This window comes from Micromonospora sp. NPDC050276, assembly GCF_044459545.1.
Lineage (GTDB): Bacteria > Actinomycetota > Actinomycetes > Mycobacteriales > Micromonosporaceae > Micromonospora.
Genome location: NZ_JBITJA010000001.1, coordinates 115343 through 226963, shown reverse-complemented (window position 1 = coordinate 226963; position 111621 = coordinate 115343). Strand labels below are relative to the sequence as shown.

113 protein-coding genes, 3 tRNA genes and 2 pseudogenes (2 of these 118 only partly in view) are annotated in these 111621 nt (G+C 70.9%); 44 read left to right on the top strand and 74 right to left on the bottom strand.

Annotation, left to right across the window (positions count from 1 at the left end):
• Positions 1-546 carry the 3' portion of a galactokinase gene (gene galK / locus ACIBF8_RS01110; RefSeq protein WP_396780298.1) on the top strand. 624 nt of this gene lie to the left of the window's left edge, so the window shows 546 of its 1170 coding nt (coding positions 625-1170); its start codon lies off the left edge, out of view; the stop codon is at positions 544-546.
• 161 nt (positions 547-707) lie between these two features.
• Here the strand turns inward: galK and ACIBF8_RS01105 are convergent, their stop codons facing one another.
• The 8 genes from ACIBF8_RS01105 to ACIBF8_RS01070 form a co-directional block, all read right to left on the bottom strand.
• Positions 708-2036, bottom strand: coding sequence for a sulfate adenylyltransferase subunit 1 (locus tag ACIBF8_RS01105; protein WP_396780297.1), 1329 nt, complete (start codon positions 2034-2036; stop codon positions 708-710).
• Positions 2036-2947 (bottom strand): sulfate adenylyltransferase subunit CysD, encoded by a 912-nt coding sequence (gene cysD, locus ACIBF8_RS01100; protein ID WP_396780296.1) that lies wholly within the window; start codon positions 2945-2947, stop codon positions 2036-2038. Before cysD ends, ACIBF8_RS01105 begins: the two co-directional genes overlap by 1 nt.
• A 73-nt stretch (positions 2948-3020) precedes the next feature.
• Positions 3021-3851 (bottom strand): inositol monophosphatase family protein, encoded by an 831-nt coding sequence (locus ACIBF8_RS01095; protein WP_396780295.1) that lies wholly within the window; start codon positions 3849-3851, stop codon positions 3021-3023.
• Positions 3852-3982: 131 nt separating this feature from the next.
• Positions 3983-4573 carry an aminoacyl-tRNA hydrolase gene (gene pth, locus ACIBF8_RS01090; RefSeq protein ID WP_396780294.1) on the bottom strand — a complete coding sequence of 197 codons (591 nt, stop codon included), beginning with the start codon at positions 4571-4573 and terminating at the stop codon, positions 3983-3985.
• 94 nt (positions 4574-4667) lie between these two features.
• Positions 4668-5366 (bottom strand): 50S ribosomal protein L25/general stress protein Ctc, encoded by a 699-nt coding sequence (locus tag ACIBF8_RS01085; protein WP_396780293.1) that lies wholly within the window; start codon positions 5364-5366, stop codon positions 4668-4670.
• A gap of 343 nt (positions 5367-5709) precedes the next feature.
• Complete coding sequence (locus ACIBF8_RS01080) at positions 5710-6690, bottom strand: ribose-phosphate diphosphokinase (RefSeq protein WP_396780292.1); 981 nt, start codon at positions 6688-6690, stop codon at positions 5710-5712.
• Positions 6691-6748: 58 nt separating this feature from the next.
• A complete protein-coding gene (glmU, locus tag ACIBF8_RS01075; protein ID WP_396780291.1) occupies positions 6749-8281 on the bottom strand; it encodes a bifunctional UDP-N-acetylglucosamine diphosphorylase/glucosamine-1-phosphate N-acetyltransferase GlmU in 1533 nt (510 codons plus the stop codon).
• Positions 8282-8391: 110 nt separating this feature from the next.
• A tRNA-Gln gene (locus tag ACIBF8_RS01070) sits at positions 8392-8463 on the bottom strand.
• A 303-nt stretch (positions 8464-8766) separates the two neighbouring features.
• Here ACIBF8_RS01070 and ACIBF8_RS01065 point away from each other — a divergent pair.
• Positions 8767-9732 carry an acyl-CoA desaturase gene (locus tag ACIBF8_RS01065; RefSeq protein WP_396780290.1) on the top strand — a complete coding sequence of 322 codons (966 nt, stop codon included), beginning with the start codon at positions 8767-8769 and terminating at the stop codon, positions 9730-9732.
• Between the two features lie 224 nt (positions 9733-9956).
• A complete protein-coding gene (locus ACIBF8_RS01060; protein WP_396780689.1) occupies positions 9957-10658 on the top strand; it encodes a TetR family transcriptional regulator in 702 nt (233 codons plus the stop codon).
• Between the two features lie 36 nt (positions 10659-10694).
• Here the strand turns inward: ACIBF8_RS01060 and ACIBF8_RS01055 are convergent, their stop codons facing one another.
• The 7 genes from ACIBF8_RS01055 to ACIBF8_RS01025 form a co-directional block, all read right to left on the bottom strand.
• Positions 10695-11171, bottom strand: coding sequence for a DUF4383 domain-containing protein (locus tag ACIBF8_RS01055; protein WP_396780289.1), 477 nt, complete (start codon positions 11169-11171; stop codon positions 10695-10697).
• A 247-nt stretch (positions 11172-11418) separates the two neighbouring features.
• Complete coding sequence (locus tag ACIBF8_RS01050; protein WP_396780288.1) at positions 11419-11874, bottom strand: DUF4383 domain-containing protein; 456 nt, start codon at positions 11872-11874, stop codon at positions 11419-11421.
• Between the two features lie 99 nt (positions 11875-11973).
• Positions 11974-13779, bottom strand: coding sequence for an ABC-F family ATP-binding cassette domain-containing protein (locus tag ACIBF8_RS01045; RefSeq protein ID WP_396780287.1), 1806 nt, complete (start codon positions 13777-13779; stop codon positions 11974-11976).
• Positions 13780-13899: 120 nt separating this feature from the next.
• Positions 13900-14850 carry a 4-(cytidine 5'-diphospho)-2-C-methyl-D-erythritol kinase gene (locus tag ACIBF8_RS01040; RefSeq protein ID WP_396780286.1) on the bottom strand — a complete coding sequence of 317 codons (951 nt, stop codon included), beginning with the start codon at positions 14848-14850 and terminating at the stop codon, positions 13900-13902.
• Entirely contained in the window at positions 14847-15431 is a 585-nt protein-coding gene (locus ACIBF8_RS01035) for a Uma2 family endonuclease (RefSeq protein ID WP_396780285.1), read from the bottom strand. Before ACIBF8_RS01035 ends, ACIBF8_RS01040 begins: the two co-directional genes overlap by 4 nt.
• A gap of 32 nt (positions 15432-15463) precedes the next feature.
• On the bottom strand, positions 15464-16333 hold the full coding sequence (gene rsmA, locus ACIBF8_RS01030; protein ID WP_396780284.1) for a 16S rRNA (adenine(1518)-N(6)/adenine(1519)-N(6))-dimethyltransferase RsmA: 870 nt from the start codon (positions 16331-16333) through the stop codon (positions 15464-15466).
• Between the two features lie 46 nt (positions 16334-16379).
• Positions 16380-17279: a TatD family hydrolase gene (locus ACIBF8_RS01025; RefSeq protein WP_396780283.1), complete on the bottom strand. Its 900-nt coding sequence runs from the start codon at positions 17277-17279 to the stop codon at positions 16380-16382.
• 140 nt (positions 17280-17419) lie between these two features.
• Here ACIBF8_RS01025 and ACIBF8_RS01020 point away from each other — a divergent pair, with 140 nt between their 5' ends.
• Complete coding sequence (locus ACIBF8_RS01020) at positions 17420-18667, top strand: hypothetical protein (RefSeq protein ID WP_396780282.1); 1248 nt, start codon at positions 17420-17422, stop codon at positions 18665-18667.
• Positions 18668-18732: 65 nt separating this feature from the next.
• On the opposite strand, the gene metG is transcribed toward ACIBF8_RS01020, so the two are convergent.
• Entirely contained in the window at positions 18733-20535 is a 1803-nt protein-coding gene (gene metG / locus ACIBF8_RS01015) for a methionine--tRNA ligase (protein WP_396780281.1), read from the bottom strand.
• Positions 20536-20684: 149 nt separating this feature from the next.
• Between metG and ACIBF8_RS01010 the strand changes: the two genes are divergently transcribed.
• Positions 20685-21755, top strand: coding sequence for a hypothetical protein (locus ACIBF8_RS01010; RefSeq protein WP_396780280.1), 1071 nt, complete (start codon positions 20685-20687; stop codon positions 21753-21755).
• 31 nt (positions 21756-21786) lie between these two features.
• Here ACIBF8_RS01010 and rsmI read toward each other — a convergent pair whose 3' ends face one another.
• Positions 21787-22626, bottom strand: coding sequence for a 16S rRNA (cytidine(1402)-2'-O)-methyltransferase (gene rsmI, locus ACIBF8_RS01005; protein WP_396780688.1), 840 nt, complete (start codon positions 22624-22626; stop codon positions 21787-21789).
• Positions 22627-22719: 93 nt separating this feature from the next.
• Here rsmI and ACIBF8_RS01000 point away from each other — a divergent pair, with 93 nt between their 5' ends.
• The 3 genes from ACIBF8_RS01000 to ACIBF8_RS00990 all read left to right on the top strand — a co-directional run bounded on the left by ACIBF8_RS01000 (position 22720) and on the right by ACIBF8_RS00990 (position 26850).
• Positions 22720-24429: a dolichyl-phosphate-mannose--protein mannosyltransferase gene (locus tag ACIBF8_RS01000; RefSeq protein ID WP_396780278.1), complete on the top strand. Its 1710-nt coding sequence runs from the start codon at positions 22720-22722 to the stop codon at positions 24427-24429.
• A 361-nt stretch (positions 24430-24790) separates the two neighbouring features.
• The gene (locus tag ACIBF8_RS00995; RefSeq protein ID WP_396780277.1) at positions 24791-26068 is read left to right on the top strand and encodes a VWA domain-containing protein; all 1278 of its coding nucleotides are present in this window, start codon (positions 24791-24793) and stop codon (positions 26066-26068) included.
• The gene (locus ACIBF8_RS00990; protein ID WP_396780276.1) at positions 26068-26850 is read left to right on the top strand and encodes a peptidase; all 783 of its coding nucleotides are present in this window, start codon (positions 26068-26070) and stop codon (positions 26848-26850) included. Before ACIBF8_RS00995 ends, ACIBF8_RS00990 begins: the two co-directional genes overlap by 1 nt.
• Positions 26851-26891: 41 nt before the next feature.
• On the opposite strand, the gene ACIBF8_RS00985 is transcribed toward ACIBF8_RS00990, so the two are convergent.
• A complete protein-coding gene (locus ACIBF8_RS00985) occupies positions 26892-27161 on the bottom strand; it encodes a hypothetical protein (RefSeq protein ID WP_396780275.1) in 270 nt (89 codons plus the stop codon).
• A gap of 198 nt (positions 27162-27359) precedes the next feature.
• Here ACIBF8_RS00985 and ACIBF8_RS00980 point away from each other — a divergent pair, with 198 nt between their 5' ends.
• Both ACIBF8_RS00980 and ACIBF8_RS00975 read left to right on the top strand, forming a co-directional pair.
• On the top strand, positions 27360-28016 hold the full coding sequence (locus ACIBF8_RS00980) for a 4'-phosphopantetheinyl transferase (protein ID WP_396780274.1): 657 nt from the start codon (positions 27360-27362) through the stop codon (positions 28014-28016).
• 203 nt (positions 28017-28219) lie between these two features.
• Positions 28220-28999 carry a DUF4352 domain-containing protein gene (locus ACIBF8_RS00975; RefSeq protein WP_396780273.1) on the top strand — a complete coding sequence of 260 codons (780 nt, stop codon included), beginning with the start codon at positions 28220-28222 and terminating at the stop codon, positions 28997-28999.
• A 52-nt stretch (positions 29000-29051) separates the two neighbouring features.
• On the opposite strand, the gene ACIBF8_RS00970 is transcribed toward ACIBF8_RS00975, so the two are convergent.
• Positions 29052-30137 (bottom strand): Gfo/Idh/MocA family protein, encoded by a 1086-nt coding sequence (locus ACIBF8_RS00970; protein ID WP_396780272.1) that lies wholly within the window; start codon positions 30135-30137, stop codon positions 29052-29054.
• A 72-nt stretch (positions 30138-30209) separates the two neighbouring features.
• On the opposite strand from ACIBF8_RS00970, the gene ACIBF8_RS00965 reads away from it, so the two are divergent.
• Positions 30210-30830: a hypothetical protein gene (locus ACIBF8_RS00965; protein ID WP_396780271.1), complete on the top strand. Its 621-nt coding sequence runs from the start codon at positions 30210-30212 to the stop codon at positions 30828-30830.
• Positions 30831-30961: 131 nt separating this feature from the next.
• Here the strand turns inward: ACIBF8_RS00965 and ACIBF8_RS00960 are convergent, their stop codons facing one another.
• Entirely contained in the window at positions 30962-31474 is a 513-nt protein-coding gene (locus ACIBF8_RS00960) for a GlxA family transcriptional regulator (RefSeq protein WP_396780270.1), read from the bottom strand.
• A gap of 31 nt (positions 31475-31505) precedes the next feature.
• Here ACIBF8_RS00960 and ACIBF8_RS00955 point away from each other — a divergent pair, with 31 nt between their 5' ends.
• On the top strand, positions 31506-32687 hold the full coding sequence (locus ACIBF8_RS00955; protein WP_396780269.1) for a low temperature requirement protein A: 1182 nt from the start codon (positions 31506-31508) through the stop codon (positions 32685-32687).
• A gap of 66 nt (positions 32688-32753) precedes the next feature.
• On the opposite strand, the gene ACIBF8_RS00950 is transcribed toward ACIBF8_RS00955, so the two are convergent.
• Both ACIBF8_RS00950 and ACIBF8_RS00945 read right to left on the bottom strand, forming a co-directional pair.
• Positions 32754-33965 (bottom strand): low temperature requirement protein A, encoded by a 1212-nt coding sequence (locus ACIBF8_RS00950; protein WP_396780268.1) that lies wholly within the window; start codon positions 33963-33965, stop codon positions 32754-32756.
• A gap of 819 nt (positions 33966-34784) precedes the next feature.
• Positions 34785-36047, bottom strand: coding sequence for an ATP-binding protein (locus tag ACIBF8_RS00945; RefSeq protein ID WP_396780267.1), 1263 nt, complete (start codon positions 36045-36047; stop codon positions 34785-34787).
• Between the two features lie 543 nt (positions 36048-36590).
• Here ACIBF8_RS00945 and ACIBF8_RS00940 point away from each other — a divergent pair.
• The gene (locus ACIBF8_RS00940) at positions 36591-37145 is read left to right on the top strand and encodes a hypothetical protein (protein WP_396780265.1); all 555 of its coding nucleotides are present in this window, start codon (positions 36591-36593) and stop codon (positions 37143-37145) included.
• A gap of 682 nt (positions 37146-37827) precedes the next feature.
• A complete protein-coding gene (locus ACIBF8_RS00935) occupies positions 37828-38265 on the top strand; it encodes a hypothetical protein (RefSeq protein WP_396780264.1) in 438 nt (145 codons plus the stop codon).
• A gap of 468 nt (positions 38266-38733) precedes the next feature.
• Here the strand turns inward: ACIBF8_RS00935 and ACIBF8_RS00930 are convergent.
• From ACIBF8_RS00930 to ACIBF8_RS00905, 6 genes are all read right to left on the bottom strand, one after another.
• A tRNA-Ala gene (locus ACIBF8_RS00930) sits at positions 38734-38810 on the bottom strand.
• Positions 38811-39168: 358 nt separating this feature from the next.
• Positions 39169-39951: a hypothetical protein gene (locus ACIBF8_RS00925; RefSeq protein WP_396780263.1), complete on the bottom strand. Its 783-nt coding sequence runs from the start codon at positions 39949-39951 to the stop codon at positions 39169-39171.
• 202 nt (positions 39952-40153) lie between these two features.
• Positions 40154-40804 (bottom strand): GNAT family N-acetyltransferase, encoded by a 651-nt coding sequence (locus tag ACIBF8_RS00920; protein WP_396780262.1) that lies wholly within the window; start codon positions 40802-40804, stop codon positions 40154-40156.
• A 126-nt stretch (positions 40805-40930) separates the two neighbouring features.
• Positions 40931-42244, bottom strand: coding sequence for a gephyrin-like molybdotransferase Glp (gene glp, locus ACIBF8_RS00915; RefSeq protein ID WP_030329151.1), 1314 nt, complete (start codon positions 42242-42244; stop codon positions 40931-40933).
• Entirely contained in the window at positions 42241-43203 is a 963-nt protein-coding gene (locus ACIBF8_RS00910; protein WP_396780260.1) for a UTP--glucose-1-phosphate uridylyltransferase, read from the bottom strand. The genes glp and ACIBF8_RS00910 overlap by 4 nt, the downstream gene beginning before the upstream one ends.
• Positions 43204-43212: 9 nt before the next feature.
• Positions 43213-45555 (bottom strand): diguanylate cyclase, encoded by a 2343-nt coding sequence (locus ACIBF8_RS00905; protein WP_396780259.1) that lies wholly within the window; start codon positions 45553-45555, stop codon positions 43213-43215.
• A gap of 85 nt (positions 45556-45640) precedes the next feature.
• Here ACIBF8_RS00905 and ACIBF8_RS00900 point away from each other — a divergent pair, with 85 nt between their 5' ends.
• Complete coding sequence (locus tag ACIBF8_RS00900; protein WP_396780258.1) at positions 45641-46318, top strand: 5-formyltetrahydrofolate cyclo-ligase; 678 nt, start codon at positions 45641-45643, stop codon at positions 46316-46318.
• Positions 46315-46521: pseudogene (locus tag ACIBF8_RS00895) on the top strand (FmdB family zinc ribbon protein); the annotation flags it as partial. The gene ACIBF8_RS00900 and the pseudogene ACIBF8_RS00895, both read left to right, overlap by 4 nt.
• Before the next feature lie 14 nt (positions 46522-46535).
• On the opposite strand, the gene ACIBF8_RS00890 reads toward ACIBF8_RS00895, so the two are convergent.
• Together ACIBF8_RS00890 and ACIBF8_RS00885 are read right to left on the bottom strand one after the other, a co-directional pair.
• Positions 46536-46748 (bottom strand): hypothetical protein, encoded by a 213-nt coding sequence (locus ACIBF8_RS00890; RefSeq protein ID WP_396780712.1) that lies wholly within the window; start codon positions 46746-46748, stop codon positions 46536-46538.
• Positions 46749-47400: 652 nt separating this feature from the next.
• Positions 47401-47583, bottom strand: a complete 183-nt coding sequence (locus tag ACIBF8_RS00885) for a hypothetical protein (protein WP_396780257.1) — start codon at positions 47581-47583, stop codon at positions 47401-47403.
• 107 nt (positions 47584-47690) lie between these two features.
• Between ACIBF8_RS00885 and ACIBF8_RS00880 the strand changes: the two genes are divergently transcribed.
• A complete protein-coding gene (locus ACIBF8_RS00880; protein WP_396780256.1) occupies positions 47691-48167 on the top strand; it encodes a hypothetical protein in 477 nt (158 codons plus the stop codon).
• A gap of 78 nt (positions 48168-48245) precedes the next feature.
• On the opposite strand, the gene ACIBF8_RS00875 is transcribed toward ACIBF8_RS00880, so the two are convergent.
• Positions 48246-48728, bottom strand: coding sequence for a DUF2231 domain-containing protein (locus tag ACIBF8_RS00875; protein WP_396780255.1), 483 nt, complete (start codon positions 48726-48728; stop codon positions 48246-48248).
• Positions 48729-48931: 203 nt separating this feature from the next.
• Here ACIBF8_RS00875 and ACIBF8_RS00870 point away from each other — a divergent pair, with 203 nt between their 5' ends.
• Together ACIBF8_RS00870 and ACIBF8_RS00865 are read left to right on the top strand one after the other, a co-directional pair.
• On the top strand, positions 48932-49360 hold the full coding sequence (locus ACIBF8_RS00870; RefSeq protein WP_396780254.1) for a Fur family transcriptional regulator: 429 nt from the start codon (positions 48932-48934) through the stop codon (positions 49358-49360).
• A 73-nt stretch (positions 49361-49433) separates the two neighbouring features.
• Positions 49434-50297, top strand: coding sequence for an oxygenase MpaB family protein (locus tag ACIBF8_RS00865; protein ID WP_396780253.1), 864 nt, complete (start codon positions 49434-49436; stop codon positions 50295-50297).
• A gap of 25 nt (positions 50298-50322) precedes the next feature.
• On the opposite strand, the gene ACIBF8_RS00860 is transcribed toward ACIBF8_RS00865, so the two are convergent.
• The 11 genes from ACIBF8_RS00860 to ACIBF8_RS00810 all read right to left on the bottom strand — a co-directional run bounded on the left by ACIBF8_RS00860 (position 50323) and on the right by ACIBF8_RS00810 (position 58743).
• Entirely contained in the window at positions 50323-51273 is a 951-nt protein-coding gene (locus tag ACIBF8_RS00860; protein WP_396780252.1) for a RecB family exonuclease, read from the bottom strand.
• 13 nt (positions 51274-51286) lie between these two features.
• Positions 51287-51901 carry a MarC family protein gene (locus ACIBF8_RS00855; RefSeq protein ID WP_396780251.1) on the bottom strand — a complete coding sequence of 205 codons (615 nt, stop codon included), beginning with the start codon at positions 51899-51901 and terminating at the stop codon, positions 51287-51289.
• Positions 51902-51942: 41 nt separating this feature from the next.
• Positions 51943-52815, bottom strand: a complete 873-nt coding sequence (locus ACIBF8_RS00850) for a PHP domain-containing protein (RefSeq protein ID WP_396780250.1) — start codon at positions 52813-52815, stop codon at positions 51943-51945.
• 60 nt (positions 52816-52875) lie between these two features.
• The gene (locus ACIBF8_RS00845; RefSeq protein ID WP_396780249.1) at positions 52876-54138 is read right to left on the bottom strand and encodes a hypothetical protein; all 1263 of its coding nucleotides are present in this window, start codon (positions 54136-54138) and stop codon (positions 52876-52878) included.
• Positions 54135-54908, bottom strand: a complete 774-nt coding sequence (locus tag ACIBF8_RS00840; protein ID WP_396780248.1) for a SigE family RNA polymerase sigma factor — start codon at positions 54906-54908, stop codon at positions 54135-54137. Before ACIBF8_RS00840 ends, ACIBF8_RS00845 begins: the two co-directional genes overlap by 4 nt.
• A 103-nt stretch (positions 54909-55011) precedes the next feature.
• Entirely contained in the window at positions 55012-55887 is an 876-nt protein-coding gene (locus ACIBF8_RS00835; protein ID WP_396780247.1) for a PH domain-containing protein, read from the bottom strand.
• Positions 55888-55893: 6 nt separating this feature from the next.
• Complete coding sequence (locus ACIBF8_RS00830) at positions 55894-56052, bottom strand: hypothetical protein (RefSeq protein WP_007455302.1); 159 nt, start codon at positions 56050-56052, stop codon at positions 55894-55896.
• Positions 56053-56168: 116 nt separating this feature from the next.
• On the bottom strand, positions 56169-56846 hold the full coding sequence (locus ACIBF8_RS00825) for a DUF6758 family protein (protein WP_396780246.1): 678 nt from the start codon (positions 56844-56846) through the stop codon (positions 56169-56171).
• Between the two features lie 79 nt (positions 56847-56925).
• Entirely contained in the window at positions 56926-57549 is a 624-nt protein-coding gene (locus ACIBF8_RS00820; protein WP_396780687.1) for a TrmH family RNA methyltransferase, read from the bottom strand.
• A gap of 52 nt (positions 57550-57601) precedes the next feature.
• The gene (locus ACIBF8_RS00815) at positions 57602-58138 is read right to left on the bottom strand and encodes a hypothetical protein (protein ID WP_396780245.1); all 537 of its coding nucleotides are present in this window, start codon (positions 58136-58138) and stop codon (positions 57602-57604) included.
• Between the two features lie 89 nt (positions 58139-58227).
• Positions 58228-58743, bottom strand: coding sequence for a MaoC family dehydratase (locus ACIBF8_RS00810; protein ID WP_396780244.1), 516 nt, complete (start codon positions 58741-58743; stop codon positions 58228-58230).
• 546 nt (positions 58744-59289) lie between these two features.
• On the opposite strand from ACIBF8_RS00810, the gene trxA reads away from it, so the two are divergent.
• The 3 genes from trxA (at position 59290) to ACIBF8_RS00795 (ending at position 61208) form a co-directional block, all read left to right on the top strand.
• On the top strand, positions 59290-59652 hold the full coding sequence (gene trxA / locus ACIBF8_RS00805) for a thioredoxin (protein WP_030329190.1): 363 nt from the start codon (positions 59290-59292) through the stop codon (positions 59650-59652).
• Between the two features lie 144 nt (positions 59653-59796).
• Positions 59797-60237, top strand: a complete 441-nt coding sequence (locus tag ACIBF8_RS00800) for a hypothetical protein (RefSeq protein ID WP_396780243.1) — start codon at positions 59797-59799, stop codon at positions 60235-60237.
• Positions 60234-61208, top strand: a complete 975-nt coding sequence (locus tag ACIBF8_RS00795; RefSeq protein WP_396780242.1) for an MFS transporter permease — start codon at positions 60234-60236, stop codon at positions 61206-61208. Before ACIBF8_RS00800 ends, ACIBF8_RS00795 begins: the two co-directional genes overlap by 4 nt.
• Here the strand turns inward: ACIBF8_RS00795 and ACIBF8_RS00790 are convergent.
• Positions 61172-61591: a thiol-disulfide oxidoreductase DCC family protein gene (locus tag ACIBF8_RS00790; RefSeq protein ID WP_396780241.1), complete on the bottom strand. Its 420-nt coding sequence runs from the start codon at positions 61589-61591 to the stop codon at positions 61172-61174. The genes ACIBF8_RS00795 and ACIBF8_RS00790 overlap by 37 nt on opposite strands.
• Positions 61592-61684: 93 nt before the next feature.
• On the opposite strand from ACIBF8_RS00790, the gene ACIBF8_RS00785 reads away from it, so the two are divergent.
• Together ACIBF8_RS00785 and ACIBF8_RS00780 are read left to right on the top strand one after the other, a co-directional pair.
• Positions 61685-62731 carry an Rv2578c family radical SAM protein gene (locus tag ACIBF8_RS00785; protein WP_396780240.1) on the top strand — a complete coding sequence of 349 codons (1047 nt, stop codon included), beginning with the start codon at positions 61685-61687 and terminating at the stop codon, positions 62729-62731.
• Between the two features lie 19 nt (positions 62732-62750).
• The gene (locus tag ACIBF8_RS00780) at positions 62751-63158 is read left to right on the top strand and encodes a CoA-binding protein (RefSeq protein ID WP_396780239.1); all 408 of its coding nucleotides are present in this window, start codon (positions 62751-62753) and stop codon (positions 63156-63158) included.
• Between the two features lie 153 nt (positions 63159-63311).
• On the opposite strand, the gene ACIBF8_RS00775 is transcribed toward ACIBF8_RS00780, so the two are convergent.
• Entirely contained in the window at positions 63312-64508 is a 1197-nt protein-coding gene (locus ACIBF8_RS00775; protein WP_396780238.1) for an acyl-CoA dehydrogenase family protein, read from the bottom strand.
• 177 nt (positions 64509-64685) lie between these two features.
• On the opposite strand from ACIBF8_RS00775, the gene ACIBF8_RS00770 reads away from it, so the two are divergent.
• Complete coding sequence (locus ACIBF8_RS00770; RefSeq protein WP_396780237.1) at positions 64686-65222, top strand: DUF4190 domain-containing protein; 537 nt, start codon at positions 64686-64688, stop codon at positions 65220-65222.
• 27 nt (positions 65223-65249) lie between these two features.
• Here ACIBF8_RS00770 and ACIBF8_RS00765 read toward each other — a convergent pair whose 3' ends face one another.
• Positions 65250-66155: an SDR family NAD(P)-dependent oxidoreductase gene (locus ACIBF8_RS00765; protein ID WP_396780236.1), complete on the bottom strand. Its 906-nt coding sequence runs from the start codon at positions 66153-66155 to the stop codon at positions 65250-65252.
• Between the two features lie 118 nt (positions 66156-66273).
• On the opposite strand from ACIBF8_RS00765, the gene ACIBF8_RS00760 reads away from it, so the two are divergent.
• On the top strand, positions 66274-66783 hold the full coding sequence (locus ACIBF8_RS00760) for a DUF4190 domain-containing protein (RefSeq protein WP_396780235.1): 510 nt from the start codon (positions 66274-66276) through the stop codon (positions 66781-66783).
• A gap of 31 nt (positions 66784-66814) precedes the next feature.
• Here the strand turns inward: ACIBF8_RS00760 and ACIBF8_RS00755 are convergent, their stop codons facing one another.
• Positions 66815-67771, bottom strand: a complete 957-nt coding sequence (locus ACIBF8_RS00755) for an HpcH/HpaI aldolase/citrate lyase family protein (RefSeq protein ID WP_396780234.1) — start codon at positions 67769-67771, stop codon at positions 66815-66817.
• Positions 67772-67899: 128 nt separating this feature from the next.
• Between ACIBF8_RS00755 and ACIBF8_RS00750 the strand changes: the two genes are divergently transcribed.
• Both ACIBF8_RS00750 and ACIBF8_RS00745 read left to right on the top strand, forming a co-directional pair.
• Positions 67900-68724 carry an SDR family NAD(P)-dependent oxidoreductase gene (locus ACIBF8_RS00750; protein WP_396780686.1) on the top strand — a complete coding sequence of 275 codons (825 nt, stop codon included), beginning with the start codon at positions 67900-67902 and terminating at the stop codon, positions 68722-68724.
• Complete coding sequence (locus ACIBF8_RS00745; RefSeq protein ID WP_396780233.1) at positions 68717-69007, top strand: hypothetical protein; 291 nt, start codon at positions 68717-68719, stop codon at positions 69005-69007. The genes ACIBF8_RS00750 and ACIBF8_RS00745 overlap by 8 nt, the downstream gene beginning before the upstream one ends.
• On the opposite strand, the gene ACIBF8_RS00740 is transcribed toward ACIBF8_RS00745, so the two are convergent.
• From ACIBF8_RS00740 to ACIBF8_RS00730, 3 genes are all read right to left on the bottom strand, one after another.
• Positions 69004-70380, bottom strand: coding sequence for a hypothetical protein (locus ACIBF8_RS00740; protein WP_396780232.1), 1377 nt, complete (start codon positions 70378-70380; stop codon positions 69004-69006). The two genes, ACIBF8_RS00745 and ACIBF8_RS00740, sit on opposite strands and share 4 nt — an antisense overlap.
• Positions 70377-70901 carry a SigE family RNA polymerase sigma factor gene (locus ACIBF8_RS00735; protein WP_396780231.1) on the bottom strand — a complete coding sequence of 175 codons (525 nt, stop codon included), beginning with the start codon at positions 70899-70901 and terminating at the stop codon, positions 70377-70379. Before ACIBF8_RS00735 ends, ACIBF8_RS00740 begins: the two co-directional genes overlap by 4 nt.
• Positions 70902-70985: 84 nt before the next feature.
• Positions 70986-71930 (bottom strand): DMT family transporter, encoded by a 945-nt coding sequence (locus ACIBF8_RS00730; RefSeq protein ID WP_396780230.1) that lies wholly within the window; start codon positions 71928-71930, stop codon positions 70986-70988.
• Between the two features lie 106 nt (positions 71931-72036).
• On the opposite strand from ACIBF8_RS00730, the gene ACIBF8_RS00725 reads away from it, so the two are divergent.
• Positions 72037-72756 carry an HAD family hydrolase gene (locus tag ACIBF8_RS00725; RefSeq protein ID WP_396780229.1) on the top strand — a complete coding sequence of 240 codons (720 nt, stop codon included), beginning with the start codon at positions 72037-72039 and terminating at the stop codon, positions 72754-72756.
• Positions 72757-72764: 8 nt separating this feature from the next.
• On the opposite strand, the gene ACIBF8_RS00720 is transcribed toward ACIBF8_RS00725, so the two are convergent.
• Together ACIBF8_RS00720 and ACIBF8_RS00715 are read right to left on the bottom strand one after the other, a co-directional pair.
• Positions 72765-73295 carry a hypothetical protein gene (locus ACIBF8_RS00720; RefSeq protein ID WP_396780228.1) on the bottom strand — a complete coding sequence of 177 codons (531 nt, stop codon included), beginning with the start codon at positions 73293-73295 and terminating at the stop codon, positions 72765-72767.
• A 12-nt stretch (positions 73296-73307) separates the two neighbouring features.
• Positions 73308-74177 (bottom strand): PhzF family phenazine biosynthesis protein, encoded by an 870-nt coding sequence (locus ACIBF8_RS00715; protein ID WP_396780227.1) that lies wholly within the window; start codon positions 74175-74177, stop codon positions 73308-73310.
• Positions 74178-74210: 33 nt separating this feature from the next.
• On the opposite strand from ACIBF8_RS00715, the gene ACIBF8_RS00710 reads away from it, so the two are divergent.
• From ACIBF8_RS00710 to ACIBF8_RS00700, 3 genes are all read left to right on the top strand, one after another.
• Positions 74211-75497 (top strand): magnesium transporter MgtE N-terminal domain-containing protein, encoded by a 1287-nt coding sequence (locus ACIBF8_RS00710; RefSeq protein ID WP_396780226.1) that lies wholly within the window; start codon positions 74211-74213, stop codon positions 75495-75497.
• Positions 75490-76140, top strand: coding sequence for a DUF1003 domain-containing protein (locus tag ACIBF8_RS00705; RefSeq protein ID WP_396780225.1), 651 nt, complete (start codon positions 75490-75492; stop codon positions 76138-76140). Before ACIBF8_RS00710 ends, ACIBF8_RS00705 begins: the two co-directional genes overlap by 8 nt.
• 76 nt (positions 76141-76216) lie before the next feature.
• A complete protein-coding gene (locus ACIBF8_RS00700) occupies positions 76217-77365 on the top strand; it encodes an Mrp/NBP35 family ATP-binding protein (protein WP_396780224.1) in 1149 nt (382 codons plus the stop codon).
• A gap of 202 nt (positions 77366-77567) precedes the next feature.
• Here the strand turns inward: ACIBF8_RS00700 and ACIBF8_RS00695 are convergent, their stop codons facing one another.
• Both ACIBF8_RS00695 and ACIBF8_RS00690 read right to left on the bottom strand, forming a co-directional pair.
• Entirely contained in the window at positions 77568-77990 is a 423-nt protein-coding gene (locus tag ACIBF8_RS00695; protein ID WP_396780223.1) for a preprotein translocase subunit TatB, read from the bottom strand.
• Between the two features lie 76 nt (positions 77991-78066).
• Positions 78067-79509 (bottom strand): trypsin-like peptidase domain-containing protein, encoded by a 1443-nt coding sequence (locus tag ACIBF8_RS00690; protein ID WP_396780222.1) that lies wholly within the window; start codon positions 79507-79509, stop codon positions 78067-78069.
• Between the two features lie 419 nt (positions 79510-79928).
• On the opposite strand from ACIBF8_RS00690, the gene ACIBF8_RS00685 reads away from it, so the two are divergent.
• The gene (locus ACIBF8_RS00685) at positions 79929-80498 is read left to right on the top strand and encodes an O-methyltransferase (RefSeq protein WP_396780685.1); all 570 of its coding nucleotides are present in this window, start codon (positions 79929-79931) and stop codon (positions 80496-80498) included.
• A 54-nt stretch (positions 80499-80552) separates the two neighbouring features.
• On the opposite strand, the gene ACIBF8_RS00680 is transcribed toward ACIBF8_RS00685, so the two are convergent.
• Together ACIBF8_RS00680 and ACIBF8_RS00675 are read right to left on the bottom strand one after the other, a co-directional pair.
• Complete coding sequence (locus ACIBF8_RS00680; RefSeq protein ID WP_396780684.1) at positions 80553-82028, bottom strand: leucyl aminopeptidase family protein; 1476 nt, start codon at positions 82026-82028, stop codon at positions 80553-80555.
• A gap of 147 nt (positions 82029-82175) precedes the next feature.
• Positions 82176-82343 carry a DUF3117 domain-containing protein gene (locus tag ACIBF8_RS00675; protein WP_007455245.1) on the bottom strand — a complete coding sequence of 56 codons (168 nt, stop codon included), beginning with the start codon at positions 82341-82343 and terminating at the stop codon, positions 82176-82178.
• A 190-nt stretch (positions 82344-82533) separates the two neighbouring features.
• On the opposite strand from ACIBF8_RS00675, the gene ACIBF8_RS00670 reads away from it, so the two are divergent.
• Positions 82534-83352: a PaaX family transcriptional regulator C-terminal domain-containing protein gene (locus ACIBF8_RS00670; protein ID WP_396780221.1), complete on the top strand. Its 819-nt coding sequence runs from the start codon at positions 82534-82536 to the stop codon at positions 83350-83352.
• A gap of 4 nt (positions 83353-83356) precedes the next feature.
• Positions 83357-84148, top strand: coding sequence for an enoyl-CoA hydratase-related protein (locus tag ACIBF8_RS00665; protein ID WP_396780220.1), 792 nt, complete (start codon positions 83357-83359; stop codon positions 84146-84148).
• A 64-nt stretch (positions 84149-84212) separates the two neighbouring features.
• On the opposite strand, the gene ACIBF8_RS00660 is transcribed toward ACIBF8_RS00665, so the two are convergent.
• Complete coding sequence (locus ACIBF8_RS00660) at positions 84213-84836, bottom strand: hypothetical protein (protein WP_396780219.1); 624 nt, start codon at positions 84834-84836, stop codon at positions 84213-84215.
• A gap of 13 nt (positions 84837-84849) precedes the next feature.
• Positions 84850-85431: a DNA-3-methyladenine glycosylase I gene (locus ACIBF8_RS00655; protein WP_396780218.1), complete on the bottom strand. Its 582-nt coding sequence runs from the start codon at positions 85429-85431 to the stop codon at positions 84850-84852.
• Between the two features lie 134 nt (positions 85432-85565).
• On the opposite strand from ACIBF8_RS00655, the gene ACIBF8_RS00650 reads away from it, so the two are divergent.
• Positions 85566-86459, top strand: a complete 894-nt coding sequence (locus tag ACIBF8_RS00650; protein WP_396780217.1) for a sterol desaturase family protein — start codon at positions 85566-85568, stop codon at positions 86457-86459.
• On the opposite strand, the gene ACIBF8_RS00645 is transcribed toward ACIBF8_RS00650, so the two are convergent.
• Positions 86404-86901, bottom strand: a complete 498-nt coding sequence (locus tag ACIBF8_RS00645; protein ID WP_396780216.1) for an SRPBCC family protein — start codon at positions 86899-86901, stop codon at positions 86404-86406. The two genes, ACIBF8_RS00650 and ACIBF8_RS00645, sit on opposite strands and share 56 nt — an antisense overlap.
• Positions 86898-87548: a DivIVA domain-containing protein gene (locus tag ACIBF8_RS00640; RefSeq protein ID WP_396780215.1), complete on the bottom strand. Its 651-nt coding sequence runs from the start codon at positions 87546-87548 to the stop codon at positions 86898-86900. Before ACIBF8_RS00640 ends, ACIBF8_RS00645 begins: the two co-directional genes overlap by 4 nt.
• 152 nt (positions 87549-87700) lie before the next feature.
• Between ACIBF8_RS00640 and folP the strand changes: the two genes are divergently transcribed.
• Positions 87701-88570, top strand: coding sequence for a dihydropteroate synthase (gene folP / locus ACIBF8_RS00635; RefSeq protein WP_396780214.1), 870 nt, complete (start codon positions 87701-87703; stop codon positions 88568-88570).
• A gap of 67 nt (positions 88571-88637) precedes the next feature.
• Here the strand turns inward: folP and ndhC are convergent, their stop codons facing one another.
• Entirely contained in the window at positions 88638-89015 is a 378-nt protein-coding gene (gene ndhC / locus ACIBF8_RS00630) for an NADH-quinone oxidoreductase subunit A (RefSeq protein WP_396780213.1), read from the bottom strand.
• Between the two features lie 129 nt (positions 89016-89144).
• Between ndhC and ACIBF8_RS00625 the strand changes: the two genes are divergently transcribed.
• From ACIBF8_RS00625 to ACIBF8_RS00615, 3 genes are all read left to right on the top strand, one after another.
• On the top strand, positions 89145-90626 hold the full coding sequence (locus ACIBF8_RS00625) for a hypothetical protein (protein WP_396780212.1): 1482 nt from the start codon (positions 89145-89147) through the stop codon (positions 90624-90626).
• A gap of 280 nt (positions 90627-90906) precedes the next feature.
• Positions 90907-92754 (top strand): 2-oxoacid:acceptor oxidoreductase subunit alpha, encoded by a 1848-nt coding sequence (locus ACIBF8_RS00620; protein WP_396780211.1) that lies wholly within the window; start codon positions 90907-90909, stop codon positions 92752-92754.
• Complete coding sequence (locus tag ACIBF8_RS00615; RefSeq protein WP_396780210.1) at positions 92747-93781, top strand: 2-oxoacid:ferredoxin oxidoreductase subunit beta; 1035 nt, start codon at positions 92747-92749, stop codon at positions 93779-93781. Before ACIBF8_RS00620 ends, ACIBF8_RS00615 begins: the two co-directional genes overlap by 8 nt.
• 70 nt (positions 93782-93851) lie before the next feature.
• Here the strand turns inward: ACIBF8_RS00615 and ACIBF8_RS00610 are convergent, their stop codons facing one another.
• Positions 93852-94496 carry an FMN-dependent NADH-azoreductase gene (locus ACIBF8_RS00610; RefSeq protein ID WP_396780209.1) on the bottom strand — a complete coding sequence of 215 codons (645 nt, stop codon included), beginning with the start codon at positions 94494-94496 and terminating at the stop codon, positions 93852-93854.
• Positions 94497-94578: 82 nt separating this feature from the next.
• On the opposite strand from ACIBF8_RS00610, the gene ACIBF8_RS00605 reads away from it, so the two are divergent.
• Positions 94579-95058, top strand: coding sequence for a MarR family winged helix-turn-helix transcriptional regulator (locus ACIBF8_RS00605; protein WP_396780208.1), 480 nt, complete (start codon positions 94579-94581; stop codon positions 95056-95058).
• A gap of 24 nt (positions 95059-95082) precedes the next feature.
• Here the strand turns inward: ACIBF8_RS00605 and ACIBF8_RS00600 are convergent, their stop codons facing one another.
• A complete protein-coding gene (locus tag ACIBF8_RS00600; RefSeq protein ID WP_396780207.1) occupies positions 95083-96096 on the bottom strand; it encodes a potassium channel family protein in 1014 nt (337 codons plus the stop codon).
• Between the two features lie 276 nt (positions 96097-96372).
• On the opposite strand from ACIBF8_RS00600, the gene ACIBF8_RS00595 reads away from it, so the two are divergent.
• The 3 genes from ACIBF8_RS00595 (at position 96373) to ACIBF8_RS00585 (ending at position 98162) form a co-directional block, all read left to right on the top strand.
• A complete protein-coding gene (locus tag ACIBF8_RS00595) occupies positions 96373-96858 on the top strand; it encodes a helix-turn-helix domain-containing protein (RefSeq protein WP_396780206.1) in 486 nt (161 codons plus the stop codon).
• Positions 96859-96995: 137 nt separating this feature from the next.
• Positions 96996-97595: a ClpP family protease gene (locus ACIBF8_RS00590; RefSeq protein ID WP_396780205.1), complete on the top strand. Its 600-nt coding sequence runs from the start codon at positions 96996-96998 to the stop codon at positions 97593-97595.
• 432 nt (positions 97596-98027) lie between these two features.
• The gene (locus tag ACIBF8_RS00585) at positions 98028-98162 is read left to right on the top strand and encodes a hypothetical protein (RefSeq protein WP_396780204.1); all 135 of its coding nucleotides are present in this window, start codon (positions 98028-98030) and stop codon (positions 98160-98162) included.
• A 51-nt stretch (positions 98163-98213) separates the two neighbouring features.
• Here the strand turns inward: ACIBF8_RS00585 and ACIBF8_RS00580 are convergent, their stop codons facing one another.
• The 12 genes and pseudogenes from ACIBF8_RS00580 to ACIBF8_RS00525 all read right to left on the bottom strand — a co-directional run.
• Entirely contained in the window at positions 98214-99377 is a 1164-nt protein-coding gene (locus ACIBF8_RS00580; RefSeq protein WP_396780203.1) for a Clp protease N-terminal domain-containing protein, read from the bottom strand.
• Positions 99374-105628 (bottom strand): DNRLRE domain-containing protein, encoded by a 6255-nt coding sequence (locus ACIBF8_RS00575; protein WP_396780202.1) that lies wholly within the window; start codon positions 105626-105628, stop codon positions 99374-99376. Before ACIBF8_RS00575 ends, ACIBF8_RS00580 begins: the two co-directional genes overlap by 4 nt.
• Positions 105629-106019: 391 nt before the next feature.
• Positions 106020-106095: transfer RNA gene (locus ACIBF8_RS00570), tRNA-Arg, on the bottom strand.
• A 393-nt stretch (positions 106096-106488) separates the two neighbouring features.
• The gene (locus tag ACIBF8_RS00565; RefSeq protein ID WP_396780201.1) at positions 106489-107640 is read right to left on the bottom strand and encodes a hypothetical protein; all 1152 of its coding nucleotides are present in this window, start codon (positions 107638-107640) and stop codon (positions 106489-106491) included.
• 6 nt (positions 107641-107646) lie between these two features.
• On the bottom strand, positions 107647-107958 hold the full coding sequence (locus ACIBF8_RS00560) for a hypothetical protein (protein WP_396780200.1): 312 nt from the start codon (positions 107956-107958) through the stop codon (positions 107647-107649).
• Between the two features lie 40 nt (positions 107959-107998).
• A complete protein-coding gene (locus tag ACIBF8_RS00555) occupies positions 107999-108322 on the bottom strand; it encodes a hypothetical protein (protein ID WP_396780199.1) in 324 nt (107 codons plus the stop codon).
• 264 nt (positions 108323-108586) lie between these two features.
• Entirely contained in the window at positions 108587-109222 is a 636-nt protein-coding gene (locus ACIBF8_RS00550; RefSeq protein WP_396780198.1) for an ABC transporter permease subunit, read from the bottom strand.
• Positions 109222-109581 (bottom strand): hypothetical protein, encoded by a 360-nt coding sequence (locus ACIBF8_RS00545; RefSeq protein WP_396780711.1) that lies wholly within the window; start codon positions 109579-109581, stop codon positions 109222-109224. The genes ACIBF8_RS00550 and ACIBF8_RS00545 overlap by 1 nt, the downstream gene beginning before the upstream one ends.
• A gap of 10 nt (positions 109582-109591) precedes the next feature.
• A pseudogene (locus ACIBF8_RS00540) lies at positions 109592-109918 on the bottom strand (ATP-binding cassette domain-containing protein); the annotation flags it as partial.
• Positions 109915-110397, bottom strand: a complete 483-nt coding sequence (locus ACIBF8_RS00535; RefSeq protein ID WP_396780197.1) for a hypothetical protein — start codon at positions 110395-110397, stop codon at positions 109915-109917. The gene ACIBF8_RS00535 and the pseudogene ACIBF8_RS00540, both read right to left, overlap by 4 nt.
• Positions 110394-110918: an RNA polymerase sigma factor gene (locus ACIBF8_RS00530; protein WP_396780196.1), complete on the bottom strand. Its 525-nt coding sequence runs from the start codon at positions 110916-110918 to the stop codon at positions 110394-110396. Before ACIBF8_RS00530 ends, ACIBF8_RS00535 begins: the two co-directional genes overlap by 4 nt.
• A gap of 377 nt (positions 110919-111295) precedes the next feature.
• Positions 111296-111621 carry the 3' portion of an SDR family oxidoreductase gene (locus ACIBF8_RS00525; RefSeq protein ID WP_396780195.1) on the bottom strand. Its footprint extends 502 nt past the window's final position, so only the last 326 of its 828 coding nucleotides appear in the window; its start codon lies off the right edge, out of view; it ends in the stop codon at positions 111296-111298.

Here is a 111621-nt window from a genome sequence, read left to right as displayed (position 1 = left end):
GCCGCCGGGCTGGCGGTGCTCGTGATCGACAGCCGGGCGCCGCACCGACACGCGGACGGGGAGTACGCGGCCCGCCGCCGATCCTGCGAGGCCGGCGCGAGTGCGCTCGGGGTGACCGCGCTGCGGGACGTGGGCATCGACCAGCTCGACGCCGCGTTGGCTCAGCTCGACGACGAGGAGACCCGGCGACGGGTCCGGCACGTGGTGACCGAGGACCAGCGGGTACTCGACACGGTGGCGCTCCTTCGCGACGCCCGGGTCCGCGACATCGGCCCGCTGCTGACGGCCTCCCACGTCTCGATGCGCGACGACTTCGAGATCACCGTGCCGGAGATCGACACCGCGGTCGAGGCGGCGTTGGCGGCCGGTGCGCTGGGCGCGCGGATGACCGGCGGTGGCTTCGGCGGGTGCGTGCTGGCGCTGATCGAGGCCGACCGGGCCGATGCCGTGACCGCCGCCGTCACCAGCGCGTACGCAGAACGAGGTTTCACCGCCCCCACCACCGTGACGGTCCTCCCCTCCCCCGGCGCCACCCGCCTGCCCTAACCCCCCCACCCCCCGCCTGCCCTGCCCTGCCCCGCCCTGCCCCCAACCAGGTTGATCAAGAGGTTTGCGTCAATTCACGCCCACATCCTGACGAAAACCTCTTGATCACCGGTGGGGGGTCGCGGGGGGGGCCGGTGGGGAGGGTAGGGGGTGGGGGTGGGTTAGGAGGCTTCGACGATCATGGCGGCGCCTACCGTGCGGTTGGTTGCCTCGTCGATGATGACGAAGCCTCCGGTGGTGCGGTTGCGGCGGTACTCGTCGGCCAGCAGCGGCACCGTGGTGCGCAGCCGCACCCGGCCGATCTCGTTGAGCCGCAGCTCGTCGGCCGACTCGTCGCGGTGCAGCGAGTTGATGTCCAGCCGGTAGTGCAGCCCGCGCACGATCGCCCGCGCCGAGCGGGTGGTGTGCTTGATCGCGTACCGGCCGCCGACCCGCAGGGGTGCCGTCTCGTCCATCCAGCAGACCATCGCCTCGATGTCCTGGGCCACCGCCGGTGCGTTGTTCGGCCGACAGATCAGGTCACCCCGCGAGATGTCGATCTCGTCGGCCAGTCGTACCGTCACTGACATCGGCGGGAACGCCTCCGGGACCGGACCGTCGGCGGTCTCCACGGCGGCGATCCGGCTGGTGAAGCCGGAGGGCAGCACCATCACCTCGTCACCCGGCTTCAGCACGCCGGAGGCGACCTGACCGGCGTAACCGCGATAGTCGGTGACCGTGGTGGACTGCGGACGGATCACGTACTGCACCGGGAACCGGACGTCGACCAGGTTGCGGTCGCTCGCGATGTGCACCCGCTCCAGGTGGTGCAGCAGCGACGGGCCCTCGTACCAGGGCATGTTGTCCGATCGGGTGACGATGTTGTCGCCGCGCAACGCGGAGATCGGCACCACGGTGAGGTCCGGTACGTCGAGCTTCGCCGCGAACGCGGTGAACTCGTCGGCGATCCGCTCGTAGACCTCCTGCGACCAGTCCACCAGGTCCATCTTGTTGACACAGAGGACCAGGTGCGGCACCCGCAGCAGCGAGCACAGGAACGCGTGCCGGCGGGACTGCTCGACCAGGCCCTTGCGCGCGTCCACCAGGATCAACGCCAGATCAGCGGTCGACGCCCCGGTGACCATGTTGCGGGTGTACTGGATGTGGCCCGGCGTGTCCGCGATGATGAACTTGCGGCGCGGGGTGGCGAAGTAGCGGTATGCCACGTCGATGGTGATGCCCTGCTCCCGCTCGGCCCGCAGACCGTCGGTGAGCAGCGCCAGGTTGGTGTATTCGTCACCGCGGGCCGCGCTGACCGCCTCCACGGCGGCCAACTGGTCGGTGAAGAGCGACTTGGTGTCGTAGAGCAGGCGGCCGATCAGGGTCGACTTCCCGTCGTCCACGCTGCCGGCGGTGGCGAACCGCAGCAGGTCCATAGCCCGGGCCTCCGGCCCGGCCCCGGTAACAGCCCGGGCCTCCGCATTCGCGGACCCCACGATCTCGGTGCTCATCAGAAGTAGCCCTCCCGCTTGCGGTCCTCCATGGCGGCCTCGCTGACCCGGTCGTCACCTCGGGTGGCGCCGCGCTCGGTGATCCGGGTGGCCGCCACCTCCTCGATGACCTTCTCCACGGTGTCCGCGTCGGAACGGACCGCGGCGGTGCAGGAGGCGTCGCCGACGGTGCGGTAGCGCACCTGCGCCTTGAACCGCTCCTCACCCGCACGGGGGCGGAAGAACTCGTTGACGGCGTAGAACATGCCGTCCCGCTCGATCACCTCGCGCTCGTGTGCGTAGTAGATCGACGGCAGCGGGATGCGTTCCCGGGCGATGTAGTGCCAGACATCCAGCTCGGTCCAGTTGGACAGCGGGAAGACCCGGATCGACTCGCCCGGGTGGTGCCGGCCGTTGTACAGCGACCACAGCTCCGGCCGTTGGTTCTTCGGGTCCCACTGACCGAACTCGTCGCGGAAGCTGAACACCCGCTCCTTCGCCCGGGCCTTCTCCTCGTCGCGGCGGGCGCCGCCGAACAGCGCGTCGAAGCGGTGCTTCTCCACCGCGTCCAGCAGCACCGGTGTCTGGATCCGGTTGCGCATGCCGTCGGCGGACTCCCGGACCATGCCGCTGGCCAGGGCCTCCGGCACGCTCGCCACCACGAGCTGCAACCCCAGCTCGGCGACCCGCTGGTCGCGGTATTCCAGGACCTCGGGGAAGTTGTGCCCGGTGTCGACGTGCATGACCGGGAAGGGGATGTTGGCCGGGGCGAACGCCTTCTGCGCCAGCCGCAGCATGACGATCGAGTCCTTGCCACCGGAGAAGAGCAGCACCGGGCGTTCCATCTCGGCGACCACCTCGCGCATCACGAAGATGCTCTCGGCCTCCAAGGCGTCCAGGTGGGAGACCTGATATGCCGCGGGGGTGGTCATGACACGGGCTCGATTCGCTCGCTCATCCGATTTCCAGACCTTTCCGGTCGGGCATGTCAAGAAGACGCTTAGGCTACCCGGAATGTTTCTGCAGCGCTGCAAGCAACCGGGTGGCGAGATCCTTGCGACAGACCAGGAGGTCGGGCAGGCGCGGATCCGCCTCGTTGTATTTCAGCGCAGAACCGTCGATCCGGGAAGCGTGCAATCCGGTGGCCGTCGCCACAGCGACCGGGGCGGCCGAGTCCCACTCGTACTGCCCACCGGCGTGGATGTAGGCGTCGACCTCGCCGGTGACCACTGCGGCGATCTTCGCGCCGGCCGAGCCCATCGGCACCAGATGCGCCCCGACGTCCTCGGCCAGATCGGTCAGAAAGACGGGCGGCCGGCTCCGGCTCGCCGCCAGCCGGATCTTCCGCTCGCCGGCCGTGGCCGCCTCGACGGTCATCGGCGGGTACGCCGGCGGGTAGTCCGTGCCCAGCACCCGATGCTGCGCCGGGAGCCCCACCGCCCCGGCGACCAGCCCGTGCGGACTCGGCGCGTTGCGCGCCCAGAGCGCCACGTGCACCGCCCAGTCCGAGCGGCCCTCCTCGGAGAACTCGCGGGTGCCGTCCAACGGGTCGATGATCCACACCCGGTCCGCGGTCAACCGTGACACCGCTCCGGTGTTCACCTCGGCGGCCCAGGCCAACCGCGAGCCCTCGTCCTCCTCGGAGAGGACCGCGTCCCCCGGACGCCATTTCGCCAACTCCGTGCGGATCAGGTCGTGCGACACCTTGTCCCCGGCCGACTTGAGCGCGCCGGTGTCCGCGAAACCCATCTCGGTGCGCAGGTCGAGCAGTGCCTGCCCAGCCCGGGACGCCAGCCATCGGGCGAACGCGCCATCGATCATCGGAGGACTGCTCATCTGCCCGCTCCCGTCGCCTCGCCGCGCTGCCCGCACGGGCCGATCCGCCGCGACTCGCGTCGCCGGTCGCGGCACGCCGAAAGGCGCAGACTACCGGCCCGCCGTGATCGATCGGGTACGCCCCGCCCGGCTCAACTGCCGTGGTAGAGGTTCTGCGTCGGCTCCACGCCCTTGACGATCACCGACTCCACCACGTCGGCGGCCCGGTCCACCAGGAAATCCAGCTCCTTGCGCTCTGCCGCGCCGAAATCCGACAGCACGTAATCCGCTGGATCCTGCCGCCCCGGCGGTCGGCCGACGCCGAACCGCACCCGGGCGTAGTCCTTCGTGCCCAACGACTTCGACATCGAGCGCAGGCCGTTGTGCCCGCCCTCACCGCCGCCGAACTTGACCCGCACCTGGCCGAACCCGATGTCCAGCTCGTCGTGCACGGCGATCACCTGGGTCGTCGGCACCTTGTAGAACTGCGCCAGCGCCGCCACCGGCCCGCCGGAGAGGTTCATGTACGTCAGTGGTTTCACCAGCACCAGCTTCGGCCCACCGAAGCCCAGCCGCGCCTCGGCCACCTCGGCCACCGCCCGCTTGTGCCGGCCGAACCGCGCGCTCACCCGCCCGGCCAACAGCTCGGCCACCATGAACCCGACGTTGTGCCGGTTCCCGGCGTACTCCCGACCCGGGTTGCCCAGGCCGACCACCAGCCACGGCCCCGCCTCGTCCGTCACGACCCGTCCCTTCCGACGTCCACCCCACCGACCCCCGATACGCCGACAGGCGCCCCCGAACCTCCGGGGACGCCTGTCGCACAGTACGAACCGATCAGGCCTCGGTGCGCGCCTCGGTCGTCTCGTCGCCCTCGGCGACCGGGGCGGCGTCCGCGCCCTCGGAGCCCTCGGTGCCCTCGCCGACCTCGGCCTCGGCCTCGTCGGTGGCCACCTCGACCTCGGGCAGCGTCGCCTCCAGCTGCTCGGCGGTCGGAGCGGCGGTCACCGACGCCACGGTCAGATCCGAGTCGGCGGCCAGCTCGACGCCGGCCGGCAGCTCGACATCGCCGGCGGTCACCAGCGTGCCCGCCTCCAGGCCCTCGATCGACGCCTCGAGGTGGTCCGGAACCTTGGTGGCGTCCGCGGTCACCGAGAGGGTGTCGTGGTCGTGCACGATCAGGGTGTCCCGGGCGGCCTCGCCGGTCAGCTGAACCGGAACCTCGACGGTGACCTTCTCGCCCCGGCGGACCAGCAGCAGGTCGACGTGCTCGAAGGTGTCCCGGATCGGGTCACGCTGGATCGCCTTCGGCAGCGCCAGCACCTGGGTGCCGTCGGTGATGTCGATCGCGAAGAGCTGGTTGGCACCGCCCTTGCGGATCGCCGCGGCGAACTCCCGCGACGGCAGCGCGATGTGCTTGGGCTTCTCGCCGTGGCCGTACAGCACGGCGGGCACCTTGCCGGCCCGGCGGGTACGGCGGGCACCACCCTTGCCGAACTCGGTGCGGGGCTCGGCGCTGATCTTTACCTCGGACACGGGGAAACTCCTGATGCTTTTCGCTGCGGCGGCTTGTCGTCTAACGGTGCTGGGGCGAGGGGCTCGCTGGGGCTCATGCGTCATGAACGACTGCCCGGAGCACCGCGTCGATGACGGTGCCTCCGTGCGGCGCTTTTCAGCGGCCCGCCGGGCACCCTCGCCGTGGCAACCGCACCAGTCTACCCGAGCTGTTTCCAGGGTTTCCGGCAGTCCCCGATCACGGCTCAAGACCGGCGCGTCGGTGGCGCTCCCACCGACGTGCCGGCCCCGTTTGCGCCAGTTTGTCAGCCCAGTCCCGCCTGCGCGCCCGTGTGGCGGAATCCGGGCTAACGCGGCGTACGGCTCAGCTCAGGCCACCGAAGAGGGTGGTCACCGAGCCGTCGTCGAAGACCTCCCGGATCGCCCGCGCCAGCAGCGGCGCGATCGACAACACGGTCAGCTTGTCCAACTGCTTCTCCGGCGGCAGCGGCAACGTGTTGGTCACCACGATCTCGCTGATCGAGCTGTTCTTCAGGCGCTCGGTGGCCGGGTCGGAGAGCAGCGCGTGGGTGGACGCGACCACGATCTCCGCCGCACCCGACTCCTTGAGGATGGCGGCGGCCTTGGCGATGGTGCCACCGGTGTCGATCATGTCGTCGACGATCAGGCAGACCCGACCCTCGACCTCACCGACCACCCGGTTCGCCACGACCTGGTTCGGCTTCATCGGGTCACGGGTCTTGTGGATGAACGCCAGCGGGCAGCCACCCAACCGGTCGGTCCACCGCTCGGCCACCCGCACCCGGCCGGAGTCCGGCGCCACCACGGTCATCGGCCGGCCGGCGTACTTGTGCTCCACGTACTCGGCCAGGATGTCCATCGCGAAGAGGTGATCCACCGGACCGTCGAAGAAGCCCTGGATCTGCGCGGTGTGCAGATCGACGGTGAGAATGCGGTTCGCGCCGGCGGTCTTCAGCAGGTCCGCCACCAGGCGGGCCGAGATCGGCTCCCGACCGCGGTGCTTCTTGTCCTGACGCGCGTACGGGTAGAACGGCAGCACCACGGTGATCCGCTTGGCCGACCCCCGCTTCAGCGCGTCCACCATGATCAGGGTCTCCATGACCCAGGTGTTCACCCCGTGCGTGACGGACTGCACCACGAAGGCGTCCGAACCACGCACCGAATCCTTGAACCGTACGAAGATCTCGCCGTTGGCGAACTCGTACGCGTCGGCCGGGGTCGGCGCGACGCCGAGCACCTCGCCGATCTCCTTGGCCAACTCCGGAAAGCCACGTCCGGAAAAGAGCATCAGGCTTTTGCGGTTTTCGGCGACGATGCTGCCCATGGGCCCGTCTGCTCCCGTTTTGTCGGCGGTACCCGACCCGGTGGTGGTGGGTCAGGGACTATTCGGTTGCAGTATCTCCCGGGCCGGATGCGCCGCCCACCGTCTCGGCCGCCCCGTGGATTGCCTCACTGTCACTTGCGACACTGGCCTCCTCCGACGCACCCTTCGCATCGCGAGCCCGCTGCGCCGCCTCGGCCGCAGCGGTACCGGCCCGCCGCTTCACCACCCAGCCCTCGATGTTGCGCTGCCGCGCCCGCGCGACACCCATGGCGCCCGCCGGTACGTCGTCGACGATCACCGAACCGGCAGCCGTGTACGCCCCGTCGCCCACCTCGACCGGCGCCACGAACATGTTGTCCGCGCCGGTTCGCGCGTGGCTGCCGATGACCGTGCGGTGCTTGTTGACCCCGTCGTAGTTCACGAAGATCGTCGCCGCGCCGATGTTGGTCTGCTCACCGATCGTCGCGTCGCCCACGTACGTCAGGTGCGGCACCTTCGAGCCCGGGCCGATCTCGGAGTTTTTCACCTCGACGAACGTGCCGACCTTCGCCTTCTCGGCCAACCGCGCCGCCGGCCGCAGGTACGCGTACGGCCCGACGGTCGCGCCCGCGCCCACCTCTGCGCCGACAGCATGGCTGCGGACCACCGACGCGGCGGGGCCGACGATCGTGTCGACGAGCGTGACGTCCGGGCCGACCAACGCACCCGCGCCGACCACCGTGCCGCCGCGCAGCTGGGTGTTCTGGTCAATCACCGCGTCCCGGTCCAGCGCGACCGTCACGTCGATCCAGGTGGTCGCGGGGTCGAGCAGGCTCACGCCGGTGCGCATCCACGCCTCGTTGACCCGGTCGCGCAGCAGCCGGCGCAGCGTCGCCAGCTCCACCCGGTCGTTGCAGCCCAACGTCTCGACGTGGTCCGCGGCCACGTGCACCGCCACCGGCTCGCCGGCCGAGCGGAGCAGGCCGAAGACGTCGGTGAGGTATTCCTCGCCCTGGTCGTTGTCGGTGGAGAGCTTGCCCAGCGCCTCGCGCAGCCGCACCGCGTCGAACGCGTAGATGCCGGCGTTGATCTCCCGGATCGCGCGCTGCGCCGGGTTGGCGTCGCGTTCCTCGACGATCTGCTCCAGGTGGCCGTCGGCGTCCCGGACGATCCGGCCGAGGCCGGTCGGGTCGGGCACCTCGGCGGCCAGCACGGTGGCCGCCGCGGCGGCCTCCTCGTGCGCGGTCACCAGCGCGCCCACCGTCTCGGGTCGCAGCAGGGGCACGTCCCCGTTGATCACCACGACCGTGCCGGCGCCGTCCGGTACGGCGTCCAGCGCGATCCGCACGGCGTGCCCGGTGCCGAGCTGCTCGGCCTGGAGCACCGGCGTGGCGTCCGGGGCGACCTCGGACAGGTGCGCCCGGACCTGGTCGGCACCGTGCCCCACCACCACGACGGTGCGGTCCGCGCCCAGCGGGGCGGCGGCGCTCAGCACGTGACCGAGCAGCGTCCGACCGAGCAGGGGGTGCAGCACCTTGGGCAGTGTCGACTTCATCCGCTTGCCCTCACCGGCGGCGAGTACGACGACGGTACGAAGGTGGGGCTGGGGCACGACGTGGCTCCCGTCGGGACGGCGGACACTCTCGCGGCCATGCTAGCCGCGAGGCCCGGCACGGTCCCCTCTTACCCCCACCGGACCCTAAAACGGACGTAGGTGGGCAGCTCGGCCGCCAGGGTTCGAACCTGAAATACGGGTACCAAAGACCCGGGTGTTGCCAATTACACCACGGCCGATCAGTGACGCAAGCGCGTCGCAGGTGGGATGGACATCCCCGCCGGTACACCTTAGCGCCCCAGCCGCCGGACGCCATCGCTCATCCCGCCGCACCGCGAGCGATCCGCAGCCGCGCCGCCCCGGGAAGAGCGCTCCGGACATCCCCGAGCTCCGCTTACGCACCCGCCATTACCCCGCCTGACCTGCGACTTTCCGCGAGTACGCGAAGAGCATTCCAAACTTCCCCGTGCGATCTACGCTGCCGTAAGTTACGGTGACGTAGGCGTAACTTCGTGATCGTTTCCATCCCCCTGCGAGGTCCCATGTCCACTGCTCTGCTCGATCCCAACCCCTCCGCGCCCGGCCCCAAACCACTCACCGACGGCAGCCAGTCCCCCGGCATCCTGGCCGCCCTCTGGGCTTTCGTGGTGATCCCCTTCGTCGCTTTGCTGGTCGCCGTTCCGGTGGCCTGGGGCGGCTGGCTGGGCTGGACCGACGTGATCATCGGCCTGGTCTGGTACGTCGTCTCCGGGCTCGGCATCACCGTCGGCTTCCACCGCTACTTCACGCACGGCTCCTTCAAGGCCAAGCGGTGGCTGCGGGTGACTCTGGCGGTCGCGGGATCGCTGGCGGTGCAGGGCGAGATCATCCAGTGGGTGGCCGACCACCGGCGGCACCACGCGTTCTCCGACCTGGAGGGCGACCCGCACTCGCCGTGGCGCTTCGGCACCAGCTTCTGGGCGTTGACCCGAGGTCTGTTCCACGCGCACGTGGGCTGGCTGTTCCGCCGGGAGCTGTCCAACCGCGAGCGTTTCGCACCGGACCTCATCGCCGACCGCGACATCAGCCGGGTCGATCGGCTCTTCCCCGCGCTGGTGGCCACCTCGCTGCTCGGGCCGGCGCTGATCGGCGGCCTGGTGACCTGGTCCTGGCAGGGCGCGCTGACCGCGTTCTTCTGGGCCGGGCTGGTCCGGGTCGGCCTTCTGCACCACGTCACCTGGGCGATCAACTCGGTCTGCCACGTCTATGGCGAGCGCCCGTTCGCGATGCGCCAGGGCGACCGCGCGTCGAACTTCTGGCCACTGGCGATCCTGTCGTTCGGCGAGAGCTGGCACAACCTGCACCACGCCGACCCGACCAGCGCCCGGCACGGCGTGCTGCGCGGCCAGGTCGACATCTCGGCCCGGGTGATCTGGTTGTTCGAGAAGACCGGCGCGGCGACCCAGGTGCGCTGGCCAAAGCCGGAGCGCCTCGCCGCCAAGCTCGTGAAGCCGGTCGCACCCCACTGAAACCGGGCGGCGCACGGGGATGCCGCCTGGCAGGATGGCCGGATGACCGAGCCACGCGGGGGGACCGGACGGCTCGGCGGACGGGGGGCCGAGCCCGATCCGAGTACGGTCGAACGGCGCGGCAGGGCGGTCGGACCGCCCGACAGTGAGGCGACGACGTGAACGGGCACAGCGGAGGCACCATTCCACGGCAGGGCGTCACCGAGCGCCAGCGAGGCGGCGACATGCCCGAGGTCAGCGACGATGAGGGCACGGCCGTCGGCGGCCGACGGGCCACGACGCCCGCCCCGGCAGTAAAGGCCAAACCCACCTCGCGGGTCCGCATGTCGGCGGCCCAACGACGGGAGCAGTTGATCGCGACCGGCCGGCAACTCTTCGCCGAGCGCGGTTTCGACGCCACCTCGATCGAGGAGGTGGCGGCCCGCGCCAAGGTCTCCAAGCCGGTGGTGTACGAGCACTTCGGTGGCAAGGAAGGGCTCTACGCGGTGGTGGTGGACCGGGAGGTCCGGGCCCTGTTGGACCGGATCACCACGGCGTTGACCGCCGGGCATCCGCGGGAGTTGCTGGAGCAGGCGGCGCTGGCCCTGCTGGGCTACATCGAGGAGGAGACCAGCGGGTTCCGGGTGCTGGTCCGCGAGTCGCCACTGATGTCCGGCACGGCCAACTTCAGCAGCGTCATGAACGACGTGGCGCACCAGGTCGAGCACATCCTGGGCGCCGAGTTCAAGAGCCGCGGCTACGACCCGAAGCTCGCCGAGCTGTACTCGCAGGCGCTGGTCGGCATGGTGGCACTCACCGGCCGCTGGTGGTTGGAGGTGCGTAAGCCGCGCAAGGAGACGGTGGCGGCGCACCTCGTCAACCTGGCCTGGAACGGGTTGTCGCACCTGGAGGCGAAGCCCACGCTGATCACCGCCCGACGCCACTGACTCCGGTCACCGTGCGGCGGGCGCGACTGACCCCGGTCAGCGGCGGTGCACATCGGCCACCGGGTGCTTGCGGTTCTCCAACTCCGCCTCGGCGTGCTCCGGTGGGCCGACCTTGTCGTAGAGGCCGGTGCCAAGCAGGATCAGGCCGAACAGCATCGACACGATCACCGTCGACATCGAGAAGTTGAGGAAGTTCGCCCCGGTCTGCAGCACCGACATCATCAGGATGCTGGTCACCAGGAACACCACGCCAGCGGTGAGGTTCATGTAGTGGCCGAGGTTGCTACGCCGCGAGGCCCCGATGATCAGGACGATTCCGAAGACCACCGAGGCGAGCGAGAAGGCCAGGTTGGTCCGTAGCCCGAGGGCCCAGGTGCCGTCGCGGGCGAAGAGCGGGTCGCCGATCGTCTCGGCGACGCCCCAGACGCCGAAGACCAGGATGTAGACGCCGATCAGACCGGAGAGCACCCGGTAGAGCGGCCGTGCCGGATGGTTCACCGGAAAGTGCGGCATGCCCCTGATCCCCATCCACCTGAGTTAGACCGATTCAGGAGGATTGTCACCCAAGGCCCAGCCAACTGTCCGGGAAACCCCAATGCGGAAGGTCCGCCGCAGGCAGGACCAGGTCAGGTTTTCGCCGGAGCCCGAGCTGCGCAGGGATCAAGCCTGACCGCCCGGAGCAGCTCGGGCTCCGGCGAAAACCACCACCGCAACAGCTCAGGCTCCGGCGAAAACCACCACCGCAACCAAAAAACGAGGATCAGAGAACGAGACGAGCCTTCTGGAACGCCTCCGCCTCATCGTCCGTGCCGACCTTGCCGTACATGCCGACCATGAGCAGCACCAGGGCGGCGGTCATCACGACGATCACGGTGGCGATGCTGAAGTTGAAGATGTTGGCGTCGGTCCGGATGAACGCGAGACCGGCCAGGCTGACCACCATCAGGCTGTACGCCAGCCACTGGTTGATCACCACGTCGATGTTGCGGCCGAGCACGGTGCCGACCAGCACGACGATCCCGAGCAGCACGCTGAGCAGCGAGAAACCAAGGTTGGTGCCCTGACCGAGGACCCGGGTGTCGTCCTGGGCGAGGATCTCGTTGCCGGTGCTGGCGATGATGCCGAGCACACCGAAGACGACCAGGTACAGACCGGTCAGCCCGCCGATCGCCCGGTAGATCGGCCGCGCGGGGTGGTTGACGGGGGTGTGGGCCATGTCTGTGTCTCCAACGCCGTGGGGTGAGGTGTCGCCGACGATTGTCGCGCATGTGGTGGTGTGACGCCGCACACGGCCCCGGCCGGCGCGCCCGACCGGTCAGCTCTCGGGCAGATCCTCGGCGAGGGTCATCCAACTCTCCTCGATCCGCTCCCGCTCGGCGCGCAGATCCTTGAGCTGGGCGTCCAGCTCGGCGACCCGGGCGTAGTCGGTGGCGTCGGCGGCGAGCTGGTCGAGCAGCGTGGTCTCGCGCTGATCAAGCTTGCCGAGTTGTCGCTCCAGGCGGGTCAACTCCTTGCGCGCCTGGCGGACCTCGGCGGCGGACATGCCGCCCGGGGTCGGGCCGGCGGTCGCGGCGGTCGGGTTGGCCCCGGCACGGCTGGTGCCAGCCCGCTCGGCGGTGCGCGCGAGATATTCGTCCACCCCGCCCGGCAGGTGCACCAGCCGACCGTCGCCGAACATCCCGTACGCCGTGTCGGTGACCCGCTCGATCAGGTACCGGTCGTGGCTGGCCACGATGATCGTGCCGGGCCACGAGTCGAGCAGGTCCTCCAGCGCGGCGAGGGTGTCCGTGTCCAGGTCGTTGGTGGGCTCGTCGAAGAGCAGCACGTTGGGCTCGCCGGCGAGCAGCCGCAGCATCTGCAACCGGCGGCGTTCCCCACCGGAGAGGTCACTGACCGGGGTCCAGAGTCGGCGGTCGTCGAAGCCGAACACCTCGGCGAGCTGCGCGGCGGACACCTCCCGGTCCCCGAGTTGGACCCGGCGGGCGACCTCCTCCACCGCTTCCAGCACCCGCAGGTGCCCGGGCAGCTCGGCCAGCTCCTGGGAGAGGAACGCGGGCCGTACGGTGGAGCCGGTGCCGAGACGGCCACCGTCGGGGCGGGTGATGCCGGCGAGCATCCGCAGCAGCGTGGTCTTACCGGCGCCGTTCGCACCGAGGATGGCAATGCGGTCGCCGGGGCCGACCAGCCAGGTGACGTCGCGCAGGATCTCCTTCGGGCCGGCGTGCAGCTCGACGTTCTCCAGGTCGTACACCTGCTTGCCGAGCCGGGAGACGGCCATGCGTTGCAGGGACATGGTGTCCCGCGCGGGCGGCACGTCGGCGATCAACGCGTTCGCGGCGTCGATGCGGAACTGGGGCTTGGAGGTCCGGGCCGGCGGACCACGGCGCAGCCAGGCGATCTCCTTGCGGAGCAGGTTCTGCCGGCGGGCCTCGGTGGCCGCGGCGACGCGCTCGCGTTCGGCGCGGGCGAGGGTCCAGGCGGCGAAGCCACCCTCATAGGCGCGGACGGTCTGGTCGGCGATCTCCCACGTGGTGGTGCAGACCGCGTCCAGGAACCACCGGTCGTGGGTGACCACGACCAGGGCGCCCTTGCGGCCGATCAGGTGCCGGGCCAGCCAGTCGACACCGCCGACGTCCAGGTGGTTGGTGGGCTCGTCGAGGATGAGCAGTTCGGAGTCACGGACGAGCAGCGCGGCGAGCGCCACCCGGCGGCGTTCCCCACCGGACATCGGGCCGACCGGTTGGTCGAGGCCGAGGTGCGGCATGCCGAGGCCGTCGAGGATGGCACGCACCCCGGCGTCGCCGGCCCACTCGTGCTCGGCGCCCATGCCCTCGGCGAGCCAGGCGGTGCCGAGCACGACGTCCCGGACGGTGGCCTCGGGGGCGAGGGTGAGCTGCTGCGGCAGCCAGAGCACGCGCAGGTCGCGGCGGTGGGTCACCCGGCCGTCGTCGGGGCCTTCCTGCTTGGTGAGCAGCCGCAGCAGGGTGGACTTGCCGGCACCGTTGAGGCCGACCACGCCGATCCGGTCGGCGTCGTCCAGGCCGAGCGAAACGTCCGTGAGGAGCCGCCCGGCGGCGCCGTACCCCTTGGACACCCGGTCCAGATTGACGATGTTCGCCACGTTCCACCCTTCATGATCAAGGCGTCCCGGTGCCGGCGGGCACCTGGACGCCTGTCCCAAGGGTACGCGGACTCCCCGGACGCCCGCGCCGCGTGCCGGCAGCCCCGGTGCGACCCGTCGTCAACCGATGCGGGCGCCGGCCACCGGGCCGTGCGCGACCCGCGCCTCCCGGCAGACGCCCGCCGCGGTCAGCTCGGCGGCGATCCGCTCCGCGTCGGCCGCGTCGGCGGCAAGGAACACGCAGGTCGGGCCGGAACCGGAGACGATGCCGGTGAGCGCGCCGGCCGCCTCGCCGGCCTTGAGAGTGTCGGCCAGCGCGGGCCGCATGGCCAGCGCGGCGTCCTGGAGGTCGTTGCCGAGCGTACGGGCGAGCACCCGGGGGTCGCGCTGGCGCAGCGCGCCCAGCAGGGCATCGGTGCTGCCCAGCGGGGCGCCCGCGGCACCAGAGTCGCGGAGCCGATCCAGCTCCCGGTACGCGGTCGGGGTGGACAGGCCAGCGTCGGCGATCGCCACCACCCAGTGCCAGGAGGTCGGGCGGGCCAGCACGGGACTGACCGCCTCGCCCCGGCCGGTGCCCAGCGCGGTGCCGCCGTAGATCAGGAACGGCACGTCCGAGCCGAGGTCGGCGGCGATGCCGGCCAACTCGTCGCGAGACAACCCGGTGCCCCAGAGCGCGTCACAGGCCACCAGCGCGGCAGCCGCGTCGGCGCTGCCACCGGCCAACCCACCGGCGAGCGGGATCTGCTTGCGCAGGTGCAGTCGAGCGTGCGGCAACACGCCCGCGTACCCGGCGAGGGCGTGCGCCGCGCGGATCACCAGGTTGGTGTCGTCCAGGGCCAGCTCGCCGGTGCCCTCACCCTCCATGGTCAGGGCGAGGGTGTCGCCCCGGCGGGCCGTCAGCTCGTCGTAGATCGAGATGGCGTGGTACACCGTGTTCAGCTCGTGGTAGCCGTCGCGGCGCAGCGGACCCACCCCGAGGTGCAGGTTCACCTTCGCGGGCACCCGCACCCGCACCGGGCCGATGGCCCCGCGTCGCTCGTCCTCGTCCTCTGGTCGCCAGGCCTCGGTCACGGGGTGATGTCCCGCACGCGCAGGCGGATGTCGAACGGCTTGGCCACGATCAGCTCCTCGGCGGAGTCGGCGGCCAACTCGTACCGGCCGTCAACCAGGTCGTACGCGTACACATGCACCGGATTCTGCTCGATGCGCCAGTAGTGCCGGATCCCGGCGTCGGCGTAGTCCGCCGGCTTCTCCAGCCGGTCCCGCCGTCGGGTGCCGGGCGAAACGACCTCGACGGCGAGCACGACCTGCTCAGCCTCGAAGTAGTGATGGTCGACCGCCACCGGACGCTTCAGCAGGACGACGTCGGGTTCGAGGGAGTTTCGGTAGTTGATGGCCACCCCGACGGCGGTGGCCGGCGTCAACTCGACCGGCGCGTACTGCCGCAACCACATCCACAACAGGTTGCCGATGTTCTGATGACCGAAGGTCGGGGAAGGAACCACGACGAGGACTCCGTCACGTAGCTCGACGCGGGGGGCGTCGTCGGGCAGGGCCAACACGTCCTCGATGGTGTGGTTGGCCAGCCGCTGCCGGACGGGATCCGGGGTCCACATCCCGTGGGAGGCGGGCTCGATCGGCTGCGCGGTCACTCGTACACCTCCTCGGCGGGCACGCCGTCAGCCTACTTCGCGGCCGGCGTACCGACCGGAGCCGACGCGGCGATGGCGGCGAACTGCTCGACGGTCAGTGACTCCCCGCGGGCACCGGGGTCGACGCCGGCGGCGGTGAGCGCGGCGGCGGCCCGGTCCGCGCCGCCGGCCCAGCCGGCCAACGCGGCGCGCAACGTCTTGCGGCGCTGCGCGAACGCCGCGTCCACCACCGCGAAGACCCGTTCCCGGGGTACGTCGGAGCGGGGTGGCTCTTGACAGGCGAAGGCGACCAGGCCGGAGTCGACGTTGGGCACCGGCCAGAACACGTTCGGCGGCACGCGGCCGGCACCCCGGGCCTGGGCGTACCAGGCGAGCTTCACCGACGGGATGCCGTACACCTTGGAGCCGGGACCGGCGACGAGCCGGTCGGCGACCTCCTTCTGCACCATCACCAGACCGTGCCGCAGGGTGGGCAGCACGGCGAGCAGGTGCAGCACCACGGGAACGGCGACGTTGTAGGGCAGGTTCGCCACCAGCGCGGTCGGCGGTGGCTCGGCCAGCTCGGCGGCGGCGATGCGCAGCGCGTCGGCGCGGTGCACGGTGAGCCGGGCGGCATCGGCCCCGGCGTGCCGGGCGACGGTCTCCGGCAGCGCCCCGGCGAGCACCGGGTCGATCTCCACGGCGTGCACGTGCCCGGCGACCGGCAGCAGTCCCAGGGTCAGCGAGCCGAGGCCGGGCCCCACCTCCAGGGCCACGTCGTCGGGGGTCAGGCCGGCGGCGGTGACGATCCGACGCACGGTGTTCGGGTCGTGCACGAAGTTCTGGCCCAGCTTCTTGGTGGGCGCGACGCCCAGCCGGGCGGCGAGTTCCCGGATCTCCGCCGGGCCGAGGAGACCGGTCATGCCTGGCAGCGTAGCGACGGGGTCGGGGTCGACCGTCGGGCCGGGCTCACCACGGGCCGAAGGCCCGGTCGCCGGTGGCGGAGATGGCCGCGCACAGCTCGTCCAGGTCGCTGCCGGTGGTCGCGGCGAGCGCGCGGACGGTGAGCGGGATCAGGTACGACGCGTTGGGCCGGCCGCGATGCGGCATCGGGGTGAGGTACGGGGCGTCGGTCTCCACCAGCATCTGGTCCACGGGGGTGAGTGCGGCGGCCTCGCGCAGCGCGGTCGCGCTGCCGAAGGTGACGGTGCCGGCGAAGCTCAGCAGATAGCCGCGGCGAACGCACTCGCGGGCGAAGTCGGCGTCGCCGGAGAAGCAGTGCAGCACCACCCGGTCGGGAGCGCCCTCGTCGTCGAGGATCCGCAACACGTCGACGTGCGCTTCCCGGTCGTGGATGACCAGCGTCTTGTCGTACCGCTTGGCGATGGCGATGTGCGCCCGGAAGCTCGCCTCCTGCGCGGCACGCCCCTCGTCGCCGGTCCGGAAGAAGTCCATTCCGGTCTCGCCGATCCCCCGGACCCGGTCCCGGGCGGCGAGTGACTCGATCTCCCGCAACGCCTCGTCGAGGTCGTCCAGCCGGGGCGCCTCGTTGGGATGCAGCGCCACGGTGGCCAGCACGGCGGGGTACCGGTCGGCGGTGTCCGCGCCCCACCGCGAGGAGGCGACGTCCACGCCCACCTGGACCAGCCGGTCCACGCCGACCTTCGTGGCCAACTCGATGGCCGCGGCAACCGGGTCGTCGGCCGGTCCGCCACCGGGCACACCGGCCTCGCTGACCGTGATGTCCAGGTGCGTGTGGCTGTCCAGTACCGGCCGGGGCAGCGACTCGGGGACGGGTGGAAACTCTCCGGCCCGGCGCGCGGCGCGCTCCCGGCGGGACTCAGTGGGCTCGCTCATCAGCGACAGCATCACACACCGGGCCTGTCCATCTGCCCGCCACCCGACGTTCACCTCGACTACGCCGCGCGACTCTACCGTCGCCGCGTGAGTGGACGCAGCGCGCCACCGAGCCAACACGGCATCTCGCTGAGGGAGAGGGAAGTGACGACATGAGCGTCACCCCCCGGGCCGGCGGCACCGCCGGCGAACGAACCGGACTGCGCGTGGCGTTCGGTGGCGGCGTCTACCCGGCCGAGGAAATCGCCCGAGGCGCCGCGTACGAGCTGTTCAGCGCCGACGAGGTGGCCGGCTTCGAGTGGGCGCCCCGCCCGGGCAGCGCCCTGCCGTGGCACCGGTTCGTGCACGTCACCGAGGTGACCGCGGTGCACGGGGCGAGCGAGCCGGCCGACGAGCCGGAGATGCCGCTGCTGATGCCCGCGCACCGCGAGCGGGGTTGGGCGTACCTGCACCAGCTCAGCCAGCAGCCGTCCTCCGCGGGTGACCCGGTGCTGGCGGCGGCGCGCGCGTCGGCGGTGATCCGGCGGGGCACCCGGATGGTGAAGGTGCTCTCCGCCCAGCAGCTCGCCGGCTACGTACGGGGGTGGCTGCCGCACGGCTTCTGCTACCGCGAACACGATGTGGCGCACCTGCGGACGCCGGCGACGACGACGGTGCTGCGGAGCGATGGTGACGTCGGCCGGGACGGCTCGGATGTGGCGTACGCGCTGCGCTGGCGCGCGTCCGACCCGGGCGACTACGACGTGCCGGTGGGCGAGGCCCACCGCGGCCTGACCGCGCTGCCCTCCCGGGACCGGCTCGGTGCCCCGGTGCTGGGCACCGGCTTCGTGCCCAGCAACGGTCAACTCATCCCGGAGTTCATCACCCGGGACTTCGCCGACCTGCCGATGCCGGCGAACGCCGCCCTGGTCGCCTATCCGGCGGAGGGGGCGGAGGTGGTGCTCTACATCTACCAGGCCGAGCAGCGCGGCTGGCTACGGATGGTGGGCCCGCAGTGGCGGCATCTGCTGGCTGCGGTGCCCGGCCTCTCCCCGGACCAGGAGTACGTCCCGAACGCCGACGCGCCCCGCTCCACCCAACTCGTCGGGATGTACGGCGACAACGAGTACGAGGCGGTCGCTGACCTGCCCGGCGGGTTCCGGGTGCTGGCGATGACCCGAGCGGCCCGTTACCCGGTGGACGCGGTAGCCCGCCGGCTCCGGTTCGCCCAGTGGCGGGGCGTGCCGTGCCTGGTGCTGCGGGAGGAGGCGGGCTGGCTGCGGATCCGCCTGCGCTTCCCGAACCCGGACAGCGTGATCACCACTGGCGCGCAGTGCCAGGAACGGGGCGTCTACGAGGTCTGGGCGCCGGGCGCCGAGGTGACCGACGACCAGGTGATGGACACCCGGTACGCGATGTGACGTCGCGCGGCGGCCGGGCGCCCCCGCCGCCGCGCGTCGTGCGCCACGCGTCGTGCGTCGTGTGTTCAGTCGGCCAGCCGGGCCAACTCCTCGTCGACGATCGACGGGTCGAGCTTGCGGAACACCGGCTTCGGCACGGCCAGCGGCCAGCCCGACTCGATCGACACCGACTCCCAGCGCGCGCCGACGGTGTAGTCCCCGGTGAGCACCGGGTACGCCGGACCGCCGTCCAGGTCGTCGACCTGCTCGATCACCGGCATCGGCGCGTGCACGCCAGTGCCGCCGAGCAGCTCGTGCACCTGCTGTGCGGAGTGCGGCAGGAACGGGGTGAGCAGCGTGTTGGCGTCGCTGATCACCTGGAGGGCGACGTGCAGGATGGTGCCCATCCGGGGCTTGTCCGCCTCGTCCTTGAGCTTCCACGGCGCCTGCTCGGAGAGGTACCTGTTGGCCTCGGCGACCACCTTCATCGCCTCACCGATCGCCTGCTTCTGCCGGTGCCGGCCGATCAGGTCACCCACCGTGGCGAACCCGGCTCGTGCCACCGCGAGCAGCGCCTCGTCGGCCTCGGTGAGCCCGGCCGGGTCGACCGGCGGGATCGCCCCGAAGTTCTTCGCCGCCATCGAGACGGACCGGTTGACCAGGTTGCCCCAGCCGGCGACCAGCTCGTCGTTGTTGCGGCGCAGGAACTCGGCCCAGGTGAAGTCGGTGTCGTTGCTCTCCGGGCCGGCGGCGGCGATGAAGTAGCGCAGCGCGTCGGCGTCGTAGCGCTCCAGGAAGTCGCGGACGTAGATGACCACCTTGCGGGACGAGGAGAACTTGCGCCCCTCCATGGTCAGGTATTCGCTGGAGACCACCTCGGTGGGGAGGTTGAGCCGACCCAGCTCGCCCGGCTCACCGTCGCGGGAGCCCTCGCCGGAGTATCCGGAGAGCAGCGCCGGCCAGATCACCGAGTGGAAGACGATGTTGTCCTTGCCCATGAAGTAGTAGGACCGGGCGTCCTTACCCTCGGCGTCGGTGGACCACCACTTCCGCCACGCGTCCGGGTCGCCGGAGCGGCGGGCCCACTCGATCGAGGCGGACAGGTAGCCGATCACCGCGTCGAACCACACGTAGATCCGCTTGTCGGGCCGGTCGCGCCAGCCGTCGAGCGGGATCGGCACGCCCCACTCCAGGTCCCGGGTGATCGCCCGGGGCTGGAGGTCGTCGAGCAGGTTGCGGGAGAACCGCAGCACGTTGGGCCGCCACCCCTCGCGGGTGTCCAGCCACTGCCGCAGCACATCGGCCAGGGCCGGCAGGTCCAGGAAGAAGTGCTCGGTCTCGACGAACTTCGGCGTCTCGCCGTTGATCCGCGACTTCGGGTCGATCAGGTCGATCGGGTCGAGCTGGTTGCCACAGTTGTCGCACTGGTCGCCGCGGGCGCTGTCGTACCCGCAGATCGGGCAGGTGCCCTCGATGTAGCGGTCGGGCAGGGTGCGCCCGGTGGACGGGGAGATCGCGCCCATGGTGGTCTTCGGCACGATGTAGCCGTTGCGGTACATCCCCTCGAACAGCTCCTGCACCACCGCGTAGTGGTTACGCGTGGTGGTGCGGGTGAACAGGTCGTAGGAGAGACCGAGGCCGTGCAGATCCTCGACGATCACCCTGTTGTACCGGTCGGCCAACTCGCGCGGGGTCACCCCGTCGGCGTCGGCCTGCACCTGGATCGGGGTGCCGTGCTCGTCGGTGCCGGAGACCATGAGCACGTCGTGGCCGGCCATCCGCATGTACCGGGCGAAGACGTCGGAGGGAACGCCGAAACCGGAGACGTGGCCGATGTGGCGGGGGCCGTTGGCGTACGGCCAGGCCACTGCCGCGAGAACGTGACTCATGAGCAGCAAGCCTAGTGACCCGTCCGGGGCGTCCGCGAACCAATGGGGGGTGCACGACCGGGGGACCAGGCCGACCACCTCGCCCGTTGGTCCGATTTGTCGCCGACACGCGGCTCAGCTGCCGGTTCCGCCTCCCGGACCGGTGTGCAATGAACGTCGTGACGGGCAGACGAGCGGCGCGGGACCACGAGGACCGTCCCACCGGACCGGCGGTCGGGAACGACCCGGGCCCCGAGCCCGCCGTGCCCCGCGGTGCCGGGGTCGCGCCTCAGCCCCGACTGGTGCCGGGCGCCGACCCGGGCGAACAGCGACCGACGCCTGCGGGGAGGTCCGCCACCCCGGCCCGGCCCGCGCCGGCCGCGCCGTCGCCCACTCCGGCCCGGCCGACTCCGGCCGCACCCAAGCCCAGCCCGGCCCGGCCCGGCTCAGCGGGCCTGTCGGGCGGCGCGGCGCCGGCCGCCGGGGAGCCCGGCGCGGAGTCCGTCGAGGTGGAGCCGACCACCGGGGCGCCGGTGGACGCGGTGCCGCGTCGGGTGCCGGTCCGGCAGCAGAGCCGTCGGCAGCGGGACCGCCGGCCGGACGACACGCTGGCCGACGACGGTGACGCCTTCTGGGCGCCGATCGAGCAGGTGCACTGGGACGGCACGCCGGTCCGCAAGGACCCGGCACCCGAGCCGGTCCGCCGCTTTCGGGTGGCGTGGCGCCGGGCACCCAGCCGTACGGTCCCGCCGCCGGACCCCTTTCCCGGGCTCGCCGCGTTGGTGCTGCTGAGCCTGGTCGCGGCCTTCTTCGCCTGGGTCAGCGCCGGCCCGTTCTGGCTCGCGGTCGGGCACGCCCGGACGGGCACGGTGGTGATCGACGACTGCACCGGCGGCGGGCTCACCCAGCGGTGCCGGGGCATCTTCACGGCCGAGGAGGGACGCTTCATCGCCCACGGTGTGCGGGTCAGCGGCGTGCCCGCCGGAGGGGACGCCGCAGGTACGCCGCTGCCAGCGCGGATGACCGGCCCGGACAGCGACACCGCGTACGCGGACGTCGGCGTGGGCCGGCACCTGCGATGGCTGCCCGGTCTGCTGGTGGTGCTGGGCTGCACGGCCGGCATCGTCCGGTGGACCGGATCGGCGCGGCTGCCCGGCCGCCGGCACCGCCGCTGGGCGATGGCCGCCGCCATCGCCGGCCCCACGCTGATCACCGTCGGCTTCCTGGCCGCCGCGTGGTGACCCCACCGTTGGGCGAGCCCGACCACCCCGGTCAGCTGTGCACGATCGTGTAGACGTCCCGGCGGCGCAGCGCGTACTCGGTGGCGACGTCGGTGATGGCGTCGCGGCGCGACCGGCCGGCGGCCTCCCGCTCGGCGACGGCCGCGCGCAGGGTGTCGTCGTCGGGGCGTTCGGCGGCCGTCACCGGCGCGCCGGCCACCACCAGGGTGATCTCTCCGCGCGGGTCGCCCTCGGCGGCCCATCGGGCCAGCTCGCCGAGGGGACGGCGGAGCACCTCCTCGTAGGTCTTGGTGAGTTCGCGGCAGAGCGCGGCCGGCCGGTCCGCGCCGAACGTGTCGGCCAGGTCGGTGAGCGTCGCCCCGATCCGGTGCGGTGCCTCGAAGAAGACCAGGGTGCGTTCCTCGGCGGCGAGCGCGCGCAGTCGGGATCGGCGTCCGCCGGGGGTGCGGGGCAGAAAGCCCTCGAAGCAGAACCGGTCGCAGGGCAGCCCGGAGACGGCCAGCGCGGTGGTGACCGCGCTCGGCCCGGGGGCGACGGTGACCGGCGCCCCGACGTCCAACGCGGCGCGGACCAGGCGGTAGCCGGGGTCGGAGACGCTCGGCATCCCCCCGTCGGTGACCAGCGCCACCACGTACCCACCGAGGATGACGTCGACCAGCTCGGGGGTGCGCCGCTCCTCGTTGCCCTCGAAGTAGGAGACGATCCGGCCGCCGACGGTGACGTCGAGATCGCGGGCCAGCCGGCTGAGCCGGCGGGTGTCCTCGGCAGCGACCACGTCGGCGCTCATCAGCACCTCCCGGAGTCGGGCCGAGGCGTCGGCGGGGTTGCCGAGCGGGGCACCGAGCAGAATCAGGCGCCCAACTTCGGACATTTCACCCACGAATTCGTCTCCTTCATTGACTGTGAATACCGGTATCAGGGACGACGGGCGCCGCCGGACACCTTGGCAGCCTACGATCGCCGGGTGACGAGTGCGTCGACAGCGCAGAGCCCGAGCGCCGATCCGGACAAGTTGGTCGAGGTGGCGGGCGAGCCCGGCCCCCAGCAGGAGCCGACGGCGCCGCCCGCCGACGGTGGCGGGGTGGCCGCCGTGGTCCGGCGACGGTTCGCCACCGTCGACACCCAGGTGGACCGGTTCTCCTGGCTGGCCACCGCCGTGGTGGTGGCCATCGCGGCGATCGTGCGCTTCGTCGGGCTGTCCAGCCCCAAGGGCAAGATTTTCGACGAGACCTACTACGCCAAGGACGCCTACGGGCTGATCTCCCGTGGCGTGGAGTGGAACTACAAGGACAACGTCCCGTCGTACGTCGTGCACCCCCCACTCGGCAAGTGGCTGATCGGCGTCGGCGAGTGGGCCTTCGGCTATCAGGACGCGGATTCCAAGGTCTCCGTCCCCGGGCACCTGATCACCACCGCACCGGAGTTCGGCTGGCGATTCTCGGCGGCCGTGATCGGCACGCTGTCGGTGCTGCTGCTGGTCCGCATCGGTCGGCGGATGTTCCGCTCGACGGTGCTCGGCTGCGCGGCCGGCCTGCTGCTCGCCCTGGACGGCTTCCACCTGGTGCTGTCCCGCGCGGCCCTGCTCGACATCTTCCTGCTCTTCTTCGTACTGGCCGCGTTCGGCGCGCTGGTGCTCGATCGGGACGCCCGCCGGCGACGCTGGGCACGGGCACTCGACGACGGTCTCGATCCGAGCCAGCCGGGTCGCGCCGGCCGGCCGCCGACCGGTTGGCGCACCTGGCCGTGGTGGCGGTTGGCGGCCGGGGTGCTGATCGGCTGCGCCTGCGCGGTGAAGTGGAGCGCCCTCTACTTCGTGCCGGCCTTTGCGCTGCTGGTGCTCCTCTGGGAGGTCGGCGTCCGCCGTTCGGCGGGGGTCCGCCGCCCCTGGCGCGACACGTTGATAGACGAGCTGCCCTGGCTGGTGCTCGCGGGCGTGCTGATGATCGGCACCTACCTCGCCACCTGGTCGGGCTGGCTGCTCACGGACGACGGCTACTACCGGCTCGCGTCGGCCTACCCGAGCGCCCCGCTCAGTGACCGTCCGGTGATCGGCCCGCTGATCAACCTGTTCGAATACCACCGCGCGGCGTACGGCTTCCACGCCCAACTCGACGACGCACACAAATACCAGTCGTGGCCGTGGCAGTGGCTGCTGCTCGGCCGGCCGGTGGCGTTCCACTGGTCCGGTGACGGCGCCTGCGGGGCGCCGAGCTGCGCCTCCGAGATCCTGCTGCTCGGCACCCCGCTGCTCTGGTGGTCGTTCCTGCCCGCCCTGGTGGCGCTGGCCTGGTTGGGCCTGGCCCGCCGGGACTGGCGGGCCGGCGCGATCCTGCTCACCGTGGCGGCCGGGCTGCTGCCCTGGTTCTGGTTCGCCCTCGACGGCCGCACGATGTTCTCGTTCTACGCGGCCCCGGCGGTGCCGTTCCTGGTGCTGGCCGTGGTGTACGTGCTGGGCGCCCTGATCGCTCCCGCCGGTGCTGACGTGGGTGCGGTGGCTCGGCTGGTGCCCGGCGACCCGAGTTACGAACGCCGGCTGGTGGGCAGCGTCGCGGCTGGGGCGTACGTGCTGCTGGTCGGGGTCTGCTTCGCGTACTTCTATCCGATCTTCGTCGGCCGACTCATCCCGTACTCGGACTGGCTGTCCCGGATGTGGCTCGACGGTCGGTGGATATAAGCACCGACAGGCGACGCGCCGCACAGCGCGACGAAAAGGGCCCGCACGCTTGCGCGTGCGGGCCCTTTTACAAAGACGCGCGCCCCGATCGCCTGCCACGGGGGAAGCGGGCGATTGGGGCGCGCATGAAGAGCTTAACCACCGCGCACCACCGGCACAACGGGTCGACTTGGGTCAGATTTCCGACGGATTCCGGCCGGGCCGACACCTACCCCTGCACAGTTGACCGAGTGTGACCCGGCGTGGACCCAGAGCGCGGACCCGGCCGGTCGGCGGGGGTCGTCGACCCCGCGCGGAGGCGTCCGAGGGAACCGCGCCACCCAAGTGATCATCCAAAGTGGATCTCACTACACTGCGGGCCGTGATCAACTTCAGACGATCGACGGCTGTCCTTCTCGGACTGCTGGCGACCACCGCACTGGCCGGGCCGGCGCAGGCCGACGAGGAGCCGGCGCCCGAGCCACCCCGGGTCGAGCTGGTGCTCGACGTCAGCGGGTCGATGCGCGCCACCGACATCGACGGACGCAGTCGGATCTCCGTTGCCCAGCAGGCCTTCAACGAGGTGGTGGACGCGCTACCCGAGGAGACCCAGCTCGGCATCCGGGTGCTCGGCGCGACCTACCGGGGCAAGGACAAGAAGGTCGGTTGCCAGGACACGCAGCAGATCGTGCCGATCGGCCCGGTGGACCGGTCCGCGGCCAAGGCGGCGGTGGCGACACTCCGGCCGACCGGGTTCACTCCGGTCGGGTTGGCGTTGCGCTCCGCCGCCCAGGATCTGGGCACCGGGGCCACCACCCGCCGGATCGTGCTGATCACCGACGGCGAGGACACCTGCGCCCCGCCGGACCCCTGCGAGGTGGCCCGGGAACTGGCCGCTCAGGGCACCAGCCTGGTCGTCGACACCCTCGGCCTGGCCCCCGACGAGAAGGTCCGCCGGCAACTGCTCTGCATCGCCGGCGCGACCGGGGGGACCTACACCGCCGCGCAGAGCGCCGAGGAGCTGACCGACCGGATCAAACAGCTCGTCGAACGGGCCGGCGACACGCACACCCGGGCACCGACGGTGGTCGGCGGCACGAATGCCTGCGACTCGGCGCCGCTGCTCGCCCCCGGCGTCTACGCCGACCGGGAGGCGTTCTCCGAGCATCGCTACTACCGGGTGCCGATCCGCCCCGGACAGGAGCTGCGGGCTTCGGTGAGCATGGCGTTGGACCGACCGGTCAACCGGGACTACGGGGTGCTGTTGCGGGCCACCGCGGCCGATGGCCGGGAACTGGTTCGGGGCGCCGACGCCGGCAGCGGACGGGCCGACGTGCTCTCCGCGGGGCTGCGCTGGTCGGCCACCGCCGACGACGAGGATGCCGCGACGACCGAGGAGAGTTTCGCGCCGGTGGTCGAGCCCACCACCGTCTGCCTGGTGGTGAGCAACTCGTTCGCCCCGCGTGCCGGCACCGCGACGACCCCGGGCATGCCGGTGGAGTTGACCATCGACGTGGTCACCGCCGCGCCCGCACCGGACGGACCAGACCTCGGCCGGGGCTGGGTGCTGCTTGCCCTGCTCACCGTCGCCGGGCTGATCACCGGCCTGCTCGCCGGCCTACTCACCCGCTGGTGGGTCGCCACCTGGAGGGAGAACTGATGCGTACCGCGCTGTTCCGGTCAATGGCGGCGCTGCTCGCCGCCGGCGGGGCCGCCCTGCTTCCCGCTGCGGCCGTCGCCGCCCCGACCCCCTCGCCGGGTGCCACGCCGGTGAACCGTGCTGGCACGTCGTTCCTCACCGCCACCCCGATCACCGCCGGGCAACCGGTACGGGTGGACGCCTCGATCGGTGACCACCTCTACTGGTCGTTCCCGGCGACGGCGGGCCAGGTGCACGAGATCAACGCCACCGTCACCTTCCCGAAGGGACGCAGCGGGGCCTCCAGCTGGACGGTGGACGTCTTCGACGGGCTACGTCGACGGCAGGCGTGCACGGCGGGGGCGCAGACGCCGACCGTGGACGCCAAGGCGTCGACCGTGGTGCTCGGCTGCACGCTGCGCGAGGTGCGACCGTGGGCGGAGCCCTGGTCGGCCGACCCACTGCCCGGAACGTACGTCATCCGGCTCTCCGTGATCGACCTGCCGGAGCCGGATCTGGGGGCGCCGATCGACGTGGACCTGCTGGTCGGCGCCGTTGCCGACCGGGGTGCCTCGGCCGACGACGGCAAGTTGGCCGCACCGCTGGTGCCGAACACCAAGGCCGGCACGGTGCTCAACGCCGTACCCCCGGTGGACGCGGACTCCGACGACGAGGGCGACTCGCTGACGGACTGGCTGCCGGATCTCGGCTCGCGCTGGGTCTGGACCGGCATCGGCGGTGTGCTCGCCGCGGTGGCCGGCGTGTTCGGCTTCGCCGTGACGCGGCGCCCCCGGCTTCGCTGAACGCCCCGCTGGTGGCCCCGCCGCTCGCGGGGCCACCAGCGTCAGCTACGCCGGGATCCGCGCGGCAACCAGCCGATGAACCGGTCCTGAAGCGACATCACCGGGGCGGCGCGCAGATCCTCCGTGGCGGCGGCGAGGCAGGAGCCCAGATAGACGCTGAGCATGGCGCGATCACCCCCGTACTCCGCCAGCAGCCGGGTGCGCTTCGTCGCGCACGGCCACTCGTCACCGCAGGAGCCGCAACTCCAGCAGGGGGTCTTCGGAGCGTGTTCGTCAGCCCGCACCCCCGGCCGTTCCGGACCATCGGTCATCGCACGTCCTTCCAGATGTCCACGGGACTGGCGGCTGCGCTGCCGGCCAGCGTTGCTGGTGGTCCCCCCGGAGCCATCAGGGAGAGCGCTGCGCATCCCTCCGGTGTTACATCTTTGCGGTACCTTCAGCGGTCGTGGGAGTCGGAAATTTGACGGTTGACCCGATGCGCCATTCCTACCGACGGGTAGGCCGCACGAATGCGTGACCTGCTGCCATCGACGGTGGCGGTGGCCGTCGCCGGGCCGGGGGATTGGACGGGCGAGTTGCTCCCCGCTGAGCAGGCATGTCTCGGCGAGCGGGCGGTGGATTCCCGTCGGCGGGATTTTGCCGCGGGGCGAACCTGCGCCCGCCGGGCGCTGAGCGAGCTCGGTCTGCCAACGACCGCCGTGCCGACCGCCGCCGACCGCGCGCCGGTCTGGCCGGCCGGGGTGGTCGGCAGCATCACGCACACCGCCGGCTACTGCGCCGCCGCCGCGGCGCACACCACCGACATCAGGTCCGTCGGCATGGATGCCGAGCAGCACCGCGAGGTCAATCCGGGAGTACGCAGACTCGTGCTGCTGCCCGAGGAGGAGGCCGACTGCGCTCGGCTGCCCAGCGGGATCTACTGGCCGGTCGTGTTGTTCAGTGCGAAGGAGACGGTCTACAAGGTGTGGTACCCGGTCGTCCGGAGTTGGCTGGACTTCCACGACGCCCGACTCGATCTTGATCCGGACGCCGGCACGTTCACCGCGCGGATCGCACCGGCCCGGGTGGACGCGGCGGGAGTCGACGACCCGCCGACATCGATCACCGGCCGTTTCGTGGTCGCCGGCGGGCTGGTCCGCACCGCCGCCGTGCTTCCACTGCGTTGACCTCCGCTGGTTACTCACGGCAATGGATGGGATACCGGTCCACATTGGCGCTCAGTGATCAACCGAACACCATCCACGCTGGCCAGTGCCGCAGGTCACCATCGTCGATGGGATGCCGCCCGGCGCGGCGCTCGGGCACGTCGCCACCCACGGTAACGTCGACTGGTTCCCGCACCGCACGTACCGAGGCGTCAAGGAGTACGGTGACCCACCCCCAGCCCCCCGTCGGGCCGCAGGACCTTCAGCAGCCGAACCCGCAGCCGCCGGCCCGTCCGTTCGCGACGACACCGCAGCCGCCGTTCTCGGGTGCTGCGTATCCGGCGGCTGGCGGACAGGTGGACGCCGGCAGCGGATACCGGATACCCGGTGGCCCGGGCTACCCGATCATCGCCCCACCACCGACGCAGACGAACCGCTCCAAGACGTCCGTCGTGGTCGTGGCGGTCACCGCGGCCGTCCTCACGCTGCTCAGTTGCGCCGGCGGCATCGTGGCGGTCGTCATCGGCACCAACCGCGCCACGACCACGGTGAGCGAGTCTCAGGCCAGCGCTTCCCCGTCGACCTCGCCGCCGACGCGCGGCGACAACACCCGCGCCATGTCGCCCGGTGACACCCTCGTCATCGACGGCGACGACGGCACCGTCGAGATCACCGTGACGAGGTTCAGCAGCGCCACCAAGCCCTGCAAGTCCCACGGCCTGAAGCCCGGCGCGGGCGTGTACGTGATTGCCGACGTGACCGTTGCCGTCACCAAGGGCACCGCGTCGACGAACCCGCTCTACTTCCAGTGGGTTGCCGCCGACGGCACCAAGGCCACCGCGATCGGTGGGGCCTTCTCCGGCTGCGGCAAGCCGATGCCGGCCAGCGACGGCCTGACCGCCGGCACGAAGCGCACCGGCAGTGTGGTGTTCGACGTACACGACACGTCGGGCGCACTGGAATACCAGTACCACTTCCAAACCGCCGGTTCCTGGAAGCCGTAACCGTCCGGGCGCGGGGCTGGTTCAGTCGAGCCAGCCCCGCGTCTACCTGGGCCTACCGTGCCCACGCCTCCTCGGCGGTGACGACCGGCCCGCCGGTGCGCACCGATTCCTCGATGGCGAGGCTGATCAGGTGGTCCTGGCAGGCTTCGGCGAGCGGATACGGTGCCGGGCCCTCCTCCCGTGCCCACGCACCGGCGCGGACGACGATGTCCGCCACCGCGATGTCGTCATCGGACAGTCCGCTACCGACGAACGGATTGCGATAGACCACGTCGCCGTCGAAGCTGATGTGCTTCAGGTCCAGCCCCTCCAGGTTGAGGTCGAGACCGGTCTGCCGCCGCGTCAGGGGCGACTCCACCGGTGTGGTCGGGTCGACCAGGCGGACCACCCGGTCGTCGACCAGTTCGCCGCGCGAACCCCGGATCACCAACCGGCGGGTACGCAGCGGGTTCCACCACTGGTTGTCGGTGAAGTCGTACAACCCCATCCGCCCGCCGAAGTCGATGGTCGCGAGGGTGGTGGCGAGTTGCTGCGGGGTGTCGTCGCCGCTCCAGCCGGCCGGCGACAGCGGGTTGGCCAGCGGCGCGACGAAGGCGCGCGCGTTCACCTCGGCGCTCTCGTGCCCGACCCCGAGCAGGCCCCTGATCAGCGAAACCGCGTGGTACAGGTGGGTCGAGGAGAGCTGGACCGAGGTCGGCTCGCCGAGCACCCCGGCGCGGACCAGCGCCAGCCGAGCCGCGTGCCCGGGCATCAACAGGTACTGCTCGGCGACCTGCACCAGACCGCTGCCCCCGACGTCGGCCCAGAGTGAGCGCAGCCCCGCCAGGTCGGGGGCCGGCGGCGTCTCGGCCAGCACCGGCACGCCGGCCGCGACCAGCTCCCGGGTCGCCTCGGGCGTCACCGGCCAGGGCACCGACACGATGACAAAGTCCGGTCGCTCGTGGGCGAGCAACTCCGCCGTCGTGCGGAAGGTCCGCACGCCCCACTCGGCCGCCACGGCAACCCCGCGAGATTCGGTACGTGTCACCACCCCGGTCACCCGGAACCGCTCGGGCAGCAGCCGGGCCAGGCGAAGGAAGAACTCCCCTCGCCAGCCACTGCCGATGAGGCCGAACCGGGTCTGGGTCGCCGATGTCATCTGGGCTCCTCACGTCGGGATCCGGATGCTAGCCGGTTCCGGAGGCAGTGCCTCATCGCTACGGTTGTGGTCGTGACCGCCGATGCGCTCCCCGCGGTGCCCGTCGAGGTGGCTGCTCGACGGCCACCCCTGGACTACTACCTCGTCCTGAAGCGGCGCAACGACTCGACGTCGACCGACACCGCGGAGGGGATCATCGTGGAGGAGTTCACCCGCCACCACGACTTCTCTTCGAGGGGCCTGGACAGCGCCGGCTGGACGCCGGACGCGGACTGGTGGAGTTCCGCGTCGCTGAGCCGCAGCATGCGCACCGACCCGGAGCTGTTGGCGCGGGTGGTTCCCACCACCCGCCCCGAGGCCGCGAGCATCTATCGCAGGCTCGGTGGCGGACGGCTGCCAGACGAAGCGGTGCTGCGGACGTACTTCCTCGATCACCAACCGATCGCGGCCACCCCGCCGCTGCGGCTCGGTCCGGCCCAGCCACCGGCCGGCTTCCACGAGCGGCGCGTGTACCGCGTGCTCTTCGCCAGGGACCTCCGCGCGGAGCAGGTGGCGAGCCTCCGGGCGCTCTGGCGAACGCCGGCCGACGGCACGAACGCGGCCGCCGCAAGCGGTCGCCTCGACAAGCACGCGACCACCTCACCTGGGACCTGCGGCGGGTCGGCCGCACCCTGGCCTGGTGTCTCGACGTGACCGTCCTGATGAGAACGGATTCCGCCGAGGCGGTGGGTTCGACCCTGGCCGACCTGACAGCCGTGCTGCGGCAGCACGGCTTGATACCCGTGACGACCGAACGCTTCGCCTAGCGAGCCAGCGCCGTGGCATCAACCCGTGGGCGCCGCAGCCTGCACGGTCCGGTAGCGGGAGGGCGGCACGGCGTACCGATCGACGAACGCCTGCCGCAGCGATTCCGGTGAGCCAAATCCGCACCGTCGTGCCACGGCCGCCAGTGGCAGGCCGGTCGATGCCAGCAGGTGCGCGGCCGCCTCGGGCAGACCCCGGTGCACGTAGCGCCCCGGGGTCTGCCCGAGATGCTCGACGAACAGTCGGGACAGGTGGCGCTCGCTGACCCCGGTGAGCCGGGCCAGCGCCGCCGTACTCAGGTCGTCGGCGGGGTGGCTCACGATATGGTCGCTGATCCTGCGGACCAGGGCGTCGTCGGTGGCCCGGCGGGCCAGGAACATGCTCATCTGGGCCTGCCCGCCGGGCCTCTGCAGGTAGGCCACCGTGCCCATCGCCACGCCCATCGCCAGCGCCGCCCCATGATCCTCCTCGATGAAGGCGAGGGTCAGGTCCAGTGCACTCGTCACACCACCCGCCGGAGATACCTCTACCATAGGGGGATGATTCGGGCAAAATCAACTTCTGATGGTTGATGACGTCGGCGTGGTTCGGGAAGCGACGGGAGAACATCGCCCGGCGTTTTTCGAACTCTTCTTCGACCTGGTGTTCGTCCTCGCGCTGATCGTGCTCGCGGCGAACCTGTCCGCGACACTGACCTGGCTATCCGCCGCCCAAACGCTGATCCTGTTCCTGGCGTTCTCACTGGTGTGGGCCCTGACCTCATGGGCAGCAGACACCTCCGACCTGAATCGTCCGCGTGGTCAGGTGCAGGTCTTCTGGGTGATGACGGGCAGCCTGGTGATGTCGGTCGCGGTCCCGGAGGCGTTCGACGGACGAGGGCGGCTCTTCGCGATCGGGTATCTCGCGATCCAGCTCGGGTCGGCGACATATCTCCTGATCACCGGTCGCCAACAGATACTACGGATCCGTAACCGTCGGATCCTCTTCTGGGTCGGCATCTCCGGGGTGGCCTGGCTCGCCGGCGCGTTCGTTCCCGGCACTCCGCGCACAGCGCTGTGGGCCCTGGCGATATCGATCGAGTACACGGCGGCCGTGCTCGGCTGGCCCACACCGAAACTCGGCCACTCCGTGGGATGGGAGTGGAAACTCGTCGGTGAGCGCGTCGCCGAACGCTACCGTCAGCTTCTGATCATTGCGCTCGGGGTGTCGATCTTCACAGCCGGGCTGACGCTCAGCCCCGACAACTACACGGCCCACCGGTTCGCCGCCTTTGGGCTGGCGTTCGCCGCGGCGGTGCTGATGTGGCGGATCTACATCTATCGTGCCGGTGAATTGCTGCCCGATGCCATCGTCGCTTCCGCTAATCCATCCAGGTTCAGCCAGTTCGCGGCGGTGAGTCATCTCGTCATGGTCGCCGGCCTCGTCCTGGCCGCGGCCGGCACCGCACTCGTCATCGACGATCCGTTGCGCCCTGCCCATCCGGCCTGGGGCGCGATCATGCTCGGTGGCCCGGCCCTTTTCCTGGTCGGCCGCGGCATGCTCGCCTATACCGTCTTCAGCCGAGTGTCGTGGACCCGCCCCATCGGGATCATCCTGATCGGTCTGCTCGCGCCCACCTTTCCCGTCCTCCCGCAACTCACGATCGCGGCGCTCATCACGTTCATCCTGCTCGGCGTCGCATTGGCGGACAGTCTCAACTTCGGAATACGACCGGGACCGGCCGCGCCCCCACAGCTACCTTCCTGATTCCTCGCCGTCAAAATACCGGGCTTGCCGCCGCCAGGTGACGGCAATCGGATGCCGGAGGTGTCCTTACGAACTCCGTACGTCAGTGGCATGGGCAGGTGGCGAGGGCGTCGTCCGGGGGCGCGCGACCGCCAACTCGACGACCAGCGTCGTGGCGAGCACCACGTCGATCAGGATCAGCACGGCGAACATCGGCAGCACGGGCAGCGCCGGCATGATGGCGAGCAGCACGAGCATCCCGACGAGTCGGGGGCGGAACGACCGGTGCACCACCAGATCGAACAGTGAACTGCCGAGCAGAAAGAGCGCGGGACCGCCAGCTGCGGCGATCGTCCACGCTACGTTCTCCCTGTGCAGCGGGTCACGCGCGGCCAGGTCGGCGGCTGCCGCCAACACCACGATTCCGGCGACCATCACCAGATGGCTGTGCGACATGAGGATCCCTCGACGCGTTTGCTCCAGGAGCGTGATGGACGGACCGGCGACTAGTTCCCGCACTCTGTTGACGTAGATCAGGAAGACCAGGAGTGCTCCGACGAACGCGGCCGCTGTCGCGGCGACACTCTCGAACGCGAATGGGCGCCCGACAACACGCAGGCCGACGCCGAGGATCATCTCCCCGATCGCGATGACGAGGATCTGAAGGTGCCGCTCGTGGAGGTGGGGACCGGCGAAGATCCGGGCGGCCAATGCGGTGCGGCCCAGGCCCGGCGTCGGCCACCCATAGGTTGCCGAGACGTATTCGATGACGAGCGCGGCGGCCCACAGCACCAACTGGGTGTCGCCGTGCGCGATCGCCCCGCCGACCCAGAGCGGGCTGGTGAGACCGTGCCAGAAGATGACCCGGACGCTCCTGGCCTGCACGGTCCGATTGGCTCTGGTGGCGGGGATGAGCACACCATCGCGGGCAACATGGATGGCGAGGTACGCGCCAGCGAAGAACAGGGCGCGCGTTTCGAACGCGGTCGGCATCACGAGCGCCATCAGAAAGACGCCGAGCATGATGAGGATTACCATTACCTGGATCTTTGGCAGGCGCGGGTTGAACAGGTCGGTCACCCAGACCGTCAGCACCCAGGCCCACCACGTGGTGAGCAGCAGTATCAGCGTCTGGAACGCGCCGTGCCAGGTCAGGTTCTGCACCAGATCGTGCGACAACTGGGCGAAAACCAATATGAACGCGAGATCGAAGAAGAGTTCGAGGAACGACGGAGGTGCGGCCTGACCCGGGGGACGGCTGATCCTCGGTGTCGACCGACCGCCCCGCAACCACTTCATGTCCCCTTTTGTACCATCTTTTCGATATGCGCCGCCGGCCGCCGGTGGTCCGATCCGGTCGCACTGAGTCCGCGGCCGCGCCAGCCGGTACGACTAACATTGTGCAGGTCATGCTGCTGCGGGTGCGGGGAGCGTTCGGGCTCGAGCTCAACAACGGCGAACCGGTCGACCTCGGTGGCCCCCGCCAGCGTGCCGTGCTCGCCCTGCTGCTGTCTGCCCGTGCGAGGTCGTCTCCGTCGACCGGATGATCAATGACCTGTGGCGAGGTGGGGCACCACCCCGGGCCATCGCCGCACTGCAGGTGTACGTCTCGAATCTGCGGCGGCCGCTGGAGCCGTCCACCTGGGATCCCTCGTCATCACCACCCCTGACAGCCGATGGTACGTGGCTTCGTGACCAAGATCGGGGACGGCTGAGATGGCCACACCCAACGGTGAGTTGCACGAAGACTGGGGGCGGCCGACGGGACAGACCTTCGGCGAGATGGACTGTGAACCGCGGTGGCGAGCCGGTCGCGCCCTTCCGATCGGCCACCACCCATCAGTGCGGTCCAGGTAAGCCCGTCTGCGGACAACAGCCGGCCATGGACGGGTCTACGGCTGGCGCGACTCAAGTTTGGCCCTGCCTCATCGGTCAGGGTGGCGCTGCTGGACCAGAACTCGAGGATTTCGGAGCAGAAGATCAGGGCCGGGCTCGGTGCCCGAAGTCGATGACGGGCTGCACGTGGGCCGCCACGGACAAGCGGACGGCGGACGGCGGACCGCGACCCGGCGCGGGTGCTCGCACTGGCGCCGTCGCCGCCGGAGGCGAGCGTCCCGGTCAGCCTGTCCGTGGGCCGGCAACCTGCCACAAGGCACTGACCGGCAATGCGCGGAGCCTGTCGCCAAACGGCAGTGTCGAGGTCCCGGTGTAGAGGACGATGCCGACGATGAAGTCGTCGCCGAGGCGGTCGGCGAGTCGGCGTAATCCGCGGAAATCGTCGGATCCAACGGTTGTGGCTGCCTTGACCTCAATCCCGACCACATGCCCGGATCTGTTCTCGAGCACCGCGTCGACCTCGTACCTACTCTGGTCGCGGTAGTGCGAGAGGTCGGCAGACTGCTCCGACCAGGTGAGCTGGCGGGACAGCTCGGACAAGACAAATGATTCGAGCAATGCGCCGAACGATGCGCCAGGCCGGAGCAGTGCGCGGGCGTCGGTCGCGATCTCGTTGGCAGCGATACCCGAGTCGACAAAGATCAGTTTCGGCGCGGCAGTTGAACGGGTGCCAAGATTTCGGGACCAACCGGGGATCCGCTTGATGAGGAAGATCTCTTCCAGTGCCTGGAAGTATCGTGCGATCGTCGGGCGGCTCAGTCCGAGGGCGGATTCGAGGGCGTTGGCGGCGATGATGGTCGCGGATCTGGCGGCGAGTAGGCGCACCAGCTTGCGCAGCTCGCCCTTGTGCTGGATGTCGGACAGTTGTCGCACATCGCGATCGATGAGCGCTTGGACATACGCGTCAAAGAACCGTTGGCGGCGCCGCGGGTCGACGCGGTTCGTGGCCTCGGGCAGGCCGCCTCGCACGATCCTGGCCGCGTAGTCGGCGCGGGTCACGTCCGACTCGTGTCGCAGTTCGGGGCCGAGAGCGAAGACGGCGTCGACGAAGCCGTCCGGCTCGCCGTCGAGTTCGCCTTGTGAAAACGGCCAGAGTTCGACGGTTTCCATCCGACCGGGCAGCGCGTCCGGGGCAGCCACCATGCCGAACAGTCGCGATGAGCCGGTGAGCAGATAGCGGCCGGGACGAACGTCCTCGTCAACGGCCGCCTTGATGGCCAGCAGCAGCTCCGGAGCGCGCTGGATCTCGTCGATCACCAGCAGTTCGGCGGAGTCCACGAAACCCACCGGGTCGGTGATCGCCGCGGCCCGGTCCTGCGCCCGGTCGAGATCGCGGCGCTCGGCGAGCCGGTCGCCCGCGACGATGCGAACCAGGGTGCTCTTGCCTGCTTGGCGTGCTCCGCTGATCAGCACGACGCGGGTGTCAGCGAGTGCTGCGTCGACCTGCGCGGCGGCGTGGCGGGGGATCAAGTGCGGTGTGGGCACGAGTCATGATAACCGGCGGGATTACGATCTGCGGGTAGGTTTGCTTTCGATCTGCGGCTCGGGGATGTTCGGTTCGCGGGCCTGTGGCGTTCAATATGCGGCGGCACACTGATCGGCGAGGAACATCCTCGGACCGCCACATGGCTCGACCGCGCTGACTTGCCGCAGCACTCGACCGCTGCGCAACCTCACACTTGGGGCCACCGCCTCCGTCGAACTCAGCCGTTCGGCTCGAGTTCTGCCGCCCTGTGCCGCGGCCTAGGGCTCTGTCCGGCGGTCAAACGACGGTCAAATGATCAAGGGCGGGTTCCCCGTCATCCGGAAACCCGCCCTTGACCTGCTGTTTCTTGGTGGAGCTGAGGGGATTTGAACCCCTTACACCTTCGACTCCGATAGATCATCCGGTACCGGGCGGACTGGCGGGCTGGCCTGCGTAACCGTCGTCAACACCTCTCGACGTTTGACACGGCTTGTCGGTCCCGGTTGTGCCGGATCTGTGCCCGATGATCTTTGTCGTGCTTGCGGGGCGCAACGATCCGACACATGGGCTGGAGCCGCTTGATTACCCCGATTACCGTCACCGTCATGAATGGATGGCAGTGGGCGGAGGTAGCCTCCGCAACCGTGACGCCGGTCGTCCTTGGGGTGATGCTCTGGAGAGAACGTGACCTGCTTGCTGGGAAGCCTCGCTCCCAAGAAACCGCTACGCCTGCCCAGCCGCCCAGGCCACTGTTCAGGTTTGCGCGGGACACTGGAAGCAATGTCCTGGCGAACCTGATCGCTGCCGCAGTCGTGTATCTCCTCGGGGTTGTCGGTGGACTCCTGCCGCGTTCGCCCTACCTTGTCATCCTGTCGATCATGTTCGTCTTCGGTGGCCTCGGGGTGATCCTGTTTCCGCTTGGAATGCTCCTTCCCGGGCGGCCGGGAGCGCTCACCGCCTCCGGCTCGATCATGCTGATTGGTCTGGTCGGCATCGTTGCACCGTTCATAGACGGCGGTCGGCTTAACAGCCTCGAAGGCGTGGCATATCCGATCATCGGCTGGCTGGCGATCACTTCCGCGATCGTGGGATACCACTTCCGCGTTCGGTACCTCTGAGCACGCCTAAGCCATCCCGTCGGCCTTCGTCCGCACACTGTGGAGCAGGTGGGGCCTGCCCGGTCAAGGTGGAGCACCCCACCGTCTGAACGACCTTGACCGGGCGGGCCCCACCTGCTCGGCTCTGCCCGGACGGAGGTTGTCGGGATGGCGCCACCATCCCAGAGCGCCCGAGCGCCCCGCCGGAGGCACCGCCTGTGTCTCGAGCAACGTGAAGCCCCGGAACTGCCACTGATCATGGCGGCCCGGGGCTTCTTCGTATGTCGTGCCGCCGGCGGGCTATCACCGATCGCGCTGTGGCCGAAGGCCTAAGGCGCGAGCGGCGGGCCATCGGCCCGGCCCAGGTTCGGCGGCGCGAGCGGTCCGCGAAGCGGGCCGCCTTGATCCCGTACAGAAAGTCCTCACACAGGTGCTACTTGGGCTACTTGGGCCATGTCCGACTCCGGTTGATGCATTACACGGTGGCTTCACTTGATGGGTGACACTCCGCCGAGTGCTGGTGGAGATGAGCGTGACTGAGCAGCGTTACCGCGCAGTGCTGGAAGTCCAAGCACCTTCCGCATCTACGACGGCGACCAACTCCTCACCGAAGTCGCACGCACCACCACCAAGCCCATCGCCCGGTTCAAAGCCCGTAAACCTCAGCACAGCCAGACCAAGAACGGACAGGCACAATGAGCGGATGCCGGCCGACGACGCCCAGCTCTGGCAGCTGCTGCACTCCCTCGACGACCCCGACCACCGCGAATTCCCCGCGAACTACAACCACCAGCGGGCCAGGGCACGATTCAACCAACTGGCCGAACGAGTCAACCGCGACTTCAGCTGCCAATGCTGGGGCGACCGAGAGGTGCAAGACGCCAGCTTCCACGGCCGCATCGACATCCCCGCCGCAGCCACAACCACCGGCGAGCGCCTCGTCATCGTCGTCAGCAACTTCGGCGACCTGGCCCCGTACTGTCCCTCGAAAACCCCGGCGTCTGGGACGACGAGGAAGCCGCCCAAGTGCTACACCCCAACGACACCACCCGAATCCGCAGTGCCCTCGACGACCTCGGCTACACCCTCATCCCCGAAGGCCCCCTATGGAAGCGCTACGACGGCCCCGGCCGCACCCTAGCCCCCGACGCCCCCTGGTGGGACCGCTACTTCTCCTACCTATGAACCGAGCCGAGAAGACCCTCATCATGATCGTCTAGCCGGACGTGTCACCCAACATTTGACACCAATCCGTCACGCATCAAGTGGAGCCCGACAGTGCTACTTGGGCCATGTGTCATGTCCCGGCTGATGCCTTACACCTGCGTCCCACCTGATGCTTTACGCGTGCTGCTAGCTTTGCCGTTCGCTGGCCACTCGCACATGGGACCACGCATGCCGAACGTTGCCCTCATCGCCGGGCCGCTAGTCGACCTGTCCTCCGCTGGTGGCCCAAGAAAGATCGCCGCCGCAACATCATCAGCGGCGCGCTCCGCGACGCGAGCGCCAAACGAAAACAGGGCCCGAAGGCCCTGGATTCTCGCTGATCTGTGCCGGATCTGTGCCCGCTGATCCTGTTAGCGGGGTTTCCCCAGGTCGTACATGTTGCTGGTGGAGCTGAGGGGATTTGAACCCCTGACCCCCTCGATGCGAACGAGGTGCGCTACCAGTCTGCGCCACAGCCCCCCGCCGGCGAACCGGCTTCGGTCCCACCCGGCTTACACCGGGCGGGCCGGCAGCAAGGCTAACAGGTCGCCGGCCCCCACCGCGAATCCGCCCCCGGTGCGGCGCTCCGGCCCAACCGGAGATCGACTCGGGTTCCCGGAAACCGGGGCGTCCCGGACGCCACGACACCCCAACTTGCAGGAACCCGAGTCGATCAAGCCGGACGGGGCGCGGCCAGGCCAGACCCACGACCGAGACCGGGGGCGCGGCCGGGACCGGGGCGCGACCGGGACCCGGGGCCACGACCGGGACCCGGGGCCACGACCGGGACCCGGGGCCACGACCGAGACCCGGGGCACGACCGAGACCCGGGGCACGGTCAGGCGCCTCGGCCGGCCTCGTAGGGGCGCCCACGGAGGCCGCCGGACCGTCGGTACGAGACCGATCCGCCGTTGACCGCCGCCGGCAGGTCACCCGGTCGATCCAGGCCCATGGCGGCTCGGCGTACCCCTTCACGCTGGGCGGCCAGACGGCGCTGCGCCTCTCGTCGGGCCGCGGCCCGACGGGCCTGCTCCCGGCGCACCTCGGCCTGCCGGGCGGCCAGCCAGGCGGCCTCCCGGGCCCGGGCGCGGCGGCGGCGACGCCCCGCGAGGGCCCGAGCCCGCAGGTGGACGACGTACATGGCCAGGAGCAGGAAGGTCACCCCGAAGCCGACCCAGAAGCCGGGGCTGACGAACAGCACGCCGATCAGCTCGACGACATTGAGGAGCAGCAGGGCGGCGAGCACCCGGCGGCGCCGGTACACGGCGGGGGTGTGCTGTCGGCGCGGCGGCGGACGGCGGCGGGACCGCTTCGGTGCGGCGGGTACGGCACGCAGCCGACCGGAGCGACGGGCGGCCGGGGGCGCGGAGACCGGCGCGCCCAACGTTCCAGTAGTCGAATCCTCACTGAGGGTGACGACTAGTGAGCGCGGAGGGTGAATGGGTCGCCGTCCCGGCACAGTGCGGCGCCGCCGACGGCGTTGGAGCACCCGCGCCGTCGACTGCGCCCGCTCCGCCACCAGCCGCTCGGTGGCGTCGTACCGGCGAACCAGCGCCGGGGCCAGGGCGAGCAGGCCGGCGGCGGCGAGGACGGCGAGGAGCACCGAGGTCGGCACCCTCACCCCTCCCGTCACCGAATTCGAAGCAACCGTCCTCCGACCGCAGGATCTTCCACCGATCGCGCTTGAGTGCGTGGATCGTCCGGCCGGGGAGCGCTTGCCGCAGCTTGCAGTTACTTGAGGTTACGGCGCACCGACCGGGATGCCACCGCGCCGCGCCGATCCCGTCCGTGGGACGGCGGGGAGGATGTCGGGAGACACCCCGCTACCGCGCGTTGGCGCGTACCCGGTGCCAGCGGGCCAGTAGACCTCCCTCGGCAGCGATCTCCTCACTCGTCATCGCGTACCCGATGTGGTCCCGCCAAGCGCCGTCGATGTGCATGTAGCGCACGTGGTACGACTCCTCGCGGAAGCCCAACTTCTCCACCACCCGCCGGGACGGCCGGTTCTCCGGGCGGATGTTGACCTCCACCCGGTGCAGCCCTCCCGGGCCGAACGCGTGGTCCACCGCGAGCGCGAGGGCCGTGGGGATCACCCCTCGGCCGGCGACCCGAGCGTCCACCCAGTAGCCGACGTAGCCGGAGCAGAGCGCCCTCCGCACGATGCTGCCCACGTTGATGTGCCCGACCAGCCGATCCCGGTCGGCCTCACGCAGGCAGACCGCGAACGGCATGCCCTCGCCCTCTCGGGCCGAGCGCCGTTGGTCCCGGTGCACCCACCGGAACGCGGACGGCGAGTTCATCTCGTCCCATCCGCCGGGCAGCGACGACTCCCAGGGGGCCAGCCAGGCACGGTTCGCCCGCCGGATCTCCGACCACGCCGCCGCGTCGGAGCGCCGATAGGGCCGCAGCAGCACCGGGCCGTCGGCCAGCTCCACCGGCCAGCCCGGTGATCGCGCGGGTCCGAAGAGACTCACCTGGACAGTCTCCCGCGCGGGACCGTGTCGCGCGCAAGTGGCCCGACGGCGCCGGTCGCACCCACCGCTACGGACCGCCGGCCGCTTGCCCGGCGACCCCGCCGCCGAGAGATTGACCGGGACCCGTCACCGGCGGCGGTCGAGCAGCAGGACGTCCACGGTGGAGCCGGCGGCGGCGGTGGTGACCCGCTCGCCGAGCACCAGCAGCCCGTTGGCCTCGGCCAGCCCGGAGAGGGTGAACGGCCCGCCGCTGAGCGGCTGGACGGTGTACCCGCCACCACGCCGCTCGGCGACGTGCGCCGGCCGGAACTCCCGCAGCCCCGCCGGGGACGACACGGTCTCCAGCAGGTGCGCCCGCACGCTGGGTCGGAACACCGGCTCGGCGCCGGCGAGCAGTTGGATGGCGGGGCGGGCCAGCACCTCGAAGCCGATCAGCGCGGCGCCCGGGTCGCCGGGCAGGCAGACCACCGGCACCTCCTCGGCGCCGACCGTGCCGAACCCGAGCGCGGTGCCGGGATAGAGCGCCACATCGGTGAAGGTGACCGGCCCCGCGCGACCGCCCTCACGGCGGGAGAGGATCCGGCGCACCATGTCACCGGGGCCGGTGCCGGTGCCCCCGGTGGTGATGATCAGGTCGGCGCGCAGCGTCTGGTCCTCCAGCAGCCCACGCAGCCCCTCGGGGTCGTCGTCGCAGATGCCCACCCGGTACGCCAGTGCGCCCACCTCGGCCGCCGCGGCGGTCAGCGCGTGCGAGTTCGCGTCCACCACCTGGCCGGGCTGGCTGCCCCGGCCCACGTCGACGAGTTCGTCACCGGTGGCCACGATGACCACCCGTGGGCTGGGCCGGACCACCACGTGCCCGATGCCGGTCGCCGCGAACACGGCGACCAGGGCCGGGGACACGTACGTACCGGCCCGAGCGAGCAGGGTGCCGGCGGGCAGTTCCTCACCGGCACGACGTACCCCGTACCCCCGTTTGGGGGTGCGGAAGATTTCCACCGCGGCCATGCCCTGGTCGGTCCACTCCACCGGAACCACGACGTCCGCGGCGACCGGCAGCGGCGCCCCGGCGGCCACGGAGAAGCACGAGCCGGGGGTGAGCCGGACCGGCCGCCAGCTGGCGGCGCCGAGATCGCCGACCACGTTGAGCCGGATGGTTCGTCCGCCGGGCGTGCCGGAAGGGGCCGGGACGTAGCTCGGCCCCCGACCCCCTCCGGAGATGTCCTCCCAGCGTGCGGCGTAACCGTCCACGGCCGCCTGGTCGAAGGCCGGGAAGGCGTGCGGCGCGACGACGTCCTCGGCGAGGACGTTGCCGTGCGCCTGGGTGAGGTCGAGGTCGAGCGGTGGCAGCGCGCGCAACCTGCGCAGCACGCTGCCCAGGTAGTCGGCGAGCGGCGTCAACTCGTTCGCGGCCGCCTCGGCGTCGGCCGTCGCGGTCATGTACCAGATCCGCCTGCCGCGTCGGCCTTGACGAAGTCGGCCAGCCAGGACCGGAACTCGGAGCCCAGATCGTCGCGCTCGGCGGCGATCTGCACCACCGTCTGGAGGTACCCCAGCGGCATGCCGGTGTCGTAGCGGGTCCCCCGGTAGACGATCGCGTGCACCGGGGTGCCCTCGGTGCGCAGCAACTCCATCGCGTCGGTCAGCTGGATCTCGCCGCCGCTGCCCGGCTTGGTCCGCCGGATCGCGTCGAAGATCTTGCCCGGCAACACGTAACGGCCGAGCACCGCGAGGTTGCTCGGGGCGTCCTCGGGCTGCGGCTTCTCCACCATCCCGGTCACCTTGACGACCTCTCCGATGTCGGTCAGCTCCGACTCGGCCGGCTCGACGGAGGCGATCCCGTACCGCTTGGTCTCGGCCGGGTCGACCTCGAAGAACGCGAGCACCACGCCGCCGGTGCGGGCCTGCAACTCCAGCATCGCCGGCAGCAGCGGCTCCGACGGCTTGACGAACTCGTCGCCGAGCAGCACCGCGAAGGGCTGGTCACCGACGTGCGACTCGGCGTACCCGACGGCGTGGCCGAGCCCGAGCTGCTCGGGCTGCCGCACGGTGTAGATCTCGGCCAGCTCGCTGGGCCGACGCACGGCGGCCAGCCGCTCGGTGTCACCCTTCTCCTCCAGCCTGGTCTCCAGGTCCGGGCGGCGGTCGAAGTGGTCCACCATCGACGTCTTACCCCGGCCGGTGATCAGCAACACGTCACCGATGCCGGCCTGGGTGGCCTCCTCGACGATGTACTGCAACACCGGCCGATCCACCACCGGCAGCAGTTCCTTGGGCACCGCCTTGGTGGCCGGCAGGAACCGGGTGGCCAGTCCGGCGGCCGGGATGACGGCCTTGACCGCCAGGGGACGGCCAGTTGCGGCGACCGTCGATGAGGGGTTCGCTGAGTGCTCCGACATGCCGCGAGACTATCGGCCACGGCTCTGCCGCGGCGGGTGTGGCCCAGAAGACGCGCCGCCACCCGGCCCCGGCCGCGCCGCGTCCGGGCCGGCCCGCGTCCCGCCCGTCGCGCTGTCCGCCGTGTCGTCGGCCGGGTCCGGTCGGGCGTGCGCCGGGCCTGCCAGCGACGATTCCGGTACGCCCACAGCCGGGTCGGGCCGGGCGGGCCCGCCCGGCTCCCGGATGGTCTGCACGGGCTGACCGGCGCGCGGCAGCCCGTCGGGTGGGCTCACCGCGCACGCGAGCACCGGGATCTCCCGGGTCGGCAGATCCGAGCGCACCTCGGCGACCCGGTACGTGTCGCGGCCGGCTGCCTTGGCCGCGTAGAGCGCGTCGTCGGCGGCCTCCAGCACCTCCCGGCCGGTGCTGCCGTGGTCCGGGAAGACGGCGATACCCACCGACACGGTCACCAGGACCGGCCCCGCGTACGTCTCAACGGCGATCGGCGTGTCGCGTACCGCCGCGCCGAGCCGCTCGGCCACGATCGCCGCGCCTCGCGCGTCGGTCTCCGGCAGGAGCAGCACGAACTCCTCACCACCCTGGCGGAAGGCCAGGTCGACCTCCCGGATCTCGCCCCGCACCCGCCGGGCGAACTCGGCCAGCACGGTGTCCCCCGCAGCGTGCCCGTACGTGTCGTTGACGTCCTTGAACCGGTCCAGGTCCAAGGCGAGGACGCTGAGCATCCGCCCGAAACGGCTGGCCCGTTCCACCTCCCGTCGGATCGACTCGCGCAGGTAGCGGTAGTTCCACAGCCCGGTGAGCGGGTCGGTGAGGGAGAGCCGCTGCGCCTCCTCGTGCACGCGCACGTTGTCCACGGCCACCGCCGCGTGGCCGGCGAAGGTGCGCAGGGTGGCCAGGTCGTCGTCGTCGAACTCGTCGGCGCCCAGCCGGTCGTAGAGGGCCAGCACGCCGAGCGCCGCCGACGCGCCGGCCTCGTCGGCCGACCCGGACGTTGCGCCGACGGTGGCCGTGGCACCGCCGCCCGGTGCGGCGAACGGGACCGCGACGTACGTGCGGCAGCGTGGCTCACCCGTCGAGGCCTCGGTCGGCTCCGCTCTCCCCCGCTGCGGTTCCCCGGTGGCGGCGACGGCGCCGACCACGCCGACGCCGACCGGCACCCGCAGCGACGGTGGCCCGCCCGCCTCGTCGTCCGGCCAGCGCCCGTCCAACCCCTCGGTGCACTGTGCGACGAGCACCCCACCGGTCTCCACCAGCAGCACGGCGCCGGCGCGTGCGCCGGTGGCCCCGATGGCACTGCGCAGAATCACCCGCAGGATGCGTTGCAGGTCGTGTGTGCTGGCCAGGGTGTCGCCGAGCACCGCGAGGTGCCCGCGCAACTGGTCCCGGTTGCTGGTCAGCGCCGCGACGTAGGACCCGGTCTCCCGGGTCATCCGGTTGAACGCGGCGGCCAGCCGGCCCAACTCGTCCCGGCTGCGTACCGGCACCCGGGCGGTCAGGTCGCCCTGGGCGACCCGGTCGACCGCACCGGCCAACTCCGCCAACGGCCGGGTGGTCACCCGGGCCAGCCGCCAGGCGGTCAACACGGCGAGCAGAGCGGCCAGCACGACCACCCCGACCAGCGTGGCGTGCAGTCCGGGTGGCCGTTCACTGGGCACGGAGAGGATCAGTGGCAGCGGCTGCGCGTCGGACGGCCCGAGCCGGCGCACGTACCTGCCCTCGCTGGTCTCGGTGACCTGCTCGCCCCGGACGGCGACGGCGGCGGCCAGCACCGCGTCTCGTACCTCACGGGACTCGGTCGTGTGGGTGACCCGCGCGGCGCTCGCCCCGCTGTCGAGCAGGGTGACCGCCACCCCGGTCACCGCCGCCAGCCGGGCCACGAAGGCCGGGTCGACCACGTGCGCGGCGGTCACCGTGCCCAGCCGGCTACCGCTGCGGTCGCGCAGGTCGACCTGGGCGGCCAGCGCACGGACCGGGCCGGTCGGGGTCTCGGTCGGGTTGCCGGTCGAGCCGGCGCAGTCCTGCCAGGGGGTCGACGGCGCGCCGGGTGAGACGTAGGTGACCTGCCCGGCGACGTCCGTGATCAGCACTGCGGCGGCGAGGCCCCGACCGACCAGTTGAGCGGCGCCAACGGCCGGGTCGGCGGTGAGGGCCACCGCGTCGGCGGCGGCGCGTAGCTGCTGGCAGAGCGCGTCGACCGAGGTACGCACGGTGGACGCCGCCACCGCCAGGCGCTCGGTGGAGCGACTGCGGTCGACCGCCCCGACGGTGGAGGCGACGAAGAGCGCGCCGAGCAGGACCGGGCCGAGCACCACCACGAGGAAGGCTGCCGTCAACCGCCCGCGTAGCGTCACTCGGTCCCCCCGGAAGTTCCGCCTCCGTTGCTTGCGATGCTGACACAGAGCAACCGTGGGAGAGGCGTTGCGTCAGGAGTGTTGCGTGCCGGAATTTTCTGATGAAGCGGAAGTGACCCGAGTGGCGAAGCGGGACACCCGCGCCGAGCTGCTCGCTCGCCGCCGGTCGCTGCCCGCCGCGACCCGGGCAGCCGCCGCCGGGCTGGTGCAGGCCGAGCTGGTCGCCCTGGTACGCCGGCTTCGCCCGCGCCGGATGACGGCGTACGTGCCGGTCGGCTCGGAACCGGGCGGCCATGACCTGCCCGAGGTCCTACGAGCGGCGCTGCCGGACGACGCCGAGCTACTTCTTCCGGTGCTCCTCGGAGACCTCGATCTGGACTGGGCGGCTTATACCGGGCCGGCTGCCTTGATCGCCGCGGGTCGGGGTATCCGAGAACCAGCCGGCGCCCGTCTCGGGGTGGCCGCCGTGGCGCAGGCGGAGCTGGTGGTCGTACCGGCTCTCGCGGTAGACCGCCTCGGTCGGCGGCTCGGACGCGGCGGCGGCTCGTACGACCGCGCACTCGCCCGCGTACCCGAGGCGACCCTGACGGTGGTGCCCCTGCACGACGGCGAGCTGGTCGAGGCGCTGCCGGTGGAGCCACACGACCGCCGGGTGCGCGCGGTCGTCACTCCCGCCGACGGGATGCGTACGCTTGACGGCGGCCCGGGTACGGCGCACGGTGTCGCGCCCCACACGTCCGCTGGACGAACCCGGGCCGAATGACGCACCATTGGCACTCGAATACGTCGAGTGCCAATTGGCCGAGCCCAGATCCGGAGGAGAACGTGCCCACGTACCAGTACGCCTGCACCGCGTGCGGTCACCAACTCGAGGCGGTGCAGTCCTTCTCTGACGAGCCGTTGACCGAGTGCCCGGCGTGTCCGGGGCGGCTGCGAAAGGTCTTCAACTCGGTCGGCATCGTCTTCAAGGGTTCGGGCTTCTACCGCACCGACTCCCGGGCGTCCGGCTCCGAGACGACGGCCGGCGGCACGACCAGCAAGCCGGCGAAGTCCGAGTCGTCCTCGGGTGACAGCTCGTCGTCCTCGTCGTCCGGTTCCTCCTCGTCGTCCGGGTCCTCCGGGGCCTCGTCCTCGTCGGGGTCGTCCTCGGGGTCGTCTTCTGGGTCGTCCTCGAACGGATCGAGCGGCGGCAAGGCGGCGGCGACCAGCTCCGCGTCCTGATCGTCGAAGGCCCGACCGATGTGGTCGGGCCTTCACCCACTCCGGCCCACCCGGCCAGGCCTTGATCCACTCCGGCCCACCCGGCCAGGCCTTGATCCACTCGGGTTTCAGGAAGTCGGTCTATCCCTGCTACCAGGACACCCCGGTTTCCTTGACCCCGAGTCGATCAAGGCGATTCGCCATAGCAAACCGAGCCGACGGATGGGCGTTATCCACAGGTCGGTCGGTTGTCCACAGGCGTCGACAGTGGGTCGGCAGAAGCGGCCCGAAACTGCCTAGCCTGCCGTCCATGGGTGCCGCTGCGGCACCCATGGGGAGGCGGCAGAGGCGATGGGCGATCCAGATTCCGCGCGGGCGTTGCGTCCGCTACGCAGGCTCACCCTGCCCCGCGGGCGTAGCCTGCTCCGAGCCGGTCTGATCGCCGCACTGCTCGGCCTGGCCGCGGCGGTCCTGCATACCCCCGCCGGATGCCCGCCCACCGCCGTGCCCGCCGACGCACCGTCGGGGCCGGTCGGGCCGAGCCGGCAGGTCGACGACGAGGGCCAGCCCTCCGACTCCGACCCCGCCACCGCAGGCACCAACCCGGACGGCTTCAGACCGAGCCCCGCCAACGCAGACCCGGGGTCAGTCCCAGTGCGGGGGGCGTTCGGCGAGCAGCCAGTCGTCGTTGCCGCCCGTCCGCTCGCCCCAACCACGGTCGGTGTCGTCAGAGGTCTGCTCGGGCAGCACCACGAAGTCTTCGCTCAGGTCGACGGGACGGTCGTCGTCACCACGCGCGCCCTGCGGGCCGGGGTTCTCGGTGCTCACGACCGGCAAGACTAGCGCAGCCGACCGCGCAGACCCGGGCCGTCGACGGTGGGCACGCCGGCCAGAAACGACCGGGCCGCCCGGTGTCGTTGGTAGCGTCGGACGGCGTGACGACCCCCAGCGGTGGCAGCACCCCGGACGACGACTACTGGCGACGGCCCGCCACCGGTGAGGACGCGGCGGCGGACCACCCGCCCGCCCCGCCCACGCAGACGCCGCCGACCGGGCCCGCCAACCCAGCCCCAACCGGACCCACCGCCCAGTCACCGACCGGGCACACCCCCAGCGGATACGCCAGCCCGACCCCGACCGGGCAGACCCCCAGCGGATACGCCAGCCCGACCCCGACCGGGCAGACCCCCAGCGGATACACCGGACCACCCCCGAGCGTGCCGCCGCCGACAGGTTGGCGTCCGCCCGTACATCTGCAGCCGGCGCCGCCGCGACAGCTGCCGCCGCAGGACATGGCCGACCTGGACGCGGCCGAGCAGCGCTCGCAGCGGGTCACCTACGGCTTCGGCGCGGCGGCCGGCGTGGTGCTGCTGGTTCTGCTCTGCCTGCTCTGTTCGCGAATCATGTTCTGACCTCTGCCGGGAGCCGTAGCTCAGCCGCACGCTCGCCGGGCAGCAGGTCAGCGGCTGTTGTCTGGCCCAGGCGGCCGGTCAGAGGGTGGTGCCCCAGACGGTCTCGGCACCGGAGTGGCCGGTCAGGTAGACGTAGACCAGGGCGGCGATGGCAAGCGCCACGACCGCTACCGACAGCACCGGGGTGACAAGTGCCGGCAGTTGCGGCACCCGGGGGTGCCCACTCGTCGCCACGAGCAGCAGGATGGCCACGATCCCGAGCGGCACGACGATGCGGAACAGGATGTCACCGTAGCGGGAGTGCTCGAAGATCTGGTCGAGGATCGGCCCCTGGAAGCCCCGGGCGACCAGTGCGTCGGTGAGCGCCTCACCCGACTCGACCGCGACGTAGGCGACGACCGGCGCGGCCACGGCGAGGAGGCCCAAGGCCCAGTCCAGCCGGTGCCGCCACCGTGGTAGCCCCACGTAGGCGATGGCCAGCACCGCCAGCAGCGGTACGAACACGACAACCGCGTGGACCACCAGGACGTGCACCGGCAGACCCAGGATCTCCTCGAACATCGAACCCCTCCAGGTGGATCATGATCAGGGGTGGTCAGCCGATGGTTCGCCGATCGTCCCCAGGCTCTCGACCGGACACACGCGCGGCGCGTCGATCGGGTTCACCCCTGCGGACCGTACTCCCGATCTTGTCCGGTTGTGTCGGTGGCCACCCGGGGCGGGCGACGGTTGTCGATGCCGATCGCGCGTGCTGTCATTGGCGAATGTCCGGTGCCGAGGAGTTGCTGCGGTCGAGGGGGCTGCGTGTCACGCGGCCACGCCTCGCGGTGCTCGACGTGCTGGCCGAGGGTGGCCACCTGGAGGTCGACGAGATCACCCGGCGGGTCCGCGAACGCCTCGACTCGGTCTCCACCCAGGCGGTCTACGACGTGCTCGGCGCGCTGTCCCGGGCCGGGTTGTCCCGCCGGATCGAGCCGGCCGGCAGTCCCGCCCGCTACGAGGCACGCGTGGGCGACAACCACCACCACGTGGTCTGCCGGGGCTGCGGCGAGATCGCCGACATCGACTGCGCGGTGGGCAGCGCCCCGTGCCTGGAGCCGAATGTCGCGCACGGGTTCGAGGTCGACGAGGCCGAGGTGACCTTCTGGGGTCTCTGCCCGGGCTGCCGGGCGCGCCGCTCTGCCGACGTCTGACCTGCGGCACACGCGCGGGCCCAGCGGCACACGCGGCACGGCGCGGTCGGCCCGACCGTGGCACTCTTGGGCGGTGGACTCCGATGACCTCGGCCTTTTCGGTCCGGGTTCGGTCACGTGGAAGGTGCACGAGGAGCCGATCCTGATCGTCGCCGGCCTGCGCTCGCTCTACCTCCAGGCGTTGCACCCGCGGGCCATGGCCGGGGTCGCGCAGAACAGCAACTACCGCACCGACGCCTGGGGCCGGCTGGTCCGCACCGCCACCTACGTGGCGACCACCGTCTACGGGACCACCGCCGAGGCGGAGGCCGCCGGGGCCCGGCTGCGCCGCCTGCACGACCGACTCCGGGCCACCGACACGCTGACCGGCGAAGAGTTCCGGATCGACGACCCGGACCTGCTGCGCTGGGTGCACGTGACCGAGGTCGAGTCGTTCCTCAGCACCGCCCGGCGGGCGGGGCTGCCGCTGAGCGACGACGAGGTGGACGGCTACTACACCGAGCAGCGCCGCGCCGCCGCGCTGGTCGGCCTGGACCCCACCACCGTCCCGGGCACCGCCGCCGAGGTCAGGGACTACTACCAGGGAGTACGGCCACAGTTGCGGATGACTCGGGAGGCCGCCGAGACGGCGTTGTTCCTCACTGCCCCGCCGCTGCCGTGGAAGCTCAGCCTGCCGGTCCGGTTGGGGCTCACTCTCGGCCCGCCCCGCTGGGCGTACCTGGGGATCGCCGGTACCGCGTTCGCGCTGCTGCCGGCGTGGGCGCTGCGGATGTACGGAGGTCTCGGTCTACCGACCACCGCGCTGTCGGCGGACCTGAGCGTGCGCGCGCTGCGGCTCGCGCTCGCCGCCGTTCCCCGCCGCTACCTAGAGGGGCCGTTGATACAGGCGGCCAAGGAGCGGGCCGCGCGCCGCACCAGTGCCCCGCTGGCCGGCTGACCTGCCCTCTTCGGCGGCTCGGGGATCAACCCTCAGCCGGCCGGTCCATCGCCGCCCACGGCTCCTTGCCCGGCACCTGCGCGCCCGCCGGGCAGTGCCGCCGGAAGTCGCACCAGCCGCAGCGCGGGCTGGGCGCCACCGGGAACGACTCGTCCGCGTCGGCGCCGTCCGCGGCTGCCCGTTCGGCCGCCATGATGTCGCGGGCCGTCTCCTCCGCGCGGGTCAGCTGCCGGGCCAGCGACTCGACGGTGTGGTCGTGGCCGGCGATCGTGCCGGTCGGCAGGTGGTGCAGCTCCACCCGGCGGCACGGCCGACGGAACACCCGCTCCGCCGCGTACGCGTAGAGCGCCAGCGCCTGCGAGCCTCGGGCGTCGTCCGTGTCCAGACCGGTGCGACCGGTCTTGTAGTCGACGATGACCAGCTCCGGACCCTCCGGCCCGGGCCGCGAGTCGATCCGGTCGGCGCGGCCGTTGAACGCCAACACGGCGGTCTTGACCGCCACGACCCGCTCCACGCCGAGCGGGTCGGAATCCGGCTCCAGCGTCTCGACGTACGCCTCCAGCCACCCCAACGCCCGCCGGTAGGCGGCCCGCTCCTGCTCGTCGTCGCGGTAGCCCTCGCGGACCCAGGTGCCCTTGAGCAGCGTGGCCAGGACCTCGGGGCGTCGCCGGTCAGCGGGCAGCGCATACCAGTTTTTCAGGGCGGTGTGCACGCTGGCGCCGAGCGAGTTGTGCGCCCACGGCGGGCCCTTGGGCGGGGCGGGCCGGTCGACGTAGGAGTAGCGGTAGCGGCGCGGGCAGTCCGCGTACGCGCCGAGCTTGCTCGGGGTGCAGACGAACAGCCGCTCTGGCATGCCCTCGAAGCCGAGCTGTTCGGCTTCGCTGGTGCGCTGCCGTGGGGCCCGGCCGCCGGCGGCCGGCCGCCCTGCTGATGAGGATCGTCGCACGCCTGCGATCCTGCCATCCGCCCCCGACATCGCGTGGGTGCCGTCAGGCCATGTTCACGTACTGCGTGACGAAGGCGGCCACCGCGTCGGCGATGAGCTGCACCGCGATCGCGGCCAGCAGCAGGCCGGCGATCCGGGTCAGCACCTCGATCCCGCCCGGCCGGAGGATCTTCACGATGCCGCCGGAGAAGCGCAGGACGATCCAGACGGCGACCATCACGGCGACGATCGCCACGGCGATCGCGGTGAATTCACCCAGCCCGTCGGCCTGCTGGACGAAGAGCATGGTGGCCACGATGGCACCCGGGCCGGCCAGCAACGGCGTCCCCAGCGGCACCAGCGCGATGTTGGAGGTGACCTGCTGGCTGGGGTCGTCGGCCTTGCCGGTCAGCAACTCCAGCGCGACGAGTACGAGCAGCAGCCCACCGGCCGCCTGCAACGCCGGCAGGTCCACGTGCAGATAGTCGAGCAGGGTCTGCCCGGCCACCGCGAAGATCACGATGACGCCGAGCGCCAACGCGACGGCCTGCCAGGCCGCCCGGTTACGGTCTCGGGCGGGCAGCGGGCCGGTCAGCGCCAAGAAGATCGGCATCATGCCCGGCGGGTCAGTGATCACCAGCAGGGTCACGAAAACCTCGCCGAACAGCTTCAGATCCACGTGATCAACCTAGCCGCGCCACGGTGGGCGAAATACCCGGATCAGCCCGAAGCGACCTCGGTCACCCCGGCGGCGACGATCCGCTCGTACGCCTCGACGCTGGTGCTGAACTCGCCGAGCTGAACGGTCTTGTGGGTGCCGTGAAAATCCGAGGAGCCGGTGACGAACAGGCCCAACTCGGCGGCGAGCGCCCGGACGTGCTCCCGCTCGACCGGGCTGTGGTCCTCGTGGTCGGCCTCCAACCCGGCCAGCCCCGCGGCGGCCAGCTCGACGATCAGCTCGTCGGGCACCACCCGGCCGCGCCGGGTGGCCCGGGGGTGGGCGAAGACCGGCACGCCTCCGGCCGCCCGGACCAGCCGGACCGCCTGGAACACGTCGATGTCCTCCTTGGGCAGCCGGTATCGCTCGCCCAGCCAGTCCGGACCGAACGCCTCCCGGGTGTTGGTGACCAGGCCGGCGCGGATGAGCGCCTGCGCGATGTGCGGTCGTCCCACGGTGCCGCCGCCCGCGCCGGCCAGGATGTCCGGCCAGTTCACGTCGATGCCGTCGGCCCGCAGCAGGGCGACCATCCGTTCGCCGCGCTCTTCCCGGGCGGCCCGCACCCGGGCCAGCTCGGCCACCAGTTCCGGGTGGTCCGGGTCGAACAGGTACGCCAGCAGGTGCAGCGGCACTGCCGGCTGCCCGCCGGACCAGCGGCAGGACAACTCCGCTCCCCGGATCAGACGGAGCCCTGGCGGCAGCGCGCCCACGGCCGGCGCCCAGCCCGCGGTGGTGTCGTGGTCGGTGATCGCCAGCACGTCCAGCCCGGCGTCGAAGGCCGCGCTGACCAGCTCGGCCGGGGTCAACGTGCCGTCGCTGGCCGTCGAGTGGGTGTGCAGGTCGATCCGGGGGGTGGAGCCGGTACGCGAGGTCACCGCCCGACGCTACCGAGGAAGGGGCGAGCCCGGCTCACATAGGTCGCCCCGTCATTCGGGTCAGAAGCTTTTAACCAGCACCGGTCGGTCCCCGGCTGGCACGCCGGGCACCGGAGCCGGGCTGGCCGGCTTTCCGGCCCGTACCTTGCCGACGTCGACCCGGACCAGCTCCCCGGTGCCGTCGAGGTAGGAGGCGTGGGAATCGTTGCTCCAGACGATCACCCCGGTCATCGGCGGCCCGGCCGCAACGGCTGTCGCAGTCGCCCCGAGCCGTTGCAGGTCGACCAGCAGCGAACGGCTGGCCTTGCCGATCCACCCGTTCACCAGCAGCCACCGCCCGTCGGGTGAGATCCCGCCGATTCCGTCCCGGCTGACGTCGAGACCGCAGCCGGTGCGTACCGGGTCCAGGTAGCGGGTCGGGGTCAGCACGGCCAGACACGTCCGACCGGGGTCGGTCGCGGCGACCTGCCCGACGAGCCGCCCGTCGGGCAGCCGCCCGTAGATGTTGAGGCTCTTCTGGTCGACGGCCTCGGGCAGTGGCCCGGCACCGGGCCGCCAGAGGGTGTGGCCGGCGTCGGCCGGGTCGGGTCGCACCAGCACGCTGTCCCCGACGAACCGGACGGGTTCCGCCGGGGCGGGCGCCGGCGTGCGCACCGCCCCGATGAGCTGGGTGCCGACCACGCCCGCCACCAGCAGGTCACCACCGTCGCGCCAGGCGACCTGTTGGCTGTCCGCGGCCAGGACGATGCTGCCCGCCCCCGCGAGCAGAACCTGCACCAGACCGTCGTCCTGCACCACCCACAGGGAGCGCCCGGCGGCACTCGGCGCGCCGACCACCAGCCAACCGCGACCGTTGGCCAGGGGCTGGGCACGTTCGGCCGGGCCGACCTCGGGCAACACCAGCCGCCGCCCGTCGGCGCTGACCAACGTCTCGCTCCCGAGCAGGGAGGTCGACGGGTCGGGCGCGGGGTCGGAGCCAGGATTGCTGGCCGTCGGGAGCGGCCGGTTCGACGGGTCCGGATCACCGATCACCACGATGGGTGACCCGTCCCGAGCGGTCTCGGCACCGAGTTGGGCCATGCCGGCACTGAGCAGCACGCTGATGACCGCCGCGAGGGCGAGGCCGGCCCCGGTACGCCGACGGCGGATCCGGTTCGCGCGGCGAATGGCCTGGCCGGCCGGATCGGCGCTCAGCGGCCGGGCAAGGGCGACCTGGCGCGAGAGCGTCTCCCGCACCGCACCTTCCAGCTCGTCAGGCCGCACCTGGTATGAACGCCGCGGGCCGTCCGTCAGGTTGTCGGGCCGGCCGGGAAGCCCATTCACTGCTGCTCCCCGGAGCCCGTGCCGACGGGCACGGCCGCCGGGGCGGTGGGCAGTACGACCTGCGGGCCGACCGGACGCGGCACCGCGGGGCGAGGCGTGGCCGGGCGAGGCACGGCGCGGCCGGTCGCCTGCCCTGGCCTGGAAGCCGTGGGGGCACCGGTGGCCGGGGGCCGCCCGGTCCGGACTCCGGAACCCGTCGTCCCGCTGGCACCGCCGGCGGCAGCCGACCCACCGGCAGTGGCCGACCGGCCAGCAGCGCCGGCGGCGAGGTCCGGTGCGTCCGCGCCCATCCGCCGACGCAGCGTGGCCAGCGCCCGGGACGCCTGGCTCTTCACCGTGCCCGGCGAGATGTCCAGCAGCGCGGCGGTCTGCGCCTCCGACATGTCCTCGTAGTAGCGCAGCACCAGCACGGCCCGCTGCCGGTTCGGCAGCTCCCGGAGGTGCCGCCAGAGCAGATCACGGTCGAGTTGCTGCTCGATCTCGTCGACACCGGCCCGCTCGGGCAGCACCTCGGTCGGGCGTTCACCGTGCCAGCGTCGCCGCCACCAACTGGTCGATGTGTTGACCATCACACGCCGGGCGTACGGCTCGACCGCCTCGATCCCACCGAGTCGCTTCCACGCGAGGTAGGTCTTGGTCAGCGCCGTCTGGAGCAGGTCCTCGGCCGTGGCCCAGTCTCCGGTGAGCAGGTAGGCGGTGCGTAGGAGCGCGGCGGAGCGGGCCGCGACGAACTCGCGGAACTGCTCCTCCAACGAGTCCTTGCTCGCCACCGCCCACCTCCACGCCCCTGCCGTCCTGGCAGAGTGCCACGTCAGAGGCGATCCGGTCCATGACGAAAGGTGCGCACTTGCTCCGATGTTCGGTCGAAAACCTTCACGCCCCGTCGTCGGCCTTGGCCTCGTCGGCCTCCTTGCCGAGCCGGGCCTCGACCGCCTGCGGCTCGTACATCTCTTCGACCACACGCAGGTAGAGCTCGTTCGGGTTGGGCAGATTCTTGATTTCGCGGAGCGCCTGCTCCTGGCCGGCGGACTCCAACACGAAGGTGCCGTAGTTGAGCGCTCGGCCGGTCGGGGTCTGCTCGTACTTCATGTCGGTCACCCGGACCAGTGGCATCATGGCGACCCGGCGGGTGATGATCCCGTTGACCACCATGACCCGCTTGTTGGTCAGGATGAACCGGTCATACCACCAGTCCGCGACCTTCCACGCCACCCAGCCCATCACGGCGAACCAGAGCAGCACGGCGATGGTGGTCAGCGCGCCGACGTTCTGCCCGGCGAGAAACCCGGAGAGGTAGCCGAGCACGAAGGTCGCCGCGATGCCGATCAACAGCGGCGTGGTGAGGTGGATCCAGTGCCGCTTCCACTCGCCCCGGTAGCGCTCGGTGGGGAAGAGGTAGCGGGCCACCAACGAGCTGGGCTCGTCTTCCAGGGGCAGCACCCGCCGGGGGGTCGAGCCGGTCGCGTCGGCACGCAACCCGGCCAGCTCGTCCTCGGAGATCTGTGGCGGCTGGTAGCCGGCCTCCGGATCACGGATCCACGCCCGACCCGAACGCCCCTGGCCGGCGTAGCCGGGCCCGTCGCCGTAGCCGACGTCGTCCGAAAGGGACGGACCGTCGGACAGGCCGGGCCCGGCCCCGTAGCCCGGGCCGCCATCAGGCCCGATCCGCGGGATCGGCTCGGTGTCACGCTCGCGGCGTTCCCGGTCGGGGTCGTCCGGGTCGAAGGGTGGACCTGAGGGGCTGCCCATCGGCGGCTAGGCGACGAGGCTGGTGAAGAAGTCGCCAAACCCCTGGGCGATGTCCATGATCCCGCCGCCGAGCGACTTGAACACGTCCGCCGCAGAGTTTGGCCGGTAGGCGACGAAGAAGATCAAGAATGCGATTCCGGCCCAGGTGAGGACCTTCTTGACCATGGCGGGCCATCCTCTCGCGCGGCGCCGGGTCCCATTACCGCAGCGGCACCCAGAGTATCAGTGTGGTGTCGTACAGTGAATATCTGCGTCCGTTCTCCGTCAATCCGGGAGAGTTGTCAAACTCTCCCGGGTAGATACGGAGACGGTGCGCCGTACACGAGTTCGGGCGGAGTCCACTCGGTCAGGTCGTGTAGCACGACATCTTCCGCGAGCAGGTGACCCGCACTCGCCGGCCAGGCTATCGCATGGAGCCACATTCCCCGAGCCTCGCCCGCGTACGCGCTTCGATCCGTTGGAGAATTCACCAACCACAGTGGAGTAGGGTGCCCGCCGACCTTGATCTTCGCCTGTCCGACGTGGTCGGGATGACCCGGCCCCGGGTCGGTCAGCGCATCGGTCAACTCCGGCCCCGGATCCGGGCCGCTCAGCCCGGCGAGCCGGGTGCCCAGGCCGACACCGGGCTCCTCGGCCACGAAGACCAGATCGGCCGGGCCACCGCCGAGTGGCGCCGGACCCGCGCAGGCCACCGCCGTCGCCCGCACTCCCGTCCGGTCGTCCCCGGCGTACGCCACGCCGGTGAGTGTCCACCCGGGCGGCAGCGGCCACGGGCACCACAACGGCGTCACCGGCGCATTCGCGGTCGCGGTGATCCGTTCCACCACGCTCGCCACGATCTCCGCTCCGATGTGCTCGGGCACGTGCAGCGGCGGCACCGGGCCGCAACGCACACACCTCGAGTCGGTGTTCATCAGATCCGGCGCCCGTACCGGGCCCCCGCATCTCGGACAACTCACCGCGACACTCACATCCCCACCGTCTCCCCGCACCGCCGGCACGTCAAGCCGGAACGTCCGATTCGGCACCGGACGTGGGTCAGTCCGGCGGCGCGCCGGCGTGGGCGCGAATCCAGGCGTGCATCGCGATGCCGCTGGCCACACCCGCGTTGATCGACCTCGTCGAGCCGTACTGGGCGATGGAGTAGAGCTGGTCACAGGCGGCGCGGGCCGGCGCGGAGAGCCCCGGCCCCTCCTGCCCGAACAGCAGCACGCACTCCCGGGGCAGGGTGCCCGTCTCCAGCGGACGCGACCCGGGCAGGTTGTCGATGCCGAACACCGGCAGGTGCCGCTCGGCCGCCCAGGCGACGAACTCCTCGATCGTCTCGTGGTGCCGCACGTGCTGGTACCGGTCGGTCACCATCGCCCCGCGCCGGTTCCACCGTCGCCGTCCAACGATGTGCACCTCGGCGGCGTTGAACGCGTTGGCGTTGCGCACCACCGTGCCGATGTTGAAGTCGTGTTGCCAATTTTCGATCGCGACGTGGAAGCCGTGCCGGTGCCGGTCCAGGTCGGCGACGATCGCCTCGTGCCGCCAGTAGCGGTAGCGGTCGACGACGTTGCGCCGGTCCCCCTCCGCCAGCAGCTGGGGGTCGTAACGGGGGTCGTCCGGTGGGTCCCCCGGCCAGGGGCCCACGCCCACCTCAAGCTGGTCGTCGGTCACGGTCATCAGAGGGTACGGACCGGGTCGGCGCCCGGCGCGACGACCTGCCGGGTCAGCCCAACCCGAGGGCGGCGCCGAGCCGGTCGAGGAAGCGCCGGTCCGCTGGGCTGGCCGGTGGGTCCGCCCGGCGCGCGGCGACGCCGGGCACCGCGCGACAGACCCGGGCCGCGACCGACTGCACCCATTGGCGGTACGCGGCCGAGTCGGCGGGATCGGCCCGCCGCGACAGGACCCGGCTCGCCGCCCGACAGGCGGCCAGCAGGTCCACCAGGTCGGTGAGTCGCTCGGCGGGTTGCGGGGTGCCGTCGTGGCGGGCGTAGATCGCGGCCACAACCGCGCGGACCAGATCGCTGTCGGAGGCTCGACCGGCGGCCACGGCGTCCAAGCCGGCCAGGCCCGCCATGACCCCTCGTTCGGTACGGCCGGGGCCGGGAGCCGCGGCGGCCACGAGAACCCGACCGGGCAGGCTGGTGAGCAGATCCCATTCGGCGGCGGAATAGACAGCGGTGGTCAAGGGTGCGGCTCGGCGGCCGGCAGAGGGCGGCTCTCCGGCGACGGAGTGGCTCATCGGAACCTCCGGCGTCAGCATATGCCCCAAAAAACGGGAACAGGGCCCCTTCCCCAGCACGAGGCGGGGAAGGAGCCCGGAGGCCGGTGCCGGTGCGCCCGCCGCGACGATCAGCGCGGCTCGGGGAAGCTGGGCCGTTCGGGATCCACTCCGCCGGGGACCGCAGTGGCCGCGTACTCCCGCTTGGGGACCATGACCTTGCGCCGGAAGACGCAGACCATCGTGCCGTCCTGGTTGTAGCCGCGGGTCTCCACCGACACCACACCCCGGTCGGGCTTCGAGCCGGACTCACGCTTGTCCAGCACCGTGGTCTCGCCGTAGATGGTGTCGCCGTGGAAGGTCGGCGCGACGTGCCGCAGCGACTCGACCTCCAGGTTGGCGATCGCCTTGCCGCTCACGTCGGGCACCGACATGCCGAGCAGCAGCGAGTAGATGTAGTTGCCGACCACGACGTTGCGCTTGAACTGGCTGGCCGTCGCGGCGTAGTGCGCGTCCATGTGCAGCGGGTGGTGGTTCATGGTGAGCAGGCAGAAGAGGTGGTCGTCGTACTCGGTGACGGTCTTGCCCGGCCAGTGCCGGTAGACCGCGCCGACCTCGAACTCCTCGTAGTAGCGACCGAACTGCATCCTGGTCCCTTCGACGGGCGGCGATGAAGTTCGGCACAGCATGCCTTACCGGTGGTTAAGGCGACCGGCGGGGCGCGAGGGCGGCGGAAATGTCACACCGGCCACTCACCCGAGGGGAGACGCAATGAGCGGCGGGGCCCTCCCCGGCACCCGCCGCCCACGCTCTGATGCGAGGAATTCTGCCCTACGCCTGCGTAGGTTCAACAGAGATCGCGGTCACATTTATCTTTTTGTAACACTACTCTCGGTGACGATTCGAAGGGTGATCAGCGATCTCCGCAGGCCGGATACCTCCTTGTCAAGCGTCAAGTTACCGATTCGTAGAGCTCAATCGGGTGGATCTCCCTGGAAACGCTCCCATTACGGCAGGTCACGCAAGTGCGTCATGCACTTGCGTTCCGCAGGTCAGGTGCGAACAGACGTACATCGATGATCCCGAGCCCCCCAGCAGCCCCGAGCACGTTTCGTGCCGCACCGCCCGGGAATTCGATACGGTCAGCCCTGGTTCTACGGGACGTAGACAAACCGCGGTGATCGGAGAGTGCAATGGCAACCGTTGAGCTGACCTCGGCGAACTTCGACGAGGTGACCGGCAACGACGGCATCGTCTTGGTCGACTTCTGGGCCGACTGGTGTGGTCCGTGCAAGCGGTTCGCCCCGGTCTACGAGCGCTCCTCGGAGAAGCACCAGAACATCGTCTTCGGCAAGGTCGACACGGAGGCTCAGCAGGAGCTGGGCGCCAAGTTCGACATTCGCTCGATCCCGACGATCATGGCGATCCGGGACGGCGTCATCGTCTTCGCCCAGCCGGGCGCCCTTCCCGAGTCCGCGCTGGAGAACCTGATCGAGCAGGTCGAGGCGCTGGACATGGACGACGTCCGCAAGCAGCTGGCCGAGCACAACCACTGAGTCGTCCGCACGACGACACGCGAGGCCGGGCCCGACACGGGCCCGGCCTTCGTCGTACCCGCGCATGATCACCTTCCTGGGCAGGCCAGACTGACCGTCGGAGGGACCCGACGCCGCCGGTACATCCCGTATCGTCACGACCCGATGGAGAATCTGACCACCCGCGGGCGCGTGACCCGGCTGGGCGCGACCGCAGTCGGTCTCGTCCTGCTCGTCGTCGGCACCTTCTGGGGCAGCGACGACGACTTCCCGTTCGGCCCGTTCCGGATGTACTCCACCTCGAACCCGCCGAACGCGCCCGCACCCGACACCCGCGTCGAGGGGGTGAACGGCTCCGGGACGGTGATCGACCTGGACCAGGACGCGACCGGTATCCGGCGCGCCGAGATCGAGGGTCAGCAGGCCCGATACGCCGCCGACCCGACGCTGCTCACCGAGGTCGCCAACGCGTACGCCGAACGCCACCCGGACGCCCCCGCGCTGATCGAGGTCCGCATCGTCATCCGCTGGCACGGCATCCGCGCCGGCCGCCCGACCGGCCGACACACCGACGAGACCGTCGTCCGCTGGCAGGCTCCCCGATGAGCCGCTGGCTGACCGAGGCCGTGCCCCGGGGCCGGGTGGCGGCGTTCCGCACCCTGATCTACCTGTTCGTCGCCGCCGACCTGGTGATCTTCACTCCCTGGGTACGCACCCGGGTCAGCGTGCCCGGCGACCTGTACCAGCCGCTCCTCATCGGCCGACTGCTCCCACTGCCGACGCCTACCCCGACGCTGGTGGCGGTGATCTTCTGGGCGTTGCTGCTGCTCGCCCTGCTCGCCGCGACCGGACGGGCGCCCCGACTGCTCGGCTGGGCGGTCTGCGCGCTGTACCTGGAGTGGATGATCATCGCGATGAGCTACGGGAAGGTCGACCACGACCGGTTCGGGCTACTCGTCGCACTGGCCGTGCTGCCCACCGCCGGCCGCGCCCGGCACGGCGACACCACCCGCACCGAGGCTGGCGGCTGGGCGCTGCGCGTCACCCAGATCGCGGTGATCTGCACGTACTTCCTGGCCGCCTTCGCCAAGCTGCGCTTCGGCGGCCTGGACTGGCTGACCGGCTCGGTCCTGGCCCGCGCGATCATCCGGCGCGGCACCGACCTGGCGGACCTGATCGCCCAGGTGCCCTACCTGCTGATCGTCGCCCAGTTCGGCATCGTGGCGTTCGAGCTGCTGAGCCCGGTGGTCTTCCTGCTGCCGCCCCGCTGGCGACTCGCCATGGTCGGCTTCTTCTACTCGTTCCACGCGGTCACCATCGCGACCATCACGATCTCGTTCGCGCCGCACCTGGCCGCGATGACGAGCTTCCTACCGCTGGAGCGGGTCCGCCCGCTGGTCTGGGCACGCCGGCTGGTCCGCCGCGACACCCCCGCGTCAGCGACCGACGGCCCGCCACCGAGCCCGGCGGACGTCGACACCGGGCCGGTGCCGCCCGGCCAGGGCCCGGTGGGAGCTGGCGCGGAGCGGGCGCTCGACGATCAGGCTCCGGTGGTCGGGCGACCCGCCGGCCCGTAGAGCCGCTCCCGGGCCTCCTGCGGCAGCGAGCAGGCCGCCGTGCCGCCCGGCAGGCGGTGCCGGTTGCGCGCCACCCAGCGGTACACCGGCCAGGCGGCGGCACGCGCCGGAGGAAACCGCAGGCCGGCACCGGCGGCCCGCCAGAGCGGACCACTCGCGGCGAGGAGCTTCGCGATGGCGTCCGGACCGGCCGCCCGCGAGCCGTCCGCGCCGACCCACTGCACGGCCTCCTCGCACTCGGCGACCGTGAGGCCGAGCGCGTCCAGATCGGCGAACTGCCAGGGCACCACGCGCGCGGCGGTGGGGATGCGGCGCTCGATGAACTCCGCACAGCTCGTGCAGAACGCGCAGTCGCCGTCGTAGACGAAGGTCGACGTCTCCATGGCGTCCATCCTCCCCTCTCCGCCCCGCCGAACACCCACCGGTGTACGGCGGGTCACTTGCGCTCACCTCGTACACGTGTTCGAATAGTGGTCATGCGCTGGGACAACCTCACCGCTCCCCCGGTCGAGGGAGACCCCGAGCGGGCAGCGCCAGCGACGCCACCCCTGCCGCTGGCGCTGCCCGGCGCCGTGGCCCGCACCTTCGACACTCCCGAGTTCGCCGGGATGACCTTCTACGAGGTGCAGGCCAAGTCCATCCTCAACCGGGTGCCCGGGCAGTCCCGCGTCCCGTTCGAGTGGACGATCAACCCGTACCGAGGCTGCTCTCACGCATGTCGATACTGCTTCGCGAGAAATACTCACACTTATCTCGACCTTGATGCTGGTGCCGACTTCGACCGGAAGGTGATCGTCAAGGTCAACGCCGGCGAGCTGGTCCGGCGGGAGCTGGCCGCGCCGAGATGGCGGGGCGCGCACGTGGCGATGGGCACCAACGTGGACTGCTACCAGCGCGCCGAGGGTCGCTACCGGCTGATGCCGCAGATCATCGGCGCCCTGCGAGACTTCGCCAACCCGTTCTCGATCCTCACCAAGGGCACGTTGATCCTGCGGGACTTGCCAGTGCTGCGCGAGGCCGCCGAGGTGACCACGGTGGGCATCTCGTTCTCGGTGGGGTTCGTCGACGAGCACCTCTGGCGCACCGTCGAGCCGGGCACACCGCACCCGCGCCGCCGGCTGGACGCCGTCCGGGCGCTCACCGACGCCGGCTTCTCCGTCGGGGTGCTGATGGCCCCGATCCTGCCCGGCCTCAGCGACAGCGACGAGTCGATCGAGGCGACGGTGTCGGCGATCGCCGCCGCCGGTGCGACCAGCGTGACGGCCCTGCCCCTGCACCTGCGACCCGGCGCCCGGGAGTGGTACGCACACTGGCTCGCCCGCGCGCACCCGCACCTCGTGCCCCGTTACCGCGAGCTCTACCGGGCCGGCGCGTACGCCCCGCAGGCGTACCAGCGGGAGTTGACCGCACGGGTGCGGATCGCCGCCCGCCGACACGGGCTGCACCGCGGCGAGCGGGGCGACAACCGCAGCCTGCCCGAGCCTCCGCCACCGTCGACGGCCGAGCAGCTGACCCTGCTCTAGTCGGAGCTACAGTCGGCGGGTGCGTACCGCTCAGCAGATCCTCGCCGACTCCGCCGTGATCGCCGTCGTGGGCGCGTCCCGCGACCCGTTCAAGGCCGCGCACGGCGTGCCGTTGCAGATGCAGCAGTACGGCTGGCGCATCATCCCGGTCAACCCGACGGTCGACGAACTGTTCGGGGAACGGGCCTACAAGACCCTCGCCGACATCCCGCACCCCGTCGACTTGGTGGACGTGTTCCGGCCCGCGGCCGACGCCGTGCAGGTGGTCCGCGACGCGGCGGCGATCGGCGCCCCCGCGGTCTGGCTCCAGTTGGGCATCGTCTCGGCCGAGGCACGGCGGATCGCCGAGGAGGCCGGCATGGACTACGTCGAAGACCGCTGCCTGATCGTCGAACGCGCCGCCGCCAACCTGACCCGCCGAACCTGACCACCCGCCCACGGTCTCACCCGCCCCAACCCCTCACGTCGATCATGCAGTTCTGGTGCCGGGTTCGCGTCCTCTTGCCGCTTTCGTCCCCCACCACAACTCCATGATCGACGGGCGAGGGCGGGGGCGGGGGCGGGGCGGGGGCGAGGTGGGTTAGAGCTTGTATTCCTTTAGGAGGCCTCGGGAGATGATGGTCTTTTGGATTTCTGAGGTGCCCTCGCCGATGAGCAGGAACGGGGCCTCCCGCATCAGCCGCTCGATCTCGTACTCCTTGGAGTAGCCGTAGCCGCCGTGGATGCGGAACGCCTCCTGGACGACCTCGGCGCAGTATTCCGAGGCGAGCAGCTTGGCCATCCCGGCCTCGACGTCGTTGCGCTGGCCGGCGTCCTTGAGCCGGGCGGCGTTGACCATGAGGGCGTGCGCTGCCTCGATCTTCGTGCCCATCTCGGCGAGCTTGAAGGCGATCGCCTGGTGCTTGGCGAGTGGCTGGCCGAAGGTCTTGCGCTGCTGGGCGTAGCTGACCGCCAACTCGAAGGCGCGGATGGAGATGCCGCAGGCGCGGGCGGCCACGTTGACCCGGCCCACCTCGATGCCATCCATCATTTGGTAGAAGCCGCGGCCCACCTGGTCGGCGCCGCCGAGGATCGCGGAGTCGGGCACGCGCACGCCGTCGAGCACCATCTCGGTGGTCTCGACGCCCTTGTAGCCCATCTTTTCGATCTTGCCGGGAATGGTGAGGCCGGGGGCGGTCTCACCGAAGCCCGGCTCCTTCTCCAGCAGGAAGGTGCTCATGTTGCCGTACACGGACTCCGCGCCGGTGTCGGTCTTGACCAGGGTGGCCACCACCGAGGAGTACGCCCCGTTGGTGAGCCACATCTTCTGCCCGTTGAGCACGTAGCGGTCGCCGTCGCGGACGGCCCGGGACTTGATCGCCGAGACGTCGGAGCCGGTCTCGGGCTCGGACATCGAGAACGCGCCACGCACCTCGCCGGTGGCCATCCTGGGCAGCAGGCGGGCCTTCTGTTCGGCCGAGCCGTGCTGGGAGATCAGGTACGCCACGATGAAGTGGGTGTTGACGATGCCGGAGATCGACATCCAACCCCGGGACAGCTGCTCCACCACCAGCGCGTAGGTGAGCAGCGACTCGCCGAGCCCGCCGTACTCCTCGTCGATGGTGAGACCGAACAGCCCCATCTCGCGCATCCCGTCGAGGATGTCGGTGGGGTACTCGTCGGCGTGCTCCAGCCGCTGCGCGTGCGGGATGATTTCCTTGTCGGCGAAGTCTCGAACGGTCTCCAGGATCGACTGTTGCACATCGGTCAGGCCGGGCGTCTGGGCGAGTCGGGCCATCTCAGCCTCCGGGGATCCGCGCACTACTCGTGGGTAACTGAACGCTGGGTCAGTATCGGCCTCTCGGGCCGACGAGGCCAAGGTGACCAGTCCACACAACCGCTGTGAAAAGGTTCACCGCTCCGGGTAGCGTCCGGCAAGAGGGACTTTTCCGGCATCGGCAGGAGGAGGACAATTGTGACCCACCCGCCGCCGTCGGGGCCGCCCGCGGACGAGCAGCCGCCGTCACCCTACGAGCCACCCAGGGACCGGTCGCCGTACGCGCCACCGCCGCCCGGTCAGCCGCCGTACGCGCCGCAGCCGGACCAGCCGGCGTACGAGCTACCAGCGGAGCGCTCACCGTACGGGCCACCGGGTGACCAGTCGCCGTACGGCCACCAGGGGTCGCAGCAGTCGGCGCACTGGAGCCAACAGCCGCCGTACCCTCCACAGGGCCCCTACGGCCAGTACGGCCCACCGCCGTCCGGGCCGGCTCGCGGCACCAACGTGCTGGCGATCCTGTCGCTGGTGTTCGCCTTCGTGTTTCCGCCAGCCGGTGCCGTCCTCGGTCACGTGGCCAAGCGGCAGATCCGGACCAGCGGTGAGGACGGCGAGCAGCTCGCGACCTGGGGGCTGATCCTGGGCTACGTCTTCACCGGGCTCACGGTGCTGGCCTGCTGTGGCTGGCTGGCGCTGGTGGCGTTCGGCAACACCGGCGACAGCGGGGGCTACTGACAGACCGGTCGGTGCGGACCGTCGCGGTCAGCGGAAGCGGGCCTCGCGGACGCTGTTGCCGCCGTCCACCACCAGCATCTGCCCGGTGATGTACGAGGCGGCCGGCGAGCAGAGGAAGCTGATCGCCGCGGCGACCTCGTCCGGTGTGCCCGGTCGACCCACCGGGGTGCCCAGCCCCTGCTTGATCTCGGCCATGGTGGACGCCGCGGTGTAGATGGTGCCGGGAGCCACCGCGTTGACGGTCACGCCGTCGGCGATCATCTCCATGGCGAGGGCCCGGGTCAGCCCGACGACACCGGCCTTCGCCGCGGCGTACGCGGCCTCGGTGGGCAGGGCGTTGACCGGGCCGGCCGTGGCCGCCAGGTTGACGATCCGACCCCAGCCCCGTTCGGCCATCCCGCCGATGAACGCCCGGCTGCACAGGAACGCGGTGGAGAGGTTGCGGTCGATCTCACCGCGCCACTCGTCGTAGGTCAACTGCGCGACCGGCCGCAGCACCCCCTGGCTGGCCCGACTGGCCAGGCCGGCGTTGTTGACCAGCACCTCGACGTCGCCCAACTGCTCGGCGACCGCATCGGCCAGCGCGCCCACCTCGGCTTCGTCGGTCAGGTCCGCGACGAAGCCGGTCACCCCCAACTCACCGGCCCGCTCGTGGATGCGCCGGGTGGTGGAAACGATGGCCACCCGAGCGCCCAGGTCGGCGAGCCGCCGGGCGGTGGCGTACCCGATGCCGTCCGGGCTGCCCGCCCCGGTGACCAGGGCGACCCGGCCGTCGAGGCGCATGGTGACCGGGTCGGCGAGCGCGACCGGCTCGTCCGGGCCGGGACTGCCCGCCGGGGCTGCCGTTCGGGCCCGCCGGCCCGCGCCCGGACGGCTGACGTCCCGTCGGGGTCGACTGCCGGAGCGGTCCGCGGCGCGCGCGTCGTATGCCATGCCAGGGATCCTGCCCGTTACGACCGGCCCGAGCAACGCGGCACCCGGAAGCGGGGGCGTCGGGTTTGGGCGGCGCTGGCTACCCTGTCACCGCACCCCGACGTGACGGAGAGTCCCAATGACCAATCCCCCGCCGCCCGGCAACTCGACCGATCCCACCTGGCCGGTTCAGCCGTCGAGCCCCGCACCCGACCCGACCCTGGTGGTTGGTCAGCCGGTGCCCACTCAGCCCGGCCCGGCCAACCCGTACGCGCCGGTCGACCCGTACGGCGCCGGGCAGCCGCCCGCGACCCAGCCGATGCCCGGTTACGCCCCGGTCGGCTACCCGCCGCAGTACCCCGGCTACGGCTATCCGCAGCCGCCGAAGACCAACGGGCTGGCCATCGCGGCGTTCGTGCTGGCCCTGCTCGGTTTCACGTCCTGCATCACCGCGCCCATCGGAGCGATCCTCGGGCATGTCGCGCAGAAGCAGATCCGGCTCAGCGGCGAGGGCGGTGCGGGGATGGCGAAGGCCGCCATCATCGTCGGCTGGATTCTCACCGGGCTCCTGGTGCTGGTGCTCGCCATCTACGCCGCCGCGATCATCTACGCGATCACGACGAACAACGACAGCGGCAGCAACTACTGATCGGCGGCGACGGTCGTCCGGGCCCGGGCCGTCACGCCGCCGGTGGGGTGAACGACGAGGTACGGCTCATCCCGGCGGCCCGGCCCTTGGCGGCGACCACCAGCGCCATCTTGCGGGACGCCTCGTCGATCATCTCGTCGCCGAGCATCACCGCGCCGAGGCGACCGCCGGCCTCCGAGGTGTAGTGCTCGTACGCGTCGAGGATCAACTCGGCGTGGTCGTAGTCGGCCTGCGCCGGCTGGTAGACCTCGTTGGCGGCGTCGATCTGGCCCGGGTGCAGCACCCACTTGCCGTCGAAGCCCAGCGCGGCGGAGCGCTTGGCCACCTCGCGGAACGCGTCGACGTCGCGGATCTGCAGGAAGGGGCCGTCGATGGCCTGCTTGTCGTGCATCCGCGCGGCCATCAGGATCCGCATCAGGATGTAGTGGTACGGGTCGCCCGGGTAGTCCGGGATCAAGCCGCCGACCACCATCGACTTCATGTTGATCGACGCCATGAAGTCGGCCGGGCCGAAAATTATGGTCTCCACCCGCGGCGAGGCGGCGGCGATCGCGTCCACGTTGACCAGACCGGCGGCGTTCTCGATCTGCGCCTCGATCCCGATTCGCCCGACCTCCAGGCCGATCGTCTTCTCGATCTGGGTGAGCGTCAGGTCCAGCCACTGCACCTGGGCGGCCGTCTGCACCTTCGGCAACATGATGCAGTCCACGTTGGCGCCGGCGCCCTCGACCACCTCGATGACGTCCCGGTAGGTCCACGGGGTGGTCAGGTCGTTGACCCGGACCACCCGGGTCTTGCCGGCCCAGTCACCCTCGTTGAGGACGGCCACGATGTTCTTGCGCGCGTCCGGCTTGGCCAGTGGGGCGACGGCGTCCTCCAGGTCGAGGAAGACCTGGTCGGCCGGAAGTCCCTGGGCCTTGCCGAGCATCTTGACGCTGGAACCCGGCACGGCGAGGCAGGACCTGCGGGGGCGACCGATCGCGGCCATGGATGCGCTCCTTCCAGCGTCCGGCGGGCATGCCGACGCCACCTGACGACAGATCCGAGAACTTAACGATCCCAAAGGGCGTTGTGACGCCACGGTAACCTCGCGCCATGACCGGGGTGAATGGACCTGTGGAAGATCTCACTGGGCGTCGACTGGTGGTGGTGACCGGGGCCAGCTCCGGCATCGGGCTGGCTGCCGCCGTGCACCTGGCCTGCCGTGGCGACCGGGTGGTGCTGGTCGGGCGGGACCCGGCCCGCCTACAGGCCGCAGCCGAACGGGTACGGGAGAACTCCGGCGAGCGTCCGGAGCTGTTCCGGGCCGACTTCGCGATCCTCGACGACGTACGCCGACTGGCCGAGCAGCTACGGGCCGCGTACGACCGGATCGACGTGCTCGCCAACAACGCCGGGGCGATCGCACTGCAACCACTGAGCACCGTCGACGGCTTCGAGATGTCGATCCAGGCCAACCACCTGGCCCCGTTCCTGCTGACGAACCTGCTCGCCGACCGGGTGGGTCGGATCGTGGTGACCGCCTCTGGCGCGCACCGCTTCGGCGCCCTCGACCCGGACGACCTGAACAAGCCACTGCGTGACTATCGGCCGATGGGCGCGTACGGCACCAGCAAGCAGGCGAACATCCTGTTCACCGCCGAGGCGGCCCGGCGCTGGCCGGACATTCCCGCGTACAGCTTCCACCCCGGGATGGTTCGCACCCGGTTCGCCAACGACAGCAGGCTGGTGGCGTTCGGCATGCGGATCATGCCGTTCCGCAGCCCGGAGAAGGGCGCCGAGACCCTGGTGTGGCTGGCCGACCAGGAGCGCTCCCGGCTGGTCGACGGGGGCTACTACGCCGATCGTCGGCTGCGGCGGCCCTTTCGGAAGGCGGCCGACCCGCAACTCGCCGCCCGGCTCTGGGCGGCGAGCGCCAAGGCGGTCGGTCTCGATGACTAGCGCCGGCGTGCTGACGCTTGTCGCGATCGTCGAGTACGCCGGCGGGGCCGAGGCGGCCGGGCAGCGCTACGAGGACGCCGTGCTGGCCCTGCTCGAACGGCACGGCGGCCGGCTGGAACGACGGCTGCACGGCACCGACGGGCAGACCGAGGTGCAGGTGATCCAGTTCGATTCCCAGGCCGGCTACGAGTCGTTCCTCGCCGACCCGGACCGGGCGGCCCTGCGCGCCGCGCTGGGTGACTCCGCACCGACGACCCGGGTGATCGAGGTGCGGAAGGGCTAGGGCGTGAGCCGTCGCCGGTCGCGCCAGCGGCGCAGCAGCGACAGCACGGGCCGGGTGACGATAGCCGCCAGGACGAACCCCGCCGCGAGCGCCCAGAACGGCGGCGGCCCGTAGTGGGGGCGGCCGGACTCGCGTACCGCCCCGTCGATCGCCAGGTCGGCGGCGACCGACAGGTCGGTGATGCCCTTCGGCGTCCGAAAGAGCACTTCCGGCTCGGTAGCCCCCCGACGGAGCACCACGAGTTCCACCGCCTCCGTTCCGGGCTCGTGATAGGGCCCCCAGGCCACGTCGTGGTCCTCCGGGAGGTCCACCGCCGTCGGACCCGGCACGCCGACCAATGCGACCGCTTCGTCCGCCGAGCGCCAGCCGAGCAGTTGGACGAACGAGCGGGAGCGCAGCGGCGGGAACGCCGCTCCGGCCAACGGGGTGCCATCGATAGTGGACCGGGTCGCCAGCGTCCAGGTGCGCGGGTAGGACGGCACCGGGCAGTCAGTGCAGGTGGACCGGCCCAGGACGGCCACCGAACGACCGTCCGGCAGCCAGGAGCCTGCCCCGGCCAGCCGCCCGCCGTCCAGCAGCAGCTTCCGGTACGGCTCGGCGAACCGATCCGCGCCCGCGTCGCCCACCCGGGTCAGCCAGACCTCGTCGCGGACCTGGAGGGCGAGGTCGCCGCCGTCCGACGACAGCGCGGCCGTGCGTCCCGGCGGGATCCAGCCGGTGCCGACCCGCACCCGCAGCACGTCCGATCCGCGATCCCGGTCGTAGACCCCCACGTACGGGGTGCGGTAGGTGTTCGGGGACGTGAACGTGGTGTCATCGTCGGCGTAGACCAGGCGTTCCCCGTTCGGCGCAAAGGCGAGCGGGTAGCCGGCCGGGCGGTCTGGGATGGTCCTGCCAGACGTCAAATCGAACAGCGACGCGCCGACCCAGGCGTACCGGCCGTCTGGGGAGAGCAACGCCTCGAAACCCGCGGCGGCCGGATCTCCGTCCAGCACGCGGTAGCGGTCGTCGTCGGCGGCCACGACACCCAGCCGGGTCTCGAACCAGTTGGTGCGCACGGCGGGACCACCGAAGAGCATCGCCGCGGCGCCAGGTGCCGAGTAGCGTATCGAGGCGGTCCGCAGCGGCGGGTCGACGAGCTTGGTCGGCAGGCCAGGAGCGTCGTGCCGCGGGCTGGCGGGCAGCGGCAGGGCCACCGGGTGCAGCGCGTACCCGGTGCCGAGGAGCAGGACCAGGACGGCGAGCGCGCCGGCGACGACGGCCCGGCGACGACGGTGCCGGGTCCGCGCCGCGTCGAAGAACCCCTCGGGTACGCGGGCGGGCGACACGTCGTCGGCGAGGCGGCGCAACGCTTCGGAGAGCCGGGCGGTCACCGGGTCACCTCCTGCGGATCGCGGCCGACAAGTTCGGCCAGTTCGGGGGCGAGGACGCGGAGCCGGCCGAGGGCGTGGCGGGTCTGACTCTTCACGGTGCCGACCCGGCAGCCGAGCAGTTCGGCCGTCTCGGTCTCGGTGCGGTCCTCGTAGAAGCGCAACACGAGGACCGCACGCTGCCGCACGGTCAGCCGGGCCAACGCCGCCCGCAGGACCAGCCTGAGGTCGGTGTCGTCACCCGGACCGGCTCGTTCCGGCAGCACCCAGCCCAGTTGCTCGGACGGGCGGGCGCGCCGCCAGCGCCACCAGCTGGCCGCCTGGGTGCAGAGCACCCGACGCAGGTAGGCAGGGGGATCCTCGACCCGCTCCCAGCGCACCGCGACCCGAGCCAGCGCCACCTGGACCAGATCCTCCGCATGGTGGCGGTCACCGGTCAGCAGGTACGCGAACCGGGTCAACCCGGCGGTATCGGCCCGGACGAAGTCGGCGAAGCCGTCCCGGGTGCGGTCCTCAGTCGTCAACGGATTGCCTCCTCACCTGGACAGACGCCGGGCGGGCCAGCCGCGGAGGGAACACGCGTCCACATTCCTCGGTTCGTGACGTGCTCAGTCGTGCAGCGGGGTCGGGTCGGTCGGCAGGGCGGTGGGCGCGCTCCGGCGGCCGCTGAGCACCACCACCGCCACCCCGACCAGCAGCAACGCCATTCCGAGCAGCGCGTACGGGCGGGGCAGCTGACCCAGCCAGGCCCAACCGAGCAGGGCCGCACCGGGCGCCTCCAGCAGGATCAGCACGCTCACCGTGGTCGCCGGGATCTTCTGCAGGGCGTAGTTGAACATCGAGTGCCCGAGCAGTTGGGCGCCGGCCACCAGGGCCAGAATGGCCAACCAGGTCCGCCCGTCGAACCCGGTCAACCGCACGCCCCCGGCCAGACACATGACCAGCAGGATCAGCGCGCAGATCCCGTAACAGATGGTGGTGTAGGTGGTGGTGCTGATGCTGGTCCGGGCGCGCTCACCGAAGGCGGTGTAGACGGCGGCGAACATGCCGCCGGTCAACGCCAGCACGTCGCCGAGGACGGCCCGGCCGGAGACCCCCACGTCCACTCCGGTGGCGATCGCCGCACCGCCGACCGCCACGGCGATGCCGATCCACACCACCCGGGGCAGCGGACGCCCCTGGGCGCGGGCGATCAGCCCCTGCCAGACCGGCTGGGTGGCGACCAGGGCGGTGGAGGTGGCGACCGAGGTGAGCTGGGCGCTCGGCACCCAGGTCGCGAAGTGCCCGGCCAACGCGACTCCGGACAGCACGCAGAACAGCCCCTCCCGCCGGCCCGCCCCCACGGTCAGCCTGCGGAACTCGGCGCGACGCCGGGCCAGCGAGAAGGGGCTCAGCACCGCCACCGCGAGCAGGTTGCGCCAGAACGCGATGGCCAACGCGGGAGCGGCGGCGTACGCGATCAGCGGCGCGGACGACGACACGGCGACCACGGCCAGCCCGACCGCGCCGGTGGTCAGCGGATCCAGGGTCGATCGATGTGAAGGTGGGGGCACGGGACGTAATCCTCACACGTATGACGGTCAGCACGGAGGGTCATCACTCCGTTACGATCACGCGGTTCCGCGCCGGCGACCCTCGACCGCCCGGAGGCGTTCCCCCATGTCCCGCTACCAGGCGGTGCTGTTCGACTTCTTCGGCACCCTGACCCGTTCGGTGCAACGCGGTGTCGCCCACGTCGGCACCGCCGAGCTGCTCGGCTGTCACACCGACACGTTGACCGAGGTGCTGGACCGCACCTACTACGAGCGGGCCAGCGGCCGCCTTGGCAACGCCGAGGCGACGCTGCGCTGGGTGTGCGCCCAGGTCGGCGTACATCCCAGTGACCATGCGGTGCGGGCGGCGGTGGCGTCCCGGCACCGGGCGGTCCGCGCGGACACCTGGCTGCGGGCCGACGCGGTGCCGGTGCTCGCGGGCCTGCGCCAGCGCGGCCTGCGCACCGGCGTGATCAGCGACTGTACGCACGAACTGCCGGCCTTCCTGCCGCAGCTCGCGATCGCCCCGCTGCTCGACGTGCGGGTCTTCTCGGTGCAGGTGGGGCGGTGCAAGCCGGATCCGGCGCTCTACCTGACCGCCTGTCAGCGGCTCGGGCTCCGGCCGGACGACTGCCTCTACGTGGGCGACGGCGGCAGCCAGGAGTTGACTGGCGCCGAGCGGGCCGGGATGACCGCCGTCCGGCTCGCCGCACCGGATCTGGCCACCCACATGGTGTTCAACGCCGACCGGGACTGGCGCGGCCCCACGCTCGGCGCGCTGGGCGAGGTGCTCGACCTCGTCGACACCGACGCGGCGGTGGTGGGTGTCGGCCGGCCGGTGGGCTGACCGGCTGATCAGCGGCGACGCACCCGGTGCAGCCGGAACGGCTTGCGGGTGGCCCGCACCGCCGGAGTCTCCCGGGGTGGCTCGGCCTGCGCGTCGGCCGGCAGGTCCGCCCCCGACAACGGCGTACCGGCCGGGGCGAGCCGGTTCACCGCGCACCCGTCGGCGACCCACCGGGCCACCAGGTCGGCGGTCGGACCGGGCGCGTTGAGGCGCTTCGCCGCCACCAGTGGCGCGGTGGTCTCCCACGCCTCGGTGCCCGGCCGCACCCGGCTCACGCGGGCCGGCCAGGTGACGATCCGGCCACCGTGGTCGCCACGCAGGGTGACCTGCGCCTCGGTCGCGTCGGCCAGCCCCGGCGCGGCCTGCTCGCCTGGCCCGCTGACCACCAGCAGCGCGCCCTCCAGCGGAGCGCACCAGAGCGCGAGCGCCGGCCCGCCGGCAACGCTGATCCAGGCCACCGCGGCCTTCTTCATCGCCTCGTCGACCAGGGGTGTGCCCCCGGGGGCGTCCTCGTCCGTCACACCCGCATCCTCCCGCATCGACGCCTGCGCTCAACCCACGAACGGCGGCACGGCGATCTCGCCCCGGGCCACCGGCATCACCTGGCCGGCGACGGTCGCGCCGACCGCCACACCGTTCGCCGCGGTGACCGTGCAGGCCAACGCGGAGGGGCGGTTCATCTCCACACCCTGGCGGACCGCGTACGCCGACCGCCCCTCGCCGGGCAGCAGACCGCTCGCCACCAGCCAGACACCGAGGCCGAGCGCCGCCGAACCGGTCGCCGGGTCCTCCGGAATGCCGATCCCCGGCACGAAGACCCGGGCGTGCGCGGTTTGCGCGGACGCATCCCAGGAGAAGACGCTGACGTGCGACACCCCGTACCGCTGCGCCGCCGCCGAGTTCACCTGCGCGCGGGCCACCGACTCCGGCCGCACCGGCAGGTACGGGAACTCCAGCCCGCAGCCGGCCACCCGTGGCGCGGGGCCGACGTGGTCGTCGGCGACCAGCCCGGCGATCTCCAGCAACGGCTCCGGGTCCAGCTCCGGCCCGAGGGTCGGGGTGCCACCGGTCAGCGTCGCCCCGGAGCCGGTCACCTCGATCGGCAGCACTCCGGCCGCGCACTCCTGGGTGACCTGCCCCACACCGAACATGCCCCGCCGGCACGCGGTGACCGCCGCGCCGACGCTCGGGTGCCCGGCGAACGGCAACTCCTCCACCGGTGTGAAGATCCTGGCCCGGTAGGTGACCCCGACCTGCGTCGGCGGCAGCACGAACACCGTCTCGGAGAGGTTGAACTCCAGCGCGAGCGCCTGCATCTGCTCGGTGGCCAGCGCCTCCGCACCGAACACCACCGCCAGCGGATTGCCGGCGAAGGGGCGATCGGTGAAGACGTCCACGATCTCGTAGGCCAAGGTCGACATGTTGATAAACACTAGGCGCTTAGGCTGGTGCCCGTGAGCACGCCGACCCGGGTCTACATCGCCCGTCTCGCCGGAGTCGCCGTCTTTGACCCGAACGGCGATCAGGTGGGGCGGGTTCGTGACGCCGTGGCACGGCTCCGGGCGACCAAGCGTCCGCCGGAGGTGGTGGGGCTCGTCGCCGAGATGCCGATGCGCCGTCGGATCTTCCTGTCCATCAACCGGATCACCTCCATCGACGCCGACGCCGTCGTGCTCGGCTCCGGCACCCTCAACCTGCGCCGGTTCGAGAAACGCCCGAACGAGCTGCTGGTGCTCCAGGAGCTGCTGGACCGGCGGGTGCAACTCGACCCGGGCGGCCAGCCCGGCGCGGTCGTGGACGTCGCGATGGAGTGCAGCCGGGGTGGCGAGTGGTCACTGACCCGCGTCGCCGTGCGCGAGCAGACCGGTCGGCTCACCCGCCGCGGCCACCTGCACCAGGTCGAGTGGGACCGGGTGCGCGGGCTCAGCGGCATCGCCGACAACCGGGGTACGGCGAACCTGCTCGCCGTACTGGAGGACATGCGCCCGGCCGACCTGGCCAACGCGTTGCAGGATCTGCCCGACGCACGGCGCAACGAGGTCGCGGCGGCGCTGAACGACGAGCGCCTGGCCGACGTGCTCAGTGAGCTGCCCGAACACGACCAGGTGGAGATCCTCGCCGCCCTGGACCGGGAGCGGGCCGCCGACGTCCTGGAGGAGATGGACCCGGACGACGCCGCGGACCTGCTCAACGAGCTGCCCCCACCCGAGCAGGACGTGCTGCTGGACCTGATGGAGCCGGACGAGGCCGACCCGGTACGTCAGCTGCTCAAGTACACCCCCGGCACGGCGGGCAGTGTGATGACCTCGGAGCCGGTCATCCTGCCGCCGGACGCCACCGTCGCCGAGGCGCTGGCCCGGATCCGGGAGCCACAGCTCTCCCCCGCCGTCGCGGCGCAGGTCTTCGTGACCCGGGCACCGCAGAACACGCCGACCGGCCGCTACCTGGGCATGGTGCACTTCCAGGCGCTGCTGCGCGAACCACCGGCCGACCTGCTGGGCAAGGTGGTGGTCAACGACATCGACCCGCTGCGCCCCACCACGCCGCTGCCGGAGATCACCCGTCGGATGGCCACCTACGACCTGGTCGCCATGCCGGTGATCGACCGGCACAACCGGCTGGTCGGCGCCGTGACGGTGGACGACGTGCTGGACCACTCGCTACCCCGGGACTGGCGGGACCGCGACGCCCTGACCGCCCCGGGTGCCACCGACACCGGGCTGGACAGCTCGGATGGCTGACCAGCGACGGACGGAGCGTCTCGACCAGCCACGCGAGCCCCGGGGCGTCAAGCTGCCCCGGTTCGACGCGGAGGCGTTCGGTCGGTGGTCCGAGGGCATCGCCCGGGGCATGGGCACCGCGAACTTCATCGTGGTCATGACAGTGGTGATCACGATCTGGTTCGTCTGGAACACGTTGGCCCCGGCGAACCTGCGCTTCGACCCGTACACCTTCACGTTCCTGACCCTGGTGTTGTCGTTGCAGGCCAGCTACGCGGCCCCGCTGATCCTGTTGGCGCAGAACCGGCAGGCCGACCGGGACCGGGTGGCCCTGGAGGAGGACCGGCGGCGAGCCACCGCGCAGAAGGCGGACACCGAGTACCTGGCCCGGGAGATCGCGGCCCTGCGGATCGCGTTGGGTGAGGTTGCCACCCGCGACTTCCTCCGCTCCGAGCTGGCCCGGCTGGCCGAGGAACTGGACGAGGCGGGGCAGCGCCGGCAGCGGCTGGAGCGCCGCCAGCAGGACAAGGACAGCCGGCAGGAGCGCCGTGGCCAGCGGCCGACCGACGGCGTCGGTCTGGACGAACCCCGCGACGACCTGGACGGCGACCTCAGCCGGGAGACCCGGCCGGACGGCACCGGCCCACGCCGGTCAGAGGGCTGACCAGCCGGTCATCGATTGGCTCACACCGCCCCGGGCAGCGGGGGCAGCGGATGCCCCGCGACGTAGCATTGCGGGCATGTCAGCACCCGTGAGCACCGTCGAGGACGCGATCCAGGCCGCCCTGGCCACCGTCAACGACCCGGAGATCCGCCGGCCGATCACCGAGCTGGGCATGGTCCGCTCCGCCACGATCGGTGCCAACGGCGTCGTACGCGTCGAGCTGCTGCTCACCGTGGCCGGCTGCCCGCTGAAGGACAAGCTGCGTACGGACATCACCGCCGCCGTCGCCGCGGTGCCCGGCGTCACCGGCGTGGAGATCGACTTCGGTGTGATGACCCCCGAGCAGCGGCAGTCGTTGCAGTCGCAGCTGCGCGGCGGCGGCGCCACCGAGGAGCCGGTCATCCCGTTCGCCCAGCCCGGCTCCCGCACCCGGGTGTACGCGGTGGCCAGCGGCAAGGGCGGCGTCGGCAAGTCCAGCGTGACGGTCAACCTGGCGGCGGCGCTCGCCGCCCGTGGGCTCTCCGTCGGAGTGGTCGACGCGGACATCTACGGCCACTCGGTGCCCCGGATGCTCGGCGCGGACGGTCGACCCACCCGGGTCGAGGACATGATCATGCCGCCGCAGTCGCACGGCGTGAAGGTGATCTCCATCGGCATGTTCACGTCCGGTAACGCCGCCGTGGTGTGGCGCGGTCCGATGCTGCACCGGGCGTTGCAGCAGTTCCTCGCCGACGTCTACTGGGGCGACCTGGACGTGCTCCTGCTCGACCTGCCGCCGGGCACGGGTGACGTGGCCATCTCGCTGGCCCAGCTGCTGCCCAACTCGGAGATCCTCGTGGTCACCACCCCGCAGGCCGCCGCCGCCGAGGTGGCGGAGCGGGCCGGCGCGATCGCCCTGCAGACCCACCAGCGGGTGGTCGGCGTCATCGAGAACATGTCCTGGCTGGAGCTGCCGGACGGCTCCCGGATGGAGATCTTCGGCTCCGGGGGCGGCGCGGCCGTCGCCGAGTCGCTGAGCCGCACCATCGGCGCGCAGGTGCCGCTGCTCGGTCAGATCCCCCTGGACACCCGGGTCCGCGAGGCTGGCGACGCCGGAAACCCGATCGTGCTGGCCGAGCCGGAGTCCCCGGCCGCGCAGGCACTCGGCACCATCGCCGACCGGCTGGCGCTGCGCCGGGAGTCGCTGCTCGGCAAGCCACTCGGCCTCAAGCCCGCCGGTCGCTGACCGCTGACCGCCGCCGGCCGAGGTGGTCGACGGCGCTCGCACCACCGCCGGCCGAGGTGGTCGACGGCGCTCGCACCACCGCCGGGCCAGCATGGTCAACTCGGCTCTCAGGATGTCGGGGCATCCCGCGCCGGTTGATCGGCCGACTTCCTGCAACCCGAGTTGATCAGGGGTCGATCGAGGCCGAACAGGTGCGGACCGCTCAGGTGGCGTCGTCGTAGCTGACCCGCGGTGCCGGCGCCGAAGGCGTACCGGTGGCCGTGCCGGACCGGGTCTCGTTCGACCGCAGGTCGGCGGCGCTGGCCACGTCCTTCAGGTCGTTGTGCACGCCGGTGACGTCCGCGCGCAGGTTGTCGTAGACGCCCTGCAACGGCTTGCGGATCGCGGCCTCGTCCTCCTCGCTGAGGAGGTGCTTGCGGATGAACGCCTTCGGGTGCAGGTCTTCCAGCTGGATGTCGGTGCCCAGCTCGCGGCTCAGATCGCCGGTGGCGTTGCGGGCCATGTTGCGCAGGTTGCGCACCAACCGCAGGCCGTCGGTGATCACGGCGGGGAGCCGGTCGCCGAAGATCAGCAGCGCCAGGAGCAGCAGCGCACCGATCTCCCACCAGTTCAGGTTGTCGAGCATCCCGCGGGCCTCCTCTCGGCGTCAGCAGCAAGACTACGCACGCCGGACGGCTTTCCGGCAAGGGGTGCGCCGCTGTTCACTTCGCGTCCGCGGCGAGAGTTACCGAGGTGTTCTGCCGGGCGGAGCCCCGCCGAAACTCGACGGTCACGACCGAGCCCGGCGCGTACTTGCGGACCAGCGCGGTGAGGTCGGTCGGCTCGGTCATCGGCCGCCCGTTGATCTTGAGGATCACGTCGCCGACCTTCAACCCGGCGCCATCCGCCGGCCCGGACGGCTCCACCTCGGCCAGCCGCAGGCCACCTCCGGCGACCCCGGTCGGGCCGTCCGCCCGGGCGCCGATCACCGTACGCCGGGCCTTGCCGGTGCCGATGATGTCCTGCGTCACCCGCTTGGCCTGGTTGATCGGGATGGCGAAGGCGAGCCCGATGTTGCCCGCCTCCTGCCCCTCGGCGACCAGTGACTTGATGGTGGAGTTCACCCCGACCACCCGGCCGGCGCCGTCGACCAGTGGGCCGCCCGAGTTGCCGTGGTTGACCGCGGCGTCGGTCTGGATGGCCGCGTAGTAGCGCACCGGACCGCCCGGCTCGCCGGCCTGCATCGTCCGGTCCAGGGCGCTCACGATGCCGGCGGTGACCGTGTTGGCCAACGACAGCGGCGAACCGATGGCGAGCACGGGGTCGCCGACCGCCAGCGCGTCGGAGTCACCGAACTCCACCGGTCGCAGCCCGGGACGACTCACCTTGATCACGGCGATGTCCGACTCCGGGTCCTGACCGACGATGGTCGCCGGCGCGGTGCTGCCGTCGTTGAAAACCACCGACGCCTTGCCGCTGCCGCCGGCCACCACGTGGTCGTTGGTGATCACATGGCCGTCGGCGGTGGCGATGAAGCCAGAGCCCTCGCTGGTCCCGCCGAGGCTGCTCACCCGGACGGTGACCACGCTGGGCAGGACCCGCTCGGCGACCCCGGCCAGTGACTCCGGTTTGCGCTGGGCCAGCGCCGGCACCTCCGTGGGAGCCCCACCGAGCACCGCCTGACCGGCACCGCTGCGGACCGCGAACGCGTAGCCCAACGCACCGCCGAGAGTGCCGGCCAGGAGCGCGGTGATCACCGGGATGAGCAAGAGGTGGCGCAGCGTCGGGCGGCCCGGCGCGTCGGGATCGGTGACCGGCTCGGGCTCGGTGCCGGCCGCCACCGCCCCGGGCACCACCACCGCGGTCGGTGCCGCCGGATCGCGCCAGGGATCGGCGAGAGCGTCCGACCACCAGGGCGACGCGGCGGCCGAGGCGGGTCCGCTAGCGGCGGGTGCCGGCCAGCCCGACGCCGCCCCAACGGAGGTCGCCGGCCAGCTCTGCGTCGGCCCAGCCGGGGTGGCCGGCCAGCTCTGCGTCGGCCCAGCGGGGGTCGCCGGCCAGCTCTGCGTCGGCCCAGCCGGGGTGGCCGGCCAGCTCTGCGTCGGCCCAGCGGGGGTCGCCGGCCAGCTCTGCGTCGGCCCACCGCCCGGCGGTGCGAGCGGCATGCGGTCAGCCCCCGGCGTGGTCGGCGGCCCCACCGGCGGAGTCCCTGCCCCGGGCGGTTGCGCCGGAGTCTCACCGCCCCGGCGCCAGTCCCAGCCGTCGGTCACGTCGGTGCCTCCCAGTCCGTCCCCGGATCCCGCGCCGCGTCGCCCGGCCACGGGCCGGTTTGGTCGCGGCTGACGGGATACCGCCTCCAGGATTGCACGGATGCCCGCGGTGGGGTCAGCGGTTGCTTCGGTGATCGCTTCAGGCGGAGGCGCGGCTGCGCCCCATGACGGTCGCCTCTACGCTCACAGTGCCAACCCGCCCCCGCACCACGCACCGCCCCCGGAGGTGCCCCATCGCCACGGTCGCCGGTTCCGGCAGTTCGACGACGCAGGCGCAGCAGTTCGCCGAGTCGTACGTCACCGAGGATCTCGTTCTGCGTACCGCCCGCAGCCTGGCCCGGGAGGTGGGCCTGGACGCGGTCACCCCTGGCGCCGGAGCGGCGCTGCGGCTGCTGGCCGCCGCCGGCAACGCCCGCGCGGTGGTGGAGATCGGCACCGGCACCGGGGTGAGCGGCGTCTGGTTGCTGCGTGGCATGCGCGCCGACGGCGTGCTCACCACCATCGACGTGGAGGTTGAGCACCAGCGGATCGCCCGGCGGATCTTCGCCGAGGCGGGCTTCGCGGCCGGTCGCACCCGGATCATCACCGGTCGTGCGCTCGACGTGCTTCCTCGGCTCGCCGACGGTGCGTACGACCTGGTCTTCGTGGACGCGGAGGCGACCGGTTTCCACGCCTGTGTGGAGGCGGCGCTGCGGTTGTTGCGCCCGGGGGGCGTGCTGGCGCTCAACGGGGTGTTGGCCAGCGGCCGGATCGGCGACCCGGCCGCCCGGGACGCGGAAACGGTGACGGTCCGCGAGACGATCAAGTCGGTCCGGGAGTCGGAGCACTGGATCCCCGCGCTGCTCCCGGTCGGGCACGGGCTGCTCGCCGCGGTGAAGTGCTGACCCGGGCCCGGGACGTGTCGAAGCCTCGGTCGAGCCGAGGCTTCGACCCACGCCCTAGTTGACGTCGGCGAGCCAGCGGAGCAACGACCGGACGCCCCAGCCGGTGGCGCCGCGACTGACCTCGGCCTGGTCGCTGTCCGCCCAGGAGGGTGCCGACATGTCCAGGTGCAGCCAGCGGTCCCGTAGCTCACCGGTGAACTCGCGCAGGTAGAGCGCGGCCAGCACCGAACCGGCACCCTGCGCCGGCGCGCTGTAGAGGTCGGCGATCTCGCTGCCGAGGTACTCGACGTAGTCGGTGTGCAGCGGCATCCGCCACGCCGACTCGCCGGCCGCCTCGGACGCCGCCAGCACGGCGGCGGCGAGTTCGTCGTTCTCGCTGTACAGGGCGGCGGTGCGCTTGCCCAGTGCTACCGAGTTCGCGCCGGTGAGCGTGGCCAGGTCGATCAGCAGGTCCGGGTTGAGTTGCTGCACCGCGTACGCCAGCGCGTCGGCGAGGACCAGCCGACCCTCGGCGTCGGAGTTGGTCGTCTCACTGGTCGTGCCGCCGTAGTGCCGGATGACGTCGCCGGGGCGGAACGCCGACCCGCTGACCATGTTCTCGGCGAGCGGGGCCAGCGTGGTGATCCGGACCGGCAGCCGCAGCGTGGCGGCACCGAGGGTGGCCGCGACGACGGCGGCCGCCCCGGCCATGTCCTTGCGCATCAGCTTCATCGCCGGGACCGGCTTGATCGAGATGCCGCCGGTGTCGAAGGTGATGCCCTTGCCGATCAGCACCACGTGGGTGCGCGCGTCGGCCGGGTGCCAGTCCAGTTCGACGAGCCGGGGGCCGCTGGCCGAGCCACCGCCCACGGCGAGGATCCCGCCGAAGCCCTCGGTGGCCAGCTCGGCCGGGCCACGGACCCGCAGCCGCAGGTCCGGAAGATCGGCCGCGGCGGAGGCCACCTGATCGGCGAACCACTGCGGGGTCTTCACCGAGGAGGGGGTGTTGGTCAGATCGCGGGCGAGGTGGGTCATCGCCGCCGTGGTCTGGGCCGTGGCGACGGTGGCCTGGTGCGCGGCCGGGTCGGCGAGCAGCAGGTCGACGCCGCTGAGCGCCGGTCGGTCGGCGGCCTCGGTCAGGCGGAACCGGTACGGCGCGAGCAGCAGCCCTTCGGTCAACCCGCGGACCGCGGCCGGGGTCACCTCGGCCGGCAGCGCGATGGTGATGTGCGTCTCATCGGCGGTGGAGCGGGCCAGGGCCGCGCCGGCCGTCCGCCAGGCCGCCTCACCGCCGTCGCCGATGCCGAGCAGCAGCAGCCGCCCAGGGGTACGCCCGGGGCGCAGCTGGGTGTGGATCTCACCGGCTCGACCCGTGAGCCGGGCCGCCGGGACCAGCGCGGCGGCCTCGTCGGCCGTGCCGTCCGGGGCCGTCACGGCGGTCGACACCGGCTCGGCCGAGGTGCCGTCTCCGGCCGTCGACTCGACGGGACGGACGGGCAGGACCAGGACGTCGAGCCGGTCGGGCTCGGCGATCAGACGGATGGCGAGCACGCGGAACCGTACCTCCAGGAAAATGTCGCGGACCGGAACCGAACTCACCCGCCCGCAGCGGTGAAGACCCTGAGCCACCGGCGTTTCCGGTGGCTCAGGGTCTGCAGAACGTTCCGGGCGGCCTGAGCCGCCCGGAGCACTCCTTACTCAGCCGGCCGCTGCCTTCAATGCATCACCGAGCGCGTTGGCCTCGTCGGGAGTCATCTCGACGACGAGCCGGCCACCGCCCTCCAGCGGGACCCGCATGACGATGCCCCGCCCCTCCTTGGTGACTTCCAGCGGACCGTCGCCCGTCCGCGGCTTCATCGCCGCCATGTTGTCTCCCCTCAGACCTACACCAGGGTCGGTGGGTTGCCCCACAGCCACTTCGTCACGACCACCCGCAACGGTCGCGGGGGTGTCGACCAACGATTTTCCCTGATGAACACCGCCGGACCCAAACCGGAGCAGCATTGATGTAACAGCATCTAGCTTATCTTGAGAAGGCCTGTCACAATGTGCGGTCATGCAGGCACGGTCGGCACTCTTCGACCTGTACGGCGACCACCTCCGTCCGAGGGGTGGCCGGGCACCGGTTGCTGCCCTGGTCAAGCTGCTGGCGCCGCTGGGAATCGCACCGCCAGCAGTTCGCACCGCGGTGTCCCGGATGGTGCGTCAGGGCTGGCTCGAACCACTCCGGTTGGCCTCCGGACCGGGATATTCGATCACACCGAAAGCCGCCAGACGACTCGACGAGGCTGCGGCCCGGATCTACCGGACCGGCCGGGTCACCTGGGACGGCCGGTTCGATCTGCTGGTGCTGGAGGCCCCGGGCTCCCGGCGAGACCGGCAGCGGCTCGCCGCGAACCTGAGTTTTCTCGGCTACGGCACGCTCGACGAGCAGACCTGGGTCGCCACCCGCCCCGCCGAGGATGTCGACCTGCTCCTCGCCGAGACCGGCATCCGGTTCGAGCGGTTCACCGCCTCGCACTTCTCCGGCACCCCGGGGGCGATGGGCGTGGTCCGGCGGGCCTGGAACCTGACCGAGATCGGCCGCGCCTACGAGCAGTTCGTCGCGGACCAGCGCCCACTGCTCGCGGCAGTCACCGTGCGCAGCAGCGACGAGGAGGCGTACGCGACGCGGTTCCGGCTCGTGCACGCCTGGCGTACGTTCCTCTTCCGGGACCCGCAACTGCCCCCGGCGCTGCTGCCCGAGCGGTGGCCGGGCACCGCCGCAGCCAGTTTCTTCGACCGGCACGCGGCCCGCCTGCGTCCGGCCGCCGACCGGTACGTCGAACAGTGCCTCGACGCCGGCAACCGCATCGTCCGACAGAAGGGTCGTTAGACACGTGACCGAGCCGCTGCTGGTCGACCGGACCGACGCCGTCGTCACCCTCACGCTGAACCGGCCGAACGCCATGAACGCGCTCGACGTGGCGCTCAAGGAGGCGCTACGGGACACCCTGGCGGAGTTGGAGACCGACCGATCCTGCCGCGCGGTCGTCCTGGCCGGGGCCGGCGGGTCGTTCAGCGCCGGTCAGGACCTGCGCGAGCACGTGTCCACCCTGGAAAACTCCGCCAGTGACCCGCTGGGCACCGTGCGGGCGCACTACAACCCGATCACCGCCCGGCTCGCCAACCTGCCCAAGCCGGTGATCGCCGCGGTCCGGGGGATGGCCGCCGGGGCGGGCGCGTCGCTGGCGTTCCTCGCCGACATCCGCATCGGCGGTCCGACCACCAGTTTCCTGATGGCCTTCACCAAGGTCGGTCTCGCCGCCGACACCGGCGCCTCCTGGACGTTGCCCCGGCTGGTCGGCCACGCCAAGGCGGTGGAGTTGCTGATGCTGGCCGAGCCGGTCCGGGCCGAGGAGGCCTGCCGACTGGGCCTGCTCAACCGGTTGACCGACGACGACGAGCAGGTGTTGCCCGTCGCACAGGAACTGGCCGCCCGCCTCGCCGCCGGTCCGACCGTCGCGTACGGGGCGATCAAGCGGCAGCTGTCCATCGCCGACGCCGGAACCCTCGCCGACGCCCTCGCCGCCGAGGCGCAGGCCCAGTCGATCTGCGGTGCCACCGCCGACCACCGGGCGGCCACGTTCGCCTTCGTCGCCAAGCAGAAACCGGTCTTCGAGGGACGCTGAACGCGATTCGGACCCCGACCCGGGCCCGGTCCTCGCCGCCTGGCGGGGACGGGTGGAAGCTGTTCTAGTCGTCCTCTTCCGGATCCTGGTTGGCCTGCTCGCCCAGCACGAACGCCTGCATGGCCAGCTCGTCGCCGGACGGCGAGACGAAGGCCGGCAACTCACGCGGCCCCAACTCCTGCACGTAGGACCAGAACAACCGCACCGCCTCGGCGGGCGTGCCGGCCTCGATCGGCAGGTCGAGGCTGACCAGCCAGGTGCGCCGCGCCGGGGGCGGGCCAAGCTGGTCGGCCAGCGCCCGGAAGGCCGCCGGCTCCAGTGCGGTGACCGGCCCGTCGAGCGTCAGCAGGTCGGCCGGCACCGGCTCGTCGAAGGCCCGCCGGGTGTACGCCACGACGAGCGTCCCCGGCTCGGTCGGGGACTGCGGGTCATCCGGGTCTTCGCGGTGGCGTTGAGCCGGCGCGCTCACCCGGCCGAGGGCCACCAGCCGTGGAGGTGCGTCGACCAGCACGGCCACCTGGTCTCCCGGCCCGGGGCGGGCGACGTCGGTCAGCCCGGTCAGCTCCAGTGTGTCGTGGTGCACGAGCCGCTCGGCCTCGTACCGCTCGGCGGGCAGCAGCACGGCCCAGGTGCCCAACCCGTCGGCGTTGCCGGCCGCACCGGCCCGGTGCGCGGTCTCGGTCGTCATGCCTGCCATCTCATCACGCCGCCGGTTGGCGGGTGACGTGACAGCCGACGATGTGATCGTCGACCATTCCGGTGGCCTGCATCAGGGCGTACGCGGTGGTCGGGCCGACGAACCGGAAGCCGCGCTTCTTGAGCGCCTTGGCCATCGCTGTCGACTCGGGCGTGATCGGTGCGACCTCGGCGAACGAGGCGGGGCGAGCGGGCCGGGGCTCCGGGGCGAAGGACCAGAGCAGCGCGGACAAACCCTCCGGCAGCTCCAGTGCGGCGCGGGCGTTGGCGATCGCCGCCTCGATCTTGGCCCGGTTGCGGACGATGCCGGCGTCGGCGAGCAGCCGGGTCACGTCGGCGTCGTCGTAGCGGGCGACGGTCGGGAGGTGGAACTCGTCGAAGGCCAGCCGGAACGCCGGACGCTTGCGCAGGATGGTCAGCCAGGACAGCCCGGACTGGAACGCCTCCAGCGTCATCCGCTCGTAGAGCGCGTCGTCGCCGTGCAGCGGCCGCCCCCACTCCGTGTCGTGGTAGATGGCGTAGTCGGGGGTGCTCGACCCCCAGGCGCAGCGCGCCAGCCCGTCGGCGCCGATCACCAGGTCAGTCACCTCGTACACGCTAGGGCATCCGTCCGACACCCATTGCCACCGGCGGCTCGGCTGCCTATGGTGCTTGTTACCGACCAGTAGGTCGAGGTTACCCACCGGTGCGCCCCGGCCGGTGACGGCGAGCGGAGGCCGCGGTGAAGGAGTTCCCGGACGTCATCGCCTGGTCCATCCCGGCCTTCGTGCTGCTCATCGTGCTGGAGCGGGTCTCCTACCTGCTGCATCGCGACGATGACGAGGTCGGCTACGGCGGCGCCGACACCGCGACCAGCCTGGCGATGGGGCTGGGCAGCATCTTCACCGACCTGCTCTGGAAGGTACCGATCGCTGCCGCGTACGCGCTGCTCTACGCGCTCACCCCGCTGCGGGTGGCCGAGCTCTGGTGGACCTGGCCGCTAATCCTGCTCGCGCAGGACTTCTTCTACTACTGGTCGCACCGCGGCCACCACGTGATCCGCATCCTCTGGGCCTCGCACGTGGTGCACCACTCGTCGCAGCGGTTCAACCTCTCCACCGCTCTGCGTCAGCCATGGACCGGCCTGACCAGCTGGATCTTCTACATCCCGCTGATCCTGGCCGGCGTCCACCCGGCCGTGGTCGCGTTCTGCGGCTCGGTCAACCTGCTCTACCAGTTCTGGATCCACACCGAGCGGATCGACAGGATGCCGCGCTGGTACGAGGCGGTGTTCAACACCCCGTCACACCACCGGGTGCACCACGCCTCGCAGGGCGGCTACCTGGACCGCAACTTCGGCGGCATCCTGATCGTCTGGGACCGGCTCTTCGGCTCGTTCGCGCCGGAACGAGAACGCTGCGTGTACGGCCTGACCAAGAACGTCGGCAGCTACAACCCGATCCGGGTGGCCTTCCACGAGTACGCCTCGATCGCTCGGGACCTGCGCGCCGCGGCGACCTGGCGGCACCGCGCCGGGCACCTCTTCCGCGCGCCGGGCTGGCAGCCGGCACCGGGCTTGGTCAGGGCAGCCGGCCCTGCTCGACCAGACGGGCGAACCTCTTCAGCGCCTGGGTAAGCCCGAGCTTGGAGCCGGGCCAGAGCACCGGCCACGCGAGCCGACCGGCCCGGCCGCCCGGCAGGTGGAACCACTCGTGCCAGACGACCTGGGTGCGGTCCCGGCCCAGCTGGGTGCAGCGCAGCACCCCCGGGCCGCGCAGCAACTGGCCGTGGTGCACCACGCCGATCTCGTACGGCTCGTCGACCCGGACCACCCGCATCTCGTCGCGCAGCGTCGCCCGGCCGAGCGCGGTCACCGCCTCGATCCGGCTGCCCTCGCGCCCGTCTCCCTCGACCACCCGGACCCGGGTGAACGGGATCCAGTCGGATTGCCGTTCCCAGGCGAGCAACGCGGCGAAGACCTGCTCCGCCGGGGCGTCGACGATCACCGTGGCGGTCACCTCACCGGCGCCGGGTTGGGCTGCCTCCCGAAGATCGTCCGCGCCCTCCGGCTCGGTCACGCCGGCTCCGACCGAACCACCGCGTCGCGCTGCTCGGTGCCGCCGGCGGGCGTGCCGGCGGTCTGCTCACGATGAGCCGACTCGCGCTCGGCTGACCCGACGGCAGGTGCCACACCGTCGGAATCCGCCGGGGACGAGGTGGCGGCGGGCAACGGGTCGGGGGCCGTCGAGCCGACCGGGGCCGAACCCGCCCCGTCGGTGAGCGGCGCGTCGTTGCCCGGCTCCACTGCCGTGCCCGGCTCGGCTGCTGCCGTGCCCGGCTCGGCCGGGTCCGCGGTCGTCACCTTGCTGGCAGACTGCTCGCGGGCCTGGCGCAGCACGTCCGCGTCGTCGGTGCGTCCCTCACGCAACGCGATGACCTCCGACTCCAGTACGCCGATCAGCTCGGACTTGTAGCCGATGTCGTAGGCGGCACGCCGCATCGCCTGATCGACCTGGTCCATCCGGTACCCGCGCAAGCCGGTGTCGAAACGAACCGCCCCCACGTCGGATTCGCGCAGCGGGCGGGTGCCCGGCAAGGCCACGGCCTGTGAATCCGGCTCGACCGGCACCAAGCCGGGATCACGGCCGCTGACCAGCACCGTCACGCCGAATATCACCGCCGCGACGGTCAACGCCACGACCAGGAGGAGCAGAAGCTGACCCATGTACTGATCGTGGCATGGCAGCCGGCCGGGAGCGACCCCGCCACCCGCCCCGATCACGATCAGTGCCGCCCGCCGAAATCACCGGCGGACGACCGACTAGCGTCGGGACCGGCCGACGCGGCGGCGACGGCGCGGACTTCCAGGAGGCGGGCATGGCCGGGGCGCTTCGGCTGGGTGGGCACACGTTCGCCCCGGGCGAGCTGGTGGTGATGGCGATCATCAACCGCACGCCGGACTCGTTCTTCGACCGGGGAGCCACCTTCGACGCCGACAGCGCTCTGCGGGCGGTGGAGCGGGCGGTGGACGAGGGCGCGGCCATCATCGACATCGGCGGGGTCAAGGCCGGTCCCGGCGCGGAGGTGGACGTCGCCGAGGAGATCCGGCGCACGGTGCAGACCATCGCCGCCGTCCGAGCCGCGTTCCCGCAGGTGGTGATCTCCATCGACACCTGGCGGGCCGAGGTGGCGACGGAGGCCGTGGCGGCCGGCGCGGACCTTCTCAACGACACCTGGTCGGGGGCCGACCCCGCGTTGGCCCGGGTGGCCGCGCAGACCGGCGCCGGCCTGGTCTGCTCGCACGCCGGGGGCCTGACGCCGCGCACCCGGCCGCACCGGGCCGCCTTCCCCGACGTGGTCGCCGACGTGGTCGCGACGGTGACCGGGCTCGCCGAGCGCGCGGTGGCGGCAGGGGTACGCCCCGACGGCATCCTCATCGACCCGGCACACGACTTCGGCAAGAACACCCGACACTCCCTGGAGATCACTCGCCGGCTGGACGAGCTGACCGGGACCGGCTGGCCGGTGCTGGTGGCGCTCTCCAACAAGGACTTCATCGGGGAGACGTTGGGCCTGCCGGTGGCCGAACGGCTGGAGGGGACCCTCGCCGCGACGGCGGTCTCGGCCTGGCTGGGCGCCCGGGTCTTCCGGGCCCACCAGGTCGGCCCGACCCGCCGGGTGCTGGACATGGTGGCCTCGATCCGAGGCGACCGCCCACCTAAGGAAACGCGCCGGGGACTGGCCTGACCGGTTGTCGCCGTAACCGACCGCGAACGGTCGGACGGACCGGCACGATCGCCGGAGGCCGGAGCGCTCAGGTCCAGCGCAGGATGTTCCTACGCCAGGCATAGAGGATGCCGAGTGCGAGCACCGCCACGAACACCGCCATCTCCACCACCGTCACCAGCCCGAAGCCGGGCCGGTCGAAGACCACCGCCCAGGGGAAGAGGAACACCGCCTCGACCGCGAACAACACGTACAGGTACGCGTACACGTAGTAGCGGATCTGCATCTGCGCCCAGTCGGCACCGACCGGGTCGAGCCCGCACTCGTAGCTGGCCCGCTTGCCCGGCGGGTCGGCCGGACGCGACGGACGTAACACCCGATTGGCCGAGAACGCCGTAACGAAGAAGAGAACGCTGGCGAGCAGCAGGAGCCCGAGCGTCGCGTACGAGCCCAGGTATCCGGTCACAGTCGGCAGCCTACCGTCCGTCCGGACGGGCCGTCCCAAACACGTTACGGATTTGTTTCCAGATGGGACTAGTGCTCCGGGGCAACAGTTACCGAATATTGGACACCCACCCATGTCACCGGAGGACAGATGGCTCGCCTGAAGGCATCGCCCGGTAACCGGGCGGAGGGGCGGCGTTCCACGCCCCTGCTAGCGACCGCGCTCGCGCTCGGCGTCCTCACTGCGCTCGCCGTGGGACCGACCTGGGCCGGCGCGGCACCCGAAGCGGACCCGGTCGCGACCTCGGCCGACCCCCTCACCGACCCGGGAGGCGAGGAGCCGGCGACCACGCCGGCCGAGCCCACCCCGACCGAGGAGGGGCCGGGCGGCGGGCCTGGGCCGACCGGCCCGGCGCCGGAGACCAGCGCGCCACCACCGGAGACGACGCCACCGGCCCCGGTGACCACCGCCCCGGAGGTGCCGCCGGCGCCGACCACCGTCGCGCCCGCGCCGGGTGGCACCACCAGACCGCCCACCCCGGGACCTCCGGCACCTCCCGGACCGACCGGGCCCGCGGTCCCGCCAACGCCGCCGGCTCCGCCGGTCCGCCCGCCCGCGCCGGGTTCGGTCGCGCCTCCGCAGAGCCCACTGGGCGTACAGGTCACCACTGGCGACGTCACCCTCACCGAGACGTACTGGAACACCGCGAGCACCACCGCCACCCTCCAGGTCACGGTGCACAACACCGGCAGCACCACGGAACGGATCCAACTCTCGTACACCCTGCCGGCCGGCCTGACCGACGCCGGCACGAAGGGCTGCGCCGCCGTCGGCGGTGGGGCGTACCGCTGTGGGGCCTGGACCGCCGGGGCGGGCGTCCGGTTCAGCACCACGCTGCGCCTGCGGGTCGCTGGCACCGCGTGGAAGCAGATGCCGCTCAGCGGCTCGGTCCGGGTCGTCGCGGACGCACCGGGAACGCCCGGTGAGGCGACCGACGACCAGGGCTTCGCGGTGCTCTTCCCACCCGGTCCGCCGGTGCCCGGGATCGCGCTGGCCGCCGACGAGGTGGCCTTCGACATCAGCGGCGGCCCCAGCACCCTCACGATCCGGCTGGGCAACACCGGCACGGTGGACGCCGCCGGCGGGGTCGAGGTGGTCCTGCCAGCCGGGGTGACCGTGCCGGCCCCACCGCTCGGCTGCGTGGCGGTCGACCCCACCCGGACCCGCTGCGACGCCGGCCTGGTGCTCACGGGCACGACCGCCGAACTGCGGCTGCCGGTGGAGGCGACGCCGCAGGCCCAGCGGGAGGCGCCGTTGTCCGGCGCCGTGGTCGGTCAACTCGATCCGCGCAGCGGCCCGACCCGTCGGGTGCAGATGAGCTTCCGGATCACCGCCGCCGCCGCGCTGGCCACGCCGGCGGTCTCCCCGCCCGCGCCGACCGGCTCGCAGGGCGTACTCGCGGCCGGTGCCTCGACCGGAGACGGCGGGTTGACCTCGGTGCAGCGCACCGCGGTCATCCTGATCGCGGTCTCCACGCTGCTGGTGGTGCTGGCTCTCACCCTCGCCACGACCTCACTGCGCCGCCGGTTCGCCGGCCCGGCGCCCGAGCCCACGGCCAACCCCGCCGACTGAACGCCGACGATCCCGCCCGTCGTGCGGCCGGGGTCGTCGGCGCGAACCGGTGGTGATCTGAATTACGGCGGGCGGGGCGTAACGCCGCAAAATCGGGCATTTATCGACTCTGTCCGGTCCCAGTCGGCGGACCTCCGGGGATGGTTAGGTCTCCCTTAGACGTAGGCTCTCAGGTGAGGTACGACAGCGGCCGGACCAGCCTGGGGCGGTGCGGTGAAACGTTGCGTCAAGGAGGTTCCGTGGCCGGGCGAGCCCCGCAGTCGCGAACGAAGGTGGCACAGTGACCAAGCAGATCCGTCAACTCGACCGGGTGGTCATCCGGTTCGCCGGCGACTCCGGCGACGGCATGCAGCTGACCGGCGACCGGTTCACCTCGGAGACGGCGCAGCTCGGCAACGACATCTCCACGCTGCCTAACTTCCCCGCCGAGATCCGGGCTCCCGCCGGCACCCTGCCCGGTGTGTCGAGCTTCCAGGTGCACTTCGCCGACTACGACATCCTCACCCCGGGCGACGCGCCCAACGTGCTGGTGGCGATGAACCCGGCGGCCCTCAAGGCCAACCTGGCCGACCTGCCGCGCGGCGCGGACATCATCGTCAACACCGACGAGTTCACCAAGCGCAACCTCGCCAAGGTCGGCTACCAGACCAGCCCGCTGGACGACGACTCACTCGCCGGTTACGTCGTGCACCCGGTGGCGCTGACCTCGATGACGGTCGGCGCGCTCGCCGCCCACCAGGTGTCCAAGAAGGACGCCGAGCGGTCGAAGAACATGTTCGCCCTCGGCCTGCTCTCCTGGATGTACTCCCGGCCCTACGAGTCGACGCTGCGCTTCCTGGAGCGCAAGTTCGCGGCCCGTCCGGAACTGGTCGACGCGAACGTCGCCGCCTTCAAGGCCGGCTGGAACTTCGGCGAGACCACCGAGGACTTCGCGGTCCGTTACGAGGTCAAGCCGGCGAAGATGAAGCCCGGCACGTACCGCAACATCACCGGCAACGCGGCGCTCTCGCTGGGGCTGGTCGCCGCCGGGGTGCGCTCCGGGCTGCCGGTCTTCCTCGGCGCGTACCCGATCACGCCGGCGTCGGACATCCTGCACGAGCTGAGCAAGCACAAGCGCTTCGGCGTCCTCACCATGCAGGCCGAGGACGAGATCGCCGCCGTCGGCGCCGCACTGGGCGCCTCCTACGGCGGATCGCTCGGGGTGACCACCACCAGCGGCCCCGGCGTGGCGCTCAAGAGCGAGACGATCTCGCTCGCGGTGGCGCTGGAGCTGCCGCTGGTGATCGTGGACGTGCAGCGCGCCGGCCCGTCGACCGGCATGCCGACAAAGACCGAGCAGGCCGACCTCAACATGGCGCTCTACGGTCGGCACGGCGAGGCGCCGGTCGCGGTGATCGCACCCCGGTCCCCGTCGGACTGCTTCTTCGCGGCACTGGAGGCGGCCCGGATCGCGCTCACCTACCGCACCCCGGTGATCCTGCTGTCCGACAACTACGTCGCCAACGGTTCGGAGCCGTGGCTGCTGCCCGACGTGGAGTCGCTGCCCGACCTGCGGGTCGAGTTCGCCACCAAGCCCAACGGCGAGGACGGCACGACCTTCCTGCCCTACCTGCGTGACCCGGAGACCCTGGCCCGGCCGTGGGCGATCCCCGGCACGGCGGGTCTGGAGCACCGGATCGGCGGCCTGGAGAAGGCCGACAAGACCGGTGACATCTCCTACGACCCGGCCAACCACGACTTCATGGTGCGCACCCGGGCCGCCCGGATCGAGACCATCGGAGTGCCGGACATCGAGGTGGAGGACCCGGACGGCGACGCTCGGGTGCTGGTCCTCGGCTGGGGCTCGACGTACGGGCCGATCGGCGCGGCGTGCCGTGGGGTGCGCCAGCGCGGCCTGTCCATCGCCCAGGCGCACCTGCGGCACCTGGCACCGATGCCGGCGAACCTCGGCGAGGTGCTGCGCTCCTACGACAAGGTGGTCATCCCGGAGATGAACCTGGGCCAGCTCGCCCACGTCATCCGGGCCCGCTACCTGGTCGACGCGATCAGCTACAACCAGGTCCGCGGCCTTCCGTTCACGGCCGCGGAGTTGGAGACGACGCTGGAAGAGGTCCTGAAGAATGTCTGAGCCCGTCGCCCTCAAGCTCACCGCGAAGGACTTCAAGTCCGACCAGGAGGTGCGCTGGTGCCCCGGCTGCGGGGACTACGCGATCCTGGCGGCCATCCAGCAGTTCATGCCGGAGCTGAACATTCCCCGCGAGCGCACCGTCTTCGTCTCCGGGATCGGCTGCTCGTCCCGCTTCCCGTACTACATGAACACGTACGGGATGCACTCGATCCACGGGCGCGCCCCGGCGATCGCGACCGGCCTGTCGGTGTCCCGGCCGGACCTGTCGGTCTGGGTGGTCACCGGCGACGGTGACGCGCTGTCCATCGGCGGCAACCACCTGATCCACGCGTTGCGGCGCAACGTCAACCTCAAGATCCTGCTGTTCAACAACCGGATCTACGGTTTGACCAAGGGCCAGTACTCACCCACCTCCGAGGTCGGCAAGATCACCAAGTCGACCCCGGCCGGTTCGGCGGACGCACCGTTCAACCCGCTCTCGCTCGCCCTCGGCGCGGAGGCCAGCTTCGTCGGCCGGACCATCGACTCCGACCGCAAGCACCTCCAGTCGGTGCTGCGGGCCGCCGCCGAGCACGAGGGCTCGGCGTTCGTGGAGATCTACCAGAACTGCAACATCTTCAACGATGGGGCGTTCGACCAGCTCAAGGACCCGTCCACCCGGGACGACTACCTGATCCGCCTGGAGCACGGGCAGGCGATTACCTTCGGGGCCGACGGGCGGTTCTGCGTGGTGCACCCGCCGGGCGGCTTCGGCCTGGAGGTCCGGGAGACCAGCTCGGTCCGCCCGGAGGAGATCGTCGTGCACGACGCGACGGTGACCGACCCGGCGTACGCGTTCGCGCTGTCCCGGCTGCCCGGTCTGGACCTGCGCAACACTCCGATCGGGGTGTTCCGCTCGGTGGACCGACCGTCCTACGACAGCGTGGTGCAGGGTCAGCTGGCGGCCGCCAAGGCGACGGTCACCGAAACCCCCGAGCAGCAGCTCGCCGGTCTGCTGGGCAGTGGCGACACCTGGACCATCCTCTGACCCGTCCTACCTGACGAGAGCGGCCGTCCCCGACACGGGGGCGGCCGCTCTCGTTCGTACCGGCACCGCCTCAGCGCTGGGTAGAGGCCGACAGCCAGAGGTTGTCGATCTCCTTCTCGGCCGCCGCGAGGCTCGCCTCGTGCAGCGGGATCAGCTCGGCCATCGCCGGCACCGAGGGTGCCAGGGTCAACTCGGCGCTGATGAAACGCGGCTGCAGGCCGGTCAACGACAGGCCGTGCGGGAGCCATGGCTCGGCGTGGTCCCAGCCGTTGCGCGGGGTGCCCTCGGCATACCCGCCACCGCGGGTAGCCAGCACCACGAACTCACGGTCGCCCAGCAGGCCCTCCTGGGTCGTCGGGTCGTACGCGAGACCGGGAACGATCAGGTGGTCGACCCACGCCTTGACACTGCTGGGTGCGCCGTAGTTGTAGAGCGGCAGGCCGAGCAGCACCACGTCGGCCTGCTTCACCTCGTCGACCAGCCGCTCGCTGAGCTCCCAGGACTCGCGCTGCGCAGGGGTGTGCTGGTCCGGCGGCGTCATCCGAGCCAGGCCGCCTTCCGAGTCCAGGTGCGGCAGCGGATCCGCGCCCAGGTCCCGGTAGTTGACCGTGCCGTCCGGATGGGCCGCGCGCCAATTGGCCACTGCGCGGGCGGTGAGCCGCCGGCTGACCGACCAGTCACCCCGAATGCTCGAGTCGATATGCAGCAGGTGCATTATTCCTCCTCCAAGGACCATATGTGCAGCACCAACTATTTATAGCAGGCCGATGTTCCACCGGCTCGGTAGACTGGGTCACATGTCCGCCCTGCCGCTCGACCCCTCGGAGCACCGCTCGGGCGCACTCCTGGACCACCTGGCCCGGCGGATGCGACTGCGGTCGGAGTCGGTGCTGGCGCCGCTGGGGCTGCGCCCCCGACACCTGGTCGCGCTCACCGTGCTGCGCGCGGGCGGCGGCACCGGTCAACAGGCGCTCGCCACCATCCTGGAAATGGACAGCACCAACATCGTCGGGCTGCTCAACGACCTGGAGGCGAAGCAACTGATCGAGCGGCGGCGCTCACCCGAGGACCGCCGTCGACACGTCGTCGAACTCACCGAAGATGGGGCAAAACGCCTCAGTGAGGCCGAATGCGCCCTGGCCAGCGCCGAGGACGAGGTGCTGGGCGCACTGGATCCCGCCGAGCGGGAGACGCTCTACAAGCTGCTCAACCGGGCTGCCACCGGCACGGCGATCAACTGCGCTGAGGCGATCTGCGTTACCGATGAGACCTGCTGACGCCGCGCCACAGCGGCGGGACGATCAGGCAGTCGTGGCCGACTGGGGGCGGTCGTCGCGTACGTGCACCAGCATGTCGCCGGTCTCGATCACCGCGCCGGCCCGATCGGCCAGGGTGACCACCTTGCCCCGGCGCACCAGGGCGATCACCAACGAGTCCAACTCGCGCGGCGAGCACCCCACCTCGTCCCGCTCCGCCGAACGCATCGCCAGCGCCATGCCCTGGCCGGGAGTGAGCAGGTCCTCCACCACGTCGATCAGCGGCGGGGCCGAGGTGGACAGGCCGAGCAGCCGGCCCGCCGTGGCCGAGGAGACGATCACGTGGTGCGCGCCGCTCTGCTTGAGCAGCGGGGCGTTCTCCGCCTCCCGCGCGGCCGCGATGATCCGGACCTGTCCGGCGGTGAGCTGCCGTACCGTCAGCGCGACCAGCACCGACGCATCGTCACTGTCGGTCGCGATGATCACGGCCTTCGCGCTCTTGACGTGCGCCTCGTTCAGCACCGACGAGCGGGTCGCCGAGCCCTCGATCGCCACCAGCCCAGCGGAGGTGGCCTGGCGCAGGGCAGCGGCGCTGCGCTCCACCACCACGATCCGCGAGCGGTCCAGACCGTTCTCCATGAGGGCGGAGACGGCGCTACGCCCCTTGGTGCCGTAGCCGCAGATGATGACGTGATCCTTCACGGCTCTCCTCCACCGCGACAGGCGACGGCCGGTCCGGTACTGCTCGGTCAGAACTTCCAGGGTGGTGCCGACCAGGATGATCAGGAAGATCACTCGGGCCGGGGTGATGAAGAGGACGTTGACCAGCCGGGCCGACGGCGTGGCCGGGGTGATGTCGCCGTATCCGGTGGTCGAGAGCGACACGACCGCGTAGTAGAAGCAGTCGAGCAGGGTGAGGCCGTCCTCGTTGACATCGCGGTAGCCGTCCCGGCCCAGATAGACCGCGGCAACCACGGCGACGACCAGACCCAGGGCAGCGGCGAGCCGAAGGCTCAGCGCGCTCAGTGGGCCCCGGCCCTGCGCGGGAAAATGGATCACCGTCGAACCTGCTCCCCCGCCGTCGCCTGCACGACCACAACATAGCGGGTACACCGGAGACCGCACGTCGGGGTTGCAGCAGTGGACAACCCGGGCCGCTCCCGGACTCGACTACCGGACGACAACGACGAACCGGTGCAGGCCGGCAGACGGAGGGGGCGCGACCCATGCGGGCCCGCGCCGTGGGGCGGCGCAGGCCCGGACGGGTCGGCCCGATCGGCCGGGGACGGGCATGATGAGGGTGTTCCCGACGACGACCGCGAAAGTGAGGCCGGCATGTCGTTGCTGCGACGAGTCATCGGCGGAGTGCTCCGCCGACTGCGCCAGAGCCAGGGCCGCACGCTGCGTGAGGTGGCCACCACCGCCGGAGTTTCGGTTCCCTACCTATCCGAGGTGGAGCGGGGCCGCAAGGAAGCCTCCTCGGAAGTGCTCGCGGCGATCTGCCGGGCGCTCGGCATCCGCCTTTCGGACCTGCTGGAGGAGGCCCGCGATGACCTGCGCCGGGTTGAGCCGCGCATTCCGGCCGCGCCCCGGGCCGCGCTGACCCGCTTCGAGCGCGCCAGGGCCGGTCGACAGGACGCGGGCCAGCACACGCTGCGGACCAGCGGCCCGATCTTGCACCGGGCCGCCGGCGCGAGCGGGCCAACCCTCTGCGTCGGGGCCATGGCCTCCGCTGGTGGCTCGCGCCCCGGTCCGCGTACCGCCGGCCTGTTGGGCTGCGCGCGGGCCCGGGCGGGTGCGCGGCGGGTGACCGTCGCGTAGGCCGCGTGGGTTCTGCCGTCGGCGGATCTGCCGGCGGCAGAATCACTGGGCCAGCCGCCGCCGTCGCCCGCACGCTGGAGGGGCCGGTCCACCGGGCGGTCCCCACCGCCCGCCGGCACGGTGGAGGGTGGCGGCACATGATGAGGTACGGCGCACGGATGCTGGACGGCGGGCAACCATCCTTCGGTGATCACGTGTTCGAGCGGTTGCTGCGGGAACGAATCGTCTTCCTCGGCACCGAGGTGACGGAGGAGTCGGCCAACCAGATCTGCGCGCAGATCCTGCTGCTCGCCGCCGAGGACGCCGACCGGGACATCTACCTCTACATCAACTCGCCGGGCGGGTCGGTGAGCGCGGGAATGGCGGTCTACGACACGATGCGCTACGTCCGCAACGACGTGGCGACGTTGGCGCTCGGGTTCGCCGGCTCGATGGGGCAGTTCCTGCTCTGCGCGGGCGCGGCCGGCAAGCGGTACGCGCTGCCGCACTCGCGGATCATGATGCACCAGCCGTCCGGCGGGATGGGCGGGACCGCCTCGGACATCACCATCCAGGCGGAGAACATGCTGCACGTCAAGCGGACGATGCAGGAGCTGATCGCCCAGCACAGTGGACGGACGCTCGACGAGATCCAGCGCGACTGGGACCGGGACCGCTGGTTCACCGCGGAGCAGGCCCGGGAGTACGGCCTCATCGACCAGGTGATCACCCGAGCCGAGCAGCTACCAACGCTCTGATTCCCGCGGTTGCCACACTCTGGCCTGCATCGGCTTGGCACTCACCGCGACAACCGCGGTGCCTCAGACCGAATAGACGCGCAGGGACAGCAGCCGACACCCCCACAGGGCGGGCCGGTCAGAATCAGATCGCCCATGGGGCGTTACCGGGGCGATTCACGTTTACATAGATATACGGCGAGGCCCTGAACGGCTTTCCGGTGTTCAAGTCGCGATGGCACCCCGGGCGGGATTCGTAGGCGGATCGGGAGGCGATCACTCGAGGGATCGCGCGGGATGTTCGTATCGGCGGAGCGGATCGCGGGTAGCACGGTCGAGGTGAGCCAGACGTGCGACGCCGGCGCGAGGCAGGATCGAATGGAACGTGGCTCCGGCGAGCCTGCGCTGGCATACGCGCGGCCCTCAGCGCCTGTGTCCCAGCAGGTGCGCACCATGAAGCGTATCGACGAGGCGCTGCTCGACGTCGACGTCCTGGCGATGGGCTTTTCCAGCGTCACACGCTGGAACACACGCCCCATGTGGGGGCAGCGGGGCGGATGCCCGGTTGCCCGCCAGTCGGCGTCATAAGTGAGCAGCGCCTGTCCCGATGAATCACCGGGACAGGCGCTGCTCTGTCGGTCAGCTCTGCGCAAGCTGGTGGCTCACCCGCTGGCGGAGGTCTTCCCGGTCGAGGTTCAGTTCCGCGAGCAGATGCCCGGCAGCCCCGTCCTCCACTAGCACGGCAGCGAGGAGATGAGACGATCCCGCGTTGTGGTGTCCGTGTTCTCGGGCGATGCCGGTCGCGCGGTCCATGACCCGGGTCGCGACAACACTCCACAAAGGATCACCGAGCTTGCCGGTATCCCAGAATCGGGAGGAGGACTCATCAACGGACAGGACCTCTCGCTCCTCGATGAGCGATACGGCCACCGACTGGGCCTCTTCGAGATCGAAACCGGCCTCGTCCAGCAGTCCGCCGCCCTGATTGTTCGGCAGGTACGCCGCCGCCAACCGCTCGCCGGCAGCCGCAAGTTGCAGGTCGAGGCTGACGATCGCCAGCAGCACATCGCTGCTCTGGACGATGTCGTGCCCGGCCATAACCGCTTGGCGCATCACCTCGCGTTCCAGACATGGCATAACCGGGCCGCCCCACTTGGCCTCCCGCCCGGCAAAGCGGGCGACCCATCCGGGGACCCAGCGCACCAACCACGGAGCGCGGCTCTGGGTAGCCCCGGCCATCCGCAGCAAATCGAACAACGGGACGAAGGGGGCCGGATCGACGCTTAGGTCACCGGCCTCGACCCGCAGCCTGGCGGCGGCGATGTCCAAACCAACCCGGTCGATCAGCGCGGCGACCGATGGTTCCGCCGGTTCGAGCAGCCCCAGCAGCAGGTGCGGCACGTCGAGTCGGGTCACCCCGGCCGACCGGGCAGACGCGGCGGCCCGGTCGAGTGCCGCGCCAACCGCAGTTGACCACACCGGAACACTGCCCCGCTCGACCTCGGGACTGTCCCGTAGCACCCACCAGCAGGCCTCCCGCAAGGCACCGGCATACCCGCCCTGGGGAGAGTCAACATGGTCTGCAATTTCCGGACTCTTCCGCTGCGGCGTCGTCGTCCGGGCATCCACTACCTGCTTACCGAGCACCCTCGCCGCCCGGTCGTCGTTGCGTGCTGCCGCCACGAGCACTTGACCCGGATCCACGACGCCATGACCGTCAACTAGCGCGTAGTAGTAGGCCGCTCGGAGCACGTCGGCGACCTTTTCTCCGACTCCGGCTGGCGGATCACCCTTGGTCATCATGAGTACGGACCTTTCGCCTTGCAGCGCCACTTTGTTATCGCACCGAACACGAAGCCAGCCACCCATGCGGTTGTTTTTGCCGCGTAGCCGCCAACACGCGCATTGCTTACCAGGGTGTAGATAGCCCAGCCACACTCAAGGCCGCGCTTGACCCGCTCGTTAGAGGTGAACACCTTGGCCTTACCCACCGTCCACCAGAACGCTCGCCAGATGTACGGCTTCGCCTTCTTGACCAAGTACTTGAGAGCCCGCACGCACCAACTCTTGGCGATTCGGCAGGCCAGCATAACTGCCCGAGCCAAGCTGAGGACCGCAGCGACCGCGCCAATCACCGCGGGCAAAGCTTTGCCGTCTAGGTCCACCTGGTTGACAGGGTCGGCGCATGTGTACTCGTAGGAGTTGCAGCTACCGCCGTAAATCGGGTCAACCTGGAGAAACCGACCAGTAGTCGGATTGTAAAGCCGCGCCCCCATCAGGACGATCCCAGATGGGGTATCGGCAGCGCGCTGCTTATCGCCAAGCCATCCGTAGCGCTCGCTGCCGGCGGCGTCGGCACTACGCGGCGCACCGTACTCGGTTGACTCGCTGGTCCAGGACAGTCCTTGGTCGCCGTTGTGGATTCCGGCGATGACGTCGCCGTGCAGGTTGGCGACCTGCCATTCCGGGGTGCTGTCGCCGCTGTCGAAGATGGCCGCGATGCCGGTCAGGCCGGCTATGGGCCGGGTGAAGCTGTCGGCCGACTCCTGGGTCCAGGACGGGCTGTCCTCGTCCCCGCTGTAGTGATGAGTTCGCTGTTCCGTGGTGCCGCCAGCGGTGTCGGTCCAGGAGCGGATCCGCTCACCGGTGACGTCGAGGGCGTAGTCGGTGGTCCTCCCGTTGTGGGTGATCGTGTCCACGAGGTCTGTGGCGTGGTAGGTGATGGTGACGTCACCGCCAGCCGGGTTTGCGGTGTCAGCCTCGGGCACGGTCCTCGTCCGACCCAGGGCATCGTAGACGTACCCGGCGGAGGTCATTCGGTCCGCGGTGTCGTACGTCCATGTCCGGGTCGAAGCGGCATCACCGCTCTGGCAGTCACCTTCGGCGGTCGGCCCGTACTCGGTGAGACTATTGCGGTTCGACGACGTGCTGAGGCCGTACTTACGGGTCGTACACTGCCCCCCGACGGTGTCCTGAACGACCGTCAACCGGCCCGCCTTGTCATAGTCGAAGTGCTGCCGGGACAGGCTTGACGCGCCCTGACGACGCTGACCATGTACCGACTGCACAACAGACTCGCTGTACAGAATGCAGTCTCCAGACGGACAACCCGCCTTGACGTAGACCAAACCGACTCGGTCACCGACCTCGTCGACCTCGGTGTTGACCACCATCCCGTTCGGCCACGTCTCTGAGGTCAGGTTGCCGTCAGCGTCGTAGCTGCCGGTGAACAGCCCCGCCTCGGTATCGTCGACCGCAGTCACCAGGCCACGTCGCTCGCTCCCGCCGTCATAGGTGTAAGTGCGTTGGGCCTTTCCATCTTGGCCGGTCGCCACCCGACCCATCACGTCGTACGTTGTTGTTGACACATTGCCGTTCGCGTCGGTGTAGGAGATGACCCGACCCAAAGTGTCGTAGACGCGGACCACCTCTGCGACCACCGACCCGTCCACCACCGACTGCGTACGCACGTGCTCACCGGTGGCGGGGTTGTACACCTCACGCTTCACCGGCACCACCGTCCCGAGCCCAGAAGCCGCGGTGGTCCGGGTCTCGTGTACCCGACCCGCGCTGTCGTACGTCGTCGTAGTGGTGCGCAGCGTGCCGGCACTGGTCTTCTCAGTCGCCACCCGGGGCTGGCCCAGCATGTCATAGGTCGTCACCATGACCGGCAGTTCAGGTCCGCTGCCCGGCTGACCACCCGGCTGTACCCGGCAGGGCAGATCCGCCCACTCCGGCTTCAGGTCACACTCGGCGTGACCCGACCCCGAGCCGGCCCGATAATAGATCGTCTTCTGGGTAGCTGGGGTCGTGGTGCTCGTACCGCCAGCCGGGTTCGTGGTTGACGTGATCAACTCGGTAGCCGGATCGAACGCCGTGCGCGTTGCGAGGGCGAGTCCGCCCTGATCCACAGTCGTCACGGTTGGCTGGCGCAGCCCCCAGTCGTAGGCAATGGTGGTGGTACGTGCGTCGACGTCGGCCTCGACGCCGTTGCTGTCCCGGACCCGGGCCACGACCGCCTGGCGGGTCACTAGGTTGTACGGGTCTTCTGCAACGGGAGCGCCCTCGTCGTAGGTGTAAATCGTGGCCTTCCGTCCACGGGTTGTGCCACCCGTAGGCAACATGATCTCGTGTTCTGGTTCCAGCGTGGTGGTGAGGCGCTGCCCGTCGACGGAATGCACGTGCAGGGTGGATTGACTGCGGCTGAGCGTCGTTTCCGCCGCCACGTCGTCCGTGGACCTGGCGTTCAGCGCTCGGGCCCGATTGCCGGCGGTCATCGTCCGGACGGTATTGCCCCACTGGTCGTACCAAGTGGCGCTGATGTGCCCACCCGGCTCGGCAACGTTGACCTCGCGGGCGTTGGCGTCCAGGTAGGTCACCGTGGCCCGCTCGTACGACGAGGGCCTAGCACCGGCCGCAGGGTTGCCGTTCGGCACCTGAGTGGGCGGAAAAACGGCCGTGGCATCGGTCGGCGTCTCCGGTTGACCCCAACGAACCGTTTGCCCGGCCGACAGATCGTGTGGTGCGCCCACGCCGGAGACCGGCACCCGGTACACCACCGTGGTCGTCGCGGTTCCTGCGGTCAGGGCCGAGCGGGTCACCTGGTACACCCGTCCGGAGGCCGGGTCTCCAGGCAGGGTGGTGTAGTTGAGCTGCCAGGGCTCCTGACCAACCGGCTTGCTGCTGGAGAGCAGGCCGTCCAGGTTGTAGGTGTAGACCTCCTGAAGGTGCCGGGCGGTGCCGTTGTCGTCCCAGTCCAGGCGCGGGTCCCAAGAGGCACGCAGCCGTCCAGCATCGTCGTAGGCGTACCGGGCCATCGGCACGGCCCGCATCGCTGGCGTTGCAAGGTCGGGATCCCAGGCGGTGAAAGAGATCTCCTTCACCCGACCTGCGAAGTCACCCCACGAGCCCTCAGCACCACCCGTTGCGGTCGTCGTAGTGGCATAGCTGAAGGTCATCACCCGGCAGCCACGCACCAGCGTGGCACAGCTGACACCGGTCGGCACCGGTGCCAAGACCCGCGTCGGGCGGACCACCTCCTTGCCGGCTACCACCACCTTCTCCCAGGTCACTGTGGTGGTCTGGGCGCTGCCGGACGAGGTGACCGACGTCGGAAAGTACTTCCCTGCCGCCGCCCCGGCTACGCGGGTGAAGACCGTGCTGTTGCCCTCCTCGTCAACAAGCCGGTAAGAATCGTTGGTGGTGACGTAGGTCAGCTCCAGGAACTCGGCACCGACGCCGGATTCGAAAGCGGTCGACGTCCGCTTGGTGAAGCCGAGCGTCTCGCCCTCAGGCGTTCCAACCTGCACCAGCGACCCGTACAACGTGAGTGAGGTATACGGCGCCTCCCCCTCCACCACTGCACCGGATACCCACCCTGGGCCGTACATGTTCGCCGCGTCCGTCACGGTCGCCCGGCGGGTGTTGTATGACCGTGTGATCGTCAGCTCCGGACCGAGCGACGCGACCGAGGCATCCACCTTAGACATGCTGAGGTTTCCCGTAATCAGGTTGACTGAGCCCGGGCCGATTTGCTGCGACTCCGCCGCCGCCTGGGTCCGATCAAAACTGATCTTCACCGGGTTCGACATGCCGCCGGTGCCGCCGGTGAAGGTGCCGCGCAGTTGCAGCGGGCCGTCGCGGGGGATCGACTCCGCATCCGCGGCGGCGAGCGTCGCCTCCACGTCCCAGTTCAGCTTCGGGAATGCTCCGCCGCCGCTGCTGGCCAGCGGCCAGGTGACCGCGCCACCGCCGGCTGCGACGGTCACGTGCCCGGCCGGGATGCTCACCCACGCGTCGGCGTCACCACGGCGCCACTGGTAGGTGACACCGGTGGCCGAGGACTGTCCCACACCCGCAATCGCGGTCTTCGCCGCGGTGATGTCACCCTCCTTGGGGGAGGTGATCGCCCCGGATCCCACGTTGAAGGTGTACGTCTTGATCGCCGACTGGTTACCGGCGCGGTCGCGGGTCCGGACGTAGAGGGTCTGCGGACCGTCCGCCGTCGGGGTGATCGACACGCTGGCGTTCGCGCCCAGGCTCGGCGCGTTCACCGTCTGGTTTGGTGGATTGGTGTTCAACCCGTACTCGTACGCGGCCACGTCGGTGACCCCGGAAGCGGTGAAGGTGAAGCCACCGGCGGTACCGGCCGCTCCTGCCCACTGACCCGCCGGGTAGGTGGTCGAGGAGACCGTCGGCGCCGCCGAGGGGGCGATGGTATCGATGATGATGGAGCAGTTGCCGCTCCAGGCGCCGTCGGCGGTGCCGTCGTTGCCGCGTACCCGCCAGGAGTAGGTGCCCCCCTCGGTGAACGCGCCGGCCGGGACGGACGCCGCCAGCCAGGAGCCGGACGCGCCGGGTCCGACCGTGCTGCCGCCGATCCGGGTGCCGCCGCTGGTGAGCCACTCGAACTCGGCCCGGACTTGCGAGCCCTCAGCATCGTTGATCTGCGCGCGTAGCTGCGGCGTCTTCGTGTTGATGTAAGGAGTGGCCGATCCGGTCGCGCACGGTGTGGACGGAACGGTGGCGCGCGCGTTGACGGTCGGCGGCGACTGGTACGTCAGCGTGACGTACGGATCGTTCGCACCCTCCATCGAGTGGAACCGCTTCCATCCCAGGTTGTCGGTCTCCGAGGCTGCCCGCAGACCGATGTTCGCGGTGGACCACCCGTTGCCTGCGGTCACCGCGAACACGCCCGTGACCGGGACGTTCACCCAGCCGCCGGTGCAGGTGGAGTTGTAGCCCTTGGTCGTTGAGGTGTAGCCGGTTCGCTCGCGCCAGACCGGTTGGTTGGTCCAGCGGGTGGACGTGCCGACCGCGTCGACCCGCCACGCTTCCCACTGCCGCGCCACGCACGACCACGAATAATGGTTGTACAGGTAGAGCTTGGCGTCCTGCACCTGCTTGCCGGCCAACCAGGTCATGCCGCTGAAGTTGAGGAACGAGCGCGCCACCCGGACGGTGCCTCCATCGGAGGTGCCGAGCTTCAGCTCAGTGGCAGCAGACTGGTCCGAGGTGTAGTCGGTCTGAACGAACGCGTCGTAGTTCGGCTTCAGCGTCACCGCCGGGTCAATGGTGACCGGGAAAACCGTCTTCGGGTCGGTCAGCCACTGCTCATCCGGCGTCAAGGTCAGCGCAAGCCGACCGGCCTTCGCCGCACCGACCTTCTTGCCGACCTTCGCCTTGCGTAACCGCTCACCTGACTCAGGCTGAACCTGCGCATCCCACATGACCGGCTCCGGTGAAACGCCCACCGTCTCGCCCGAAGCGTGCTTGATCTCGAAGCCGCCACGCGTGTCATCGGCGAGGGTTAGCCCCTTGCCGGTCAGCGGCAACGCCAGGTTCCGGACCTGAGCCACGGCGGCCCGGTCCTTGACGATCAGAAACTGCTCGAACCCTGTCCGAGTCGACTCCACCAACAGGTCGACGCCCGGGCGCACCTCGGCATACGTCGCCCGATTGCCAGCGACGGTAGGGGCGGGCAGGGCACCCGTCCACCCCAGCGAGACACTCTCGCCTTCGCGGCCCAAGGTCACCAAGTCGTGTTCGCCAGAGCCAGTAGCTCCCGACAAGCGCAGCCCTGCCGGGTGCGCCACCGCCGCGACCGAACCGTCAAGTTGCGGAGCGAGCGAAAAATCCACCTGCTTCCACGCACCACTCTGAGCATCCCGCATGCGCACCGGACCGGCGTGGACCTCCGCCTCCACCCGACCATCCGGCAACGCCCAGAACTCCGACGTCTCCGACGTCATCCCGGTAATCCGGACCTTCTTGTTCGTCATGCGGGCGGTGGCGACGGCTGCCGCCTCGTCCGGCCGCTCCAAGACCTCCGGACCGGTCGCTGCTGGCTGCTCGACCGGCTGCGGCAAAGCCGCCGTAGCGGGCTCGGCAACTACCCACTCCGCCATCGTCGCCGCCAACAACACTGACAAAACGACGGCGATCGCCCGCCCATGGGGACCACGTGACAGGCGTGGTATGCGAGACAACGGACCCCACACGGATCTGCTTCTCTTCACTGATCCTCCTAAATCTAACAGGGAGTGATCATCCAACCACCATGGTCACTCCGGAGCATCAACCTTTCGGCGCGAAGATCACCAGTTCCGTTCTTTGAAAGACGTTCGCGTTGACGTAAGCGGATGCCTATGATGTCAAAGTGGGCCAGAAAGGACAGGCGCTAACGGGTTAGCTCGATCCGTCGCTCGGCTTCGAGTCGGGCCGGCGCCGACAAGGCAACCAAACCATTGAGCCCGAGCGCCTCCGACCACGACCCACGCCAGACCGGATAGACGGGCAGGGGCAGCAAGCGACATCCCACAAGGCGGGCCGGTCAGAATCCGGTCACCCCAAGGGCGTTACCGGGGGGTATTCGGGGGCCGACTCAAAATCCCATAGGCATACGTTGATGCCACAATCAGCTTCTCGCTGGTCAGTGCCGCGCGCTGGTGCCCCCGGCAGGATTCGAACCTGCGACACACGGTTTAGGAAACCGATGCTCTATCCCCTGAGCTACGAGGGCGCGAGGGCCTAGTCTAGCGACCTGGGGGTTCACCTGGGGTGGCAGGGAGTGGCCCGCGTTCACCCGGGTTCCCCGGACCGCCGTTGTCCCAGCCCAGGACCACAGCTCGAGCACACGAACCCCGGTTTGCGACCGGCGTCGGCCACGGTGACCCGCGTTGGCACCGATTGACCCGGGGTTGGCATCCGCGCGCGGCAGCACACACCCAGACAGTCACCCGATCCTCCGGGTCCACCCAGCAAACGACACGGTTCGATGTCCGGTTGCGGGTTCGGACGGACACCTGACGTCCGCTGCCGATGGCGTCGGCTGTCCGGGGCGTCCCCGGTACGCCGCGGCGGCCTCATGACCTTCCGGCACTCTGGCGAGGGTCACCAGGCGGCGAACCATGCGTCAGGTGTCGAGGCCCGCAAGGTTGAGGCGTTCGAGCAGGCTGGGCTTGCGGGCGTGCACCACCCGTAGCTCGGCCAGCCGGTCTCGGAACGACGTGCTGTCTCCGTCGCGTTCGGCGAGGTCGCGCAGGTCGACGAGGAGTTGTACGGCGGCGTCGTACTCGCGGGGTTTCTTCGTGGCGATGAGTTCGTCGACCCGCTTCCAGGCGGCGGGTTGGTCGACCGCGAGGGTGTCGAGGTGCCGTTGCCGGGCGGCTGCGGCGGACCGTTCCCGACGGACCCGGTCGCGTTCGCGCTGCTCGGCGTCCCGTCGTTCCCTCTCGGCGCGCAGGTCCGCGGCGGTGGCGAGCAGTTCCCCGGCGGTACGGGCGGCTGCCGGGGTGGACGCGTCGGTGGGGCGCGCGGCGCGGTAGCGGAGCAGCAGTTGGCTGCGTAGGTGGCTGTCGCCGCCGGTGATCAGGTCGGTCAGGATGGCGTCCTTGTCCGGGGCGGGCAGCCCGACGACCCAGGTCCGTAGTTGCGCGGCGGTCGGTTCGCCAGCGGCGGCCGGCGACGACCCAGCCGCCGCAGCCGCAATCAGATCGGGGTCGATGCGTAGGAACTCGGCGACGGCGGTGAGGGGCGCGTCGAGGGTTCCCATGCCGGCGGGGACGGGCGGTTCGGGCTCGTCGTCGGCGATCTCCTCGGACTGTACGCAGCGCAGCCAGACCAGGTACAGCAGGCGCAGGTCACCGGCGGCGAGGCGGGCCCGGACCGGGATGATCGAGGTGAGCAGGCCGTGGCCGTCGAGGTCCCACTCGTCGGCGCCGTCCTCGTCCTCGTCGTGGAGGTCGATGATGATGTGCTCGCCGGCGGTCCACGCGGATGCGCTGTCGCCCTGGCAGTATTGGGCCGCGGTGGCGGGGTCGAGCACGTGTTTCGGTAGCCGCAGCATGAGCTGGTGGGTTCCCCAGTTGGACAGGTACAGGTGCGCGTCGAAGTACCGTTCCATCAGCGTGCGGGGGTCGCCCTTGAAGTCGCCCCACTCGTAGGTGTTGACGAAGCTGGTGGCGGTGATGGCGGCCCTGGTGGACAGCGACCGCAGCTCGGCCCGCTCCCGGCCGGTGAGGGGTCGGTCGGCGGCGGTGAATTCGTAGTACTGGTACTCGCTCATCGTGGCCTACCTTCCGGCCCAGTGCCGGTAGGCGTCGATCCACGCGGCGCCGTCCGGCGCGGGGGTGGGTAGCGGCAGGTCGAGGAGGTCGATCTTCTGCCGGTGGCGGCCTCGGGCGCAGACCGCGACGATGCTGTCCGCGGTCAGGTCGATCTTGCTTACGGTGACCTCGACGCCGAGGACGGTGGTGGTGAACGGCACCGCCAGATGCTCCTCGATCATGGTGAACAGGCCGGTGAGCTGCGCGTCGTCGCCGTACGCGTCGACGGTGGCGTCCTCGATCATCGCCTCCAGCGTGGCGTTGCCCTTCGATGCCATCGGCGGAGGATAGCGGACCGGTGTCAAGGTGTGCGGAGCCCTATGCGCGAGGATGGTCGGCATGGGCTCGGTAGCCGAGTTCGTCGATCTTCGGGTACTCGTCGAGGTCGATCAGGCGGAGTCGACGGGCGTGGAAGTCGTAGAGGAAGCAGCCGTCGTAGAGGTCGACCGCCACGTAGCCGGCGGCGGTGACGGCCAGGTGCGCGTCGAGGATGGTGTCGATGGCCGTTTTCGACGTCGGGCTCGGGTAGTTGCTGGAACGGTGCAGCGCGCTGCGGTCCGAACCGTGAACGGTGGCGTGGAACCGGGCGGCCCGCAGCGAGGAACGGCGACAGGCAGCTGCACTCGAAGAGTGACGATCCACGCAGAAGGCTCCGCGCGTTGTCAGCGGCAGAGGCGAGGCGACGAACAGCTCTGGCTGTGCCGCTTCGTCTGCGGACGGTCTTTGCGCTCAGTGTTGTTGTTCGCGTTGGTAGCTCACTGGAAGGCGTTACGTCAGCTCAGCAGGGCGATCACGCCGGCGAGGAGCACTACGCCGACGAGGAGGGTCACCACGATCAGCGTCGTCCTACCGAATCTGCGGCGGATCAATTTCGGATTGTGGATCATCAGTGTGCATCCCTTCGTGTCAGGCCCGCCGGCGTATCGCCAGGTAGGCGATGCCGGTCAGGAGGACTGTGATGCCGACGTATGCTGCCGCCTCGGCGGATTGCATCGGCCAGTACGACAGGTGGAACTGGCCGCGCATCGCCCGGCCGGCCAGCTGGCTGACGCCGACCAGCAGCACCGCCAACGGCATCGCGACGCGGGAGTGCCCTGTCACCGCGCCGAGCGCGGCGCCGAGTGCCAGGGCGAACACCACTCGGGCGAACGGCACGATGCCGTGGCTTTCGTAGTACGGCCATGCCATGGGATCACGTCCCGCGTCGGGCAGCACCCAGGCGAGAAGCGCACCGAGTGTGCCGGTCGCCGCTAGGGCACCGACGGCGGCACAGCCGAGAACGGCTGCCAGCCAGCGGCCTCGGGTCACGCTCTGGGCCCAGGCGAGTTTGAACGTGCCCGTCTCAAGTTCGCGGGCGATGAGGGGCGCACCCCACACCAGGCACACCGCTCCCGGTAGGAAGCCCGCCAACTGGCCGGTAAGCCCGGTCAACTCCGGTTCCATGCGCTCCGCCAGCGCGGCCGCGCCGTACAACAGCACCAGGGCGGCGATGGCGGCGAACTGGGCACGCTGTCCGCGCCAGGCCACCCACAGCAGCCCCATCAGCGGGCCGTTTCAGGGTTGCGCAGGTAGTCCAGCACGAGTCCCTCCATGGTCGGGGTGCGATGCGCGTCGAGAAGCTCGGTGAAGCTGCCGCACAGACGTACCTGGCCGCCGCCGAGAAGGATCAGGTGGTCGCACACCTCGGCCAGGTCGGCCAGGATGTGTGAGGACAACAGCACGGTGGCCTCCAGCCGGCGAACCACCTCCATCACGTGGATCCGGGCCAACGGATCGAGCTCGGCCAGCGGTTCGTCCAGCACCACCAGGTCGGCCCGCTTGCCAACGGCCAGCGCGAGTGCCACCAGGGGTGCGCTGGCCCCCGGACAGCCGGTCCACCCGCTGGCTCTGCGGGATGTCATGGGCAAGCAGGAACGATTTTGCGCGCCCACGGTCCCAGCGGGGGTTGGTGGCGGCGCCGAAACGCAGCAGGTCGCTCACGCTCCAACGCCGGTACAGCGGCTTGTCCTGGGCGACGAACGCGACCCTGGCCAGCTCCAGCGGTCTGCCGAAGATGCGCACCGTGCCGGTGGTCGGCGCGAGCAGGCCGGTCACCAGATTGAGCAGTGTGCTTTTGCCTGCCCCGTTCGGCCCGACCACCGCGGCTGACGCGCCGGCGGGCAGCTCGATCGTGCAGTCGCGCAGTGCCCACCGCTGCCGGTACCGCTTGCCGAGTGCGTTGGTCTCCAGAGCGTTCATGGCCGCTCCTCCTCGGTCAGCTGCCGCGCGCGGCTCAGCAGCGCGGCGCGGCGGGCGTGTGCCCGCACGGCCAGCGCCAGCGCCGCTGCCACGAACAGGCCCCCGATCGCCAGCGCAGCCACCAGTCCGGTACCGCTTCGGGCTGCGGCGACGGCCGCGACCGCGGTGGTGACGACGGAGGCGACCAGGGCGATCCGGGCGGCGATGACTTGTTCGGTGGCGAACAGTGGCACCCTGCGGGTGAGCAGCCAGCCTCCGTAACAGGCCCAGGCCAGGCAGAACACGGTGAACAGCGCGAACGACAGGTGGGTGCGGCCCGGTAGCGGTCCCGGCTCGCTCCACCACAGCGAGGTCACGAAGACCGTGCCGGCCAGCCCGGCCAGTAGCGCCGCCACCGCGCGGATGCGCGTCCGTCGTGACAGCGTCGCCTCAAGCTGGTCGAGCATCTCTCGTGCCGACAGGCGTGGCTCGTCGGTCATGACCGGTACCCCTTCCCGTTCAGGTGCTCCCGCAGCAGGCGACGGGCCCGGTTCAGCCTGGACTTGACCGTGCCGACCGGAACTTGGCAGATTTGCGCACAGTCCTGCACCGACAGGTCTTCCAGGTAGTGCAGGACAAGGATTTCTCGCTCCATCACCGGCAGGCTCGTAAGTGCGCCGACGAGTTCCGCGCGCGCCACCACGGCCTCGCCCGGGTCCTCGACACGCAATTCCTCCCGGACCAGCGTCTCTTGCTCCCTGGCGTACTCCATCCGAAGGCGGTCGACCACCGATCGCCGGGCGATGGCGAACAGCCAGGGCGTGAACCGGCCGGGTTCGCGCAGTCGTGGCAGACCACGGACCACGGCTAGCCAGATCTCCTGACTGACGTCGTCGGCCCGATCGGCGTCCAGCATGCGCTGGACGTATCGCCACACCGGCACACGCCACCGGGCCACCAGTTCGGCCAATGCCGCCCGCTCGCCCAGCTGGGCGCGTACCACCAGCAGCTCATCGGTCATCTCATCCTCCCGTCACATCAACAGTCGGGCGAGCGGCCGATGAGGTTCACGGCTCACGCATTCGCTGTGTGGCAGGTCCGTGGCGGACCAGCACCGGACGCCATCAAGGTCAACTATTCTGTCGATCGACGGACCGAAGCTCCGAACAGTGCCTGGCGCGAGGTTCACCACGACTTCGGGATGTTCCCGCCCCCAGTGCTCTATCCCCTGAGCTACGAGGGCGCGAAGGGCTAGTGCAACGACCTGCGGGTCGACCCGCGTTGGCAGGGAGTGACGTGCGTTGACCCGGTGAAACGTCCCTGCCGCCGGGTCCTTGCCTTGCGGCTCCGCTGATCATCTGGGCGTGCCTCAAGGCAAGGAGCGTGTCGCGTTCCTGCTCACGCGGCGGTGTGATGGCCCGCCTTGATCACCTGGTCATACTCACTGCGACGGGCCTCGTAGGCGGGCTCCAGGAACGCCTCCGAATCGGGTCCGATCGGCAACCGCAGCGGTGGCGAGTCCATCTGCCCCAGCCGCCAGACCACGTCGGCGAAGAGCTCGGGGGAATTGATTTCCGCCTTGGTGTTCATGCCGCGAAGCGCGCCGAGCATGCCGTCGTCGACCGGCGTATAGTCGGCGATACGGTGCTCCGGCATCACCAAGTTGGCGCTGTAACCGGTGGCGAAGCCGCCCGGTTGCAGGATGGTCACCTTCACTCCCAGGT

Excerpts from the sequence above, each read along its gene's own strand:
- ACIBF8_RS00560 (WP_396780200.1), bottom strand. The coding sequence starts at position 107,958 with ATGGCATCGAAGGGCAACGCCACGCTGGAGGCGATGATCGAGGACGCC.
- ACIBF8_RS01080 (WP_396780292.1), bottom strand. The coding sequence starts at position 6,690 with ATGGGCAGCATCGTCGCCGAAAACCGCAAAAGCCTGATGCTCTTTTCC.
- ACIBF8_RS00715 (WP_396780227.1), bottom strand. The coding sequence starts at position 74,177 with ATGTCGACCTTGGCCTACGAGATCGTGGACGTCTTCACCGATCGCCCC.
- metG (WP_396780281.1), bottom strand. The coding sequence starts at position 20,535 with ATGAGTCACGTTCTCGCGGCAGTGGCCTGGCCGTACGCCAACGGCCCC.
- ACIBF8_RS00675 (WP_007455245.1), bottom strand. The coding sequence starts at position 82,343 with ATGGCGGCGATGAAGCCGCGGACGGGCGACGGTCCGCTGGAAGTCACC.
- ACIBF8_RS01105 (WP_396780297.1), bottom strand. The coding sequence starts at position 2,036 with ATGAGCACCGAGATCGTGGGGTCCGCGAATGCGGAGGCCCGGGCTGTT.
- ACIBF8_RS00935 (WP_396780264.1), top strand. The coding sequence starts at position 37,828 with ATGCCGGCCGACGACGCCCAGCTCTGGCAGCTGCTGCACTCCCTCGAC.
- ACIBF8_RS00615 (WP_396780210.1), top strand. The coding sequence starts at position 92,747 with ATGTCTGAGCCCGTCGCCCTCAAGCTCACCGCGAAGGACTTCAAGTCC.
- ACIBF8_RS00765 (WP_396780236.1), bottom strand. The coding sequence starts at position 66,155 with ATGGCATACGACGCGCGCGCCGCGGACCGCTCCGGCAGTCGACCCCGA.
- trxA (WP_030329190.1), top strand. The coding sequence starts at position 59,290 with ATGGCAACCGTTGAGCTGACCTCGGCGAACTTCGACGAGGTGACCGGC.
- ACIBF8_RS00605 (WP_396780208.1), top strand. The coding sequence starts at position 94,579 with ATGTCCGCCCTGCCGCTCGACCCCTCGGAGCACCGCTCGGGCGCACTC.
- ACIBF8_RS00670 (WP_396780221.1), top strand. The coding sequence starts at position 82,534 with ATGCAGGCACGGTCGGCACTCTTCGACCTGTACGGCGACCACCTCCGT.
- ACIBF8_RS00955 (WP_396780269.1), top strand. The coding sequence starts at position 31,506 with ATGGTTGATGACGTCGGCGTGGTTCGGGAAGCGACGGGAGAACATCGC.
- ACIBF8_RS00580 (WP_396780203.1), bottom strand. The coding sequence starts at position 99,377 with ATGATGACCAAGGGTGATCCGCCAGCCGGAGTCGGAGAAAAGGTCGCC.
- ACIBF8_RS00810 (WP_396780244.1), bottom strand. The coding sequence starts at position 58,743 with ATGCAGTTCGGTCGCTACTACGAGGAGTTCGAGGTCGGCGCGGTCTAC.
- ACIBF8_RS01095 (WP_396780295.1), bottom strand. The coding sequence starts at position 3,851 with ATGAGCAGTCCTCCGATGATCGATGGCGCGTTCGCCCGATGGCTGGCG.
- ACIBF8_RS00790 (WP_396780241.1), bottom strand. The coding sequence starts at position 61,591 with ATGGAGACGTCGACCTTCGTCTACGACGGCGACTGCGCGTTCTGCACG.
- ACIBF8_RS00660 (WP_396780219.1), bottom strand. The coding sequence starts at position 84,836 with ATGACGACCGAGACCGCGCACCGGGCCGGTGCGGCCGGCAACGCCGAC.
- ACIBF8_RS00625 (WP_396780212.1), top strand. The coding sequence starts at position 89,145 with ATGGCTCGCCTGAAGGCATCGCCCGGTAACCGGGCGGAGGGGCGGCGT.
- ACIBF8_RS00610 (WP_396780209.1), bottom strand. The coding sequence starts at position 94,496 with ATGCACCTGCTGCATATCGACTCGAGCATTCGGGGTGACTGGTCGGTC.
- ACIBF8_RS00565 (WP_396780201.1), bottom strand. The coding sequence starts at position 107,640 with ATGAGCGAGTACCAGTACTACGAATTCACCGCCGCCGACCGACCCCTC.
- ACIBF8_RS00835 (WP_396780247.1), bottom strand. The coding sequence starts at position 55,887 with ATGGGCAGCCCCTCAGGTCCACCCTTCGACCCGGACGACCCCGACCGG.
- cysD (WP_396780296.1), bottom strand. The coding sequence starts at position 2,947 with ATGACCACCCCCGCGGCATATCAGGTCTCCCACCTGGACGCCTTGGAG.
- ACIBF8_RS00550 (WP_396780198.1), bottom strand. The coding sequence starts at position 109,222 with ATGGGGCTGCTGTGGGTGGCCTGGCGCGGACAGCGTGCCCAGTTCGCC.
- ACIBF8_RS01020 (WP_396780282.1), top strand. The coding sequence starts at position 17,420 with ATGAGCGTCACCCCCCGGGCCGGCGGCACCGCCGGCGAACGAACCGGA.
- ACIBF8_RS01010 (WP_396780280.1), top strand. The coding sequence starts at position 20,685 with ATGAACGTCGTGACGGGCAGACGAGCGGCGCGGGACCACGAGGACCGT.
- ACIBF8_RS00860 (WP_396780252.1), bottom strand. The coding sequence starts at position 51,273 with ATGTCGGGGGCGGATGGCAGGATCGCAGGCGTGCGACGATCCTCATCA.
- ACIBF8_RS00980 (WP_396780274.1), top strand. The coding sequence starts at position 27,360 with ATGCGTGACCTGCTGCCATCGACGGTGGCGGTGGCCGTCGCCGGGCCG.
- ACIBF8_RS00590 (WP_396780205.1), top strand. The coding sequence starts at position 96,996 with ATGATGAGGTACGGCGCACGGATGCTGGACGGCGGGCAACCATCCTTC.
- ACIBF8_RS00800 (WP_396780243.1), top strand. The coding sequence starts at position 59,797 with ATGGAGAATCTGACCACCCGCGGGCGCGTGACCCGGCTGGGCGCGACC.
- ACIBF8_RS00960 (WP_396780270.1), bottom strand. The coding sequence starts at position 31,474 with ATGGTAGAGGTATCTCCGGCGGGTGGTGTGACGAGTGCACTGGACCTG.
- ACIBF8_RS00950 (WP_396780268.1), bottom strand. The coding sequence starts at position 33,965 with ATGAAGTGGTTGCGGGGCGGTCGGTCGACACCGAGGATCAGCCGTCCC.
- ACIBF8_RS01025 (WP_396780283.1), bottom strand. The coding sequence starts at position 17,279 with ATGCTGTCGCTGATGAGCGAGCCCACTGAGTCCCGCCGGGAGCGCGCC.
- ACIBF8_RS00775 (WP_396780238.1), bottom strand. The coding sequence starts at position 64,508 with ATGGCCCGACTCGCCCAGACGCCCGGCCTGACCGATGTGCAACAGTCG.
- ACIBF8_RS00990 (WP_396780276.1), top strand. The coding sequence starts at position 26,068 with ATGCGTACCGCGCTGTTCCGGTCAATGGCGGCGCTGCTCGCCGCCGGC.
- ACIBF8_RS00940 (WP_396780265.1), top strand. The coding sequence starts at position 36,591 with ATGGGCTGGAGCCGCTTGATTACCCCGATTACCGTCACCGTCATGAAT.
- ACIBF8_RS00725 (WP_396780229.1), top strand. The coding sequence starts at position 72,037 with ATGTCCCGCTACCAGGCGGTGCTGTTCGACTTCTTCGGCACCCTGACC.
- ACIBF8_RS01055 (WP_396780289.1), bottom strand. The coding sequence starts at position 11,171 with ATGCCGCACTTTCCGGTGAACCATCCGGCACGGCCGCTCTACCGGGTG.
- glp (WP_030329151.1), bottom strand. The coding sequence starts at position 42,244 with ATGACCGCGACGGCCGACGCCGAGGCGGCCGCGAACGAGTTGACGCCG.
- ACIBF8_RS00760 (WP_396780235.1), top strand. The coding sequence starts at position 66,274 with ATGACCAATCCCCCGCCGCCCGGCAACTCGACCGATCCCACCTGGCCG.
- ACIBF8_RS00970 (WP_396780272.1), bottom strand. The coding sequence starts at position 30,137 with ATGACATCGGCGACCCAGACCCGGTTCGGCCTCATCGGCAGTGGCTGG.
- ACIBF8_RS00695 (WP_396780223.1), bottom strand. The coding sequence starts at position 77,990 with ATGCTCGACAACCTGAACTGGTGGGAGATCGGTGCGCTGCTGCTCCTG.
- ACIBF8_RS00985 (WP_396780275.1), bottom strand. The coding sequence starts at position 27,161 with ATGACCGATGGTCCGGAACGGCCGGGGGTGCGGGCTGACGAACACGCT.
- ACIBF8_RS00720 (WP_396780228.1), bottom strand. The coding sequence starts at position 73,295 with ATGCGGGAGGATGCGGGTGTGACGGACGAGGACGCCCCCGGGGGCACA.
- ACIBF8_RS00745 (WP_396780233.1), top strand. The coding sequence starts at position 68,717 with ATGACTAGCGCCGGCGTGCTGACGCTTGTCGCGATCGTCGAGTACGCC.
- ACIBF8_RS00830 (WP_007455302.1), bottom strand. The coding sequence starts at position 56,052 with ATGGTCAAGAAGGTCCTCACCTGGGCCGGAATCGCATTCTTGATCTTC.
- ACIBF8_RS00530 (WP_396780196.1), bottom strand. The coding sequence starts at position 110,918 with ATGACCGATGAGCTGCTGGTGGTACGCGCCCAGCTGGGCGAGCGGGCG.
- ACIBF8_RS00700 (WP_396780224.1), top strand. The coding sequence starts at position 76,217 with ATGTCAGCACCCGTGAGCACCGTCGAGGACGCGATCCAGGCCGCCCTG.
- ACIBF8_RS00875 (WP_396780255.1), bottom strand. The coding sequence starts at position 48,728 with ATGTTCGAGGAGATCCTGGGTCTGCCGGTGCACGTCCTGGTGGTCCAC.
- ACIBF8_RS00545 (WP_396780711.1), bottom strand. The coding sequence starts at position 109,581 with ATGACATCCCGCAGAGCCAGCGGGTGGACCGGCTGTCCGGGGGCCAGC.
- ACIBF8_RS00815 (WP_396780245.1), bottom strand. The coding sequence starts at position 58,138 with ATGCTGACGCCGGAGGTTCCGATGAGCCACTCCGTCGCCGGAGAGCCG.
- ACIBF8_RS00705 (WP_396780225.1), top strand. The coding sequence starts at position 75,490 with ATGGCTGACCAGCGACGGACGGAGCGTCTCGACCAGCCACGCGAGCCC.
- ACIBF8_RS00870 (WP_396780254.1), top strand. The coding sequence starts at position 48,932 with ATGTCCGGTGCCGAGGAGTTGCTGCGGTCGAGGGGGCTGCGTGTCACG.
- ACIBF8_RS00690 (WP_396780222.1), bottom strand. The coding sequence starts at position 79,509 with ATGCCGCTCGCACCGCCGGGCGGTGGGCCGACGCAGAGCTGGCCGGCG.
- ACIBF8_RS00595 (WP_396780206.1), top strand. The coding sequence starts at position 96,373 with ATGTCGTTGCTGCGACGAGTCATCGGCGGAGTGCTCCGCCGACTGCGC.
- ACIBF8_RS01065 (WP_396780290.1), top strand. The coding sequence starts at position 8,767 with ATGTCCACTGCTCTGCTCGATCCCAACCCCTCCGCGCCCGGCCCCAAA.
- rsmA (WP_396780284.1), bottom strand. The coding sequence starts at position 16,333 with ATGACCGGTCTCCTCGGCCCGGCGGAGATCCGGGAACTCGCCGCCCGG.
- ACIBF8_RS01060 (WP_396780689.1), top strand. The coding sequence starts at position 9,957 with ATGCCCGAGGTCAGCGACGATGAGGGCACGGCCGTCGGCGGCCGACGG.
- ACIBF8_RS01050 (WP_396780288.1), bottom strand. The coding sequence starts at position 11,874 with ATGGCCCACACCCCCGTCAACCACCCCGCGCGGCCGATCTACCGGGCG.
- ACIBF8_RS00640 (WP_396780215.1), bottom strand. The coding sequence starts at position 87,548 with ATGGGTCAGCTTCTGCTCCTCCTGGTCGTGGCGTTGACCGTCGCGGCG.
- folP (WP_396780214.1), top strand. The coding sequence starts at position 87,701 with ATGGCCGGGGCGCTTCGGCTGGGTGGGCACACGTTCGCCCCGGGCGAG.
- ACIBF8_RS00910 (WP_396780260.1), bottom strand. The coding sequence starts at position 43,203 with ATGTCGGAGCACTCAGCGAACCCCTCATCGACGGTCGCCGCAACTGGC.
- ACIBF8_RS00535 (WP_396780197.1), bottom strand. The coding sequence starts at position 110,397 with ATGACCGACGAGCCACGCCTGTCGGCACGAGAGATGCTCGACCAGCTT.
- rsmI (WP_396780688.1), bottom strand. The coding sequence starts at position 22,626 with ATGTCCGAAGTTGGGCGCCTGATTCTGCTCGGTGCCCCGCTCGGCAAC.
- ACIBF8_RS00755 (WP_396780234.1), bottom strand. The coding sequence starts at position 67,771 with ATGGCCGCGATCGGTCGCCCCCGCAGGTCCTGCCTCGCCGTGCCGGGT.
- ACIBF8_RS00785 (WP_396780240.1), top strand. The coding sequence starts at position 61,685 with ATGCGCTGGGACAACCTCACCGCTCCCCCGGTCGAGGGAGACCCCGAG.
- ACIBF8_RS00795 (WP_396780242.1), top strand. The coding sequence starts at position 60,234 with ATGAGCCGCTGGCTGACCGAGGCCGTGCCCCGGGGCCGGGTGGCGGCG.
- ACIBF8_RS00585 (WP_396780204.1), top strand. The coding sequence starts at position 98,028 with ATGAAGCGTATCGACGAGGCGCTGCTCGACGTCGACGTCCTGGCGATG.